Here is a 110,766-nt window from a genome sequence, read left to right as displayed (position 1 = left end):
GTCGAAGCCCTCTCCCCGGACTTCGTCTCCGTGACGTACGGCGCGGGCGGCTCGTCCCGCGACCGGACCATCGAGGTGACGAAGCGGATCGCGACCGAGACGACCCTGCGCCCGGTCGCCCACCTGACGGCGGTCGGCCACTCGGTGGCGGAACTGCGGGCCATCATCGGCGCGTACGCGGACGCCGGGGTACGGGACGTCCTCGTGCTGCGCGGCGACCCGCCGGGCGATCCGCGGGGAGCGTGGATCAGACACCCGCAGGGCTTCACGTACGCGTACGAACTGGTCGAGTTGGTCCGCTCGTTGGGCGACTTCAGGATCGGGGTGGCGGCCTTCCCGGAGGGCCACCCGAGGTCCGCGAGCCCTGCCGGCGACCTCGCGCACTTCGTGGCGAAGTGCCGGGCGGGCGCCGACTACGCGATCACGCAGATGTTCTTCGACCCGGAGGACTACCTGCGCCTGCGGGACCGGGTCGCGGCGGCGGGCTGTGACACCCCGATCATCCCGGAGATCATGCCGGCGACGGACGTACGCCAGATCCGCCGCTTCGCCGAGCTGAGCGACGCGGCGTTCCCCGAGGACCTGGCGCACCGCCTGGAGGCGGCGAAGGACATCCCGGCGGCGGCGTACCGCATCGGCGTCGAGCACGCGACGGCGATGGGCCTGCGGCTGCTCGACGAGGGGGCGCCGGGCCTGCACTACATCACGTTGAACAAGTCGACGGCGGCGCTAGAAATCCACCGAACCATCCTCAGCGCAAGGAGAGTTGCACATGTCTGAGTCCACTGAGTCCACTGAGGCTCCTGAGTTCACCGACTACAAGGTCGCGGACATCTCGCTGGCCGAGTTCGGCCGCAAGGAGATCACCCTCGCCGAGCACGAGATGCCGGGCCTGATGTCGATCCGGAGGGAGTACGCGGCGGACCGGCCGCTCGCCGGGGCTCGTATCACCGGCTCCCTCCACATGACGGTGCAGACGGCCGTCCTCATCGAGACGCTGGTGGCGCTCGGCGCCGAGGTGCGCTGGGTGTCCTGCAACATCTACTCGACGCAGGACCACGCGGCCGCCGCGATCGCCGCCGCGGGGATCCCGGTCTTCGCCTGGAAGGGCGAGACCCTCGAAGAGTACTGGTGGTGTACGGAGCAGGCGCTGACCTGGCCGAACGCCGACGGTCCCAACATGATCCTGGACGACGGCGGTGACGCGACCGTCCTCGTCCACAAGGGTGTGGAGTACCAGAAGGCGGGCGAGGTCCCGGACCCGTCGACGGCGGACAACGACGAGTTCCGCGTCATCCTGGAACTCCTGAGGAACACCACCCTGGACTGGTCGACGATCGCCGCCGGCATCCGTGGCGTCACGGAGGAGACGACGACGGGCGTGCACCGCCTGTACGAGATGCACCGCGAGGGCGCGCTGCTCTTCCCGGCGATCAACGTGAACGACGCCGTGACGAAGTCGAAGTTCGACAACAAGTACGGCTGCCGCCACTCCCTCATCGACGGCATCAACCGCGCGACGGATGTCCTCATCGGCGGCAAGACGGCCGTGGTCTGCGGCTACGGCGACGTCGGCAAGGGCTCGGCGGAGTCGCTGCGCGGCCAGGGCGCCCGGGTGATCGTCACCGAGATCGACCCGATCTGCGCGCTCCAGGCGGCGATGGACGGCTTCCAGGTCGCCACCCTGGACGACGTGGTGGAGACGGCGGACATCTTCATCACGACCACGGGCAACAAGGACATCATCATGGCGTCCGACATCGCGCGCATGAAGCACCAGGCGATCGTCGGCAACATCGGCCACTTCGACAACGAGATCGACATGGCCGGCCTGGCGAGGATCCCCGGGATCGTGAAGGACGAGGTCAAGCCGCAGGTCCACACGTGGACGTTCGAGGACGGCAAGGTCGTCATCGTCCTGTCGGAGGGCCGCCTCCTCAACCTGGGCAACGCGACGGGCCACCCATCCTTCGTGATGTCGAACTCCTTCGCGGACCAGACGCTGGCGCAGATAGAACTGTTCACGAAGCCGGAGCAGTACCCGACGGACGTCTACGTCCTTCCGAAGCACCTGGACGAGAAGGTGGCACGCCTGCACCTGGACGCTCTCGGTGTCCGGCTGACGACCCTGCGCCCCGAGCAGGCGTCGTACATCGGGGTGCCGGTCGAGGGCCCGTACAAGCCGGACCACTACCGCTACTGATGGAACGCGACCCCTGGCTCCCGGACCGCCTCCTCCGGACGGAACGGGACGCCCTGATGCCGCTCCTGCGCCGCACACCGGAGGAGGCGTACGAGCTCCGCACCGCCTGCCCCGGCTGGACGGTCCGGCAGGTCGTCGCCCACTGCGGGGCGGCGCTCGTACGGATCGTCGAGGACCGCCTGGAGGAGGGCGTGTTCCTGCCGGAGGCGAACGCGTGCGACGTGGCCGAACGGGAGGACTGGCCGCTCGGCCGGATCCTCGACGAGCTGGAACGCGGCCTGACGGAGGCCGGGCCGGTCATCGCCGGGCGCGAGGACGGGCGGCTCGACGCCGTCGCGCTCGGCGAGTGGGTCCACGCCGGAGACGTACGGGAGGCGTTCGGGGAACCGGGCGCGTACTGCGGCCCGAGCCTGGACCTGGCGCTCCCGCTCCTCGCGGTGACGAGCCGCACACGGGAGACCCCGCGTCTGGTCGGCGTCCTGACCGACCGCGAGCCGACCCCGGTGGCCCTGGGCAACGAGACGGAGGGCCGCCCGGCGGCGACCTACGAGGGCGACGCGTCGACCCTGATCCGCATCTACGCGGGCCGCCCCCTGGTCCGCACGCGCTACGACCTCCGAGGCGCGACAGAATCCGAACTACTCATCTACCGCTGACCCACGGCCGGTCCGGTCCCGTCGACGGGACGTCGTCCGTCACTTGGACATGATGAAGTCCAGGGCGAGACCGGAAGCGGTCGTCCAGTACGTGACGAGCTGGCCGTCGTCCGCGTACAGCGGGTTCGCGGGCATGGGGACGTCGATCGGCTTGCCCGCGCGGCTGCCGGGTGTACGGCCTTGGAGGGCGAGGGTGATGCTCCGCGCCTCGTACTCGTCCCTGGCGCCCCCGCTGACGAGCAGAGCGGCGTACGCCTCCTTGCCCGGCGCGATCGTGACGGGCTTGCCGGGGTCCGGGTCGCTGTCCTTAGATCACGGGCACGGTGGTCCGGGCGTCGGCACCGAGCTTGACGTGGGGGTAGTGGTAGAGGGCGCAGGTGTCGTCGCCGGCGTTCTGGACGAGTGCTCATGGTGTGTTTCCCCCGTGGTCGGCCGTACGAGGCCGTGGCTCGGCCATCGCCGGCGAGCAGAGTCTGCTCGTCGGGCGCCATCGACAAGCCTGCGTCCGAGCTCTGTTACGGAGGAGGTACAGGGAGGGGTCGATTCCGCAGCGCGGGCCGAGGGGGTGGTGCGCGCCACCACTCCAGACGCAGAGTTGAACGCGTTCAACGGGTCTGGCAAGGTATCTCTCGACGGCCCGCTCCTCCGGGTCGGTCGATGCGGGCTGAGGGTGGGAGATCCTGGTGGCGGGCGGAAGCAGGCTGCGTGCGCGCGGGGTGATCGCCGGTGTCTTGATGGCGGTTCTGGCTGTTCTGACGGCGTGCGCCGGGCCCTTTCAGTACTACGAGGGAACAGGGCTCCACGACATCACGGCGGCCGAAGTCGCCGGGGGCTGGGAGAACGTCGAGGGGACCCGGGTGGTGCTTCGCGAGAACGGAACGGCACTTCTCGAGAGGCTCGACGGGCAGGACTTCGACTTCGACGAAGGCTGGCGTCTCTCCGGTACGGGAACCTGGCAACTGAGAGACGACGACGGCGGCCAGGTCGTCCGGCTCTCGCTGACAGCCCGGACACGAGCGGAGAGACGCCCCCTCGCGACGACCACGGGCACCTCGCCCCCAGAGTCCCCGTCGACATACGCGTGGACCTTCTACGTGGACCGCGATCAGCACGACGAGCTGAAGCTGTTCTTCTTCTACGGCGATCCCGACATCGGGAACACATACGTGATGTCGCGAGCGACGTCCACGGCACCACCGTCGAAGTGACGGCCGCGACCCGCAAGCAGGGGTGACCCGCAGGCGTCGCTAGAGCTCGTGGTCCTGAGCAAGCTCCTCCCAGCGAACCCGAACACTAGGCTGCGGCGATGGACCGAGACTTAGTGACCGACGTATCCGAGGCCCCCGCCCGGCCCGCCCGGCCTGCCGAGCCCGCCCGGGCCAATGACTACGACAGCTTCGCCGAGGCGTACGCGGCGGAGAACGAGAACAACCTCGTGAACGCGTACTACGAGCGGCCCGCGATGCTGGCCCTCGCCGGGGACGTGGCCGGGCGCCGGGTCCTGGACGCCGGATGCGGTTCGGGCCCCCTGACCGCCGCGCTGCGCGCCCGGGGCGCCGACGTCACCGGTATCGACGCCAGCGCCGGGATGCTGACGCTGGCGAGACGGCGGCTGGGTGACGACGCCGACCTGCACGTGGTCGACCTCCGTGACCCCCTGCCGTTCCCCGACGGCGCCTTCGACGACGTGATGGCCTCGCTGGTGCTGCACTACCTGGAGGACTGGGGGCCGACGCTGGCCGAGATGCGGCGGGTGCTCAGGCCCGGCGGCCGGCTGATCGCGTCGGTGGACCACCCCTTCGTGGCCTACACGATCCACGAGCCCCGGCCCGACTACTCCGCGACCACCAGCTACACCTTCGACTGGACGTTCAAAGGCCAGTCCTTCCCGATGAAGTTCTGGCGCAAGCCCCTGCACGCGATGACCGACGCCTTCACCGCCGCCGGTTTCCGCCTGACCGTCATCAGCGAACCGCAGCCCGACCCGGCCGCCCGCGAGCTGTTTCCCCCCGAGGACTTCCACGCTCTGTCGACCAAGACCTGCTTCCTCTTCTTCGTCCTTGAGGTGCCGACGCCGACGCCGGCTCCTGGCCCGGGCGCCTAGCAGCCGGTCGGCGCGCCGGATCCAGCGCATCCGGCGCACAGCGTCTCGTCCGCGACCGGTCGGAACAGCATGGGCTGGGTGTGGTCGCCGGAGCACTCACGGGCGCCTTCGAGCCGGGCGGAGAGCCGGTTGGGGGACGCGGCGGGTTCGGGCGGCAGGGCGCGGGGCGGTACGTGCCGGAGCAGGTAGCGGACGAGACCACCGGGGCGGTGTACGGGAGTTCCGGCGCCCGGCAGGCCTCGGAGGATGTGTTCGTGGACGTCCGGGGAGGTGTGTCCGGCGTCGAGCCAGCGTGCGGCGAGGAGGGTCAGCTCGTCGCGCATGCCGGGCGGGATCCGACGGAGGGCGGAGGAGAGGAGAGGCAGCGCGCCGATGAGCGCGCGGGCCTCTTCGGTGTGGGGGGAGGTGGGGGGCGCGCTTTCGGGGGCCGTGGCGGGTGCGGTAGCCGTGGCGGGCGTGGTGGGTTCGTCGATCGACTCGGTCGACTCGGGCTCCGCCTCCGCTTCCACCCGCGCTCCCACCCCCGCCCCCGGAAGGTTGGAGGTGTTTCCCCCACGGTCTTCTTCTGGATGACGGCCGGTCGGCGGGGTCACCGGCGCACCGGCGGTCTGCTGACCGGCCGCCCGCTTTCGGGGACTCGGTGCGACCTGCGGAGACGCCGGGTCCGCGCGTACGGCCACGGGGATTCCCGCAAGGAGCTTCGCGGCCTCGGCGGCGGACAACGGGGAGCTGGAGACGAGCTGTTGGGTCACCCACTGGCCCCCGGCACCCTGGACCCGCCGCTCGTGTACGAACCCCTCCTCCTTGAGCTGCCGCTTGGCGCGGGTGAACGCGCATGACCCGATCCGGGCACGTTCGGCAGTTCGGGAGAGCGGTTCGCGTGCGCCCTGGGGGAGGGAGAGCTGCCAGGTCAGGAGACGTACGGCGTCGGAACTGAGCCGAGGGTGCCGGATGATCTCGTGCGAGAGCTGGGTGAAGGCGCGGGAGGGCGAGATAAAGTTGCGGTAGATCACTGTGGCTGCACTCCATTGGTGGTCCAGGCCCCCGCCGACGGTTCGCAGCCGTCGGCGGGGGCCGTTTTGCGTGAACGTACCGCCCTGCTTGCGTCCAACCAGTCACGTTGAGTGAAGATCGCTCGTGTGGGTGACGGGAGGGCTCAACAGGGCCGGAGAGCAGGCGAGTTTCTGGTGCGGCCGCCCTCTTTCGCTGCGACAAGCTCGCCGTCCGCTCTGAGGCGACTGTCCTCATCGCAGGCATCAACGAGTGGCTGTGACCCATGCCCATCGGCTCTGGCCTCTGCCGCGCCTTCCCTCTTATGCTGCGTGATCCACATCGGTCGGGGGATCATGAACTTCACGCGGTATCGCAGACCGTCGGCCTTCCTGCTGCTGACGGTGTCAGTCGTCCTCGGTGCTACGGCCTTGATCGGACTTGAGTCGGGAGGCGAGGGCTCGCTGGTCCTGCTGCTCGAGCTCCGCGAGTATGTCCTTCTGCTGGGGTGGCTCGCCCTGGCCGCGCTGACCGGCGCGATCCTTTTGGGGCCGCCGAAATCCTCGCTGCGCGTGCCCCTGGTCACCATGTCGCTCGTCGTCGGCGCCCCGACGTTGCTTCTCGCCGGCCTTGCCTCCGCGATGTTCGGTAGCTCGGACGAGGAGGTGAGGACTGAGTCGGCTCCCGGTCGCGGCGACCGCCAGCTGCTTGTGGTGACGCGGAGCGGCTCTCTTGATCCGGTTTGGTGCGTCTACGTCGACCAGGGGAACGCACCGCTGGAACGCCGTTGGAGTGTCGGGTGCTTCAACGGCGACGCCGAAGACAATGCGCTCAGCGAGACCGTGTGGACGGCTCCCGACCGCATTCGCATGACCACCCAGGCAGGCGCGGTCCACGAAGTGACCATCGCCCCAAACGGTCGGCCCGACCGGGTTGTTTCTGTCCGCTAGTGACCGGGGTGCGGCTCGCCTTGACACCGTTCGGCTCGGATGGTCGACCTGCTCGAGGCTGGGACTCACCGATCCCGACCTGGACTCAGTACTCAGCCATGGCGGCCTGAGAAGTCCGCCGCCAGCTCCTTGGGGACCGACGGCCACTTCTCCATGGCTGTGACGATCTCCGCCAGTCGGGTCTCGAGAGCCGCCGCGTCGACCTCGCCGCTTCGATAGGCCTGCCACAGGCCGACGAGCTGGTCTTCCCGATCACCGGGATCGATGAGCTTGTCGGCCAGGGTGAAGCCGTCCAGGGACGGCTTCCCGACCTCCAGTACCCAACGCGTCGCAGCCGCGCCGGCGGTGATCCCACGGACTGCCAGTTCGACAACGGTGAAAGGCACCTTGGGATGGGCTGCCACGGCGAGGTACACACCCAGGAAGACCGAGTTCCGAACGGCTGTCACGGCCGTCGGCCCGCCGCGGGGCGCCTCGCTGTCCGACACCCGCCCACCTCTCACCCGAAGGTTGCCGCGTGCCGAGAGCAGTCGCGATCACTCCGCAGCCTAGCCACCTGCGTACCGGGGTAAGGCTCGGGAAGGCTCAACAGAGTGGGGGAGCAGGCGAGTTTCTGGTGCGGCCGCCCTCTTTCCGAGTGTGGCGGCCTCCACCACCGCGTCAAGGGCAAGTCGGCTGCGCCGATGGGCTGCGCCCACCCTTGACCCGGCGGCGGAGGCCGCCTTTTCACACTCGGAGGGCGGCCGGGGGCGGGGCCACGGGGGCCAGGGCAGGGTCCGGGGCCGGTGAGCGTCTGGCGGGTCGGTGGGTGGGGGCTGGGTTCGCGGTGGGGGCGGGTGAGACCGTCTCCGCCGGTTCGGGGTGCGCGGAGTTGTATGGGGCGGCCGGGCAGGGCTCGGCGTCTTGCGTTGGTCGCGTGGAGGGCTTCAGGCCCCGCTGGTCATTGCCGGTGGGGGGATGGGTCGCACGGGGGCTCCGTGTTCAACAGCCCCGGGCTGAAAGTTGCTTGACCCCAACCTTGGTTGATGTACGAGGGTCGTGTCATCGAACGGCGAGAAGAGGAGTTCCGATGACACAGCCCAGGATTCTGGTGGCCGGCGCGACCGGAAGGGTCGGCGGCGCGGTCGTGACGCAACTGCACGCGGCGGGCGTGCCCGTGCGGGCGCTGGTGCGAGGGGAGGCGGACTTCCCGGAGGGTGTGCAGGCGGTACGCGGAGATCTGGGGGATCCCGCGTCGGTGGGTACGGCGCTGGAGGGCGTCGACGCGGTCTTCCTGGTGTGGCCGTTCCTGAGCGCCGAGGGCGCGTCGGACGTGATCGACGCGATCGGGAAGCACGCCCGGCGGGTGGTGTACCTGTCGTCGGCCGGGGTGGGGAGCGGGGAGGAGGAGCCCGGCGAGGCGATCACCATGTTCCACACGGAGCTGGAGCGGCTGGTCGAGGCGTCGGGCCTGGAGTGGACGGCGCTGCGGCCCACCGGGTTCGCGAGCAACACGCTGGGCTGGGCGGAGGAGGTCCGCACCACCGGTGCGGTACGGGCGCCGATGGCGAGGCTGGCCCGCCCGCTGATCCACGAGGCGGACATCGCTGCGGTCGCCGTCCAGGCGCTGACGACCGACGCGCTACTCGGCGCCCGTCCCCTGCTCACGGGTCCCGAACTGGTCACCCAGGAAAGGCAGGTGGCGCTGATCGGAGAGGCGATCGGGCGGCCGGTGCGGTTCGAGGAGATCGGACTGGACGAGGCCGCCGAGCAGATGAAGGCGGCAGGCTGGCCGGCAGAACTGGTGGAGGCCGTGCTGCCGGCCCAGGCGAAGATGCTCGACAACCCGGAGCCGGTCAACGACGAGGTGGAGCGCATCACGGGCACCCCGGCCCGAACCTTCCGGGAGTGGGCGGCGGACCACGCGGCGGACTTCCGCTGAGAGGGACGACGCCAGGGCACGTCGACATGGCGGACCGAGGCGCCGGATCGCGCCTCGGTCCGCCCACAAGCGCCCCCGGTGGGGGTGGAGCGGTGGTGATCGGTGGACAACGTGCACTTCGCCAGCCCGAGAAGGGTGATTCACCCCCTTTGGGTTAGATCTCTGGACCTGTTACCGCCAGTAGGGCGGAGTTATAGCCCTCTCCCCCCACCGGGAGTGACCAGCGGTGCCTGAAGCCCAGCAAGAGGACCGACGGGGACTCGCTAAGCGCCGCCGGTCCGCCCCATTCAACTACTGCGCACCCCGAACACACCGAACTGCGCCCACCGTCCCCCGCCACAAGCCGAGCCCCCACCCGCCCCGCCGCGCGAGAAGGGCCGGCCGGAGCGATGCCCGGCCTCCTCCCGCCCACCGGCCCGCCAGCCGCCCTCCGGCCCCGGGCACGCGCGGTCCCCGGCGTGACCCCGGCCCCCGGACCGCCCTCCGAGAGGTCTTTCGCTCCTGGAGGTGGTGGGTCAAGGGTGGAGCGAAGCGGAATCGGCGAAGCCGACGCGACGAAGGAGCGCCCTTGACGCGCCGCCGGAAGGAGCGACTCTCGGAAAGAGGGCGGTCCCACCAGAAGCCCAGAAGAGGTGACCACCCCAGGGCCCTGCCCTCTGCCGCCGCACCCAGCAGCTCGCGGGCACGCCGGGCGAGGGGGACCCATTGTGGTCGAGCTGCCGCTTCCTTTTTCCTACTCGTTTGACATACTGGGTGCATGTCCGAGACGACGTACACCATCGGTGAAGGCCCGGCGACGCGTGTCAGCCTCTCCCTGCCCGAGGGGACGGCGGAGGCGATCCGTGCCCGGGTAGGCAAGCGCGAGTTCTCCGCGTTCATCGCCGGGGCCGTCGAGCGGGAGCTTCGGGGCCAGGTGCTCGACGAGTACCTGGCGGATTACGAGCGCCGCAAGGGCTCCGTCTCCGAACGGGCGCGGCAGGATGCCCGGCAAATCTTCGACGAGGTGTTCGCGGAAGAAGGCCAGTGGCCCGCCGCAAGCTGAGTCACGAGGGCACGCTCGTCCTTGACAGCGAAGGACTGTCCAAGCTGCTCGACGACGACGAAACCGTGGTCGCACTGGTCATGGAGGCACGTTCCCGAGGCATGGAGGTCGTGATCTGCGCGCTCACCATCATCGAGGCGGTCCATGCCCGTACGAACAAGGCTCGGCTGAGCTGGGTGCTGTCCGGTCTGCGCGTGGTCCCGGTAGGCGACGAGGAGGCGAAGGCGGCTTCAACCCTGCTGCTGGAGGTGGGTCTCCATGGTCACAAGTACGCCATCGACGCGGCCGTGGCACAGGCTGCCCTGCGCCAGCGGCGCCCCGTGGTCATGTTGACCTCGGACATCGACGACATGACCCGACTGTGCGGCGCCCGGATCCGGCTCGTGTCCGTGTGACGAGCCGGCTCTCGGCCGCGCCTTCCCCTTACGGGGCCCGGAGCCAGAGGGCCGTGCCCAGCGTGCCCATGGCCGCCGCGATCAGGGAGAGGGCCGTACGGGTGGCGGTGACGTGCTGATGACGCGTACGGCTCCGCGCGGGGTCAGGGCCTCGCGTTCCGTCGGGCTCGCCGTCCAGCACTGGTCCATCGCCGCCTCCCAGAGGTATCCGCTGGGCCGCACCAGAGTCAGCAGGTTCCCGTGCACGCCCGTCACTTGGCCGGTGAGGGCGCGTTGCGCGTCCGTCACGACGTCGCCGACGCGGTACCTCACGGGGTGGGCCGGGTGGCGTTCAGGAGGGCGGTGAGGCGCTTGGCTCCGCCGAGGCTGACGATGCCGAGCCCGTACCGGTGCACGTCACCTTCCGGGCCGTGCGTGACGTCCCGGTAGAGGCCGCTCGTGGGGAGGCCGGCCGTGTCCATGGCGGCCTTCAGGTCCCGGAAGACCCGGGCGGCCTCGGGCTCGGAGACGGGGCGGGTGGGGGGTGAGTTGGTGGTGGTACGCATGGAGGGCTCTCTTTCTGATGGATCTCCTCCGGGACGCCTCCACGATGACGCCTGCCGCCCTACTCTCACCAGGAGTTGGGTTCTCTGGCGCAGGTGAGGAACGTGGCATATGCCAGGAGCGAAGGATCTGGACCCCGGGGACAGCATCGAGCAGTACCTCGGAAACATGGTCCGCGAGGCGCGCTTGGCACTCGGGCGTGAGTGGACGCAGGCGTACGTGGCGGCGAAGGTCTTCAGCAGCGGGAGCAGGATCTCCGAGATCGAACGGGGCGAGGACCCGCCGGACCGGGATCTGGCGCGGAAGCTGGAGATCGTCCTGCACCTTCCGGCCGGTTCTCTCGTGCACCTCGTGAGGATCCTGACCGAGCAGAACGTGCGCGACTACGCGAAGACCTACATGCGGCGGCAGCTCGAAGCCACCGCCATCCACGAGTTCTCCCTCGTCGTGCCCGGCCTGCTCCAGACGGCCGGCTACGCCCGCGCGGCCATGGAAGCGGGTCTCGCGGGCGACTCGGCCCAGATCGGTGACTACGTACGACGGCGACTGGAACGCCAGGCCGTACTGGAGCAGCCTGATCCGCCCTGGATGATGATCGTGCTCGACGAGGCGAGCCTGCGCCGTGACATCGGCGGCGGTCAGGTCATGCGGGAGCAGATCGAGCATCTGCTCACCATGTGCGAACGGCCCAACGTGAACATTCAGGTGCTGCCGATGAGAGGGACGCCCGTGGCCGGCTCCGTCGCTCTCCTCACGCTCCCCAAGGGGGAGCGAGGGGCGTACACCGAGGGGTTCAGTACGGGCAACTACACCGAGGATCCAGCAGAGGTGATGCGATTTCAGCGTGTCTATGATCTGTTGCAACAGGGTGCTTCGGGCGTCCGGGCGTCCCTCGAACTGATGCGTGCTATCGCGAAGGAACACGATGACTGACACCGCCCCGAACTGGCACAAGAGCACGTACAGCGGCAACGACAACGACGCCTGCATCGAGGTTGCCAGCAACCTGCCCCTCGTCCATGTCCGCGACACCAAGGATCACGCCCAGGGTGAGCTGACCACCACCCCCGCCGCCTGGGCCGCGTTCACCGCGTTCGCGCGGGCGCAGTCGCTCTGACCCCTCCGACGACCTCCCGGCCCCTGCCCCACACGGCGGGGGCCGTCGTCGCGTCGGCCGGCCGGAATGCCCCGGGCCGCGGTTGCGCGCGGGATGCCGGGGCTCTGATGCCGGTGGGCTGTCGGTCAGCGTTCGAGGAGACTGATGCGAATGGCTCGTTCGACGTGCGCGGCGGTGTTGGCGTGTCCGTCACCATTGGGGTGAACCAGGGTAGCGGCAGGGTTACGGCCCGCAGAACCGCATTGTCCGTACGTAACCCCCCGCGTTCTCGTCGTCCGTGCCGAGGAGGGCCTCGGGGGAGCCGGGCACGCACTCCACCGCCTCGACCTTGAACCCGGGGAGCGTCTCAAGGACAGTCGGCGAGCCGGTCAGGGTGACCCGTACCCGGCCCGAATCCGAGACCGTCACCCGGCCCGCGTCGCTCACCGCCGAGTCGAACGGGCCGTCGTCCCCCGCGTCCGCCGCCGAACTCACCAGCAGCCGACCCGAGTCGGTCACCGAGATGTCGGAGATGTGACGCGTCGCGCCGTCGGTCGGGTACGCCGCCCGGTACGTCTTGCGCGTCACGCCGCCGAACTGCGGCTGGCCCCACGGGGCGAACGTCAGCGGCGCCGCGTACAGCGTCGCCGGGCGGTCCGCGCCCGCGCCCCGGTCCGCCCACAGCGCCGCGAGCTTCCCGTTCCGGGCCACGAGCGCGAAGCTCTCGAAGTCGTCGCCCTCACCGATCGCCGGAAGCGGCGTGTAGTCGACGACCGTGGCTGTCGAGCCGCTGACGTGCAGGCGGTAGACGATGCCGCGCGCGGCCAGCGCCAGGTACTCGCCCGGCATCCCAGGCACCGCTTCGATCGCCTCCAGGTCGACGGGCTCCGCGCCGTCCCACGTGAGCGGGGTGACGGTGTCCGAGCCCGCCGCCCCGTGGGTGATCCGGGACAGGCGCTGCTGCCCGGTCCGCTTGTTGTCGTGCACCATCAGCGCGTGGACCCCGGTGCCGTCGCCGGTACGGCCCTCGAACGCCAGGCCGCTGACACCGCCGCGGGCGTCACCGCCCACCTTCTGCCATACGTCGGCGGCGCCGACCGGGGCCGCGCCCAGTACGGTCAGCAGCGCGCTCGTCGCCGCGAACCAGGACACGCGCCTCAACATCGGGATTCTCACTGGGCGTCGCTCGCCTTCGTTGTCCGTGTCCGAAGAGACGCGAGGTCACGCGTCGGGCGCCAGGGTATTGATCATGGCGCGTACGGCTCAATCGCCCTTACGCCGTTCGGTGGAGGCCGCGGGGCGCCCGCCCGTTCGGGCTTCGTCGCCGTGCGGGGTGACGTGCCCGCTGGTGTGCTGGTCGGGATCCCCCGTACCCCGCGCCCCATGTCACGTACAGGAGCAGCCCTCATGCCCGTCATCGTCACCATCGAGATCCCCGGCGGTACCCAGGAGCAGTACGAGGAGACCACGCGGCTGCTCGTGGCCGCCGAGTGGTTCCCGCCGGCCGGGTTCATCGCCCACGCGGCCGGGCCGGACGAGAGCGGGGGGTGGCGGGTCGTGGACTTCTGGGAGTCCGAGGACGACTTCCGCGCCTTCATGGAGAAGGGGCGGTCGATCTTCGAACGCGAGGGTTCGCGGACGGTGGTGCCGACCGTGACGGAGGCGGTGAACGTGATGGTGCGGCCCGAGCCGAAGTGACGGCCCGAGCCGAAAGCAGGGAAAACCCATTGCGGGGCAAGGCGGTCGCCGTCAGGCTTCACCGCCATGACCAGTCATCATCCTTCCGGTTCCGCCGCGGAGGCCTCCCGCCCTGCCGCGGCGCCCTCCCGACCCGCCGCGGAGGCTTCCGGCCCCGCCGCGGAGGCCTCCCGCCCCGCCGCGGCGCCCTCCCGCCCCCTCGCGGAGCGCCCCCGTCCCGTCGCCGATCTCTTCTCCGCCGACGGGCGGCTCAAGGCGATCCCGCGCAAGCCCGCCCGTCGTGAGGCGCTGCTCGCGCATCTCGCCGCGACGCTCTTCGAGGCCGGCCGGGACTATCGCGAGCCCGAGGTCAACCAGGCCCTGTTGACCGTCCATGAGGACTTCTCGGCCCTCCGCCGGTATCTCGTGATCGGCGGCTTCCTCGCCCGTACGAAGGACGGCTCCACCTACCGGCGACAGCAGCAGCCCGGCTCCCCCGGAGGCGCGATCACCGCCGCCGCGTGACCGCCGCGGTGGTGGCCGGCCTGCTGGCCGGCTACGGCATCGCGATCCCGGTCGGCGCCGTCGGCGCCTACCTCGTGGCCGTCACGGCCCGTACCGACTGGCGTACGGGCGCAGGCGCGGCCCTCGGCGTCGCCACGGCGGACGGGGTGTACGCGCTCCTCGCCGTCGCGGGCGGCTCCGCGCTCGTCCCCGTACTCGCTCCCGTGACGACCCCGCTCCGCTGGGCCTCCGCCGTGGTGCTCGCGGTGCTCGCCGTCCGGGCCGCGTGGGTGGCGCTCGCCGCGTACCGGGAGGGCGGGCTCGCCTCCCGCGACGACGGGACCGCCCTCACCCCGGGCCGTGCGTTCCTCACCTTCCTGGGCATCACGATCCTCAACCCCATGACGGTGGTCTACTTCGCCGCCCTCGTCCTCGCCACGGGGCCCTCGGCCCCCGACGGTCTGCCCGACCGCACCGCCTTCGTCCTCGCGGCCCTCGCCGCCTCCGCGAGCTGGCAGTTGCTCCTCGCCCTTGGCGGCACCCTCCTCGGCCGGACCTTGACGGGGGCGCGGGGGAGGCTGGGCACGGCCCTCGCGTCGAGCGGGCTGATCGTGGTGCTCGCGGTGCGGCTGGTGGCCCAGGGGTGATCCCGGACGCCGGAGAGGGCGGCGTACTCCGACGTGGTGTCGGGGTGCGCCGCCCTCGTGTGTGGGTCGGGTGGTGGCCGGGCGCCGCGCGGGGCGGGCGGGGTGAAGGGCTGCGTGGTGCCGTGGTGCGTGGTGCGTGGTCAGGAGCTGCGCGCGGGGCAGCGGCTGCGTGGTCAGGAGCTGCGTGGATCAGAGGCTGCGCGCCGTGATGTCGCCGTGCTCGGTGGTCGCGTGGATGTTCAGGCCGGCAGCGGCGCCTTCGGTGTTCTGGAGGGCGTTGTGGACCCGGCCGTAGGTGGTGCCGGCGTCCAGGGAGGCAGAGACACCGCGGGCGGCGTCGACCTGGATCGCGCCGGACTGCGTGCGGAGCACGACCGCGCCGCTCACGGCCTCGGCGATCCGGATGTCGCCCCTCGCGGTGCTGATCTCCGCGGAGCCGCCCAGCCGGCCGACCTCGACGTCACCGTCGATCGCGGTCAGGCGGACGCTCGCGGCCTCGTCGATCTTGATCTCGCGGTACGCGCCCTCGAAGGCGATGTCGCCGAGGCGTCCGACGACGCGGAGTTCGGCGGCGGCCGACTTCGCCTCGACGCGGGAGCCGGTGGGCAGCTGGACGGTGATCTCGACGGACCCGGAGTTACCGAGGACCCGGTTCGTGGCCTCCGGGGCCTCGATCCGCAGGACACCGTCGGCGTACGCGACCGTGATCGCCTCGGCCGCCTTCACGTCACGGCTCTTGGAGGCGTCGGCGGGCAGGACCTCGACGGTGGTGTCGGCGCGGTCGGCGGCGATGAACTGGATGCGCCCGGCGGGGATGTCGAGGACGGCGACGATGGCGGCGGGGGTGTCGAACTTCTGCATGGTGCTCTCCTTCTTCTGTAGCGGGCGCTCCGTCGGCCCGCTGTTTCCGATGAAGGAAAAGCTACGTTGCGTTCGAGGATCCGGCAATGAGTTCGTTGCGCTAGATCGTTGTTATTGCAGGTCAACGGCGCAATTTCGTTGCAACGGTCGTGAAAGTAACGCAACGTCAAGCGAGGGTGCGTTGCAATGGAATGCAGGTGAACGCTATGCTGTACGCGTCAAGGCGCAGCAGGGCACGTGAAGGAGAGACCGCGATGCCGGGAGGCAGACTCACCCAGCAGGAACGCCAGCAGATCGCGCTGGGACTGGCCGACGGCCTCGCCTACGCGGAGATCGCCAGGCGACTCGACCGCCCGACCTCGACGGTCACGCGCGAGGTCATGCGGAACGGCGGCCCCACCGCCTACCGGGCCGAGTCGGCCCACCGCGCCACCGAGCGCCGCGCCCACCGGCGGAAGCCGTCGGCCACGTCCCGGGGGGCGGAGGCGCTCCCGCAGGCCCACGGGCGCGACGCCGAGGCGGTGGGTGCGTACGAGGAGACGCTCACCGCCGTCCTCATGGGCTCGGGCATGCCCACGATGATGTCCCGGGTGATGGCCACCCTCACCCTCACCGACAGCGGCAGCCTCACCGCGGCCGAGCTGGTCCAGCGGCTCCAGGTCAGCCCGGCGTCCATCTCCAAGGCGATCTCGTTCCTGGAGAGTCAGAGCTTCGTCCGCCGGGAGCGCGACGAACGCCGCCGTGAGCGGTACGTGGTCGACGACGACATCTGGTACCAGTCGATGATCGCCAGCGCCCGGTCCATCGCGCAGATCGTCGAGACCGCGCGGCAGGGCGTCGGCGTCCTCGGCTCCGGCACCCCGGCCGGCGTCCGCCTGGAGAACGTCGCCCGCTTCCTCGACTACGTCGCCGAGAGCAGCGTCCGCGCGGCGGAGCAGGCCCGCGCCATCCTCCACACGAAGTCCCAGGCCCCGTCGGGCGACGAGGTCGAGCCGGAGTCGGAGTAGCGGCTGGAGTCCGTCCCCACCCCGCTCAGAAGCGGAACTGCGCCTTGACCGGGTAGTGGTCCGACAGGCCCGCGTCGGCCGTCACGTCGCACGACACGACGGTCCCGGCGGACGGGCCGAACAGGTAGTCGATCTTGATGCTGCGGCTGCCCAACGGCTTCGTGGACCGACCGTCACGCGGCCGCGTGCTCGACAGCCCCTCGTCGCACTCCTTGTCCGCCGCGTAGGCGGACGTCATGAGGTCGTTGGGGGTGTCCGGCGAGGCGGAGTCCGGCGGGATGGAGTTGAGGTCGCCGCCGTAGACGGTCCGGTAGCCGGGCTGGGTGTACGCGTGGACGATCTCCTGGAGCTTCGCGGCCTGTTCCTCGCGCTTCGAGCCGTCCGCGTCGTCCTCGGGCAGGCCCGCGCTGAAGTGGGCCGAGCAGAACTGCAGGGCCTGGGCCGGGAGGACGGCGCAGATCGCGGTCCGCTGTTCCATGCGCACCCACTCGGTGCCGATGGTCTTGTTCTGCGGCGAGGGCAGGTCGTACGACGTGTACCAGACGTTGGAGTCCGGCACCGCGAGACCGATGCCGTAGGAGCCGCGGTCCCTCCAGCCGGTCTCCTTCGAACCGGCGAGGTCGCACGTCTTCGCGGCCTTCACGGACGACTTGTCGACGGTGTACTTGATGGGGGCGAAGCGTACGTCCCATCCGGTCCCCGTCTTCGCCTCCAGCTTCGTCTCGATGGCCTTGGCGTGCGACTCGCAGATCTCCTGGAGGAACACGGCACGGTACTGCTTCGCCTCCGTCACGGTGCCCATCCGTGCGGCGATCTGGTCGCCCAGGGCGGCGCCCTCCACCCGGTGGTTGACGCAGGTGGAGTTGCTGTTCGCGCAGAGGTTCCACGTCATCACGCGGAAGTCGGCCGCCGGAGCGGGGGAGACGGGAGCGGGTCGGGACCCCGCGTCACTCGCGTTCTCCTCGCCCAGGGGGACGAGCTGGAACCTCTGCCAGGAGCCGACCGAGTCCCCCCGCGCCCGCAGCAGGCCGTCATCGGTTCCGGGGTCCAGCACCTCGGCGGTCACGTACTTGTAGCCGTCGTTCGTCCAGGCCTTCAGGGCGTACGTGTCGTCCGTCTGCTTCTCGAGCTGGATCTTCTCCCACTCACCGACGGTCGTGCCCCGCGCCCGGAGCAGGTTCTTGTGGGTGGAGGTGAAGTTCCGCTCGGTCGTGACGTAGTTCCCGTTCGCCTCCGAGCGCAGGGTGGCGGTCCACCCCTTGTCGTCGGTGTGCAGCGTGAACTTCTCCTGGGAGGTCAGCTCATCGAGCGTGGCCGCGGCCTTGCGCGCCCGCAGCATGGCCTGCCGGTCGCCGGCCGCGTCGACCTCCACCGACACGTAAAGGCCGTCGGCGCCCACGGACTTGAGCGCGTACTTGTCGCTGGCCGTGACCGGCACCGGCCGCGCCTCCACCGCCTGCGCCTGCCCGGGTGTCACGGCGACCACCGCGAACAGAGCGGAACACAGCACCGCCACGCGGCGCGCTATCTGTCTCATCTACTAACCCCCGACGAAGACCGAAGACCGAAAGACCGAAGACCGAAGGCCGGAAAAAGCCAAACGGCCAAACGGCCAAACGGCGGATGCTACGGCACCTCTCCGGCGGTGATCAAGAAACGCGAACAGCACCGACGACGGCGGGACTCGGGGCGTGAGGGGTGTCAGGCCTCCGGCAGCAGGCGGATCATCTCGATGCCCGGGCGCACCTTCGCGATGGCCGTGAAGTCGTCGTCCACGTGCAGCAGGGTCAGGCGGTGCTGCTCGGCGGTGAGCGCGATGAGGATGTCCATCGGAGAAGGGCCGCGATGGTGCCCGATCCTCAGGAGGTCGCGCTGCACCGCCACGATCTTCGGCCACGGGTCCTCCGGGGCGGGGACCCGGGCGAAGCTCTGGCTCAGCATGGTGGTGAACGGCTCGTGGTCGCGGTCGGCGCGCAGGCTCCGCATCAGCTCCGCTTCCACCGGCGGACAGAGGGCGACCTGGCCGTGTGCCACACGGCCGGGCCACGGCTCACCGATCTGGCGGCGCAGGAGCCGCCACACCGCTGACGTATCGGCGAGATAGCGGTTCACCGGCCGGATCGCTCCTGCTCTTCGAGGAAGTCGAAGTCGAGGAAGGCCTCGGCGTTGTCCTGGAGCCAGCGAAGGGCCCGAGCACGATCGTCCGCACTGATCGCCGCCGCTATGGTCAGCGCGCGGTTGATGGTGTCCCGCTTGGTCCTGGTGCCGAGCTGCTGCTGAGCGAAGGCCAGCATGTCGTCGTCGATGTCGACCAGGGTCTTGGACATGAGCGCCTCCGGCAGGCCGTACACAGGTCGTATATCTCGGTGTTTCGAGTATATACGACCTGTGTTCCCCGCGTCCTGGAGCCTCTCGGGACGTCTCAGTGGCCGGAACCGGCTTGCTCGCGGTGGCGGTGAGCAGGGAAGCTCCTGCGCTGGTCGTCTGAATTTCGGGGGGAATCATGACAGGGCGGGTACGCGGCGCCGGGTTGCGGCAGCGGCATCTGGCCATGATCGCGTTGGGCGGTGCCATCGGCGCCGGGCTCTTCGTCGGATCGGGGTTCGGGATCGCCGCTGCCGGGCCCGGCATCCTGATCTCGTACGGGCTCGCCGGCGCCCTGACCGTGCTCGTGATGCGCATGCTGGGGGAGATGTCCGCCGCCCGGCCCGTGACGGGTTCCTTCGCGGAGCACGCGCGCGTGGCGTTTGGGCCGTGGGCCGGGCTGCTCGCCGGGTGGATGTACTGGGCGCTGCTCGTCGTGAGCGTCGCCGCCGAGGCCGTCGGCGCCGCGCACATCGTCACCGGCTGGGTGCCCGCCGTGCCCGGCTGGGCGTGGGTGGCCGTCTTCATGAGCGTGTTCACCGTCAGCAACCTGGCGGGCGTACGGAACTTCGGCGAGCTGGAGTTCTGGTTCGCCGGCCTCAAGCTCGCCGCGATCTGCGGATTCCTCGTCCTCGGCGCCGTGGTGATCGCCGGTCTGCTCCCCGGCCATCCCTCACCCGGCGCCGCCCACCTCACCGGCGCCGGCGGCTTCCTGCCGCACGGCTGGTACGGCGTCGCCGTCGGCATGGTGGCGGCCGTCTTCGCGTTCGGCGGCCTGGAGACCGTGACCATCGCCGCCGCCGAGTGCGACGACCCGGTCCGGGCGGTACGCGCGGGCGTACGGGCCGTCATGTGGCGGGTCGCGGTCTGCTACCTCGGCTCGATGGCGGTGATCGTCGCCCTCGTCCCGTGGAACGACCCCGCCGTGGCCGACGGCCCGTACGCCGCCGTGATGGCCCGTATCGGCGTCCCCGGCACCACCGACCTGATGAAGGCCGTCGTCCTGGTGGCGCTCCTCTCCGCGATGAACGCCAACATCTACGGCTCCTCGCGCATGCTGTACGCCCTCGTCGGACGCGGCGACGCACCCCGCGCCCTCGGCCGACTCCGTACGGGCGCCGGCGTCCAGCCCGCCGCAGCCCCGTCCACCGGCGGCCCGACCGCCGCAGCCCCGTCCACCGCCGTGCCGTACGCGGTCGTCCCGCCCGCCGCCGTCCCGTACGCCGCCGTCCACGCCTCCGCCGCCTTCGGCTTCGTCTCGGTCGTCCTCAGCCTGCTCTGGCCGCGCACGGTCTTCCCGTTCCTGCTGAACTCGATCGGCGCCGCGATCCTGCTCGTCTGGGCCCTCATCGCCGGCTCCCACCTGCGCCTCCACGGCCCCTCCGTACGGTCCGTGGTCGCGCTCGCGGGCATCGGCGGCGTGCTGCTCTTCATGCTCGGCGACGCCGCCAGCCGCACCCAGCTCCTGACGACGGGCGCCTGGGCGGCGGCCCTGCTCTGCTGGGCGCTGCTCAGGCGGCTGCGTACCGCGCCAGGAACAGATCCACTCCCGAGCTGATCACCCGCGTCAGCTCGGCGTCGTCGATCTCGGCGTCGGGCGAGAACGTACGGACCAGCTGCGGTACGCCCACGGTCGCCGCGACCAGCTGCTGCACCGCGAGCACCGGGTCGGGCGCGGCCAGGGCGCCCCGCGCGTTCAGCTCGGTGAAGGCCTCGATCAGCGGGCCGTTGTTCATGTCGTAACTGACCCGGTACCAGAGCTGGCCGAGCTGCGGGAAGCGGTCTATCTCGCCGATGACGAGACGGCGCAGCGACATGATGTCCGGGCGCAGCAGGATGCGGGCCCAGTCGGTGGTGAGCCGGACGAGCGCTTCCCGCAGGTCGGGGGCGTCCGCGACGGTGGAGTTGGAGGGCTCCAGATCGGCGTACGTCTTCGGCAGCACCCCGCCGACGACGGCGAGGAACAGCCGCTCCTTGCTGCCGAAGTGCTTGTAGATCGTCGCCTTGGAGACGCCGGAGCCACGGGTGATCGCGTCCATCGAGGCCGCCGAGTAGCCCTCGGCGAGGAACTCCGCGAGGGCCGCGTCGATGATCGCCTGACGCTTGCGCGAGGCGGCGTCGGCCGGGTCCGGGATGATCGGGATGCCGTACTCGTCGGTGGCGGCCTCGGCTCCCATGGGGTTCCTTCGGGGGGTGTGGTGGCGGGGGCCGTCAGTATATGAACTGAACGGTTTGGTCTGCAAAGCTCCCGGGGGGGGCGGCGGCGTCAGACGAAGAAGCTGTCGTGGCGCTCGAAGAACTCCGCCCGCTCGGCGTCACCGAGGTCCGCGAGCTGAGTGATCCCCTCGAAGTACTCCTCGCGCGGAGCCCCGGGGGCGAACAGCATGAGCATCGACGCCGGTTCGGCGGACTCGTTGCGGAAGGCGTGCAGCCCGCCGACGGGGACGTAGAGGTGGTCGCCGGAGGTGGCGGTCACCCACTGCTCCCCGTCGAAAAGCCGCATGCTGCCGGAGAGCACGAAGAAGGCCTCCGACATCGCCTTGTGGAAGTGGGTGCTCGGGCCGCCCGACTCGGGGCCCATGTCCACCCGGTACAGGCCGTACTCGCCGTCGGTGGAGGTGGTCGTGGACAGGTAGTGGTAGGTGGTCCCGCCGCTGACGAAGTCGGGCTCGGCGGCGGCGGACCGGAACCGAGCGGAGATCTCGCCCTCCTCGTCGAAGTAGCGGGGGGGCGGGGTAGGCGGGGTGGACGAGGGACATGGGGGCTCCTCGGTGAATTGATGGGTGAGGTGGGTTGGGGTGGGCGGGGAGGTCGATCTTGGTCGGCGTGCCGTCAGGGCCCCGGCCCCGGCCCCGGCCCCGCCCCCGTCAACGCCTCCGCCAGGGCCGGGCCCGCCGCCACGCCGAGCAGGAAGGCCAGGTTGAACAGGCTGATCGCCGTCCCGTGCCGTGTCTCCGGGAGCCGCCCGGTCGCCGCGCCTGTGAGGAGCCCCTGACCGCCGGCCGTGACGAGCGAGCTCGCCGCCTGGCCCGCCAGGACCATCGCGGCCCAGGGCGGGAACGAGGCCAGGGCGACGGCCGTCAGGGACCCGGCGGCGAGGAGCAGTCGCACCCGGTGCGCGCCCAGGCCGGGGGCGGCGCGGATCAGCGGCCAGGACAGCGCCGCGCCCAGGAGCGAGGCGACCGAGGCCGCCGCGCCGGTCTCCACGTCGGTCCAGCCGGTGAGGGCGGCGGCGCGGCGCGGAGCCGCGTACAGCAGGGCGAAGTTGACGGTGGAGAGCGCGAGTACGAGCCCGGCGGCGGTACGGAAGCCTGGGTCGCGCAGTACGTCGAGGGGGAGGGGGAGTGCGGCGGTACGGGGCCGGGGCCCGCGCCCGGGTCCGTCCTCCGGTACGGCGCGGCCCGCGAGGCGCAGCACCGGTTTCAGTACGAGCAGGCTGAGCAGCGGGAGCACCAGGGTCGCGCGCCAGCCGAGTGACCCGCCGAGTGACCCGCCCAGCGCCCCGGCGACGGCGGCGCCGACGAAGAGGCCGCCGGCGCCGGCCATCGCGCTGCCGATGGCGACGAGTCCGGGCGCCCGGCCCGTACGGTCCCGGTCGGCGAGCTGGAAGGCCGCGACGTTCAGACCGGCGGCGCCCGCCGCCTCAAGGGCGCGCCCGGCGACCGCGAGGGGAAGGTTCGGGGCGGTGAGGGCGAGGGCCGCGCCCAGGACGAGGAGGGCGGCACCCGCCCGTACGGTCCCGGCGGGGCCGCGCCGCCCGCCCGCGGCGGTCAGCAGGGGTGTGCCGACGGCCATGCCGATCCCGTACGCCGTCATGAGCCAGGACGCGGAGGCCGAGGAGACGGCGAGGCCGTGGGCGGCCTGGGGCAGGGCGAGGGTCGGCCCGGAGACGCCCATCGCGGCGGGCGCGGCGAGCAGGGCGAGTAGCGGACCGCCGTTCCCCGCCCGATCGGCGGCGGCGGGGGCGGCGGCGGGGGTGGAGGCGGTGACGGACGGAGGAGCGGCCATGCGTCGAATGAACTACACCATTCAGTTCACTGTCAAGACTGAACTGTTCTGTTGACAGACTGAACCGACCTGTTTAGTTTCTTGGTCGTCGGGTCCGGCAGCAGCCGTGACTCGCTCCACGAACAGGGGGACTCCCATGACCACGTCCACGATCCTCGCCATCTCCGGATCGATCCGCGCCCACTCGCACAACACCCAACTGCTGCGCGCCGCCCAGAAGTTCAACCCCGGCGTCGCGGAGATCGAGATCTACGAAGGCCTCCGCGACATCCCGCCGTACGACCAGGACGTCGACACCCCCGAGCTGCGCCCCGCCGTCGTCAACGAGCTCCGGCGGCGCGTCACGGAGGCGGACGGGCTGCTCATCGCCACCCCGGAGTTCAACTACTCCATCCCCGGCGTCCTCAAGAACGCCCTCGACTGGCTGAGCACCGACTGGTCCCACACCGAGGGCCTGCCCCTGAACCGCAAGCCCACCGCGATCCTCGGCGCCGCGTTCACCAACTTCGGCACCGTGCGGGCGCAGCTCGCGCTCCGTCAGATGTTCGTCTGGACCGACAACGACGTCGTCACGAAGCCCGAGGTGCACGTCTTCCGCTCGCACGAGCGCTTCGACGCCGAAGGCAACCTCACCGACGAGGTCACCATCGAACTCCTCCAGGGCCTCCTGACGTCGCTCCAGGGCAAGATCGACGCGGCGAAGGCCCGCGGCTGAACGGGCACCGGACCGTCTCAGCCGGTGCGGTCCGCCGCCTTGGCGAGGGTGCAGACGCCGTCCTCGCACTGCCGCTCCAGACGGCCCCGGGAGATCGTCTGCGCCAGGCCGACCATCCAGCAGGTGGGGCAGCCACGGAAGGCGATCAGGGCCAACGGGGCCGCGAGCAGGGTGATCGGGCCGGCGACGGGGACGAGAGCGATCGAGCCGACGATCAGGCCGAGACCGATGGCGCCACGCGCCAGATGGCGCGGGACGGACGCGCTGGCGAAGTTCGGCCCGGCGGGCTTTGCGGCGGGCTGTGGGGCGGGCGTCGCGGGGTGTGCGGTGGCCGTCGCGGGCCGGCCGGTGGCCGGGGGAGTCCCGGCGCTCTGACTCGTACGCGCGGTGCTCACGGTCACATCTCTCCTGTCTCTCCTACGGTCGCTGTCAGTGAGTGGCGCAGTGCCGTACGCGCCCTGTGCAGCCGCGACTTCATCGCCGCGTCGCTCAGACCGAGCGCACGGGCGACGGTCCTGCCGGGCAGGCCCTGGACGTCCCGCATGAGCAGGACCTGCCGCTGGTCACGGGGAAGGGCGCTGACCGCGGCCGCGATCCGCTCGGCCTCGAGCCCGCGCAGCACCGCGTCCTCGGCGGACGGTTCCGAGGGCGCTTCCGGTTGGGCCGGCGGTTCCTCGCGCCGCGAGACGAGCAGCCGTACGTTCCGCAGGCATTCGTTCCGTACGATCCGGAACATCCACGAGGCGAGGGCGCCGGTGGCCCGCAAGGTGCCGATCTTCCGGTACAGGATGATCAGCGCCTCCTGCGCCGCGTCCTCCGCGTCCTGCGGGGAGGCGCACAGCGACAGGGCGAACCTGCGTACATGGGGCTGCGATTCCATGACGACGGTGGTGAGCGAGGTGACGTCGCCGTCCTGGGCCGCCTTGATCAGCCGCTCGTCCGGCCAGGAGAAGCGTCGGTTCATGCGCCGGTCCCCCCGTCGCCCGTACGCCGGTCAGCTCCGGCCCTTGTATCGCCGCATCAGGTGCCAGCTGCACGCCCCCACGAGCAGGGCTCCGATCACTACGAGGCCGGTGACCATCATGGGTGTTCCTTCCCGGTTCCGCCGGCCCGTTCGGCCGGTACGCGGATAAGAGCCGGGGAGGCCCGGAAAGGATTCACCTCCGGCCGAAGTTTCTTCCGCGAGCTTGCGGGCCGCGAGTTTGTGCGTCAGTCGGTACGTCAGTCGATGTGCACGATCTGGAAGGCCTCCGCCATCCGGCCCGGGGGCAGCCCGCCCGCCGTCGCGTGCTCGCCGAGCCAGGTGCGCAGCAGGCCGGCGAGGTCGTCGAAGTGGGCCGTCTGGGAGGTGTGGATGCGCAGGGCCTCGACCTTGCGGTCGAAGACGGAGGTGACGTCGACGTACTGGTTCGGGGTGGGCCCGGTCATCAGCCACAGTTCGTGCACGATCCAGGGCTCCAGGCCCTCGTCCTTGAGCAGCCCGGCGTGGGCGAATGGGTTGCGCGCCTCGGGGTAGACCGCGCGCAGGCAGGCGTCCCCGACCGCGCGGTGATCGGGGTGGAGGTCGGCGACCCGCGCCCAGTTGATCTCGGGGGAGGGGATGATCGCGCGCTGCGGGCGTACCTCCCGGATGACCCGGCACAGGTCGCGCCGGAGCTCCACGGAGGCCTCCACGAAGCTGTCGGGGTAGCCGAGGAAGCGGACGTCGGCGACGCCGCTGAGCTTGGCGGAGTGGACCTGTTCGGCGCGGCGCAGGTCCGCCATGGCCTGGCGGGGGAGCTGTTCGTCGTAACCGCCCGCGCCGCCGTCCGTGACGATGCAGTACGTGACGCGGGTGCCCCGCTCGATCCACTGCATGACGGTGCCGCTGACGCAGAACTCGATGTCGTCCGGGTGTGCGGCGACCACCAGCAGGGAAGCGGGGGCGGTGCGGTTGAAGTCCTCCATGCGTCAAGCCTGTTGGGGGGGCGGGGGCGTCGCAAGGCCAAGCTGTGGCGTGAACTGGACATGGCACTTACGCGCCATTCAAAAACTTGGTACGTTCAAATCATTGGATGCGACGCGTATGACTTCGAACCGGAGGCGACCGGCATGTGCAGGATTCTCGGCTCCTTCGCCGCCGGGGCCGACCGCCCCGAGCCGGCCCAGCTCGCGGCGGTCTCGGCCCGCCAGCGCCACGGCGGCCCCGACGAACACCATGTGCTCACCGGACCCGGCTGGTCCCTCGGCTGCGACCGGCTCGCCGTGACCGACCCCCGCGGCGGGCAGCAGCCCTACCGGCTGCCCCACCTGCCCGGCATCCTCGCCGTCCTCAACGGCGAGATCTACAACCACGCCGAGCTGCGCCGGACCCTCGCCGCCCGCGGCCACCGCTTCCCCGACCGCTGCGACGGGACCCTGCTCCCCGCGCTCTACGCCGAGTACGGGCCCGCCTTCGCCGAGCACCTCGACGGCATGTTCGCCGTCGCCGTCCTCGACCTGCGCCCGGGGACGACCCAACTCGTGCTCGCCGTCGACGACATGGGCATGAAGCCGGTCCACCTGCACCACGACCCGTACGACGGCTCCACCCGCTTCGCCTCCGAGATCCCCGCGCTCCTCGCCTTCGAAGGGGTACGGATCTCCCCGCGCGAGGACGCCCTCGACACCGTCCTCGCCACCCGTACCTCCTACTCCACCCACACCGCGCTCGACGGCGTCAGCGTCCTGCCGCCCGGCGCCACCGCGCTCGTACGGCCCGGCGCCGCGCCCGTCGTACGCCGCCGCGGCCCGTACCGCGCGTCCCCCCTCGGCGACACCCAGGACGTGCTGCGCCACGAGGTACGCCGGCTCGCCGAGGCCGAGGTGCCCGTCTGTGCCATCACCAGCGGCGGCCTCGACTCCGGACTCGTCACGGCGCTCGCCGCCGAACACGCCCGGGAGGCCGACGCGCCGCCGCTCCACACCTTCCACCTCACCTACCGGGGCCGGTGGCCCGACTCCGAGGCCGCGTACGCCCGTTCCGTCGCCCGGCGGGCCAGGACCGTGCACCACGAGGTGGCCGTCGACCCCGACGAGCTGACCTCCCTCCTCACCCGGACGGTCCGCCACCTCGGGCAGCCCAACGCCGACCCCATCGCCCTCTCCACGTACGCGCTGTTCCGCGCCGTCCGCGAGAGCGGGTTCACCGTCGCGCTCACCGGCGACGGCGCGGACGAACTCTTCGGCGGGTACGACCGGATGCGGGCGGCGCTCGCCGCGCCGGCCGGGACCGACTGGGCGGGCGCCTACGCGGACGCGCTGTCGGCGGCGCCGCGGCTGCTCCGCGAGCACCTCTACACCGCCGACTACCGGGCGTTCATCGCCGAGCAGGGCTCCGCCGCCGACCGCATCGAGCAGGAGCTGCGCTCGGCGGAGGCCGTCGGCGCGGACCGGCTGACCGCGATGACCGCGTTCGAGACGCGGTGGCGGCTTCCCGCGTACCACCTGCGGCGCGTCGACCATCTGTCCATGGCGTGGGCCGTGGAGGCACGGATGCCGTTCTGCCAGCCGTCCGTCGTCACGCACGCGCGTGGACTGCCGGCGGGGGCGCGGACGGGGAAGCGGGCGCTGTACGAGGCGGGCGCGGAACTGCTGCCCCCCGGGGTGCTGCGCCGCCCCAAGCAACCGTTCACGCTGCCCGTGGCGGCGATGCTCGCGCCTGGCGGGCCGCTCCTGGAAACGGTCCGGGAGCTGCTGTCCCCGGCCCGGCTCGTCCTCGGCGGGAAGGTCCGCGCGGACCGCGTCCAGAAACTCCTGTCCCGCCACCTGGAACGCCCCTCGCACCACGACGCCCTGGCCCTCTGGGCCCTGGCCGTCCACGAACTGTGGACGGAGGTCGTCGTCCAGGGCATGCGAATCCCGGTCGGCTGTGCGGCCTGACCTCCCGGGACCTCGGCGTCCCGGGCCCGTCCCCGTTGCGGGCCTCCGCCCCGTCCGTGTGCCCACCCTCCCCCAGACTTCGTCCGGGGGGACCCCCAACGCCCCTGCGGAACGTATGCCCACAACGGTGGGGCACGGGCCCCGCCCCACCGTTGTGCCCGAACGATTGCCCACAACGGTGACGCACAGGCCCCGCCCCGCGGCCCCCGCCAGCCGACCCCCCGCTCTCGGCGTTCACGCCACCGTCGTCCGCGCCCACGACGCCCCCGGTCCCACCCTCGTCCTCCGGCTCGACCACCTCCCCCCCGGCGCCCTCGCCCTCGGCGGGGAGCTCGCGTGGGTGCGGCGCGCGCTCGTCGGCACCCCCTACGCCCGGATCGGCAAGATCGCCCTGTACCGTCCCGGGCCCACCCTCGACTACCGCTTCGTCCAGGCACTCCCCACCGGCGGTTTCGACTTCCGCGCCGGATGCGGACACTCCCTCCTCGCCTGCGTCGTCGCCGACGGCCGCCCCGGGCCCGTCACCGTCCGCGCCGTGACCACCGGCGACACGGTTCTCTGCGAGCCGCAACCGCACGGGGACGCGTACACCCTCAGCTTCCTCCGCGCCCCCACCGCCCCCGGCACCCTCCCCACCGGTCGCCCCGTCGACCTCCTCGACGGCACCCCCGTCTCCGTCGTCCGCTACGGAAACCCGTACGTCTTCGTCGACGCCCGCCATCTCCGGGCCCACGGCGACCTCGACGCCCGCCATCTCCGGGCCCACGGCGACCTCGACGCCCGCCATCTCCGGGCCCAGGACGACCTCGACCGGCTTCTCTCCCTCCGCGCCCACGCCGCCCGCCTCCTCGGCCATCCACCCCACTCCGCCCTCCCCAAGATCGCCACGTTCACCCGCGGCCCCGCCGGGATCTCCGTCCGCGCCCTCACCGTCGGCGGCTGGCACCCCCGCCTCGCGCTCACCGGCGCCGCCGCCCTCGCCGCCGCCGGGGCGCTCGACGGCACCGTCGTGCCCACCGTGAGCGGCCCCGTCCGTACCCCCGGCGGCACCGTCACCGTCTCCACCGCGCCCGACCGCGTCCGCGTCCACCACAAGCGCGCCGAGGTCCTCGAGAGGCTCGAACTGCCCTGGCGTATCCACGCAACGGCGTGAACGCGCACCCCGCTCACCGGGCCCCGCCCCGCTTTCCTCTGCCACGCTGAAATGGACCGGCCATCGGTATCCGTGGGGAGAGCAGACGCACATGAAATTCGAGAATCTGCGTGTCGTCGTGACCGGAGCGTCCCGCTATTTCGGTCGCGCGCTCGCCGTCGGCTTCGCCCATCTCGGCGCCGAGGTGTACGTGTCGGCGCGAACCGTCGAAGCGGCCGAACGCACCCGTACCGAAGTCATGGGCTCCGCCCGTGACCGTATCCACGCCTTCGGCTGCGACCTCAGCAGGCCCGCGGAGATCCGGGAGTTCGCGGCCCGGGTGGGCGAACACACCGACCGCGTCGACCTGTTGGTCAACAACGGCGCCCGCTGGCTCGACGGCATGGACCTGGAGGCCGCGAGCGACGCCGAGATCGTGGAGACGATCGAGTCGACGGCCGGCGGCACCGTCCTCATGGTGAAGCACTTCCTGCCGCTGCTCCGCGGCTCGCTGCGCCCCGACATCGTCAACATGGTCGCCGTCCGCGACGCCGAAGGCGCCTCCGCCGCGGCCGCCGGCGCCGCCCACGAGGCCTTCTGGGCGGCGAAGAGCGCCCAGGCCGGATTCGCCGACATCCTCTCGCGCAGGCTGCGCCCGTCCGGCGTCCGCGTCTTCTCCCTCTTCCCGCCCGACTTCTCCACCTCCGACCCGCGCTTCGCGGAATGGGACGGAACGAACCCGGACGGAATAGCCCCCGACGAGAAGCTCACCACGCAGGCCCTTTTCGAATGCGTCGTCTACGCCGTCGAACAGCCCCGTGACTGCTTCATCCGGTCCTTCCATTTCGAGCCCCGCTGACAGCCCATCCCCGACGACCCCGCTGACCGCCCTGCGCCGACAGCGCGCCCGCCCACCGCGACCCGCTGAAGCCCACCGCACCACAGCGTCAAGGAGGTCCCATGAGCACCCCTGTCTGGATCACCGCGACCCCTCCCGCCACCCACGGCGAACTCCACATCGGCCACCTCGCCGGGCCGTACGTCGCCGCCGACGTCCTCTCCCGCTACCTGCGCGCCGAGGGCGAGGCCGTCCGGTTCACCACCGGCACCGCCGACCACGCCAGCTCCGTCGAGGTCCGGGCGCTGCGCCACAACCGCAAGCCCGAGGAGGTCGCGGAGGGCTACCGGGCCGCGATCACCGCCGACTGGCTGCGTTCGGGCGTCGAGTTCGACCACATCGTGCGCCCGCGCCGCGACAAGGGGTACGGACGCTGGGTGCAGGACCTCTTCGGCCGTCTCTTCGCGCAGGGCGTGATCGCCCCCCGCACCCGGCTCCTCCCGTACTGCGAGCCCTGCGACCGCTGGCTGTACGGGGCGCACGCGACCGGCACCTGCCCGCACTGCGGCGCGGTCAGCGACGGCGGCATGTGCCACGAGTGCGCCCGCCCCAACGACGGCGGCGACCTCATCGGCGCGCGCTGCGCCCTCTGCGACACCCCGGCGGTCGCCCGCCGCTGCCGCCGGCTCTACGTACCCCTGGAGCCGTTCCGGGAGACCCTCGCCGACTACTGGGCGACGGCCGGCCTGCCGCCGCGCCTCGCCGCCCTCTGCGAGTCGCTCGTCGAGGACGGACTCCCGGACATCGCCGTCGGGCACCCAGCCGAGTGGGGCCTTCCGGTGCCCGTCGAGGGCTTCCCCGACCACCGCATCGACGGCTGCTTCGAAGCCGCCGCGATGCACCTCTTCGGCTACGACACCAAGGGTCCGCTGCCCCGCCGCGCCATCCACTTCTGCGGCTTCGGACACTCCTTCTGCCACGCCGTGCTGCTGCCGGTGCTGCTCCTCGCGCAGGACGTCAAGCTGCCGCAGGACTTCAACGTCAACGAGTCGTACGTCATCGAGGAAGGCGTCCAGGAGGGCAACGTCTGGGCGCTCGACCTGCTCACCGAGTACGGCTCCGACACCCTGCGCCGCCACGTCCTCCAGGCCCGCCCGCTCGGCCGCCGCACGGTCTTCCACCGGGAGCGGCTCGCCGCCGCCCGCCGCGAACTGGACGAGAACTGGAACAGCTGGCTGTCCCGGCTGTTCGCCGCCGTACGGGAGGAGTGCGGCGGCCTCGCCCCGCAGGCGCTGCCCGGCGGCACCGGCTGGGACATCCTGGAGCGCCGGCTGCACCGGGGCGTCGACGACCTGCGCGAGGCGTACGGCCCCGATGCCTTCGACCCGCGCCGCGCGGTCGCCGTCCTCGACGAGATGGTCCGCTCGGTGGCCGACTTCGGTCACGTCAACGCCCACGAGCGGTGCCGGCCCAGCACCTCCTGCCGCCACCTCCCGGCGCTCGCCGCGCAGTTGGCGGTGGCCTCGGCCCTGGCGGCGTGGTCCCGGCCGGCGATGCCGGAGGGCGCCGACCGGCTCGCGGCGGCGCTCCAGGTGGCGACGGGCCGTCCGGTCGACTGGCACGCCCTGACGGCCCCCCTCCCGGGGACCCGCCTGGCGCCACCGTCGGGGCCGGTCTTCGGCTTCTGACCCACCACCACACCCGTAACTACTAAGCAACTAAGTACCTCAGTACGACACTCTCCGCCCCCTGCCGCGTGACCGTGCGCGCGCGAGCGACGCGCAGGGACACGTGGTCCCCCCTCCCTCTCTCAGGAGCCCCACGTGTCCCTGCGCGTCGCCATGCTCAGCGTCCACACCTCCCCGCTCCACCAGCCCGGGACGGGGGACGCCGGCGGAATGAACGTCTACATGGTCGAGCTGTCCCGCGCCCTGGCCGAACAGGGCGCCGAGGTCGACCTGTTCACCCGCTGCCGGGGCGAGGACCTGCCCCCGCTCGTCGAACTCGCCCCAGGGGTACGGGTCCGCCATCTGCACGCCGGGCCCCGCGAGGCGCTCCCCAAGGAGGCCATGCCGGATCTCGTCGTGCCGTTCTCGCTCGCCCTGCTCAAGGAGGAGCGGCGCTACGACCTGCTCCACTCGCACTACTGGCTCTCCGGACAGGCGGGCCGGATCGCCTCGGTGGGCTGGCGCATCCCGCTCGTGCACACCGCCCACACCCTGGCCCGGGTGAAGAACGCCTCCCTCGCCGCCGGTGACACCCCGGAACCTGAGCTCAGGATCCGAGGCGAATGCCAGGTGGTGGACGCCGCCGACCGGCTGATCGCCAACACGGCCGCCGAGGCGGAGGCGCTGCGCTCGCTGTACGGGGCGGAGGGGCCGCGCACGGAGGTCGTACGCCCCGGGGTCGACCTGCGGACCTTCCACCCGGGGGACGGCCGGGCGGCCGCGCGGGCCCGGCTCGGGCTTCCGGCGGACGCGTTCGTGCCGCTGTACGCGGGCCGGATACAGCCCCTGAAGGGCCCGGACGTGCTCGTACGGGCGGTCGCCGAGCTGCTGCGGGAGGCCCCGGACCTGCGCCGCCGGCTCCTCGTGCCGGTGGTCGGCGGGCACTCGGGTGCGACGCGCGAGGGGACGGCCTGGCAGCTCGCGGGGGAGCTGGGGGTGACCGACGTGCTGCGGTCCTGCCCTCCCGTACCGCAGGCGCTGCTCGCGGACTGGTACCGGGCGGCGGACGTCCTCGTGGTGCCCTCGCGCAGTGAGTCCTTCGGTCTGGTGGCCCTGGAGGCGCAGGCCTGCGGGACGCCGGTGCTGGCGGCGGCGGTGGGCGGGCTCTCGACGGCGGTGTGGGACGGGGTGACGGGGCTGCTGGTGCGCGGTCACGATCCGCTGGAGTACGCGCGGCGGCTGCGCTGGTTCGCGGCGCATCCGGAGGTGGTGGAGACGATGGGGGAGGCGGCGGCGCGCCACGCGCGCGGGATGAGCTGGCACGCGTCGGCCGCCCGGACCGTCGAGGTCTACCGGGCGGCGCTGGCGGAGACGCGCCGGCCGGTCTTCCATCCGGCAGGCGGCGCGGACGGGCCGGACGCGGCGGTGGGGCAGGGGCGGCGGCACGCCCCTGCCCCGGCGGCCTCTCTCTCCTGGAGGAACGAGAAGGCCGTAGCACAAGTCTAGCACCTCTTTTGGTTCGACCAAAGATATGGAGAGTCCCGGATGCGCCAATTCCGTTGCGGCTATGGCGCATTGACGCATCCGCGCCATGGCGGGTCCACGCAGAGACAATCCCTGGATTCGATTCGGGGGCCGGGCCAGAATGGAGATGTCTTCAGGGAGCGCCCGGCGGCACGGGACCCCAGAAGGCGGAATTGACATTCCCTTACCTGGAGGAAACATGTCTGCTGAGCGTGCCACTGGGATGCGCAAGATCGTCCGTCAGCTCGCGGTCGCGGCGGCTGCCTGTCTCTCCGTCGCCGGCGGCGCGGCGCTCGTGACCGCCCCCGAATCGGCCACCGCTTCCCAGCATGTGATGGCCGACGGCACGGAAGACGCCGCTACCGCGACCCCCACCCCCACCCCCACGCCGTCCCCGTCCAACGGGAACGAGTGGAACCGTGTTTCCCCGGCGCCGATATCTGCCAATTGAGCCGTCGGGTAAAAGGCTCCGTGGCCGCCCTTTACGGGCTGCCGCGGAGCCTTCCCTTGTGCATTCGCCGGAGGTATCCGCCGACCCAATTCCCCGCCGGATACGGCGGATTCGGCGCACTCGGGATGTCTGGCCTATTCGACGTCCTCAGTCGACCCAGCCGAGGCGATGGGCCCGCACCCCGGCCTCGAAACGGCTCGTCGCGCCCATCTCCTGCATCAGCTCGGACAGCATGCGGCTCACCGTCCGCAGCGACACCCCGAGCCCTCGCGCGATCTTCTCGTCCTTCATGCCGGAGGCGAGCATCACCAGCGCCGCCCGCTGCTGCTCCGAGAGCCCGTCGCCGCCCTGTTCCGGGGCCGGACCGTCCCCGTACGGCGAGGCGGTGTGCCAGCAGTGCTCGTACAGCGCGAGGTACGAGCGGACCAGGGCCGGGCCGCGGGCCAGCACCGCACCCGCCATCGGCTCCGCCGGATCGACCGGAACCATCGCGAACTGCGCGTCGGCGATGATCATCGTCATGGGCACGGCGGGGGTGATCCGCACCTCCACGCCCGCCTCGACCCGGCGCCGCAGCAGCTCCGACACCTCCGGCGTGGCGACGACCCGCTCGCTGTACATGGCGCGGACCCGCACCCCGTTCTCGATCTGTCGCCGGTCCCGGCTCAGCACCCGCTCCGCCACCTCACGGACCAGCGACGTCGGATGCATCGACGCCAGACCGTGCTGGATGACGTCGGTGATGTCCTCGAGGACCTGCTGAATCCGCCGGTAGTCGCTGAGCAGTTCCACGTCGGCATCCGAACGCGTCAGGGAACCGGCCCGCAGATACGCCCCCGCCAGGGTCTCGAGCGTGCTGTACGCGCGGTCCGCCTCGTCCAGGTGCTCGCGCAACTGCTCGCGCTCGCGGGACAGCAGCCGCAGCATCGCGATCTCCGGGTCGATCACCGCGACCGTGTCGTCGTCGTGGGGCCCCGCACCACCCTCGTGCTCCCCGCGGGCCCCGTGCTGGGCGGGGTTGGTCGGCACGATGAGCCCGAGCGCCGTCAGTTCGTTCCTACATCGCTCGTACTCCTCGGGCGCCAGCCTGAGTTCGGCGCCCACCTCGCCGAGGTGCGACACGCCCCGTTTGCGTAACTCCTGGTAGAGAACCACCACAGGATCGGGTGACCGCCGCTCTCCCGTACCGCCGCCACCACTGGTGATCATGGCGAAGTGACCCCCTGTTCGCTCGAGTCGCCCCCGCCCTCACCCTGTCATACGGCCAGGAGGGGTCCGTCATGCCGTCTCGCACCCATCGTGCGCCATGCGAACTCCTCCGGGGAGCCCCGCCCTACAGTCCGCGGTCGTTCCCCTCGTTGTCGAGCAGCCCGAGCCGAGCCGCCTTCACCCCCGCCTCGAAGCGGCTCGCCGCCCCCAACTCCTGCATCACCTCGGAGAGAAGACGGCTGACCGTCCGCAGCGACACCCCCAGGTTGCGGGCGATCTGCTCGTCCTTGATGCCGGACGCGAGCATCAGGAGCGCCGCCCGCTGCTGCTCGGAGAGCCCGTCGCCGCCCTTCTCCGCCGGATCCTCCTGGCCGTACGGGGCCGCCGCCGTCCAGCAGTACTCGTACAGCGCCAGATAGGACCGGACCAGGCCGGGGCCGCGCGCGAGGATCGCGGGGGACGCCGGGTCGTACGGATCGGTCGGGAGCATCGCGAAGTTCTCGTCGGCCAGCACCATGTTCATCGGGATCACGGAGGACAGCCGGATCTCCACCCCTACCGCTGTCCGCTCCTCCAGGTGCTGGGCCATCTCCGGCACCGAGGCGGCCCGGCGGCTGTACATGGCGCGGACCCGGATACCCCGGTCGGCCCACAGCCGGTCCTGTGCCAGCTCCCCGCCCATCTCCTCGCGGCGGACGGAGCCCGTGTGCATGAAGGACGCGGCCGTGCGGACCGAGTCCATCAGGTCCGCGAGGCTCCGCCGCGCCAGGCCGGGAACGTCGACGATCTCGACCTCTATCTCGGCGCGGGGGGTGGCGCCGGCCCGCAGGAAGGGCCCGGCAAGGGCTTCGAGGGCGGTGTGGGTGCGGCTGGTCGCGGCCAGTCGTTCCTGGAGCCGGTCACGCTCCCGGCGCAGCAGCCGCAGCAGGGCGACATCGGGGTCGACGACGGTACGCACCCGGGGCGCTCCGGGTCCGGCCGGCTCAGCGGCCTGTGCCGCGGCCTGTTCCTCGGCCGGTTCCTCTGGTTCGGTCAGTCCCAGCGTGGCGAGTTCGTCCCGACATCGCTCCCGCTCCTCGGTGGAGAGCTCCAAACGGTCCGCGACCTCGTCGAACGTGGCATCCGGGTGGATGCGGAGTTCCTGGTAGACCGCGAGAGCCTGGTCCCCACCGACACGCGGCACGGCGGTGTTTCTGGACACTGCGCAGCAGACTCCCCTCGGTCCACCCGGACCCGTTGAATCGCCCCGCTAGACCCTGCCACAAAATCGAACGACACGCACGGAGTTGAGCAGGGCTCAGACGGTGGCGGAGCTCGTCCCCGCGCTCGTACGGCAGTCGGGGCACAGGCCCTTGAAGACGACCTCCGCGTCCTCCACCCGCCACTCGGGCAGGGCGCCGCGGGGCGGGGCCGGCGCGGTCGACGCCACGTTCTCCACGCGGCCGCAGACCGTGCACAGGGCATGCTGGTGGGCGGGTCCCGAGACCTCGAAGACCGCGGGCAGGCCGGGCCGGTCGAACTTGCTGACCAGGCCCGTCTCCTGGAAGTGCCGCAGCATCTCGTACACGGCCTGGCTGGTCAGCGTGCCGAGCCGCTCGCGGGCGGTCGTGGTGATCGCCTCGACGTCGAGATGGCCGCCGGCGGCGAGCACCGTGAGCACTTCGAGGCGCGGGCCCGTGACCCGCAGCCCCACGTCACGCAGGCGCTGGATCACCGCCTCGCGGCCCGTCAGCTCTTCCACGACTGCCATCTTCTCCGCCCGCCCGCCCGCCATCTGGTCGGCTCAAACTTTTGTGGGCATCGTACCTCTTGCTCGTCAACCTCGGCAGGTGCTCTTCAGCCGTCCGTATGTCGTCGGCCGGCCGTCGGGCACGTCACCCCGGCAGTCCGGTACGTCGTCCGGTCAGTCGTCCGTCCTGCACACGAGCAGGACGGACTCGGTCCGCTCGTCGATGCGGTGCCGCCGCCGGCCCTCGATGTGCAGGCCCACCGAGTGCAGTTCGGCGGCGAGCCGTTCGGGGTCCACGATCCACTTGTCGGTGGTCAGCACGACCCGTTCCGTGGAGAGCTTGCCCGTCCTGGCCGTGTAGTACGTGATCCGCTCGCTCATCGACGGCAGGTCGAAGACCTGCCGGGCCACCACCCACTCGTCGATGCCGTCGAAGCGGGGCACCTGGAAGGCCCAGGTCCGCCGGGGCTCCGCGATCAGCCCCGGCAGCTGGTGCGCGGTGTAGTCGAGGGCGAGCGCGCCGCCCGACTCCAGGTGGGAGGCGACCTCCCGCAGCAGCTCGGGCCGCCGGGCCGGGGGTACGGCGGTGACCATCGCGCCCGCGAGCAGCGCGAGCCGGTAGCTGCCGTCGAGGCGCAGCTCGGTCAGGTCGGTCCGGTGGGTGACGACGAGCCCGGCCACCTGCGGACCGATCCGGCGGGCCCAGCTGTCGAGGCGCTCGAGGGCCGAGGCGTCCCGGTCCACGGCCTCCACGGCGAAGCCGTGCCGGGCGAACGGGACGGCGAGCCGCCCGGCGCCGGAGCCGAGGTCGAGGACGGGTCCGCCGGTGGAGCGGGCGAGGCTGAGGTACCGGACGATGTCCGCGCTGTGCGGGCCGAGCAGGGCGTCGTGCAGCCAGACGGAGCCCTCGTCGGCGGGGGAGACGGATTCGAGCCCGGGGAGGGTGTCCGAGGTGACCCGGATGCCGGCCCCGGGGGCGGGCTCCTGCTCCCGGACGTATCGGGACGGCAGGACCGGCGCGAGCGCTGCGGGCACGACGGGCAGGGAAGTGCCGCTCGGTGTGTGCATCGCTCCTCCAGGGGCTCGCTCGGTCCATGCCGTCCGGACGAGGTACCCGTGCCGCCGGGGACCGCGCCGCTGGACCCATCCTGACCTGGGGAGGGAACGCCGATCCACCGGATCGGGCTGCGTGAACACGCGATGGCGTGGATCTGCCACGCCCTTCTGGGGGGCTAAAGCGTCGGGGCCGGGAGTGCCAGGGGCCTGGAGCGCCGGGGCCTGGAGCGCCGGGCTTAGAGCGTCCGGCTCCAGCGCCTGGGCGAGAGGGCCTCGAACCCCAGGTGCGCGTAGAACGGCAGCGCCGGGTCCGACTCCGCCGGGAGTTCCACGCGCTGGGCCCGCGCCCCGTAGTTCCGCATCCGGTCCGTGGCCGCGTCGATCAGGGCCGTACCCACACCGCGGCGGCGGGAGCCGGACGCCACGGCCAGGGCGTACACCTCGCCCTCGCCCGGGACGGGGACACCGCCCGCGGCGACGCCGACGACCGTGCCGTCCGCGTCGGTCGCGACGAGCCAGCCGAGCCAGCCGGGCGCTCCTCCCGGAATTTCAATTTCCGCTCGTATGCGGGGGAGTGCGCATTGGGCGGAGATGAGCCGCCGCATCGGGATTTCGTCGAGGATTCCGGCGTAGCTGCTCCGAATGACGTCGGCGAGCAGCCTGGATATCGTCGTCGCGTCGCCGGCCGCGGCCGTCCGAACGCCAGCCAGCTGCATTGGTTTTGTACCCTTCGACGTGCCGAGCCAGATCCCCAACGTACCCACAATAGCGGTGAATTCAGTTGTCCGTGACCGATGCGAAATCTACGAATTCGCTTAGTAATTAAGGGCGTTCGGTTCGGAAGGGCGGTCGTTGAACCGAGTCAATTACCCGGGGAAGGAACAGCAGGCGACGACCAAGGGTGTCATCGCGAGGGTCGCCGACGTGATGGTCAGCAGGCCCCGGAGTACGGGATGCCCGGCGCTGTGCGGGGTGAGGATGCGCCGCATCCGCAGGGCCGCCGAGGGGCCGCCCGCCGCGAACGCCGACCGGGGCGCCCGCCCCGAGGCCAGCGCGTACAACGCCGTGGCCAGCGCGTCCCGCGTACACCGGCGCAACGCCCGGTCGTCCGCCGCCATTTCGAGCAGCAGCGGTACGGCCGTCCCGCCGTGCCGCGCGAGCGGGAGGCGCCGGAAGACGGCCGCGAAGGCCTCCGCCGCCGCGACCAGGAGGTGGTGGCGCCCCGCGATGTGCGCCCGCTCGTGCGCGAGCGCCGCGGCGAGCTGGGCCGGGGTCAGGGTGTGCACCGCGCCCGAGGACACGACGACCCGGCGCGAGCGGCCGGGCAGGCAGTACACGGCGGGGCGCGCGTCGTCGAGGACGGTGGCCCGGAGCGCGGGGTCGTACCGCCCGACGAGCCGCAGCACCCCCGCGTGCCTCAGCCGCACCCGCCGGGCCCTGACGAGCCGGCGTACGAACGCGGAGGCGGGCAGTGCGAGGACGGCGAGGGAGAGCGCGAAGGCGAACCGCTCGCGCCCGTCGAGGTGCAGGAGCTGGTCGGCCGTGGGCGGCCGGAGCGCGAACATCATGTCCGCGAGCCGGTGGCTGCTCTCGCCCGACAGGACCATCTGGGCGGGCAGCAGGGCGGTCGCGACCGCGAAGACGGCGCCGCACACGGCCCAGACGCCGAGGGCGAGCCGGGGCACCTGCTGGGCCCAGCGCGCCCGGACCACGAGCAGCGGCACGAGAAAGCCGGTGAGGGCGACGAGCCCGAGCGGGACGAGAGCGTGGTGATTCACACGCCGCTCCCGCCGCCGGGCCGGGGAGCGTGGCCACCCCCGGGCCGGGGAGCGTGGCCACCCCCGGGCCGGGGGACGTGGTCACCTCCGGGCCGGGGGACGTGGCCACCGCCTGGCTCCGGGTCCTGGTCGCCGCGGGCCGCGCGCAGGGCCGCGTCGAGGGCCTCCATGTCCTCGTCCGAGATGACCTCGACGAACCGCAGGAGGGCGGCGGGGCGGTCCTGGCTGTCACCGAGGGCGTCCCGCATCAGTCCGGCGGTGTACTCCTCGCGGCTGCGGACGGGCTCGTACAGCCAGGCCCGGCCGGCCTTCTCGCGGCGCAGCCAGCCCTTGCGGTGGAGGATGTCCGCCACCGTCATCACGGTCGTGTAGGCGACCCGGCGCCCCCGGTTGATGTCGTCGACGATCTCGCGGACCGTGGCGGGCCGCTGCCAGGCCCACAGCCGGTCCATGATCTCGGCCTCCAGCTCTCCCAGCCTGCGCACGTGCATCCCCTCCCCCTACGGGCGGCTCATCGTACGGGCCGCTTCCCCGGCCCAGGTATACCCCCCAGGGGTACGCTGGCGGGATGTCGACCATGACCGAAGGGCCCCTCTCGGGGCCCTTCGCCGTCTCTCCCCTGCCGGGGACTACGTCCGGATGAGCCGGGCGATGGCCTTCGACGCCTCGCCCACCTTCTCCTTCGCCTGGTCCCCGCCCTGCGCGATGGCCTCCGTGACGCAGCAGCTGAGGTGCTCGTCGAGCAGAGCCACCGCGCAGGACTGGAGGGCCGCGTTGATGGCGGACACCTGGGTGAGGACGTCGATGCAGTAGACGTCCTCGTCGACCATCCGCTGCACCCCCCTGACCTGCCCCTCGATGCGCCGCAGGCGTCTGATGATGTCTTCCTTGTGCTGTCCGTAACCGGCCACGACGGGCTCCTCGGAGATTTGGCGGGGAAGGGCGGGTCGTCAGCGGTCGGCGGCCTGGAAGCCCCGCAGGCGCAGGCTGTTGCCGACGACGAAGACCGAGGAGAAGGCCATGGCCGCGCCCGCGATCATCGGGTTGAGCAGCCCGGCCGCGGCGAGCGGCAGAGCCGCCACGTTGTAGGCGAAGGCCCAGAACAGGTTCGAGCGGATCGTGCCGAGCGTCCTGCGGGAGAGCCGGATCGCGTCCGCCGCGGCCCGCAGGTCCCCGCGTACCAGGGTCAGGTCACCGGCCTCGATCGCGGCGTCCGTGCCCGTGCCCATCGCGAGGCCCAGGTCGGCCTGGGCGAGCGCGGCGGCGTCGTTGACGCCGTCGCCGACCATCGCGACCGAACGGCCCTCCGCCTGGAGCTTCTTGACGACATCGACCTTGTCCTGCGGCATGACCTCCGCGATGACCTCGTCGATGCCGACCTCGGCGGCGACGGCCTCCGCGACGGCCTTGTTGTCCCCCGTCAGCAGGATCGGCGTCAGGCCCAGCGCACGCAGTCGCCTGATCGCCTCCGGGCTGGTCTCCTTGACGGCGTCCGCGACCTCCAGGACCGCACGGGCCTCCCCGTCCCAGGCGACCGCGATGGCCGTCTTGCCGGCCTTCTCGGCCGTGTCCTTCGCGGACTTGAGACCCGCGGGGAGCGCCATGGCCCACTCGTCGAGCAGCTTCTCGCGACCGACGAGGACCGCGTGCCCCTCGACGACGCCCTGCACGCCGAGACCCGGGATGTTCGCGAAGTCCTCGGGGGCGGGGAGCGTCCCCACCTTGGCGGCGGCGCCGGTGGCGACGGCCTGCGCGATCGGGTGCTCAGAGGAGTGCTCCAGGGCGCCCGCGAGCCGCAGGACGTCGGTCTCGTCGACGCCCTCGGCGGTGTGGACCTTGATGAGGGTCATCCGGCCGGTGGTGACGGTACCGGTCTTGTCCAGGACGATCGTGTCGACCTTGCGGGTGGTCTCCAGGACCTCGGGGCCCTTGATGAGGATGCCGAGCTGGGCGCCGCGGCCCGTGCCGACCATGAGGGCGGTCGGGGTGGCGAGACCGAGGGCGCAGGGGCAGGCGATGATCAGGACGGCGACGGCGGCGGTGAACGCGGCGGTGAGGCCCTGCCCGGTGCCGAGCCAGAAGCCGAGGGTGCCGAGGGCGAGCGCGATGACGATCGGCACGAAGACGGCGGAGATCCGGTCGGCGAGGCGCTGGGCGGCGGCCTTGCCGTTCTGCGCGTCCTCCACGAGCTTCGCCATCCGGGCGAGCTGGGTGTCGGAGCCGACGCGGGTGGCCTCGACGACGAGGCGGCCGCCGGCGTTCAGGGTGGCGCCGGTGACGGAGTCGCCGACCCCGACCTCGACCGGGACGGACTCACCGGTGAGCATGGAGGCGTCCACGGCGGACGAACCCTCGACGACGGTGCCGTCGGTGGCGATCTTCTCGCCGGGACGGACCAGGAAGCGGTCCCCGACCTGGAGTTCGGCGGTCGGTACGGTGACCTCGCGGCCGTTCTTGAGAACGGTCACCTCCTTCGCGCCCAGCTGCATCAGCGCCTTGAGCGCGGCGCCCGCCTTGCGCTTCGACCGGGCCTCGAAGTACCGGCCGGCCAGGATGAAGGCGGTGACGCCGGCGGCGGCCTCCAGGTAGATGTTCCCGGCGCCGTCGGTACGGGCGATCGTGAACTCGAACGGGTGGGTCATCCCCGGCGTACCGGCCGTCCCGAAGAACAGCGCCCACAGGGACCACAGGAACGCGGCGATCGTGCCGACCGAGATCAGCGTGTCCATCGTCGCGGCGCCGTGCCTGGCGTTCGTCCAGGCGGCCCGGTGGAACGGCCAGGCGGCGTACACGACGACGGGGGCGGCGAGCGTGAGGCTCAGCCACTGCCAGTACTCGATCTGCAGCGCCGGGACCATCGCCATCGCGATGACCGGCACGGCGAGCGAGACGGCGGTGATCAGCCGCTGCTTGAGGGGCCGCAGCTCCTCGTCGGCCCTCTCCTCGTCGGTGGGCCCTTCGTCGCCCGCCGCGGCCGTGCGCTCCGGCTGGGGCTCGGCGGCGGTGTAACCGGTGGCCTCGACGGTGGCGATGAGGTCGGAGACGTCGATGTCGGCGTCGAAGGTGACCTTCGCCTTCTCGGTGGCGTAGTTGACGGTGGCCTCGACCCCGTCCATCCGGTTGAGCTTCTTCTCGATACGGGCCGCACACGAGGCGCAGGTCATGCCGCCGATGGCGAGCTCGACCTGGGCGGTGCCCGGTGTCGTCGTTGTCATGACTCTCCTCTTTTTTGGGCTCGGTTCACCTCCGGGGCGCTCAAGCCGGGCTCACAGGGCCGACCGTGTTCGCCTCCCTCGTTCCTCGAGAGGCTCCGCGCGCTCGTCCCTGTTCTCCCGGCCGCGCCCCTTCGGCTCACTCGCCCTGGTGGCGGCCGCTCCTGAGAGGGTCGGGCCGGGGGGCCGGGGGGCCGGGGCCCGGGCGTGGTCGGGCGGGCCCCGGCGGCCGAGGTGGGGCGGGCGGGTCAGGCGGCGCGGCCGGTGAGCTCGTAGCCCGCGTCGTCGACGGCCGCCGTGATCGCGGCGTCGTCGGGCTCGCCGCCCGTCGTCACGGTCACGAGGCCGCCGGCGACGTCGACGTCCACGGAGATGACGCCGTCGAGCGCGCTGACGGACGTGGTGATCGCGGTCTTGCAGTGGCCGCAGGTCATGCCGGAGACGGCGTAGACCGTGACGGTGCTGTCGGCGACCGCGACGGCGGTGGTCTCCGCGGTGGTCGAGCAGCTGTTGTCGGGGGTGCAGCAGGAGCCCATGGCTTCCTCCTCGGTCGGTTCCACTTCACCGATACCCTCGGGGGGTATTCGGTCGTGAGTCCATGTATACCCCCCGGTGGTATCGGACGCAAGCGTCTCCCTGACTTGACTTGATACCCCCCAGGGGTATGGTGAAGTGCATCGGACGGTCACCACGACAACCGCACGTACGGGAGAGCAGTCATGAACACCGGAGTGAAGATCACTGCCTTTGCCGCCGCGCTCGCCGCGACCTTCGGGACCGCGTACGGGGTCGGCAAGGGTGTCGGCCCCGTCGAGGAGCCGAAGAAGACCGAGCACGGCGACCACGCGACCGCGCCCGCCCCCTCGAAGAGCGCGGCGGCCGACGGCCACGCCGGGCACGGCGAGGCCGCCACCACGGACACCGCGCCCGCCGCGAACCTCCCCGGCGGCCTCCAGGTCTCCCAGGACGGCTACACCCTGGCCATGGAGACCCCGACGCCCACCGTCGGCGGGAGTGTCCTGAAGTTCTCCGTCAAGGACGCGGCCGGCAAGAAGGTCACCGCGTTCACCACCGAGCACGGCAAGGAACTGCACTTCATCGTCGCGTCCCGCGACCTCGGCACCTTCCGCCACCTGCACCCCGTGAAGGCCGCCGACGGCACCTGGACGACCCCCGTCGACCTCCCCGCCGCCGGCGGCTACAAGGCCTTCGCCGACTTCAAGCCCGCCGCGCCCGGAGCCAAGGGCATCACGCTCGGCGCCGACCTCGCGGTCCCGGGCGCGTACGCGCCGAAGCCGCTGCCCGCCGTGAACCCGACCGCGACCGTCGACGGCTACCAGGTCCGGCTCGGTGGCACCCTGGACCCCGGCAAGGCCGGCGAGCTCCGGCTCACCGTCACCAAGGGCGGAAAGCCCGTCACCGACCTGGAGCCGTACCTCGGGGCGTACGGACACCTCGTCGCCCTGCGCGACGGCGACCTCGCCTACCTCCACGTCCACCCGAACGAGGGCGGCCCCGGCCCGGACGTCTCCTTCACGGCGACGGCACCCAGCCCCGGCACGTACCGTCTGTTCCTGGACTTCCAGCACGAGGGCAAGGTGCGGACGGCCGCCTTCACGGTCACCACGGGCGACGCGAAGGCCTCCGCCCCCGCAGCCGGTGAGGCCACGCACGGTGCGGGAGACCATGAGCACAGCTAGGCTGGTCATTGGACTAGACCTGTAGCTGTCATATATGGAGAAATGGGCTTCGATGAGCAACCGTGCAGTCCTTGAGGTGATCGCCCTCGACGAGCAGGACGCGGTCGCCGCCCAGTCCGGCGGCGCCGACCGGCTCGAACTCGTCACCGACATGGCGGCGGACGGGCTCACCCCGCCCCGGACGGGCTTCGCCGCCATCCGGGCCGCCGTCGACATCCCGCTGCGCGTGATGCTCCGGCTCGCCGACGGTTTCGCGGCCGGTGACGTCGACGCCCTGGTGGGGCGGGCCCTCGAACTGCGCGAGGCGGGCGCCGAGGAGTTCGTCCTCGGCTTCCTCACCCCCGACGGCGAGCCCGACCTGGTGGCCGTCGAGCGGCTCATCGCGGCCCTCGACGGCGCCCGTTGGACCTTCCACCGGGCGATCGACCGCGCCGCCGACCGCGACGGCCTCCGCAAGCGCCTCGCCGACCTGCCCGGCCTCGACACCTACCTCACGGCGGGATCGGCGACCGGCGTCGACGACGGCCTCGCCACCCTCAAGGCCGAGGCCGCCCGCACGGGCGAGCCCGGCTACGAGGCGCGGATCCTCGTCGGCGGCGGCCTGCGCCTCGACCACCTCCCCGAACTCCGCGCGGCCGGCCTCGACGCCTTCCACATCGGCGGCGCGGCCCGCCCCCAGGGCTGGGCGGCCCCGGTCTCGGCGGACGCGGTCAGGGTCTGGCGCGAGGCGGTCGACGCGTAACCGCGACTTTCCGGCGCGCGAACCCGGATCCGGACGAGCCCGGCGTCACGCGGACGACGCCGCGTGAACCCGGCGTCACGCGGACGACGCCGCGCGAACCCGGTTCCGTACGGACCCGGCGTCGCGCGGAAAACGCGTGGCCCCGGGCCCGGCGCGGTCGTTAGCCTGCCCGGCATGGCAGCCACCCCGACGCAACCCGGCGAGCTCGACATCGACACCGCGCTCGTCGGACGGCTCGTCGCCGGACGGTTCCCCGAGTGGGCCGGGCTTCCGGTGCGGGCCGTGGCCTCCGCCGGTACGGACAACGCGATGTTCCGGCTCGGCGACGACCTCGTCGTGCGGCTGCCCCGCGTCCCGTACGCGGCGCGCCACGTCGAGAAGGAACAGCGCTGGCTGCCCCTGCTCGCCCCGCACCTGCCGTTGGACGTCCCCGTCCCGGTCGGGCGGGCCGGGGCGGGCCCCGACTTCCCGATGCCGTGGTCCGTCTACCGCTGGCTCGACGGGGACGACACGTACGACGTGCCGCTCACCGACCTCGCCCATGCGGCCGTCGAGCTGGGCCGCTTCGGTGCCGCCCTGCGTACCGTGGACGCGAGCGGGGGCCCGTCGTCCTTCCGGGGCGGCCCGGTCACGGCCTGGGAGGAAGGCAACCTGCCGTCCGCCGTCCGTGGCCTCGGGGCCCACGGCCTGGTCGACACGGAACTGGCCACCGCGGCCTGGGAGTCGGTGCTGCGGCTCCCGCAGTGGGAGGGCCCGCCCGTATGGGTCCACGGCGACCTGCTGCCGGGCAACCTCCTCGGCCGCGACGGCCGGCTCAGCGCCGTCATCGACTTCGGCGGCCTCGGCACCGGCGACCCGGCCTGCGACATGATGCCCGCCTGGACCCTGCTCACCGCCGACACCCGCCCGCTGTTCCGCGAGGCCGCCGGCGCCGACGACGCGACCTGGGCGCGGGGCCGGGGCTGGGCGCTGGCCTGGGGCCTGGTGACCGAGGCCTACTACCGCGAGACGAACCCGGTCCTCGCGGCCGTCGCGCACCGCTCCCGCACCGAGGCCCTCGCGGAGTACGCGGCGGCGCTCTGACCCCTCACGACAAGCCGGGTCAGCGGACGACGTCGAAGATGTTCAGCTGCATGCCGTTCGCGTACGCCTCGTGCTCGACGAGCTTCAGCTTCTGCGTGTCCTTGTCCGTGCCGCTGAACAGCCGCTTGCCCGCGCCGAGCAGCAGCGGGAAGACGAGCAGGTGGTACCGGTCGACGAGACCGGCGTCCGAGAGCGCCCGGTTGAGGGTCGCGCTGCCGTGCATGATGATCGGGCCGCCCTCGGTCTCCTTCAGCGCGGCGACCTCGTCGAGCGAGCGCAGGATCGTGGTCTCGCCCCAGTTGTCGACCAGGCCGTCCTCGGCGAGGGTCGTGGACACCACGTACTTCGGCATCACCTTGTACTGGACGAAGTCCTCCATGTCCGGCCACACCCCGCTGAACGCCTCGTAGCTGACCCGCCCGAGCAGCATCGCGGTGGCCTCCTCCTGCTCCCGCCCCTTGATGGCGTACGCCTCCGGCAGGAACTCCATGTCCTTGAAGGTCCACCCGGCGTTCCGGTAACCGGCCTCGCCGCCCGGAGCCTCCATGACGCCGTCGAGCGAGACGAAGGCGGAGCTGATCAGGGTGCGCATCTGGGTTCTCCCGTTCGGTGTTCCATGACATGACCGGCACTCAGCAGCGCTGCTCAGCAGCCATGCTCAGCAGCAACTATCACCTAAGACCGGGACCTCCGAGGAAACTCATCGGTCACCCGCCGTATTTTCCCGCCGGGTGGGTCACCCCTGCGTCAACTGCTCCGGAATCGGCGCCGAGTGAATGATCGTCAAGCCCGACACGGCTCGGGTCAGGGCCACGTACAGGCGGCGGAGGCCCGTGCGTTCGTCGGGTTCGCCGTCGACGATCGCCGCCGGTTCGTCCAGGACCACGTAGTCGTACTCCAGGCCCTTCGCGAGCGACGCCGGTACCAGGGTCAGCCGGGACTCGGCCGTCGTCTCCTCGCCGGGGGAGAGGTACGCGAGACCGGCGGCCGTCAGCGCCTCCGCCAGCGGCGCGATCCGCGCGTTCGCCGCGATCAGGCCGACGGAACCCTCGTGGCCCAGCGCCTCGACACAGGCCGCGACGACGTCCGCGTCCAGCGCGTCCGTCGGGCGTACGGCGAGCGACCCCGGGTTCTCCCGTACGGACTCCACCGCCGCGAGCCCCGGCGACATGTGCGGAAGCAGCCGCGAGGCGTACGCGATCACCTCACGCGGCACACGGAAACCGGCGGTCAGCTCCTCCACCACGGCCTCCGGCTTCCCCAGGTGCCCGAGCGCCTCCGCCCAGCTCGTCGTCGCCCACGGCGTCGTCCCCTGCGCGAGGTCCCCGAGGATCGTCGCCGAGCCGGTCGTGCAGCGCCGGCCCACCGCCCGGTACTGCATCGGGGACAGGTCCTGCGCCTCGTCGAGGACCACGTGCCCGAGCGAGTGCGTCCGCTCCACCAGGTCCCGCGCCTCGTCGATGAGGACCGCGTCCGCCGCCGACCACTTCACCGTCTTCACGCTCCGCGCGGGCTTCGTCCAGAGCAGCAGCTTCTGCTCGTCCTCGGTGAGCAGCCCCGCCGCGTGCTCCGCCAGGAACTCCGGGTCGCTCAGCAGCCGGAGGACCAGCTTCGCGGGCTCCACCAGCGGCCAGTACTCCTTCACGACCGCCTTCACCGCCGTGTTCCGCGCCACCGCGTTCTGCACCCGGTCGTCGGGCGCCTCGCCCGCCTGCTCCATCCGGACGAGGACCGCGTGGGCGATGCGCTGGGGCAGCGCGTCACGGGCCGCCCCGTACCGGATGTCACGGTCCATCAGTTCCCGTACGATCTCCTCCAGTTCGTGCGCGGGCACCCGCCAGCGGCGCGACCCCCGCACCACCATCAGGGGCTCCTTCGGCAGCGCCACGTGCGAGCGCACCGCCCGCCGCAGCACCTCCGCCATCCGGGCGTCGCCCTTCACGACCGCCGTCGCCGCCTCGTCCGTCCCCCGCACCTCGACGTACGCGACGAGATCGTCGACGGTCGCCTGGCTGACCTCCAACTCGCCCAGGGCGGGCAGGACTTGCTCGATGTAGTGGAGGAAGGACCGGTTCGGCCCGATGACGAGGGTGCCGGTGCGGGCGAGCCGCTCCCGGTGGGCGTAGAGGAGGTACGCGACGCGGTGCAGACCCACGGCCGTCTTTCCGGTACCGGGGCCTCCCTGCACGCACACCGTCCCCGACAGGCCGGAGCGGACGATCCCGTCCTGCTCCGGCTGGATCGTGGCGACGATGTCCCGCATCGGACCGACGCGGGGCCGCTCGATCTCCGCCTGGAGCAGCCGGCTGGTCGTCTCCAGCTCCGCCGGGTCGGAGAGGTGCTCGTCCTCGTACGCGGTGAGCTCGCCGCCCGTGTACCCGAAGCGGCGGCGGAGCCCGACGTCCTGCGGGTCCTTCTTCGACGCCTGGTAGTACGGCTGCGAGACCGGCGCACGCCAGTCGATCACCATCGGGTCGCCGTCGGCGTCATGGACGTGCCGCCGCCCGATGTAGAAGCGCTGCCCCTCCTGCGTGGTGTGCAGGTAGTCGAGCCGCCCGAAGAACAGCGGGGTGCCGGAGAGGTCGGCGAGCGCCTTGATGCGGTCCTCGATCTGCCGCCCGAGCACGACCGAGTTGACCCAGTTCGCCGTGACGTTCGTGATGTCGAGCGCCTCGACGTCCTCCCGCATCGCGCGCAGGGCGGCACGCGAGGAGGTCAGATGGGCGCGCTCATGGCCGAGCGGATCGGCGTCGGGCGCGGAATCGGATACGGGCACGGGCACAGACGCGGACACGGTGAAGCCTCCGGGCAGGTGGATACGCGGACACGACGAGGTGGCCGCCGGTTTCCGGCCGGGCGGCGGCTCTCCACGGGGGAGGCGGGGAAGCTGGCGAGTGTAACTCCTGGGCGGGGGCGGGTGCGAACGGATTCAAACCTCCTCCACCCCGTAGGGGACGGCGTCCGCCTCACGTCGGACCCGGGCCCGCCCCGGGTTCACCCCCCAGAGCGATGTGTTCGGAATGTCCGGATTCCATCATGGATACATGACCGCGACGACGTTCACCCACGTGCCCTCGATCCCCCGCCCCCGCGTCCGCCCCCTCGGCACCGCCCTCCGCGCGATCCGCGCCTTCGGCGGCGCGGCGGCCGGAGTCGTCCTCCTCGGCGACTACGGCCCGCCCGAGGCCGGGGTCAGGAACCCGCGTCCTGAGTACGCCCCCGGCCCCGACTGAGTACGAGAACGCCTGCCGGCGCCGCCGTCGCACCTGATGGGATCAGCCCATGACGACGACGCCCACCCCGGACCGGGACGAGACCGCCCCGGACGCGGACCTGCCCCCGGCCGCGAACGAGACCGCCCCGGAAGCGCCGACCCCGGCCGCGGACGAGACCGCCTCGGAAGCGCCCGCCCCCGCCCCCTACACCTTCGGCCTGCGCGTCGCCGCCGCCTTCGGGCTGCTCTTCCTCGTCGCCTGCCTGGTGCTCACCGCCGTACTCACCCTCGGTGACGCCATCGACGGCGACGGCGTGGGCGGCATCTTCATCACGGCCGGCTTCTGGGCCCTGGCCCTCGGGGCCGCCGTGGGCGTGGCGGCCCTCGTGGTGCCCCGCCGCGCCCTCGTCACCGCCCAGTACTGCCTGGGTCTCACAGGCCCGCTCCTCGCCCTGATGGACTGAACGGTCAGGTCACGGCGCCAGCAGCTCGTCCGCGTCGACGATCCGGTACGCGTACCCCTGCTCCGCCAGGAACCGCTGGCGGTGCGCCGCGAAGTCCTGGTCGATGGTGTCGCGGGCGACGACCGAGTAGAAGTGCGCCTGGTGCCCGTCGGCCTTCGGCCGCAGCACCCGGCCGAGGCGCTGCGCCTCCTCCTGGCGCGAGCCGAAGGTGCCCGACACCTGGATGGCGACGGTCGCCTCCGGCAGGTCGATGGAGAAGTTCGCGACCTTCGACACCACGAGCACACTGATCTCGCCGGTACGGAACGCGTCGAAGAGCTTCTCCCGCTGCGCGTTCGACGTCTCGCCCTTGATGACGGGCGCGTCCAGGTGCTCGCCGAGCTCGTCGAGCTGGTCGATGTACTGCCCGATGACGAGGATCTGCTGCCCCTCGAACTTCTTCACCAGGGCTTCCGTCACCTTCCGCTTCGTCGCCGTCGTCGCGCAGAAGCGGTACTTCTCCTCGGCCTCGGCGGTCGCGTACGCGAGCCGCTCCGAGTCGGTCAGGTTCACCCGGACCTCGACGCAGTCGGCGGGCGCGATGTACCCCTGCGCCTCGATCTCCTTCCACGGCGCGTCGAACCGCTTGGGCCCGATCAGCGAGAACACGTCGGACTCCCGCCCGTCCTCCCGCACCAGGGTCGCCGTCAGTCCGAGCCGCCGCCGGGCCTGCAGATCGGCCGTGAACTTGAAGACGGGCGCGGGCAGCAGGTGCACCTCGTCGTAGACGATGAGGCCCCAGTCCCGGGAGTCGAACAGCTCCAGGTGCGGGTAGATCCCCTTCCGCTTGGTCGTGAGGACCTGGTACGTGGCGATGGTGACCGGACGGATCTCCTTCTTCGTACCGCTGTACTCGCCGATCTCGTCCTCGGTCAGCGACGTCCGCTTCACCAGCTCGCTCTTCCACTGCCGGGCGGAGACGGTGTTCGTCACGAGGATCAGCGTCGTCGCCTTGGCCTGCGCCATCGCGCCCGCCCCGACGAGCGTCTTGCCCGCGCCACAGGGCAGCACGACCACCCCGGAACCGCCGTGCCAGAACCCCTCGACGGCCTGCTTCTGGTACGGGCGCAGGGCCCAGCCGTCCTCGGCGAGGTCGATCCGGTGCGCCTCGCCGTCGACGTACCCGGCGAGGTCCTCGGCAGGCCAGCCCAGCTTCAGGAGCGTCTGCTTGATCTGCCCGCGCTCGGAGGGGTGGACGGCGACGGTGTCGGCGTCGATCCGATCGCCGACCAGCGGCTGCACCTTCCGCGACCGCAGGATCTCCTCGAGCACGGGCCGGTCGGTGCTGGTGAGGACGAGGCCGTGGGTGGGGTGCTTGGACAGGGTGAGGCGCCCGTACCGGGCCATGGTCTCGGCGATGTCGACGAGCAGCGCGTGCGGCACGGGGTAGCGCGAGTACTCGACGAGCGCGTCGACGACCTGCTCGGCGTCGTGCCCGGCGGCCCGCGCGTTCCACAGCCCGAGCGGCGTCAGCCGGTACGTGTGGATGTGCTCCGGCGCCCGCTCCAGCTCCGCGAAGGGCGCGATGGCCCGCCGACAGGCGTCGGCGAGCTCGTGGTCGACCTCCAGGAGCAGGGTCTTGTCACTCTGGACGATGAGCGGTCCACTCACGTGATCAGGTCCTTCCGACACCGTGCCGTTCCCGTAACGGCCAATCCTCCAGTGTGCAGCATGGTTGCGCGCGCGAGGCAGGGCGTGGCACCCTCGTATGACAGCTGTATGACGTGCGACGTGAGGTGAGGTCCGTGTCCGGACGCGCGGCGGAGACGGCGGGATCGCCCGCTCAGGTCAGGCTCTCCCGGCAGGACTGGGCGGACCTGCGCGAGACCATGGCGATACTGCGTCTGGAGTCCACGTCCGACGCGCTGCGCGAAGCGATCCGGCTGCTGCACCGTGAGGCCCGCCAGATCGAGGCCGCGCGGAACATCGCACGCTTCTACGGCGACGGCGGCGCACCGGGCCCACTGCTCGACGCGCTGGTGACCGAGGCCGACCTCGCCGCGGCCGACGCGGCGGAGTTCTGAGTGGCCGCGACCCTCTCGATGCCGCCGCTGCGAGGGCAGGTGTGGGTCTGCGCCTTCCCGCAGCCGATCGGTCCCCACCCCGCGGTGGTCCTGACGGCCAACCGCATCTCGCGGCGCCTGTCCGGCATCACGGTCGCCCTGGTCACCGGCACGTCCGGGCCGGAGGAGACGCATGTCGCCGTAGGGCCGGAGAGCGGCCTCAGGAAGTACGCGGAGTCGTATGTGGACTGCACCGAACTCCACACGGTCGGCAAACCTCGCCTGCGCCGGATGCTCGGTCTGCTCGCCCCCTCCGAACTCGCCGCCGTCGAGGCACGCGTCCGTGTCGTCCTCGAACTGGACTGAGCCGCGCCGCTGAGTACGCGGTGCGCCGCGAATGAGTACGAGCGCGGTGGGGGACGCCGGGGGTGGCGCGGTGGGATGGGGGCATGACCCACCGTGTCGTCCAGTCCACCGTCTCCACGCCCGCAACCGCACCTGTACCCGTACGTGGAGCCGCACCCGACCCCGGCGACGAGGCCGACCCCCGCTGGTGGGTGTTCCCGCTCGCGGCGACCGTGCTCGCGCCGCTCCTGTCGTTCTGGGTGGCGGGCGAGGCCGGCATGTTCGCCGCCCTTCCCGTCTTCCTGATCGGCGGTTTCGTCGTGCCCTTCGCGTTCGTCGTGCCCGCCTGGTGCCTCGCACGCACCAAGCGGCGACGTCAGGCGCGCGTCAACCTCGCCGTCCTGGCCGGCGGCCTCGCGGTGGTGTACCCGGCGCTGATCGACGCCATCGGCTGGATGGTCTTCTTCGTCCTGCTCCTGACGGGAAACCTGCACGTCTGACCGCTCCCGGCACCGCCCCCACCGTCCGTCACACCTGGTCGTCCGCCAGCTCCGCGACGCCCGTGATGCGGTGCAGCGGGTACGTGCGTACCTCGTCGGCCGTGTGGTCGTAGCCCGTCACGAAGCCGCCCTCCACGCGGACCGGGGCGATGACCCGCTGGCTCGCCGCGCCGTCCGCGTTGACGTAGCCGATCCACACGGCCGAGCCGGTCATCGCGGCGGCCTGCACGGTGGCGAGGGTCTCCGCGGCGGACGTGCGGGGGAGGGCGCCCGCCGTCGACGCGGCCGCCGGTTCCTTCCGTACCGCCGTCGCCGCCCGGTCGCCCGCCCGGATCGCCCGTACCGCCGCACCGAGCAGCGTCGTGTCGGGCGCGGGCGGCCCGTCGGGCACCGGCACCGGAGCCGTACGCGCGGGCGTGCGGTACGCGTCGGCGCGGGTGATCAGCACGTCGCCCTCCGCCGACTCGGCGGCCGGCGCGTACCCCATCGCCCGCAGCCCGTCGAGCAGCGACGCCGGGTCCGTCTGCGCCGCGAGCACCGTCGGCGCGAGCCGGCGAAGGCCGAGCGAGGCGGAACGGCGGTCGGCCAGGATCTCGCCGAGGACGGTGTCGTCGTCGCAGCGCAGATACGCCGATGCCGCCCCCACCTTCAGATGCCCGTGCCGTCTCGCCACGTCGTCGACGAGGTACGCGAGGGGCTGCGGCACCGGCGTACGGGAGTGTGCCTTCAGGAAGTCGTGCAGGTCGGACGCCGTCTGCCCGGCGTCGAGCGCCCGCCGTACGGACCCGGGCGTGAACCGGTAGACCGTGGCGCCACCCTTCGACTCCACATCCGCGAGGACCGCGAGCGCGTCCGCGAGCGGGCGCCGCAGCGGCCCCGGCGCGACGGCCGTCAGATCCGCCTGGAGGAGGACGTGGTCGACGGCCTCGGGCAGCAGCGGCGCGAGCAGGGTCGCCGCCCGGTCGGCCGCCACCGACAGCTCCACGCCGCCGCCCGGCGCCGTGGCCGTCGCGGCCTCCGCGAGCGGCAGGTTGAGCAGCGCCCGCGCGGGACCCGACAGGGCGCCACGCCCCGTGAGCCCGAGGAACTCCGCCTCCGCGAGCGTCCAGCGGGCGAGCCGCGACCGCAGGTCGGGGGCCCCGGCGACGTCCCCGTCGGAGGCGATCTGCGCGGCACCCCGCAGTGGCCGCTCCCAGCGAAGCCGTGCGAACAGCGTCTCCGGATCGGCCGCGGACCCCGGCGGGAGCGTCGCGAGGAGCGCAAGGACCCGGTGCCGGACCTCCGGCGCGGGCGCCCGGTCCAGATCCGGGCCGAGCGCGGCGAGCGTACGGCCCTTCGCGTCCTGCCCGCCGACCAGACCCGCCGTGCGGGTCGCCGACAGCCACGGCGTCACGAGCAGCGCCCACCGCTCGGCGGGCGGCAGATCGAGCCAGTGGTCGTAGGCGGGCGTCGGCGCGTACCGCTCGTCCGCCTCCCCGTCCGAGGCGAGCAGCCCGGCCCCGTGACAGAGCTCCAGCCAGAACGCGGCCGTCTCCTCCGTCACGTCGAGCGCCGCCGCCGTCCGCTTCAGATCCCGTACCGCGAGACCGCCCGCGCGCAGCACCGGCGGGCCGCCCCGGTCCCAGGACTTCAGCAGCTCCTCGACCGTCGCCAGCGCCACATGCGCCTGCCCGGCCGCCGCACTGTCCACCACCTGTGGACGGTACTCGCGCAGCACCCCGAGCTCCGGCGGCACCGGCTCCGGCGCCCGGTGCGCCCGGCCGCCCCGCAGATGCAGCGCCACCTCACGCGGCAGCACCATGGTCCGCGCCGACACGGGGAGCAGCATGCCCCGGTCGCGGAGCCAGCGCACCGGCGGCGCCGGGTTCGCCGTCACCTCGCCGTACGGCGGCCCCCACACCAGCCGGTCCAGGACCGCCAACGCCTCCGGAGCGGCGGTGTCGAGCAGCGACCCCATCCGCTCCCGGTCGGTGAAAAGACCCGTGAGCGCCGCCACCGCCGACACCGGATCGTGCGTCGCCGGAAGCCCGGCCGCCGAGATGATCTCCTGCACCCGGCCCGGCGACATCCCGGCCGTGGCCTCGGCGACCGTCGGCCCGAGCCCGGTCGGCGACGGGTGCTGCGCCGACGGCGCGAGCAGCTCCCGCGCGGTCCGCACCAGCCGCAGCCGGTCGTCCTCGCCCCACACGAGCGCCTGCTCACGCAGCAGCGCCACCGCACCCGGCAGCGCCGCCTCGATCTCCGGATCACCCTCGTCGCCGGTGAGCAGCGCCAGGAGTACGGGGTACGGGACCGGGTCCGGGCCGACGGCCAGCGCTTCCGCCGTCTGGAGGGCGAACCGGTCGAGCCGCTCCAGGGCACGCACCACCGAACCCCGCGTACCGGCGCGCGTCGCCAGCTGCGTCAGGTCGTTCGGCACGGGACTCAGCAGGTCCGGCCGGGCCCGCAGCAGCGCGGCGAGCCCCTCGTCACCCCGTGCGCGCAGCGCCTCCGCGAGTGTGCGGGGCGCCGCGGCGGCGCCAGTTACCTCGGGCACGTGCGCCTCCCGGTCGAGCTCACCGATCCCCATCCGCACCACGTTAGCCGCTGTCCAGGCGCTAACGTCGGGCCGTACCGGGCGAACCGGCCGTGGAGGGGCACCGTGGGGATCGAGAGCGACCAGTTGGTCTACGACTATCTGAGCCGGGTCGGCGATCTGGCACAACAACGCCAGCTGCCGGCCGGCGACCGGATGCGGCTGGTGTCGACGCTCCGGAACGAGATCGACCGGCGGCGCGCCACGCACGGCGAGGAGAGCCCGTCGGCGGTACGGGGCATCCTCGGCGCGCTCGGCACGCCGGACGAGGTGGTGGAGCGGGTGGGCGGCACCGACGACGGCCCCGGCGCGCCGCCGCTGCCGAAGCCCCGCAAGGGAGAACCGGAACGAGAGCCGGAACGAGAGCCGGAACGAGAGCCGCAGCCGGAACGAGAGCCGGAGCCGGACTGGTGGCGGACCGACGCCACCGAAGCCACCGAGGGCCTCGGGGACTTCGGGGGCTTCGTAGGAGGGGTCGAACGCCCGGACCTGTTCGAGCCGCCGACGGAGGACGAGGACGAGGACCACGAGGAGGGGGAGGAGGGGAAGGCGGAGCCGGTACGGGGGAAGCGCCGCGGCCTGGCCGGAGTACTGCGCAGGCGCCGCCGCAGCCGGCACACCCCCGAAACGACCCCGGCCCCGGCCCCGGATGCGGAGATCGCCGGCCCCGCCCCCCGCTTCCGCCCCACGAGCCCCTTCGTCCTCCTCGCCGCGCTCCTGCTGCTCGGCGGCGCGGTCTTCGGCTCGCTGGTGGCGCTGGCCGGGGGCTGGCTCCTCGCGTACGCCTCCCGCCGGCTGACCCCGGGTGAGGTCAAGACCGCCGTCCTGGTGATCCCGGGCCTCGCCGCGGCGTCGGGCGTGGTCTGGCTGTGGGGCAGGGTGGAGGGCCGGTGGGGCGCGCCGGTGACGGCGGGCGGGGAGGCGATGGGCGCGGCGATCTCGGAAACCTGGCCGTGGACGCTCAGGGCCGCGGCGGTCGCCTCGGCCCTGTTCCTCCTCTGGCGTACCCGCCGCCACTGACCGACCGTCACGGGTCCAGCGTTTGACGACAGCCCGGCACGGGGCTGCACTGGATTCAAGGACGCTGCGGCGACTCCGGCCTAGGGAGAGCAGCGATGACGACCATGGAAAGTTTCGACCTTCTGCAGCCGTACAAGATCGCCGAGGAGACGTTCGTCATCCCGTGGGCCCTCGAGGCCCCACCGGTCGGCCACTTCCCGATGAACTCGATGGTGATCCGGGGAGCCGAACCGATCCTCGTGGACACCGGGGCGCCCGCGGTGCGCGCCCAGTGGCTGGAGGCAGCCTGGTCCGTCGTGGATCCCCTGGACGTACGGTGGATCTTCCTCACCCACGACGACCGCGACCACGCCGGCAACCTCCTGGCGGCCCTCGCGGAATGCCCGAACGCGACCCTGTTGACGACATGGTTCTCCATCGGCCGCATGGCGGAGGAGTGGGAGACCCCGATCAACCGGTGCCGCTTCATGACCGACGGCGACACGATCGACGTGGGCGACCGCACCCTGGTCGCCAAGCGACCGCCCCTGTACGACAACCCCACGACCCGCGCCCTCTTCGACTCGAAGAGCAACGTCCTGTGGTCCGTCGACACCTTCGCCACGAACGTGCCGACCCCCTTGCCCGAAACGGCGGCGCTGTCGCCGGACGAATTCCGCGACGGCCAGTTCTTCGGCGGAAGGCTGGTCTCGCCCTGGGTCGCCCTCCTTGACGCCCAGAAGTTCGGGACGGTCGTCACCGACTTCCAGCACCTGGGCGCCGAGGTCATCGCCGGCTGCCACTGCCCGGTCCTGCGCGGCCCCCACATCCCGGAGGCCTACGACCTCCTCCGCCGGCTCCCCGACATCCCGCCGTGGACGGAGTTCACCCAGGCCGACCTGGACCAGTGGATGGCAGCGGCCGAGAGCTCGGTTCCGCCGGAGCAGCCGCGGCCGTCGGGGACGTGACCCCCTCGTCCTCCGCACTCCACGGCGCCCCCGGCACCACCAGCGGCGACCCCGTCACCGGATCCGGGACCACGATCGACCGCAGGCCGAAGACATCCCGTACCAGCTCCTCCGTGACGATCTCCCCCGGCGCCCCCTCCGCCACCACCCGCCCCGCCTTCATGGCGATCAGGTGGTCGGCGTACCGGGCCGCCTGGTTCAGGTCGTGGAGGACGAGGACGACCGTCCGCCCGCGCAGCCGGTTGAGGCGGCGGACCAGGTCGAGGACCTCCACCTGGTGGGAGATGTCCAGGTAGGTGGTGGGCTCGTCGAGGAGCAGCAGGTCCGTCTCCTGCGCGAGCGCCATCGCGATCCACACCCGCTGCCGCTGCCCGCCCGACAGCGCGTCGACGGACCGGTCGGCGAGCGCGGTCACGTCCGTACGGGCCATGGCGTCGGTGACGGCCCGCTCGTCCTCCTCCGACCACTGCTTCCACCAGGCCTGGTGCGGCTGGCGCCCGCGCGACACCAGGTCGGCGACGGTGATCGCCTCGGGCGCCACGGGCGTCTGCGGAAGGAGCCCGATGGAGCGGGCGATCGCCTTCGTCGGCAGCTTCGCCAGCTCCTCCCCGTCGAGCAGCACCGCGCCACCGGCCGGCTTGAGCAACCGTCCGAGGGCCCGCAGGGTGGTCGACTTGCCGCAGGCGTTGGGGCCGACGATCACCGTCACCTTGCCGTCGGGGATCGCCAGGTCCAGCTCGTGGACGACGGTGCGGTCCTCGTAGGCGAGCGTCAGCTCGCGCGCGGTCAGCCTGCTCGTCATGCCTTGCCTTCCGTACGGCTCCGGACGATGAGCCAGATCAGATACGGGGCGCCGATCGCCGCCGTGAGGACTCCCACCGGCAGTTCGACGGGGGAGAAGAGCCGCCTGCCGACCAGGTCGGCGAGGACGACGACCGCGGCGCCGGTGAGCGCCGAGCAGAGCAGCGGGATCTGCGCGGTCCGCGTCATACGGCGGGCGATCTGCGGCGCGAGGAGCGCCACGAAGTCGACCGGGCCCGCGACGCCCGTCGCCACGGACGCGAGGACGACCCCGACGGCGACGAGCCCGAGCCGGACCCGCCCGAGCCGTACGCCGAGCCCGGTCGCCGTGTCGTCGTCGAGGGACACCGTCCTCTGGGCGCGGGCCGCCCAGAGGACGGCGGGCAGCAGGAGGAGCAGCGTCCAGCGGATGGGCGCGGACTCGTCCCAGCCGCGCCCGTTGAGGGAGCCGGTCATCCAGATCTGCGCCTGCTGGGCGACGAGGTAGTCGCCCTTCGTCATGAACAGGGTGGTGAGGGACCGCAGGGCGATCGCGAAGCCGATGCCGATGAGGACGAACCGGGTCGCGTGCAGCCCGCCGCGCCACGCGAACGCGTACACGAGCCCGGCGGCGAGCACCCCGCCCGCGACCGACAGGTACGGCAGGACGGTGTACGAGGTGAGGCCGAAGGTCATCGCGGCGACGGTGACGGCCCCCGCGCCCTGGCTGATGCCGATGATGTCGGGGCTGGCGAGCGGGTTGCGGGCGACGGTCTGGATGAGGGCGCCCGCGATCCCGAAGGCCGCGCCGACGGCGAGGGCGACGACGAGCCGGGGCGCGCGCAGCTCCTCCACGACGAACGCCGAAGGAGACGCCTCCCCGAGCAGGACCCGGAGAACCTCGGAGGGTTCGACGAACCGTTCGCCGACGCAGAGGTACGCGACGCCGGACGCGGCCAGGAGCAGCAGCAGGCCCACGGCGACGAGGGCCGAGCGCCGGTGCACCAGGAAGGAGGCGCGCCCGGCGCGCACGATCCCGTACCCGGCGGGCCTGGTTCTCAGGTCCACGGCGGTCACGCCGGCACCGCCTTCCGGCGTACGAGCGTGACCAGGAACGGAACCCCGATCAGCGCGGTCATCACCCCGGCGGGCACCTCGCCCGGCGGGAACACGATCCGCCCGGCGACATCCGCCACAAGCAGCATCACAGGACCGATGACGGCGGCCATCGGCAGGACCCAGCGGTGGTCGGAGCCGACGACGGCCCGCGCGATGTGCGGGACGGCGAGGCCGACGAAGGCGACGGGCCCGGCGGCGGCCACGCCCGCCCCGGTGAGGACGGTCGCCCCGACCCCGCCGACGATCCGCACCGTCGCGACCCGCTGCCCGAGCCCCTTGGCGACGTCCTCGCCGAGCGCGAGGGCGTCGAGCCCGCGCGCCACGGACACGACGAGGACCGCGCCGATCAGCAGGAACGGCCAGATCTGGCCGACGAGCTGCGCGTCCCGGCCGTCGAGGGAGCCGATCTGCCAGAACCGGAACTCGTCGAGCGCGGAGGCCCTGGTGGTGAGGATGCCGGTGGTGACGGACAGCAGCAGCGCGTTGATCGCGGCCCCGCCGAGTGCCAGCTTCACGGGCGTCGCCCCGCCGCGCCCGCCGGAGGCGATGGCGTGGACGGCGACCGCGGCGAGCGCGGCGCCCGCGAACGCGAACCACACGTACCCGGTGAGGCTGTGCACCCCGAAGAACGCGATGGCGAGGACGACACCGACGGAGGATCCCTGGCTGATGCCGAGGATGCCGGGGTCGGCGATCGGGTTGCGGGTGATGCCCTGGAGGGCGGTGCCGGCGAGGGCGAGCGCGGCGCCGACCATGAGCCCGATGAGGGTCCGGGGGACGCGGAGCTGCCGTACGACTTCGGCGTCGGGGCTCGTACCGCCGTGCAGCAGCGCGTCGAGGACCGTGGAGGGCGCGATGGGGCGGGCGCCGACGGCGAGGCTGAGGAGGACGGCGAGGAGCAGGGCGACGAGAGCCGCCGAGGTCGCGAGGACCCGTCTGGTACGGAAAGCGGCTGGCATCAGGACCCATCGGGTGGAGCGTCGGGCGGTGCGGGGTTCGGTAAGGCTTGGCTCAGTGTAAGCAGCACCGAGATTCGAACATCAGAGCCCGATGACCCCCAGAATGGCCACCATGCGTACCCCGCCGTCTGCCCCCGCGACCCCCCTCACCGTCGGCTTCGACCTCGACCTGACGCTGATCGACACCCGCCCCGGCATCAAGGCGGCCTGGCAGGCCTTCGCCGCCGAGACCGGTGCCGTGATCGACGCGGACCTCGTCGTGACCCGCCTCGGCCCGCCCCTCGAACACGAGATGGCGTACTGGTTCCCCGAGGAGCACGTCCCGGAGATGGTGACCCGCTACCGGGCGCTCTACCCCTCGTACGCCATCGAGCCCTCGCACCCGATGCCGGGCGCCCGGGACGCCATCGAGGCCGTCCGCGAGGCCGGGGGCCGCACGATCGTCGTCACCGCGAAGAACGGCCCGCACGCCGAGCTGCACCTCGCCCACCTCGGCATCGAACCGGACGCGGTCGCCGGCGGCCTGTGGGCCGAGGGCAAGGCGGAGGCCCTGCGCGCCCACGGCGCCCAGGTGTACGTGGGCGACCACGTCGGCGACGTCCGCGGCGCCATGACGGCGGGCGCCCTCTCGGTGGCCGTGGCCACCGGCCCGTGCCCCGCAGAGGAGCTGAAGCAGGCCGGCGCGGACGTGGTCCTGCCGGACCTGACGGACTTCCGCCCCTGGTGGGAGGGCTATCTGGCCTGAACCGGCGCCGCCGGACCGCCCCGCGCCTGCCGCCGCTGGGCGGCGATCGCCCGCAGCACCCCGGCGCCGGCGACGAGGAACCCGACCCCCATCAGCATGGAGACGGTGTACGCCACGGTGGGGAACGGGTCGGTGCCGAGGAACAGCGGAGCCACGGTGACCAGCGTCGCTACCGCGCCGACGGCGAAGAGGATCACACCGGCCTTGACGAGGCCGTCACCCGGAGCGCTGTCGTTCACCGGTGCGGCGTGGGTTTCAGTACGCATCCGGCCAGGGTAGTTCCCAGGCCACAGGAACACACCGGCACCGTCTTGTCACCGGCCGCCGGACCATTAGCCTTGGTGCCGGCGGGTCGGCCGACCCGCTGTTTGCCATACCCATCGACGAGTACGAGGACGAGGACAGACGTGCCTACCGGCAAGGTCAAATGGTTCAACAGTGAGAAGGGCTTCGGCTTTCTCTCCCGTGACGACGGCGGCGACGTCTTCGTCCACTCGTCGGTCCTCCCTGCCGGAGTCGACGCACTGAAGCCGGGGCAGCGGGTGGAGTTCGGCGTCGTCGCCGGCCAGCGCGGCGACCAGGCGCTGTCCGTCGCCATCCTCGACCCGACGCCGTCCGTCGCCGCGGCGCAGCGCCGTAAGCCCGACGAACTGGCGTCCATCGTCCAGGACCTGACGACGCTCCTGGAGAACATCACGCCCGCGCTCGAGCGCGGCCGCTACCCGGAGAAGGCCCAGGGCGCGAAGATCGCCGGCCTGCTGCGGGCGGTGGCCGACCAGCTCGACGTGTAGGTCCGGCCACGGGAACCGGGCCCCGTTACGGGAAGGCGAGCGCGTCCGGGCCGAGGGGCGGTACGAGCCCCTCGGCCGCGGCGCGGGTGAGCAGCCCGCGGACCGCCGCGTAGCCGTGCTCGCCGAGGTCGGCCGTGAACTCGTTGACGTAGAGGCCGATGTGCTGGTCGGCCACCTTCGGGTCCATCTCCTGCGCGTGCTCCAGGACGTACGGCCGTGAGGCGGCCGGGTCGTCCCAGGCCATCCGTACCGAGGCGCGGGCGGCCGCGGCGAGCCGCTCAAGCGTCTCGGCGCCGAGCGAGCGGCGGGCGACGATCGCGCCGAGCGGGATCGGCAGACCGGTCGTGGACTCCCAGTGCTCGCCCATGTCGGCGAGGCAGTGGAGCCCGTAGTTCTGGTACGTGAAGCGGGCCTCGTGGATGACGAGCCCCGCGTCGACCTTCCCGTCCCGCACGGCGGGCATGATCTCGTGGAACGGCATCACGACGACGTCCCCGACCCCGCCGGGCACGCTCTCGGCCGCCCAGAGCCGGAACAGCAGGTACGCGGTGGAACGCTCGCTCGGCACCGCGACCGTCTTCCCCGCGAGGTCCGCGCCGGTCCCGGCATCCCGGGTGAGGACGAGCGGCCCGCAGCCCCGGCCGAGGGCGCCGCCGCAGGGCAGCAGCGCGTACGCGTCGAGGATCCACGGCAGCACGGCGTACGACACCTTCAGGACGTCATGGGTGTCGGTGCCGCTCTCCGCCCAGCCGTTGGTGACGTCGATGTCGGCGAAGGTCACGTCGAGGCGGGGGGCGCCCGGGACGCGGCCGTGGGCCCAGGCGTCGAAGACGAAGGTGTCGTTCGGGCAGGGCGAGTAGGCGATCTTCAGCTTGGTCACGACGGCTCCAGCTCCACGAAGACGGTCTTGCCGAGCAGCCGGAAGGCGTGCCCCAGCGACTCCAGGGCCTCGCCGATGCGCCAGGCGGCCCGGTCACGGGGGCCGACGGCGTTCGACACGGCTCGGATCTCGACGACGGGGATCCCGTACCCGGCGGCGGCCTCGGCGACACCGAAGCCCTCCATGGCCTCGGCGGCGGCCCCCGGATGGCGTTCCGCGAGCTCGGCGGCGCGGCCGGCGGTGCCGGTGACCGTCGAGACGGTGAGGACGGGTGCGACGGTGTGCGGCAGGCCCCCGGCGGCCAGGGCGGCGGCGATACGGCCGGTCAGGGCCTCCGGCACGGCGTGCGCGGACCGCCCGAAGCCGAGCTCCTCGACGGCGAGGTACCCGTCGGGGGTCTCGGCGCCGAGGTCGGCGGCGACGACGGACGCCGAGACGACGACGGAGCCGAGCGGCGCGCGGGAGGGGAATCCGCCGGCGATCCCGGCGGAGACGATCAGGTCATAAGGTCGGTCCGGGTCCGTGAGCGACGCGTACGCCAGAGCGGTCCCGGTCGACGCGGCCACGGCGGCGGGCCCGACCCCGCCCACGAGGACATCGACCCTGCCGGAGTCAGGTCCCGGGTGACGGCGCAGCACGAGGCCCCCCGGCAGCGGAAGGAGCTCCGCGCCGCCGAGGCGGCCGAGATCGTGGCCGAGGCCGGCGGTGACGGAGTCCGCCTCCGCCGCCACGGCCGTCACGATCAGGATCCGGTGGGGCACCGGAGGATCAGGATTCCTTCTTCAGCTGGAAGTGCCAGACACCGGTCAGCTTCTTGCCGGTGTTCTCGACGATGGTCACCTGGGTGTTGTCGGTGGCCTCGGCGCCGGGCTGGGTGGAGAAGAAGGCGCTGGCCGGAATGGTCCGGTACGTCTTCTTGTACGGCTCGGGCTCGGCCTGCTGGCCGCCGAGGAAGATCGTCCAGCCGTTGTCCGCGATCTCGGGGTCCACCCCGAAGCGGATCTTGTCGTCCATCGCCACGGTGATGGACTTCTCGGCCTTCTTGTTGAGGCACTGCTGGATCTGCGACTCCTTGATGGCGTCGCCGTCGTTGTAGCAGGAAGCCTCGGAGTGGATCGAGTCGGTCCCGACCGTCACGGTCGCGAGCGGAGTCGGCTTGTCGCAGGCGGAGAGAACGAGGAGGCCGGCCGAGACGGCCCCGAGGGCGACGGCGGCCCGGCGGCGCGAGCCGGAGAAGAACGCAACGGTCATGAGCCGAAGGCTATCGGGCCGCCGGGCCCGCGCCACGCGGGGGTACGGCGTGCCGCCCTCCCGTACGAAACGGGCCCGCGCCACCGGGCGGGACGGGGGCTACGCCACCGGGGCCTTCGGGCGCCCCTTCGACCCGGGGTGGCTGCGGGCGGCGGCGAGCAGGCCGCGTACCGCGAGCAGCGCACCGAGGCCCAGGATGCAGGCCGCGACGGACATGCCGAGGGTCCCGTTCAGAGGCAGCGCGATCCCGATCGCGCCGCCCACCACCCACGCCATCTGCAGGGCCGTCTCCGAGCGCGCGAACGCCGACGTCCGTACGACCTCCGGCACGTCCCGCTGGATCAGCGCGTCGAGGGACAGCTTCGACAGGGCCTGGGTGAGACCGGCGACCGCGCCCAGGACGGCGACCATCACCCCGCCGAAGAACACCGCCGCACAGACCGCCGTACCGAACACCACGCTGATCATCGTGGCGATGATCACCTCGGGCCCGTGGCCCCGGTCCCGGAGCAGCGAGCCGACCGCCGTCCCGCACGCGTTGCCCACGCCCGCCGCCACACCCACGATGCCGAGGGACACGGCGGCGCTCTGCCCCGACAGCGGATGCTCGCGCAGCAGGAACGCCAGGAAGAAGATCAGGAAACCGGACAGCATGCGCTGTGCCGAGTTCGCCGCGAGACCGCGAAGAACCGAAGGGCCGACCGTCCGCAGGCTCGGCTTCTTCTCGCCGTGCGTCAGCAGGTGCGCCCGCCGCTCACCCTTCGCCGAATCCACCTTCGGCGGCATCCGCCACGCCCAGAACGCCCCGAGCAGGAACAGCGCACACGCCCCGTACAGCGGCCAGCCCGGCCCGACCATCTGAAGCCCCGCCCCGATCGGCGCGGCGACGCCCGTCGCGAGCAGCCCGGCCAGAGTGACCCGGGAGTTCGCCTTGACCAGCGAGAACGTCGGTGGGAGCAGCCGTGGCACGACCGCGCTGCGCACCACCCCGTACGCCTTCGAGGCCACCAGGACCCCGAGCGCCGCCGGATACAGCTCGATGCCCCCGGTCGCCACCGCCCCCGACATCATGATCGCGAGGACCGCGCGGGTCAGCATCGCCCCCGCCATCGCCGCCCGCCGGCCGTGCGGGATGCGGTCGAGGAGCGGACCGATCACCGGGGCGAGGAGGGTGAAGGGCGCCATCGTGACGGCCAGATAGAGAGCGACCCGGCCGCGGGCCTCGTCCGTGGGCACCGAGAAGAAGACCGTGGACGCGAGAGCGACCGTGATCATGACGTCCCCGGCGCCGTTCACCGCGTGCAGCTCGATCAGTTTCCCGAGCCCCGACTCGCCCGCGCCGTGCGCGTGCGTGGCCTTCCTGATGCCCCGCGCCGTGCCCGTGAACGGCAGGTGCAGGGCACGACCGACCGACCGGCCCGCTCGGCGGAGCGGTCCGGCATGATCTTCGGATCGTGCGGGAGACCGTGCGGCTGCCACTCCGTCATAGTGCCCCACCGGCGCGCCGGACGAACCGTGGCGCGGCGGACGAGCCCGCTCCGACCGCCACGCCGGACGAACCGTGGCGCGGCGGACGAGCCCGCTCCGACCGCCTTCGGGCGCCTTCCGGAGCCCCTTCCACCCCCCTCCCGCTGTCCATGATCCGGGCCACTTGGGGCGGGCAGGTGGGCTGAGGCCCGCGAACGGGGTAGCGTGCGTAGCGCGTCACCGGCGGAAGCTCTCGGCCGCGCGCCTCTTCGGCATCCCGCAGAATGGATGACGATAGGTGTGCCCGAGACACGCGAGACAAGTCGGGTGCGCGGACGTCGATGCGGCCCCCAGGTCCGCTCCGCCCGCCGCCCGTGGCTTCGCTCCCGCCCCTCGGCCGGCGCACCCGTGAGACGGCGTAGGAGAGAAGCGAGACCTGTGAGTGCTGCGACGACGCGAAGCGGTACCCCGCGTACCCCGCGAGCCACGCGTATCCCCGACCGCCTGTGCGCCGAGGCCGTAGACCTCGCGCGGGAGGCCGCCGAGGAGGCGGCCGCGCCCGGCATCGTCGGCGCACACGTCGACGTCGTCGCGGAGGGCGACCGAGTCGTCACCCACTACTTCGAGTCCAAGGAACCCGGCTACCGGGGCTGGCGCTGGGCGGTCACCGTCACCCGCGCCTCCCGCGCCAAGAACATCACCCTTGACGAAACCGTCCTGCTGCCCGGCTCCGACGCCCTCCTCGCCCCCGAGTGGGTGCCCTGGAGCGAGCGGCTGCGCCCGGGCGACATGGGCCCCGGAGACCTCCTCCCCACCGAGGAGGACGACCTGCGCCTGGAGCCCGGCTACACGGGCGAGGACGCGCCGCCGCCGAACTCGGCGCTGTCCGAGGAGCTGACGGAGCACCTCGACGTCGAGGACGCGGAGATCGTCACCCGTGTGCCCTCCCGCACGACGATCGCCGCCGTCGCCGAGGACCTCGGCATGCGCAGGGCCCGCGTCCTCTCCCGCTACGGGCTCCACCTGGCCGCCGACCGCTGGGACGAGGCCTTCGGCCCCCGGACCCCGATGGCCCAGGCCGCCCCCGCCACCTGCGAGTCCTGCGCCTTCCTGGTGCCGCTCGCCGGCTCCCTCAAGCAGGGCTTCGGCGTCTGCGCGAACGAGTTCGCCCCCGCCGACGGCCGGGTCGTCTCCCTCGCGTACGGCTGCGGAGGCCACTCCGAGGCCGCGATCATGCCGACGCCGCCCCGCCCGGCACCCCCGGTCCTCGACTCGATGGCCACGGACGCCTTCCCCCTCCGCCCCGCCAAGGACTCCGGCTCGACCACGGACCCGGACGACTCGTCGGAGGACCTGGGCCACTCGTAGCCGCAGCCGCCCGTTCACCTCTCCGGAACCGGGCCGGGCGGCAGGGCGCCGACGCGCCAGGCGGCAGGGCGATGCCGCCGCGCGCGGTACCTTCGGGCCCGGGACTTCAGGTCCCGGAAGCACCCCGCCCCGCCCCCAGAGTGGAGTCAGACGTGAGCGTCAGCGTCCGGACGACGACGACCGACGACGAGACCGACCCCTTCGGCACCGCCCGGCTCCGGCGGGGCGTCCTCGATGCCTGGGGCGCCTCCCCCGCCCGCTTCCGGGAGGACGCCAACGCCGAGGAGGACCTCGCCCTCGGCGGCTACCGCGACCGCCTCGTCGTCGAACTCGCCCAGAACGCCGCCGACGCCGCCGCCCGCGCCGGCGTCACCGGCCGCCTCCGCCTCACCCTCCACCCGGCGGACCAGGACGGTCCCGCCGTCCTCGCCGCCGCCAACACCGGCGCCCCCCTCGACGCCACCGGCGCCGAATCGCTCTCCACCCTCCGCGCCTCCGCCAAGCGCGAGCAGACCCACGGCGCCGTCGGCCGCTTCGGCGTCGGCTTCGCCGCCGTCCTCGCCGTCACCGACGAACCCGCCGTCCTCGGCCGTCACGGCGGCGTCCGCTGGTCCCTCGCCGAGGCCCGCGAACTCGCCGCCGACACCGCCCGGCACAGCCCCGGCCTCGGCGACGAACTGCGCCGCCGCGACGGCCACGTGCCCCTCCTCCGGCTCCCGCTGCCCGCCGAGGGCACCGCCCCCGACGGCTACGACACCGTCGCCGTGCTTCCCCTCCGCGACACCGCCGCCCGCGACCTCGCCGAACGGCTCCTCTCCTCCGTCGACGACGCCCTCCTCCTCACCCTCCCCGGCCTCGCCGAGATCGTCGTCGAGACGGCGGAGGGCGTACGCACCCTGACCCGCTCCGACGACGACGGCTACGTACGCGTCGAGGACACCGCCACCGGCACCCACCGCTGGCGGACCGTCACCCACGGCGGCTCCCTCGACGCCGGACTCCTCAAGGACCGCCCGGTCGAGGAGCGCCTGCGCCCCCACTGGTCCGTCACCTGGGCCGTACCCGTGGACACCGAGGGAGCCCCCCGCTACCCCCGTACGACTCCCGTCGTGCACGCCCCCACCCCCACCGACGAACCCCTCGGCATCCCCGCCCTCCTCATCGCCTCCCTGCCCCTGGACACCGCGCGACGGCACCCGGCGCCCGGGCCGCTCACCGACTTCCTGGTGCAGCGCGCGGCCGACGCGTACGCCGAACTCCTCGCCGACTGGCAGCCGGTGACGACCGCCACGCTCGACCTCGTCCCCGGCCCGCTCGGCAAGGGCCCCATCGACGGGGCGCTGCGCGAGGCGATCCTGGACCGGCTGCCGCGCGTCGCGTTCCTCGCGCCCGCCGCCCCCACCGAGGAACTCCCCGCGCTCCGCCCGATCGAGGCCGAGGTCGTGGAGAGCGCGGGCGCGGACACGGTCGACGTCCTCGCGGAGGTCTTCCCGACGCTCCTCCCGGCGGGCCTGGAGCGGCGCCCGGAACTCCGCACGCTCGGCGTCGGCCGCGTACCCCTGACCGAGGCGATCGACCGCCTCGCCGGGGTGGACAGGCCCCCGACGTGGTGGTGGCGCCTGTACGACTCCCTCGCCGGCGTCGACCCGGACCGCCTGACCGGCCTCCCGGTCCCGCTCGCCGAGTCCGAGGAAGGCGCCCGGATCCGTACGGCGATCGGCCCCCGCCAGGTCCTCCTGCCGCAGGACAGGACCCCCGCCGAACTGACCCGGCTCGGCCTGAAGGTCGCCCACCCCGAGGCCGCCCACCCGCTCCTGGAGAAGCTGGGCGCCCTGCCCGCCACACCCCGCGCGGTCCTGACGACCCCGCAGGTACGGGCGGCGGTCGCGGCCTCCCTCGACGCGGGCGAGATCTGGGACGAGGACGGGGACGCGCTGGACGCGGACGAACTCGCGGACACGGTCCTCACGCTCGTACGGGACGCGGAACTCGACCCCGGCGAGGAGCCCTGGCTCGGCGCCCTCGCCCTCCCCGACGACGAGGGCGAACTCTCCCCGGCGGCCGAACTCGTCCTCCCGGGCTCACCCTTCGCCGCCGTCATGCGCGAGGACGAACTGGCGTACGTGGACGCCGACCTGGCCGCCCGCTGGGGCGAACAGCCCCTCGCCGCCGTCGGAGTCCTCGCGACCTTCGCCCTGGTCCGCGCCACCGACCTGCTCCTCGACCCGGACGAGGTCGAACCGCGCGAGGGCGACTACCCGGAGCCGGACGACGCCGGGCTCCTCGACGCGGTCGACGTGTGGTGCGAGGACGTCCTGGACCGGCTGCCGGAGTCGCCGGTGCCGCCGGTGGCGACGGAGATCGTGGCCGTACGGGACCTGGACCTGGTCGACGACGAAGCCTGGCCGCAGGCCCTCGCGCTCCTCGCGCAGCCGCCCCTCCGGGACGCCCTGACCCAGCCCGTACGGGTCCTCCTGCCGGACGGCACGACCACGAGCGTCCGCTCGTACACGGCCTGGTGGCTCCGCGACCACCCGGTCCTGGACGGCCGGCGCCCGGCGGGACTGCGCGCCGCGGGCACGGATCCGCTCCTGATCGGTCTGTACGACTCCGCCGACGCGACCGGCTTTGAAGACGAGCAGGTCCTCCGGGCCCTGGGCGTACGCACGTCGGTCGCGTCACTCCTCGACGAACCGGGCGGCGCGGCGGAACTCCTGACCCGCCTGGCGGACCCGTCGCGGGAGGTGTCACCGGTCCAACTCCACGCGCTGTACACGGCCCTGGCGGACCTGGACCCGGAGCAGGTGACGCTCCCGGACGAACTGCGGGCGGTGGTGGACGGCACGCTGACCGTCGTGGACGCGTCGGAGGCCCTGGTGGCGGACGCCCCGGACCTCCTGCCCCTGGCGGGCGGCCTGCCGCTGCTCCCGGTGTCGCCGTCGCGGGCGGGGGACCTGGCGGAACTGCTCCAGGTGCGGCGCCTCAGCGAGACGGTGGAGGCGGAGGTGACGACGGAGGGCGAGGAACACGAGGTGCCGGACGCGGTCCGCATCCTCCTGGGCCCCGCCACACCCACCACGTACATCGAGCACGAGGAACTCCGCGCGGCGGGAACGGAACTGGACTGGCGCCGCACCCCGGACGGCGTGGTCCACGCCTCCACCCTGGAAGGCGTGGCGGCGGGCCTGGCCTGGGCGGCTGGCCAGTGGCCCCGCCGCTTCGAGGTGGCGGCGCTCCTGGAGGACCCGTCGAGGACGACGGAACTGGCGAGGGACCGCTGGTTCGACTGAGCCTGCGGGCCCGGGCCCAGGGCCTGTCCGGCGGATCATGTGACAGTCTCGGGTCCGGGTCGTCGGGTTCGTCATGGGGCGGGGAGATCTGACGAATGACGAGTGGGCCAGGCTGAAGCTCCATCTGGCCAAGACCGGGCGCCGGGGCGGGCGTTGGGCCAGTCACCGCAGGGTGATCAACGGCATTCTCTTCCGGGGGCGGACCGGGGTGCCGTGGCGGGATCTGCCTGCGCGTTTCGGGAAGTGGAAGACGCTCTACGAGCGGCACAGACGCTGGTCGGCGGACGGCACCTGGGACCGGATTCTCGCGGCTGTCCAGGCCGACGCGGACGCGGAGGGACGGATCGACTGGTCGATGGTGAGCGTGGACTCGACCTCGTGCCGCGCTCACCAGCACGCCGCCGGGGCACGCAAGAAGCCCCCGCGAGTACCGGGAAACGATGCACGCCCCGGCAGCACCGCCCCGACGAGGGACTCGGACGCTCCCGGGGCGGCCTGACCTGCAAGATCCACCTCGCCGGTGAGGGCGGCCTGCGGCCTCTTGCGTTCCTGATCACGCCGGGTCAGTGGGGCGATGCCCCGCAGCTCATCCCGGTCATGGAACGTGTTCGGGTCGCCCGCCCAGGCGGCGGGCATCCCCGCACTCGGCCCGATCACCTCGGTGGCGACAAGGCGTACTCGTCCCGTCAAAACCGCCGCTACCTGCGCAGACGCCAGATCAGGCACACCATCCCTGAGCCGAAGAACCAGCGGACCAACCGCCAACGACGAGGCAGCAAAGGCGGCCGGGCCACCGGATTCGACAAGACGACCTACAAGCGCAGGAACGAAGTCGAGCGGACGATCAACGCTCTCAAGAACTCACGGGCTGTCGCGACGAGATACGACAAGCGGGCCTACATCTTCCACGGCACCGTCACCGTCGCGGCCATCCGGCTCTGGCTGCGTTCGTGAACCACCTGCCGGAGATGCGCCGCGCGTTGGCTGAGGACGGAGCCGGTCAGCGCACGCTCCGCCCGGCGGCGTTCGCCTGCCACTCGCGGCCGATGGAGCGCATCAGCGCCGGGTACACCCCGATGTACCGAAAGGGCTTGATGGCGGCCATGTAAAGGGTGCCGAACAGCCCGTTCGGCTTCACCAGGACAGCCATCTGGCCGCGGTAGCCGCCGGACCCGTCCGGGACCCAGCCGATGTGCATCACCGCGTGCACGGTCTTGTTGCCCATCTCGGCGGCCCACTCGTCGTCCCTCTGATAGAGGGAGGTGAACGGGGACGAGCCGAGGTCGGGACCCCGGGGGCCCTCGCGAAGGTCCGCCGGCAACCGGTCGCGCAGGGAAGGCAGCCGGGTGCTGATGCCGGTACCGGACTTGTCCCAGCCGAGCAGTGCTCCGAGCTTCCAGCGGACGGCGAAGAGCACGCGGGAGACGGGGCCCTCTCCGTTCACCCCGCTCCTGATTCCTTCGGCGGTCTGGCGCACCAGCCACACAAGGTCGTCGGGTCCGCCGGGGGTGGGCAGTGCCCACACGTCCTCGACCGTGAAGCCGTCGGCGATCTCGTGGATCCGCCAGGGGCGGTCGGTGTGAGCGGTTCGGGGAAGTCGCATGAGCAGGCCCCTATCTATACGGTTGCGTATGTATCGAGCGTAGGCCCATCTATGCGCACCCGTATACTCGGCGGCGACGTGAGGAGGCACACACCATGGGCGCGACCCGCACGCCACGCGGCAAGTGGATCGAGGAAGGCTTGAGGGCACTGGTCGCAGGCGGCCCCGAAGCCGTCCGGATCGAGGCACTGGCGCAGGCACTCGGCGTCAGCAAGGGTGGCTTCTACGGGTACTTCCGCAACCGGAGCGCGCTGCTCACCGAAATGCTCGACACCTGGGAGTACGAGGTCACCGAGAGCGTGATCGAGCAGGTTGAGAGCGGCGGGGGAGACGCCAGGGCCAGACTGGAGCGGCTGTTCGCCATCGTCGCCGCCGCCACCGACGGGCCGGTGCGGGGCACCACCGCCGATATAGCGATCCGCGACTGGGCCCGCCGCGACGCGGCCGTCGCCGAGCGCCTGCGCCGCGTCGACAACCGCCGTATGGACTACCTGCGTTCCCTGTTCTCCTCCTTCTGCCCCGACGAGGACGAGGTCGAGGTCCGCTGCCTGCTCGCCGTCTCGGTGCGCATCGGCAACCACTTCAACGCCGCCGACAACGGCAAGCGCAGCCGCGCGGAAGTGATGGAACTAATCAGGCAACGGCTGCTGGAGTAGCCGCCCATCATCACCCGCACGTGGCGTCACTCTCACGTGGCTCAACGTGCGCCCTGGTCACGGCTAGGGCTTGTCCGGCGGATCAGGCTGTACGAGGTGGGCGTCACCGGAAAACGCAGATGTGCATGCCAGCCCCCGCGACCGCGGCATGATCCGCCGGACAGGCCCTAGCGAGTCACGCGGTAGCGCAGGTAGTGGACTCCTGACCTGAAGGTGCGGGTCTCGACGAGTGCGAGATCCACCCGGCGTTCGTCCCGGGGAAGGAACGCAATGCCACCGCCGACGAGTACCGGGTGGACCACGACCCGGTACTCGTCGATCAGACCGGCCGCGGCAGCCTCGGCAGCGAGAGTGGCACCGCCGATCGCGATCTCGCCGTCCCCCGGCTCGGCCCGCAGCCGCCCGATCTCCTCGGCGACGCTGCCGGAGGCGAGGCGGGCATGGCCCTGCACGGTGGACAGCGTGGTGGAGAACACGACCTTGGGGAGCGGATTCCAGAGCGCGATCCACTCACGCGTGGCGTCGTCGAGCGAGGGATCCTGGTCGGCGGTCTCCCAGTACAGCATCGTCTCGTACAACCGCCGCCCCAACAGGTGGACGCCGACGCCCCGAATCTCGTCGATCCAGAACCGAAAGACCTCGTCGTCGGGCGCCGTCCAGTCGAAGGTCCCGTCGGGCCCGACGATGTAGCCGTCAAGAGAGACGCCCATCGAATAGGTCACGCTACGCATCAGAAGTCCTCCTGGTTAGGGTCTTCGAAAGTACGACCGCGGGGAAGAATCTCCCGTACCAACGCCCCGAATTCCGCTGTCTGGGCCCGATTGCGGGGCAGGCCGGGGCTACCGCGCTGACGGGGAGGGGGTGGGGGCGGGGCGGCCGGCACAAAGGGCGAGCCTGGGCTTGGGTAGCAGGACCCCTGTTATCGTGCGCCGATGTCCCAGGCCCTTGCCGACGCCGCGCTCACCATGTCGCCGCTGGAATGGCGGAAGACCTTTCTGAGCTGACCCGCGCCCCTCGTCCGGGGCGCGCCCCGCCACGTCCCGGTGTTGCTCGACGCCCTTTAAGGAACGGGAAAGGAACTACCCAACCCGCCCCCTCCGTCCCCCAACTCCCGTCGCCACACGATCGGGTGAAGATGCGTCCGGAACGCGGACAGGTGGGGTCGGGGGTGCGCTACGGTCAGCCGTAATAGCGGCATATGACAAGTCGGCCCCCGTCAGAACTCAGAATCCTGACGAGGGCCTAGCAATCAGGAAGTAGCGCTTCCCAATGACTTACCCGCAGTCTAACGCGGCCCTGCCCGCGTCCCCCGTTCCGTTCGAGATTCCCGTCGACGCGCCTCGCTCCGGGGTCATCCACGTGCGGTACCGGCACGCCGACCGGTTCACGGTCGTCGGGAACCACCTCGCCCAGCATCCGCGCCTCTCGGCCGTCGCGATCGGGCTCGCCGTGTACATCCAGTCGCTGCCGGACGGCGCCGACGTCACGGTCAAGGCGCTCACCCTTCGGTTCCGGGAGGGCGAGGTCACCGTACGGCGGGCGCTCAACGAGCTGGTGGCCGAGGGGTACGTCGAGCGGCGCCGGTTGGCGCTCGGGGGTGGGCGGTTCGCCACGCGAACCGTGGCGTACGACCGGCCCGGGCATGGCGGGCGGGGGAGTCGCACGCCCGCCGCCCAACCGGAGCGGCCTGCGCCCGCCCCGCCCGGGCCGACTCCGCCCCCAGCGACCCGTCCCGCCCCGGAGGCGTCCGCACCCGCGCCCCTCCACGGGTCCGCCGCCGACGTCCTCGTTCGTCTGCGGACCGTCGACTCGCGGCTCCTGCTCTCCTGGCGGGACGTCCAGCGGCTCGTACCCGCTGTCGAGCAGTGGCTGGGCCGTGACGCGACTCCCGCTCAGGTCGTCCGTACGCTCACGGCCGCCCTGCCGCCCGCGCACGTGCCCATCCACCACCCGTGCCGGTTCGTCGAGTTCCGGCTCTCCGCGCTCCTGCCGCCTCCGCCGGCCGCCGTACCGCCGGCTTCCGGCACCGACGGGCCCGCGCCGCTCGTCAACTGCGACGGGTGCGACCGTGCTTTCCGCAGCCATGACCCCGAGGCCGGCTGTGCGGGCTGCCGGTCCGCCGCCTGACCGCCGGCGCCCCGGCTGTCGGTCAGATCGCCTCGTGGGCCTTCCGCGGGTGCCCGCAAATGCGGATGATCGCACCCTCGCCGAAATCCGGCCCCGTGAAGTCCTCGTACTGGCTGAAGCAGAAGTCGGAGTCGCCTCGGAATCCCGGACATCCGCAGGCTCGGATCGGAGGTCCGGGCGATTGCATCGCGGTGCAGAAGTCCAAGGCCCCGATTCTCACTGACGCGAGACCTGGGTCGATACCGGACCGAGTGAGGATGTCGGCAGCCGCGACTCGTGCCTGACGGACCAGCCGCGCCGCCTCCCTGAGGGCTTGCACCTGGTCGTCGCTGAGACCGTCGGTCGGATAGGACATCTCATGGCTCCTGTCGATCGAACCGCTGTTGTGCCCTGCCCTCCACGGTCATTGCTCGTCGACGCGCTCGCACACAACGAATCCCGGTTCGATTTCCGAGCATTCGAAGACCGGCTGATGGCTCCCCACCGTCATCGTCGTGCCCACTTCCTCGGCGCGGCCCGCTGGGTGGTACGCGAGCGAGAAGTGACGGTCCGCCTCGGGGTACTTCTCCAGCAGACCGCGAAATTCCACGATCAGTCCGTCGAACTCCTCCGGGACGGTGTCGCTGCTCGTGCGTTGTTCCGCCATGACCGCCTCCTTGGTCATAGAAGTCAGAGACGCGGTCCACCTGTTTCAGTTTCTCGCCGTTAGCGCCCAGGCGCACACGCGCCCTGTCACGCCCTACGCCGGGACCCTCCGGTCCACCCATCGCCACGCGGTCTCCAGGAGCAGGCCTCCCGTCGCCGCGATCGCCACCGCCGCCCACGGCATCGTCGTGCCCACCAGTCTCAGGGCGAAGAAGTCCTGGAGCCAGGGAACGATCAGGACCAGGAGGAAGGCGCCGCCCATCGTGGCGACCAGGGTGAGGCGCCACCACGTGTACGGGCGGGCGATGATCGCCAGAACCCACATGGAGACCAGGAACAGGGTCAGGGTGGCGGCGCTCGTCTCGGCTTCCAGGGCGCCTTCGCCGCGGTAGTGGTGGCGGGCCAGGAGGTACGTGGTGAAGGTGGCCGCCGCCGCGATGACGCCGCCGGGGATCGCGTACCGCATCACCCGCCGTACGAAGTTCGGCTTGGCGCGTTCCTTGTTGGGGGCGAGCGCGAGGAAGAACGCCGGGACGCCGATCGTCAGGGTGGAGAGCAGCGTGAGGTGGCGGGGGAGGAAGGGGTACTCGACCTGCGAGCAGACCACCAGGACCGCCAGGAGGACCGAGTACACGGTCTTCGTGAGGAAGAGGGTCGCCACGCGCGTGATGTTGCCGATGACCCGGCGGCCCTCCGCCACCACCGACGGGAGGGTGGCGAAGCTGTTGTTCAGGAGGACGATCTGGGCCACTGCTCTTGTCGCTTCCGAGCCCGAGCCCATCGAGACGCCGATGTCGGCGTCCTTCAACGCCAGGACGTCGTTGACGCCGTCGCCCGTCATCGCGACCGTGTGGCCGTGGGACTGGAGCGCCGCCACCATGTCCCTCTTCTGCTGCGGCGTGACCCGGCCGAAGACCGCGTTCTCGTCGAGGACCTTCGCCATCTCCTCCCGGTCCGTGGGGAGCTGCCGGGCGTCCACCGTGTTCGCCGCGCCGGGCATGTCGAGCTTTCCCGCCACCGCGCCGACCGAGACCGCGTTGTCACCGGAGATGATCTTTGTGGCGACGTTCTGGTCGGCGAAGTACGCGAGCGTGTCGGCGGCGTCGGGGCGGAGGCGCTGCTCCAGGACGACGAGCGCGGCCGGGCGGGCGTCGGTGGCGAGCTCGGGGTCGTCGAGCTCATGTGTCGTACGGGCCAGGAGGAGGACCCGGAGGCCCTGTTCGTTGAGGTGGTCGATCTCGGTGAGGGTCGGGTCGTCGGCCTTCAGCAGGACGTCAGGGGCGCCCAGGAGCCAGGTCGAGTTCTCGCCGTCTCCCTCGCTGAAGGCCGCTCCGCTGTACTTACGGGCCGACGAGAACGGCAGCGCCTCCGTGCACCGCCACTCCACCGTGTCCGGGTAGGCGTCGATGATGGCCTGGAGGGAGGCGTTGGGGCGCGGGTCGGACTCGCCCAGGGCGCCGAGGACCTTCCGTACGTACTCCTCTTCCGTGCCGCCCAGCGGGCGCAGCTCCTTGACGTCCATGCCGCCCTCGGTCAGCGTCCCCGTCTTGTCCAGGCACACGACGTCGACGCGCGCGAGGCCCTCGATGGCCGGCAGCTCCTGAACGAGACACTGCCTGCGGCCCAGGCGTACGACTCCGATGGCGAAGGCGACGGAGGTCAGCAGGACGAGGCCCTCGGGGATCATCGGGACGATGCCGCCCACCGTGCGGGCGATCGAGCTCTTGAGGTCGTTGTCCTTGACGACCAGCTGGCTGATGACGAGACCGATCGCCGTCGGGACCATCATCCACGTCACGTACTTGAGGATCGTGGAGATTCCGGAGCGCAGTTCGGAGTGGACGAGCGTGAAGCGGGAGGCCTCTTCCGCGAGCTGCGCCGCATAAGCCTCGCGGCCGACCTTGGTGGCGGTGAACGCGCCGCCGCCGGCGACCACGAACGAGCCCGACATCATCGGGTCGCCGCGTTTCTTCACGACCGGGTCGGCCTCGCCCGTCAGCAGCGATTCGTCGATCTCCAGGCTGTCGGCCTCGGCGACGACGCCGTCGACGACGACCTTGTCGCCGGGGCCGAGTTCGATCAGGTCACCGAGGACGATCTCGGAGGTGGAGAGTTCGGCGGTCACGCCGTCGCGGCGGACGGTCGGCTTGGCCTCGCCGATGACGGCGAGCCCGTCGAGGGTCTTCTTGGCGCGGAGTTCCTGGATGATGCCGATGCCGGTGTTGGCGATGATCACGAAGCCGAAGAGGCTGTCCTGGATCGGCGCGACGAAGAACATGATCACCCAGAGGACGCCGATGATCGCGTTGAAGCGGGTGAAGACGTTGGCGCGGACGATGTCGGTCGCCGAGCGGGAGCTCCGTACGGGTACGTCGTTGACCTCGCCGCGCGCGACGCGTTCCGCGACCTCGGCCGAGGTGAGCCCCGCGGCGCGGTGGACGACGGGCGGGCCGGCCGCCTCGGTCTCACTGCCGTCCGTGTCGATCTTCGCCCGCTGAGTCATGTTCTCGACGGTACGACCGGAACGGGGCGTTCACCTGCTGAGAAGGGCGAAGATCAGACCGGGGGAGGAGGGGAATGGTCCCCAGGTGCTACGCGCCCGGTGTCGTCTCCTGGGCGCCCTCGGTCGCCGCCGCCGCCCGCGCCGCCTCGTGCCGCTTGATCGCCGCGTCGCGCTTCCGTACGTACCAGATGCCGATCAGGCCGAGGCCCGCTCCGGCCAGGCAGGTCCACACCCACCAGGTGAGGTCCCGGTCGTCGAACCAGCCGTAGAACGGGACCTGGACGAGGAAGAGGGCGAACCAGAGGATCGTGCCGCCGATGATGGTGGCGACGACGGGCCCTTCGAGGGGCTCGGGTGCCTCGTGCTTCGGTGTCCACTTCGCCATGGGGCCAGTCTAGGTGGCCGGGCTGATGGCCTGGTCGGCCGGCGCGAGGTGGGGCAGATCTCTATCTACGCGCGGAGATAGACGCCCCCTCGTTCATGTGTTCATACTGAAACGGTTTGCCTCTGGCGGGTTTCCTTCGTATGAACCGCCAAAAAGGACTTCTCCGAAGAGGAACCCCACCCCATGAGCACCACGGCCACCGCCAAGGCCACGCCCCCCGGGGGCCCCGGCGCCCCCGTCTCGGGCCTCGACCGCTACTTCAAGATCTCCGAGCGCGGCTCGACCGTCGCCCGCGAGGTCCGTGGCGGTTTCGCCACCTTCTTCGCGATGGCCTACATCATCGTGCTGAACCCGATCATCCTCGGCAGCGCCAAGGACATGTACGGGCACCAGCTCGACAGTGGCCAGCTCGTCACCGCCACCGTCCTCACGGCGGCGTTCTCGACGCTCCTCATGGGCGTCATCGGCAACGTCCCGATCGCCCTCGCCGCCGGCCTCGGCGTCAACACGGTCGTCGCGCTCCAGCTCGCCCCGAAGATGTCCTGGGCCGACGCCATGGGCATGGTCGTCCTCGCCGGTGTCGTCGTCATGCTGCTCGTCGCGACCGGTCTGCGCGAGCGCGTCATGAACGCCGTCCCGGTCGGCCTGCGCAAGGGCATCGCGATCGGCATCGGCCTCTTCATCATGCTCATCGGCCTCGTCGACTCGGGCTTCGTCTCCCGTATCCCCGACGCCGCGCACACCACCGTCCCGCTCCAGCTCGGCGGCGACGGTCACCTCACCGGCTGGCCCGTCCTGGTCTTCGTCCTGGGCACGCTCCTCACCCTCGCCCTGATCATCCGCAAGGTGCCGGGCGCGATCCTCATCTCGATCGTCGTCATGACGATCGCCGCGATGGTGATCAACACGGTCGCGACCGTCCCCTCCTGGGGTCTGACCACCCCGGAGTGGCCCGGCAACCCGGTCGCCTCGCCCGACTTCGGCCTGGTCGGTGAGGTCAGCCTCTTCGGCGGCTTCGAGAAGGTCGGCTACCTGACCGGCGTCCTCTTCGTCTTCACCGTGCTGCTGTCCTGCTTCTTCGACGCCATGGGCACGATCCTCGGCGTCGGCGACGAGGCCAAGCTGATCGACAAGGACGGCAACTTCCCCGGCATCAACAAGGTCCTGCTCGTCGACGGCCTGGCCGTCGCCTCCGGCGGCGCGACCTCCTCCTCGGCCACCACCTGCTTCGTGGAGTCCACGGCCGGTGTCGGCGAAGGCGCGCGCACGGGTCTCGCCTCGGTCGTGACCGGCGGTCTGTTCTCGGTGGCGCTGTTCCTCACGCCGCTGGCGACGATGGTCCCGTCCCAGGCGGCGACGCCCGCGCTGCTCGCGGTCGGCTTCCTGATCCTGGCCGGTTCGGTCAAGGACATCGACTGGAGCGACTTCACCATCGCGGTGCCGGCGTTCCTGGCCATGGTGATGATGCCGTTCACGTACTCGATCACGAACGGCATCGGCATCGGCTTCATCGCGTTCAGCGTGCTGCGTCTCGCGGCCGGACGGGGCCGTGAGGTCCCGGTGGCCATGTACGCCGTGTCGGCGGTCTTCGTCTTCTACTACGCGATGCCGGCGCTCGGGCTCACGTGAGCGTGGGGTGAGACGGCCGCCGCGCCGTCCGTCTCACCCGCCGCCCCGTCGGCCGTCCCCTCGGTCTCCCCGTAGAACCTCTCCGTCTCGTCGACGGCGGTCTGGAACCGCTCGTCGAAATCCTCCCGAATGAGCGTCCGGACGACATAGTCCTGGACGCTCATTCCTCTTCTCGCGGCGTGACTCCTGAGCCGGTCGAGCAGCTCACCGTCGATGCGCAGGCTGAGCACTGTCGATCCCATGCCGTTCAGGGTCGGGGCACCCGGGGCCTCATTGCGTCACTTTCTGGATCCGGCTCACTCGTTCGGGTGATACATCGATGCCGGAGTGTGATCGGGCCTGCACTGTGCTGCCGGGCGTTCGCTCCGTGGGGTGGGTGTGATCCTGTGCGGCGGGTGTGATCCAGTGCGGCGGATGTGATCCGTGTGCCGTGGGTGTGATCCGCGCGACGTCGGCGCGTTTCCATTGGTATTTAGCGAGAGTAATGAGTTAGGCTAACGAACATGCCAGACCTGTCCCACGGCACCGCCGACGACGACGCGGCCGTGAACGCGCTCCGCTCCTCCGTCATGCGACTGGGCCGACGCCTCAAGCACCAGCGCGTCGACGAGTCGCTGAGCCCCACCGAGATGTCGGTGCTCGGCACCCTCGCCCTCTGCGGCTCCGCCACCCCCGGTGAGCTGGCCCGCAAGGAGCACGTACAGCCGCCGTCGATGACCCGCATCGTCGCATTGCTCGAAGCCAAGGGACTGGTCCGGCTGGAGCCTCACCCCGACGACCGTCGGCAGAAGGTCGTCAGCCCGACCGAGCGGGCCGAAGCCATGCTCGAAGAGTCCCGCCGCAAGCGGAACGCCTGGCTGGCCACCCTCGCCGAAGGCCTGGACGAGGACGAATGGGCCAAGCTGCGCGCGGCCGCCCCCGTCCTGGAGAAGCTCGCCCATCTGTAGACCCGCAGCCGAGGAGGCGAACGCACTTTGAGTACGGGACCCGGAGCAGACTCCGCACCCGTCCACAAACCCACCCTCAAGACCCGTGGGCGGGGGGAAACCTTCTCCTCGCTCCGCATCCGCAACTACCGGCTGTTCTTCACCGGAGCCATCGTCTCCAACACCGGTACGTGGATGGCCCGCATCACCCAGGACTGGCTGGTCCTGAGCCTCACCGGCTCGGCCGCCGCCGTCGGCATCACCACAGCCCTGCAGTTCCTGCCGATGCTGCTCTTCGGCCTGTACGGCGGTGTCATCGCCGACCGCTACCCGAAGCGCCAGCTGCTCCTCTTCAGCCAGGCCGCCCTCGGCCTCTGCGGTCTCGCGCTCGCCGTCCTCACCCTCTCCGGGCACGTCCAGGTCTGGCACGTCTACCTGATCGCCTTCCTCCTCGGCATGGTGACCGTCGTCGACAACCCGGCCCGGCAGGCCTACGTCTCCGAGATGGTCGGCCCCGGCCAGCTGCGTAACGCCGTCTCCCTGAACTCGGCGAACTTCCAGTCCGCGCGGCTCGTCGGCCCCGCCGTCGCCGGTGTCCTCATCGCCGGGGTCGGCAGCGGCTGGGCCTTCCTCCTCAACGGCCTGTCCTTCCTCGCCCCCCTCGTGAGCCTCCTGCTCATGCGGACGAGCGAACTCCACAAGGTGGAGCGCGCCCCGCGCGGCAAGGGTCAGCTGCGGGAGGGCCTGCGGTACGTGGCAGGGCGGCCGGATCTGATCTGGCCGATCGTCCTCGTCGGCTTCATCGGCACGTTCGGGTTCAACTTCCCGATCTTCCTCACCGCCTTCTCCGGCGACGTCTTCCACGTCGGCGCCGGTACGTACGGCTTCCTCAACACGCTCATGGCCGCCGGATCCCTCGTCGGCGCCCTCGCGGCGGCCCGGCGCGGCTCGACCCGGCTGCGGATGCTGGTCCTCGCCGCCGGTGTCTTCGGCGTGCTGGAGATCGTGGCGGCCCTGTCGCCGGCGTTCTGGCTGTTCGCGCTGCTGCTCGTACCGATCGGCATGATCGGCCTCACGGTCAACGTCACCGCGAACTCGGCCGTCCAGCTGGCGACCGACCCCGCCATGCGGGGCCGCGTGATGAGCCTCTACATGATGGTCTTCGCCGGCGGCACCCCGATCGGGGCGCCGCTCCTCGGCTGGATCACCGACACGTACGGCGCCCGCGCGGGCTTCGCCACGGGCGGCGTGATCTCGCTGGCGGCGGCGGTCGTCGTGGGCCTGGTGCTGGCCAGGGTGGGCGACCTGAAGGTCGCCTGGGGCTGGCGGCACGGGCACCCGCAGGTGCGGTTCGTGGCGCGCGAACGGCTGGCCACCGCCGCGTAGCCCTTGGGCGGGCGGCGGCCTGGGTGTGTGGGCCGGGGCCGGGGCCTCCGCGGGGGAGGGAGTGTCCGGACTGCGTCTCACCGCGCTTCGCGCGAGTTCAAGACGCTTTTACGTCCGGACACTCCCTCCCCCGCTCCGGCCCCGGCCCCTCCCGCCGTCGTTGTCAGACCCGCCGCTCCGGCCCCGGCTCCTCCCGCCGTCGTTGTCAGACCCGCCGTTCCAGCACCTGGCCCTGCCACTCGTCCACCGCGAACGTCTCGGTGCGGGTGAAGCCCTGGGCCTCGTAGTACGCGATGAGCCGGCCCTCGCTTCCCGCGAAGCAGTCCACCCGCAGCAGCGATATCCCCTGCCGCCGGGTCTCCTCCGCCGCGTGCGCGAGCAGGGCGGCCCCCACCCCGTGGCCGTGGAAACGCGCGTCGGTGGCGAGCAGCCGTACGTACACCTCGGGCTCGTCCGCCGGCGCGATGTGCTGCCCGGGGTGCGGCGTCAGCGTCATCGTGCCCGCCGGTACGCCGTCGATCTCGGCGATCCACGGGTCGCCCTCGGACATCGTCCGCTCGACCTGCTCCACCGCCTTGGGACGCGTCGAGAAGGGTTCAGTGCCCCACTGTGCGGTGATCCCCTTGCCGTTGAGCCACACCACAGCACTGTCCAACACGCTGAGTACGGCGGGGAGATCCTCGGCCCCGCCCTTCCTTATGGCGATCTTCATCCGCCGAGGGTAGCCACCGCAGATGTTCGTACAACCCTTCGATGGAGTCGGGAGTCATGTAGGGCGTATCCGTAGAGGTTGGGGAGGGAACACACCTTGCGTACTGCTTTGACGCGCCGTGTCTCGATGTCGGTGGGGATCGTTCTGGCGGTGGCCGCCGCGGGGCCGCTCGTCGCGCCGGCGGCCACGGCCGCCACCGCGCCGACGGCGGCGATGGCACCGGCCGCCGAAACCGCCACCGCGCCGATCCAGGTTCCGTTCCTGGCGTCGGGCGGAGAGGTGATCGGCGCGGGGACCACCGGCTTCCTCACCCGCGACGCCGACGGCGTCGAGCGCTGGACCCGGTACGCGGACGGGGTCTCGAAGGTCGTCGGAGAGGGCGCCACGGTCCACGGTTCCGCCTCGGACTCCGTGGTGCTCTCGTGGCCCAAGATGCAGCGGTACGGCACCGAGAAGGCGGAGGTGTACGACATGGCCACCGGCGCCGCCCCCGTCACCTTCAACCAGTTCAGCGGATACGTCACGGGCGCGGTGGGGGCCGCGCTCTTCGACGACGGGTGGGAATTTCATCCGTATCTCAGCACCCAGGTGGGAGGTGTCCGGACCGAACGTCACGTGGTCGGCATGACGGAGGGCACGTCGAGCGATTTCTCGCTCGTGGACAGCCTGCCCGGCACCGCCCTCGGGTACTACGCGGGCACGTACCCCGAGACGACGCCGCGGAAGCTGGTGGTCGTCGACATCGCCGGTGCTCGGGTCACCGAGACGTACGCAGTGGGCGAAGGGGCGTCGGACAGTGCCTCGATCTCGCCGGACCGCGTCGACTGGACGGAGTACGTGGACGGGAAGACCGTCCTCGTGTCGGCGAAGCGCGGCACTGACGAGGTCACACGCGTGCCCCTCACCGGAGCCGGTCAGAGCTCCTTCAAGGGCTCTCTGGGCGGCGGCTGGTTCGTGCTCGGTGAGCAGTGGGAGAGCCCCACGACGGGAGGAATCGTGGCCCGTTCCCTGGCGGACGGGACCTCCTCCAAGCTCCTCGACCATGCCGAGAGCGTCATGAAGGCGGCCGACGGCACCGTGCTCGCCATCGGGACCACCGCCGACCGCGGCACGGGCGTGTACCGGCTCGCGGTCAAGGACGGGAAGCCGTCCGCCGAGCTGATCGCCACCACCGGCGAGCCGCCCGCCCCCACCACCCCGATCAGCTACACCGACCACGCCGTCCCCGCCGTCCTCAACCTCGACGGCGTCGCCAAGTCCCGGTTGAGCTGGAAGTTCTCCACCACCAGGGCGGATCTCACGATCGAGCTCCAGCACGAGGAGTCGAAGTCGACCTTCCGCCAGACCCTCCGCCCCCGCACCTCCGGCGCCGGAGTTCTCCCTGACGGATCGTTGGGCATCGACTGGGCCGGGGAGACGGGGCTGTGGAGCCCCACCCCGAAGGCCGCTCCCAACGGGGCGTACGAGTGGAAGGTGACGGCCAGGCCCTGGAACGGGATGCCGCCCGTCACCGCCACCGGCACGTTCGAGGTGACCCGCACGCCCAAGGCACACGACCAGTCGGACAACGGCTCGCCCGACCTGCTCGTGCGGGGGCAGGGAGTCGACGCGATCGACACGCGCTGGGACGACGCCACGGGACGGCTCGTCGCGGGCGACACCCGCAGCTCGGCGGTGAACGCCAGGGACTGGAACGCCTACGACCGGGTCGAAGCCGTCGGCGACATCGCGGGATCCACGGTGTTCGACGTCGTCGCCCGGGACAAGACCGGCGTCCTGTGGCTGCACGTCGGCGCCCCGTCGAACAGCAGCTGGCCCACGCAGGTCGGCGGCGGGTGGAACACGTACAACCTCCTCGCGGGTGGCAGCGACCTGACCGGTGACGGGCGGTCCGACCTCGTCGCGGTCGACAAAGCCGGTGACCTGTACCTGTACAACGGGACCGGTTCCGTGTCCGCGCCGTACGGGGTGCGGAAGAAGATCGGGGTCGGCTGGGGGATCTACAACGAGCTGACCGCTGTCGGCAACATCGCGGGTGCTCCCGCCGGTGACCTGCTCGCGCGGGACAAGGCCGGTGTCCTCTGGCTGTACCTGGGCAAGGGGGACGGTACGTACGCGCCCCGCATCATGGTCGGCGGCGGCTGGGGCGGGTACCGGGACATCGTCGGCATCGACGACGCCAACAAGGACGGCCGTCCCGACCTGTACGTGCGGAACGCGACGAACCAGGCGTACTTCTACGCCGGTACGGGCGACTGGCGGGCTCCCTTCGCGGGACGCGTGGCCACCCAGGTCGGGGCCGAGCCCGGGACGACGTACAACCAGGTGTTCTGACGGCGGTCAGCCGGAAACGACGTATTCATCGAACGCAGCAGAAGTCAGTAGGGGAACACGCTTTGAACAGTGTCTTGTCGCGTCGCATCTCGGTGTCGGTGGCGGTCGTCCTCGCGGTCGCCGCTGCCACACCACTGCTCGCGCCGGCCGCCACCGCCGCCCCGGCCTCCGCCGCCATGGCCCCGGCGGCCCCGGCGGCGACCGCTCCGGCCCCGGTCCCGTTCCTGGCCTCGGGCGGACTGCTGAGGGGAGCGGGGGCCACCGGATTCGCGTCCTACGGCGCGGATGGCACGTCTCGCTGGACCCGGTACGCGGACGGTGTCTCGACGGCGATCGAGACGGGCGACAGCGATTTCATCCTCGGCTCCGCCTCGGACGTCGTGGCTGTCGTCACGGAAGTACCCCGCCGCAGGCATGACCAGCGGGCCAAGCTGTACGACATGGCCAGTGGCGCCGCCCCCGTCACCATCGAACTGACGGGAGACGCCTTCGGATCGGTCGAAGCGGTGGCGGGGTCGTTCCTCGTCATGAACGGGATGGATACGTACCCGAAGATCGTCAGCAGGAGCGGGGACACCGACACCGTCCAAAGGGTGATGGACCCGTACGACAGCTTCTACAGCGACTTCAGCCCCGGCGACAGCCTGCCCGGCCTCGCTTTCGGTGCTCTTCACTCCTACGGGACCCCCTCGGGTGAGAAGTTGGACATGGCGGTCGTCGACCTCGCGACCGGCCGTCTCGTGGAGAGGTACGAGGCGCCCGTGTCGTTCTCGACCGGGGCCCTCAAGCTGCTCTCCCCGAGCCATGTCGGGTGGACGGAGGTCGCGAACGGGAAGGTCGTCCTCGCCTCGGCGAAGCGTGGCGCGGCCGAGGTGAGGCGCGTTCCGCTCGCGTACGACAGTCAGGCGAGGCTCGTCGGAGGCCTGATCGGCGACTGGTTCATGTCCGCCGACACAGCCGCCACCGCTCCCGGCGTACCGCAGCAGGGATTCACGGCCCGTTCGCTGACGGACGGGACGACCGTTCCGGTCCTCAACCACGCCAGGAGCGTGACGAAGGGCCCCGACAACACCCTGCTCGCCCTCGGCACCACCGACCGGCACGGCGAGGGCGTCTACCGGATCTCGGTCGGCGCGGACGGGAAGCCGGCCACCGAGCTGATCGCCTCCACGGGCGAGACCGACGGGAACACCACCCCCATCACCTACGTCGGGCACGGCATCCCGGCCGCCATCCACCTCGACGGCGTCGCCAAGACCCGACTGGCCTGGAAGTTCTCCACCACCAAGGCCGACCTGGCCATCGACTTCAAGCACAAGGCGACGGGTCGTATCTACACGGAGACCGTCCGTCCCGGCACCACGGGCGCCGGAATCTTCCCGGACGGTTCGCTCGGCCTCGACTGGACCGGAGACCTGACGGCGCTCGGCCGGTATCCGGCGGCTGCCCCCAACGGCGCGTACGAGTGGAAGGTGACGGCCACGCCCTGGAACGGGATGCCGCCCGTCACCGCCTCCGGCACCACCCAGGTGATCCGCACGCCCAGGGTGCACGACTACACCGGCAACGGCTCCCCCGACCTGCTCGTGCGGAAGGCGAACGGCTCCTTCGACGGGTTCGACACACGCTGGGACGACGCGACGGGCCGCCTCGTGCGCGTCAGCTGGGGCAGCGCGGGGGGCGGCGGGAACTGGGGCGTCGACGACCTCGTCGAGTCCGTCGGCGATGTGGCGGGCGCGACAACTCCCGACATCCTCAGCCGCGACAAGGACGGCGTGCTGTGGCTGCACCTGGGGAACGGGCAGGACTCCTTCGCGCCGCCCGCGAAGGTCGGTGGCGGGTGGAACACGTACGACCTCCTCGCGGGTGGCAGCGAGTTGACCGGTGACGGGAGGTCCGACCTCGTCGCGGTCGACAAGGCCGGTGACCTGTACCTGTACAACGGGACCGGTTCCGTGTCCGCGCCGTACGGGGTGCGGAAGAAGATCGGGGTCGGGTGGGGCATCTACAACGAGCTGACCGCCGTCGGCAACATCGCGGGTGCTCCCGCCGGTGACCTGCTCGCGCGGGACAAGGCCGGTGTCCTCTGGCTGTACCTGGGCAAGGGTGACGGGACGTACGCGCCTCGCATCATGGTCGGTGGCGGCTGGGGCGGGTACCGGGACATCGTCGGTATCGGCGACGCCAACAAGGACGGGCGTCCGGACCTGTACGTGCGGAACGCGACGAACGAGGCGTACTTCTACGCCGGTACGGGCAGCTGGCGGGCTCCCTTTGCCGGGCGCGTGGCCACTGAGGTCGGGGCCGAGCCCGGGACGACGTACAACCAGGTGTTCTGACGTACGGTCAGGGCTGCTGACGTACAGCCAGGTGCTCCGACGGGGGCGGGCAGGCCGTCGGTGCCGGACCCGCGGTGCGCGGTCCGGGGCCGGCGGCCTGCCATGCTTTCCCCATGAGGCTCTTCGCCGCCGTCCTGCCGCCGCCCGAGCAGCTGGACGAGCTCGGACACGTCGTCGACCGGCTCCACCGGCTGCCCGGAGCCGACCGGCTCCGCTGGACCTCGCGGGCCGGCCGGCACCTCACGCTCGCCTTCATGGGCGAGGTCGGCGAGGAGCTGCTGCCCGAGCTGCGCGTCCGGCTCGCCAGGGCCGCGCACCGCACCCCGCCGTTCCCGCTGCGGCTGCACGGCGGCGGCCACTTCGGGCGGCGGACGCTGTGGACCGGGGCCGCCGGGGACCTGGACGAGCTGCGGCTGCTCGCCGAGCGCGCGGACGCCGCCGCGCGCCGGGCCGGGGTCCCGATGGACGAGCACCGCCGCTACCAGGCGCACGTGACACTGGCCCGGGCCCGCCCGGGCGAGGACGTCGACCTGCACCCGTTCCTCGACGAGCTCGGCGCCTTCGAGGGCACACGGTGGCAGGTCGGCGAGCTGGCGCTCGTACGCTCGAACCTGCCGGTGAGCGGGGTGCCGGGTGAGCAGCCCCGGTACGAGAGGGTGGACGGCTGGCCCCTGGAGGGGCGGGGTGACGGCGGGAGGGCGCGGACGGCCGGGTAACCTCGAGGGGTGGATCCGAAGACCCGTAACCGAATCATGGCCGCCGTACTCGTGCTGATGTTCGCGATGATCGCGGTGGCCTCCGTGGCCGGTCTGTAGCCGTCGCCTCCGGGCGCTCCCGCCCTCTGCCTCAGCCGTCGCCTCCAGGCGCTCCCGCCCCCCGCCCTCGCGGGGAACCCTCTTGCTTCGAGCGCACTCGAAGCAGTTGGCTTGACGCCCATGGAGTACACGCAGCTCGGACGCACCGGACTCAAGGTCAGCCGACTCGTCCTCGGGACGATGAACTTCGGCCCCCAGACGGACGAGGCCACCAGCCACGCCATCATGGACACGGCCCTCGACGTGGGGCTCAACTTCTTCGACACGGCCAATGTGTACGGCTGGGGTGAGAACAAGGGGCGGACCGAGGAGATCGTCGGTTCCTGGTTCGCGAAGGGCGACGGCCGCCGCGACAGGACCGTCATCGCCACCAAGGTGTACGGGAACATGGGCGCCGACGGTGAGGCCTGGCCCAACCACGACAAGCTCTCGGCACTGAACATCCGCCGCGCGGTCGAAGGCAGCCTCAAGCGCCTCGGCACCGACTACATCGACGTCTACCAGTTCCACCACATCGACCGCGCCACCCCCTTCGAGGAGATCTGGCAGGCCGTCGACGTCCTGATCCAGCAGGGCAAGGTGCTTTACGCCGGCTCCTCGAACTTCCCCGGCTACAAGATCGCCCAGGCCAACGAGGCCGCTGCCCGGCGCGGCTCCGTCGGTCTGGTCAGCGAGCAGTGCCTCTACAACCTGTACGAGCGGCGTGCCGAGATGGAGGTGATCCCGGCCGCGCAGGAGTACGGCCTCGGGGTCATCCCCTGGTCGCCGCTGCACGGCGGCCTGCTCGGCGGTGTCCTGAAGAAGGAGACCGAGGGCAAGCGGCGTACGGAGGGACGCGCGGCGGCCACGCTCGCCGACCCGGCGGCGCGGCAGCAGTTCCAGGCGTACGAGGACCTCCTCGACAAGCACGGTCTTGAGCCGGGCGAGACGGCTCTCGCGTGGCTGCTGACCCGGCCGGGGGTCACCGGGCCGATCGTCGGCCCGCGCACGCCCGAGCAGCTGACGAGTGCGCTGCGCGCCCTGGAGGTCGAGCTGAGCGAGGAGCTCCTGGCCGCCCTGGACGAGATCTTCCCGGGCCCGGGGCCGTCCCCCGAGGCCTTCGCCTGGTAGGCGCGCCTCTTCAGGCCCCGCCGCCGAGCCGGCCGGCGGGCGGGCGAGACCCTGCCGACGCTCAGGAGCCGCCCAGCCAGCTGGTGGCGTCCAGGCGGAACGCCGTCTCCGGGGGGACGACGTTCCGCAGGGACGTCTCGATGTCGCGGACGCGGTCCGCGCCCAGGGCCGCGACCCACTCCGCCCGCAGTTCGTCGAAGATCGCGGCGGAGCGGCCGAGGGCCGCGCGGCCGCGCGGGGTCAGGTGGACGAGTTTGCGGCGGGCGTCGGTGGGGTCGTCGGCGCGTTCGGCGTAGCCGAGGGCGAGCAGCCGGTCGACGGTCTTGCCGGCGGCCTGTTTGGAGACGCCGAGGCGCCGGCCGATCTCGCTGGCGGTGGCGCCCCGGCTGCCGATGGCCTGCATGGCGAAGCCGTGGGCGGGGCGCAGGTCGGGGTGGCCCTCGGCGGCGAGGCGGGTGTGCAGCCGGTCGATGAGGGTGCGGAAGCCGCCGAAGAGGAGCAGGGGGAGTTCGTGGCCCGGAGGGGAATCCGGGATGGATTCCTCTTTTCCCTTGCCCTGATCGACAACCTGGTTTACTTTTTCTCTGTCGACATGGTCAACCATGTTGTCGATTCTATCGTGATCGCCGCTCGCCAGGAGATGCCTTGCCCGTACACCTGTCCGCCCGCACCGCCGCCGCCGTGGCCCTCCTCAAGGAGTCCCCCGAGACCCTCGACGGCTTCCTGAAGCTCAGCCAGATCTTCGAGTCCACCACCCTCGACGCGCACTCCCGCGAGACCGTCATCCTGACCGTCGCCCACCGCAACCAGTGCCACCTCTGTGTCGACATGCACGACGCCAAGATGGCCGCCCTCGGGCCGGCGCCCGAGCCCGAACGCCTCGACGCCGTACGGGCGTTCACCCTCCAGGTGCTCGCCTCCTCCGGTGCGGTGAGCGACGCCGACCTGGCCGCCTTCGAGAAGGCCGGCTACACCCGTCGGAACGCCCTGGAGGTCGTCCTCGGCGTCGGTGCCTACACCCTCTCCACCTTCGCGAACCGCCTCACCCGAGCGGCATGAGGTCCTGGGTGACCTGGGTGCGCCCGTACGGGCCGCCCAGGCCCCACGCCTGGTGCATCGCGTCCGCGAAGGCGGCCGCCAGTTTGTGCTCGCCGGAAGGTCCCGGGTGCGTGCCGTCGTAGGTGTCCGCGCCGAGGTCGTACGACTCCGGGACCGTCGCGAGCAGGAGCGGCGAGGCGGCCGTGTCGAGGTCGGCGACCGTCTTCGCGAGGAGCTCGTTGAAGCGGGCGCACTCGGCCGCGAAGGGGGCGTCGTACCCGGCGCGGACGTTGGGTATGACCGGCAGGAGCACGGCCCGCACGTGCGGGTTCGCGGTGCGGGCCGCCGCGACGAACGCCCGGACGTTGTCGTGGGTCTGGTCGCTGTTCGTGTAGAAGCCGAGGTCGATCAGGCCGAGCGAGACCAGCAGCACGTCCGCGCCGGTCGCGGCGACCGTCTCCCCGATCACGGGTGCCATGTGCAGCCATCCCTCGCCCCAGCCGGCCAGATGGCGGCGGGCCGGGGCGGGGAAGGCGGGATCCGCGTACGCCTCGGAGGTCGCGGCGTCGTCCTCGGGGACGTAGAGCAGCGAGCGCGGCCCGACGATCTCGTACCCGCCCGGGAGAGTGGACTCCAGGTGCCGCCACATGCGGTACCGCCAGGTCCAGTCGCCGGCGCGTCCGATGGTCATGCTGTCGCCGACGAACAGAAAACGCATGGTCATATCATCGCGGACGCCGTCCCGGGCCTGCGACGTGATCCGGGACACGGGCCGCCGCCATCGTCGCCACCGCCGCCACTGCCGTCCTTGCTGCCGCCCCCTCCTGCGCGAGCTATTCGTTCAGGAAGGAACCCACCTGCTTCACGAACCCTTCCGCGTCGTCGTGCCACGGGAAGTGCCCCGCGCCGTCCAGGACCACGAGCGTCGCCCCGGGGAACAGCCCCGCGTACGCCGCCGCCGTCGGCACCGGCGTGTTCACGTCCCCCTCCCCGGCCACCACCAGCACCGGCCGCGCGAACTCCGCGAACACCGCACGGGTCGCCGCCGGATCGAAGACACCCTCGCCCGCGAAGACCCCCGCGCCCTCGCCGTTCCGCTGCCGCTCCCCGGCGGCGTGCCGCTCCCGCGCCGCCTCGTCCCAGGTCCCGTGGAAGAACGGAGCCACCGCCCCGAAGGACTCGGCCGTACCGCGCCCCGCCGTGACGTCCTCAAGTGCCGCGTACGCAGGCCCGAACCACGGCTCGTCCGTCCGCAGCCGCGCCGCCGCGAGCCGCTCCTCCGGGGCCGTTTCGAGCCCCGGGGCCGCCGCGCCCGGAGTGACGAGCACGAGCCGGCCGACACGCTCCGGATACCGGGTCACGTACAGCGCGGCCAGGTTCGCGCCCGCCGAATGCCCCAGGATGTCGACGGTGTCGAGACCGAGGTGCACGCGCAGCGCCTCCACGTCGTCGACGAGCCGGTCGCAGCGGTACGACTCCGGGTCACCCGGCGCCGCAGAGGCGCCCGTGCCCCGCAGATCGAGCCGGATCAGCCGCCGGTGCGCGGCGAGACCGCCGAGGTCGCCGAGATAGACGGAGTCCTGGAGAGGCCCGCCGGGCAGGCAGAGGAGAGGGGCGCCGGAACCGGACTCGTGGTAGGCGAGCAGGGTGCCGTCGGGGGAGCGGAAAGTAGGCATGGACGCGACCCTGACAGCGCCCCCGATGCAGGTCAAGCAGGTTTCAGGGGCAGCGGACAAGGTCATCGCCCCCGCGTCGTGGCAGGCTTGAGTCCATGCGATCTGCTCTGTGCGCCCTCGGCGCGGCGGCGGCCCTGGTGCTGCTCCCGGCCGGACATGCCCGTGCCGAAGGCCAGGAGCCCGACCGGGACTTCACGATCGAGGACTTCCGCGTCGCCGAGTCCAGCGGCCTCGCCGCGAGCCGTGCCCACCCCGGCGTCTACTGGACGCACAACGACCAGGACGCGCCCCTGATCTACGGTATCGACTCCCGTACGGGAAAGACCGTCGCGACCCTGACCATGCAGGGCGTCGGTACCCCCCGCGACATGGAGGCCATCGCGGTCGGCCCGGACGGCGCCATCTATGTCGGCGACATCGGTGACAACCTCGACGGCTCCTGGGACCACGTCTGGATCTACCGGTTCCCCGAGCCGAAGACGCTGAAGGACCAGAAGGTGGCGGCGAAGCAGTACGTCGTGAAGTACGCCGACGGTGCGCGCAACGCCGAGGCCCTGATGGTCCACCCGAAGACCGGCCGGGTGTACATCGCCAGCAAGAACGAGGACGGCGGCGGCCTGTACGCCGGCCCCGAGCGGCTCTCCTCGTCCGGGACGAACGTGTTCCGGCGTATCGGCGAGGTGCCGTGGGTGACCGACGGCGCCTTCTCCCCGGACGGCGGCCGGCTCGTCCTTCGCGGCTACTTCAGCGCCAGGGAGTACGGGTGGAAGGACGGGCGCGTGGACGGCGACGGCACGTCCGTCGGGGCCCCCTTCCAGGGGCAGGCGGAGTCGGTGACGTACACGACGGACGGCTCGGCGTTCATGTTCGGCTCGGAGGGGCAGAGCAGCAAGGTCGTCCGGGTGGAACGCCAGGGGGCCACACCGCCTCCCTCGGAGAAGCCGGCGGACACCCCGGGCGCGCCGCAGTCGCCTCGGTCCCCGCAGTCACCGGCCGCCGACGGGGAGGGAGGGAACGCGACCGTGGGCTTCCTGGTCCTCGCGGGCGCCTTCGTCCTCGTCTTCGGCATCAAGCGCCTGCTGCGGCGGGACTGACGGACCTCCTCCGTACCGCCCCGTGTCGACCGGACGCGGTACCGGGTCGAGACTGGAGGGGAGGGGGCCGGAGGGGGCGTACGAGGCGTGGAGGAGTCATGACCGGATTCACTCGCGAGGACACTCCCGTCGCCATGGAAGGCGGCGGCCTGGACTTCCGCATGCAGGAGGCCGGAGGCGACATGAGCGTCGCCTTCATCCACCTTCCCAAGGGCACGGACATGGGTCCGGCGCTCAAGGGCCTGGAGGGCGACCTGTGCCAGTGCCCCCACTGGGGGTACCTCTTCAAGGGCCGGATCAGGATGCGGACAGCCTCGGGCGAGGAGATCTACGAGGCCGGACAGGCCTACTACTGGGGACCCGGCCACGCACCCGAAGCCCTGGAGGACGTCGACGTCGTCGAGTTCTCGCCGACCGCCGAGTTCAACGCGGTGATCGACCACGTGAAGGCGCAGTCGGGCGGCTGACCCGTACCGGACACGGCGGAGGGCCTGGCACCGGAAGCTTCCGGTGCCAGGCCCTCCGTACGCGTTACGGGGAAGGTCAGAGCTTCTCGATCACGTAGTCGACGCAGGCCGTCAGGGCGCGCACGTCCGCCGGGTCGATCGCCGGGAACATCGCGATCCGCAGCTGGTTGCGGCCCAGCTTGCGGTACGGCTCGGTGTCCACGATCCCGTTCGCGCGCAGCACCTTGGCGACCGCGGCCGCGTCGATGTCGTCCGCGAAGTCGATCGTGCCGATGACCTGCGAGCGCTTGGCCGCGTCCGTGACGAACGGCGACGCGTACTTGGACTCCTCGGCCCAGCCGTACAGCGCGTCCGAGGACTCCTTCGTCCGGGCCACGGCCCAGTCGAGACCGCCCTGGCCGTTGATCCACTTCAGCTGCTCGTTGAGCAGGAAGAGGGTCGAGAGCGCCGGCGTGTTGTACGTCTGGTTCTTGAGCGAGTTGTCGATCGCCGTCGGCAGCGAGAAGAACTCGGGGACGTGCCGGCCGGACTCGTGGATCTTCTTCGCCCGCTCCAGGGCCGCCGGGGAGAACGCCGCCAGCCACAGGCCGCCCTCGGCCGCGAAGGACTTCTGCGGGGCGAAGTAGTAGACGTCGGTCTCGGTGATGTCGACCGGGAGGCCGCCCGCGCCGGAGGTCGCGTCGACCAGGACGAGCGCGCCCTCGTCGGCGCCCGCGACCCGCTTGATCGGGGCGGCGACACCGGTGGAGGTCTCGTTGTGGGTGTACGCGTAGACGTCGACGCCCGCCTCGGCCACCGGCTCCGGGTGGGTGCCCGGGTCGGAGGAGATCACGGTCGGCTCGGCCAGCCACGGGGCCAGCTTCGCGGCCTTCGCGAACTTGGAGGAGAACTCGCCGAAGGTGAGGTGCTGCGACTTGCTCTCGATGAGACCGTGGGTCGCGACGTCCCAGAAGGCGGTGGAGCCGCCGTTGCCCAGGATCACCTCGTAGCCCTCGGGGAGCGAGAAGAGGTCACGGATGCCGGTACGTACCTCGCCGACCAGGTTCTTCACGGGAGCCTGGCGGTGGGACGTGCCGAGGAGAGAGGTGCCGGTGGCGGCCAGGGCGTCCAGCGCCTCCGTACGCACCTTGGAGGGGCCCGCGCCGAAACGGCCGTCGGCGGGCTTGATGTCAGCGGGAATCTGGATATCAGCCACGAGGCGGAGAGTATCGGGTCGGGAAGGAGCCGGTCGCCGGATGTCCGCCCGATGAGACGGACTCTGAGACATCCTGGGCTTGTGGGAACACACGAGGAACACACGTCCGGCCCCGCCTCCGCCCTCGCCGCCGCCCTGCGCGCCGCCGTCGCGGGAGACGTCGACTTCTCCCCCACGGCCAGGGCCCTGACCTCGATGGACGCCTCCAACTACCGCCGGGTTCCGGTCGGTACGGTCGCGCCGCGCGACGCCGACGACATCGCCGCCGTCCTCGAGGTGTGCCGGGCGCACGGCACCACCCCGGTCGTCGCGCGCGGCGGCGGGACGTCCATCGGGGGCCAGGCCACCGGCACCGGGGTCGTGCTCGACCTCACACGGCACATGGCCCGTCTCGTCTCACTCGATCCCGAGGAGCGGACGGCCGTCGTCCAGCCGGGGCTCGTCCTGGACCGGCTGCGGGAGGCGGCACGCCCGTACGGCCTGACCTTCGGGCCCGACCCGTCCACGCACAGCCGCTGCACCCTCGGCGGGATGATCGGCAACAACGCCTGCGGGGCGCACTCGGTCGCCTGGGGGACCACCGCCGACAACGTGCGCTCGCTGGATGTGGTGAGCTACCGGGGCGCGCGGTTGACGCTCGGGCAGGACGGTCGGGGCGCGCCGCCCGGACTCCTCGACCTCGTCGGCCGGAACCTCGCCCTGCTGCGGACCGGCTACCCGCCCGGCCTCCCGCGCCGGATCTCCGGCTACGCGCTCGACGCGCTGCTCCCGGAGCGGGGCGTGGACGTGGCCCGCTCGTTCTGCGGCAGCGAGGGCACGCTGGGGGTGATGACGGAGGCGACGGTACGGCTCGTCCCGCTGCCGGTGGAGCCGGTGCTCGTCGTCCTCGGGTACGCCGACGAGAGCGCGGCGGCCGAGGCGGCGGCGGGACTCCTGCCGTACGGGCCGCTCACCGTGGAGGGCATGGCGGCGGATCTCGTACGGGGAGCGGAAGGGCTGCCGAGGGGCGGGGCCTGGCTGTTCTGCGAGGTCGAAGGGGCGGGGGCGGCGCGGGATCTGGTGCGGGCGGCGGACGCGTTGGACGCGGCCGTGGTGGCGGACCCGGCGGGGCAGCGGGCGCTGTGGCGGATCCGGGAGGACGCGGCGGGGACGGCGACCCGGCTGCCGGGGAGCGCGGGTGAGGCCTGGCCGGGGTGGGAGGACTGCGCGGTACCGCCGGCCCGGCTCGGCGCGTACCTGCGTGAATTCCGTGCGCTACTGGACGAATTCGGCCTCCGGGGCATCCCGTACGGGCACTTCGGCGACGGTTGCGTGCACGTCCGGATCGACTTCGACCTGTGGACGGAGAAGGGCGTACGGGACTTCCGCCGGTTCTCGGAGGCGGTCGCGGACCTGGTGGTCGCCCACGGCGGCTCGCTCTCCGGGGAACACGGCGACGGGCAGGCGCGGGCCGAACTGCTGCCGAAGATGTACGGGGAGGAGCTCGTCGGCCTCTTCGGCGCGGTGAAGGACGTGTGGGACCCGGACGGAGGGATGAATCCGGGGATGCTGGTCCGCCCGAAGCCGCTGGACGAGGGGCTGCGGTTCACGGGGCTGCCGCTGGTGGGGGTGGGGAGGGCTGCCGCCCGGTGCGTGGGGGTGGCCAAGTGCCGGGTGGAGGGTCCGAGTTCGGGTCCGGGGGTGATGTGCCCGTCGTACCGGGCGACGGGGGAGGAGAAGCACTCGACCCGGGGGCGGGCGCGGCTGCTGCACGAGATGGCGCTCGGCGAGGTCATCACGGACGGGTGGCGCTCGGAGGAGGTCCGGGAGGCGCTGGACCTGTGCCTGTCGTGCAAGGGCTGCCGCAGTGACTGCCCGGTGGGCGTCGACATGGCCGCGTACAAGGCGGAGTTCCTGGACCGGCACTACGCGGGACCGCTCGGTTTCCTGCGCAGGCCGCGCTCGCACTGGACGATGGGCCGGCTGCCGCACTGGCTGGACGTCTTCGGGCGGGCGCTGAACCCGATGATGGGGCTGCCGTTCGCGGCGAGGCTGGCGGGGGTGACGCCGGAGCGGACGATGCCACGTGTGGCGGAACGGTCCTTCACGTCGTGGTTCGCGGAGCGGGGATCGACGCGCCCGGCGGACCTGACGCTGTGGCCGGACACGTTCACGGACCACCTGGCGCCGGAGGTGGGCAGAGCGGCGGTCCGGGTCCTGGAGGCGGCGGGTCTTGGGGTGGCCCTTCCCCAGGGAAGGGTGTGCTGCGGGCTGACATACGTGTCGACGGGGCAGCTGGGGGCGGCGCGGAGGGTGATGCGGCGGACGCTGGACGTGCTGGAGGGAGTGGAAGGGCTGGAGGGCCCGGTGGTGGTACTGGAACCCTCGTGCGCGGCGACCCTCCGCAGCGACCTGCCGGAACTGCTGCCGGACGACCCGAGGGCGGCGCGCGTGGCGGCGTCGGTCCGGACGTTCGCGGAGGCGCTGGAGCTGCTGGCGCCGGAGTGGGAACCGCCGCGAGTGGACCGGCCGGTCACCGGCCAGACGCACTGCCACCAGCACGCGGTCCTGGGGGACGCGGCGGACCGCAGGCTCAGGGAACGAGCGGGCCTGACGGGGGAACTGGCGGGCGGCTGCTGCGGCCTGGCGGGAAACTTCGGCTTCGAACCGGGCCACCACGAGGTCTCGCTGGCATGCGCGGAGGACCAACTGCTCCCAGCCCTGCGCGCCGCCCCACCGGACGCAGCCGTCCTGGCGGACGGCTTCTCGTGCAGGACGCAGATGGAGGAGGCGGCGGGGACGAGGGCGAGGCACTTGGCGGAGGTACTGGCGGAGGGGGTGGAGGTGGGGGGCGCGTAGCGGGAGGGGGGCCGCGCGCCGGAGCGGCGTACGCGGCTGCGGGCACGGCGTGCGAGACAGCGGCGCTTGGGAGGGCTCACACGGTGTACAACGGGGAGTCCTTGCCCAGACAGTGCGGTCGGGCAGCACGGTTGCGGCGCGCGGCGCCGCTGTTCCAACGGTTTAGCGGAGGATGCTCATGTCCACGTCCGAGTCCACGTCCGGGTCCCCGTTCAAGGTCAACGAGTACTTCGACGGCACGGTCAAGTCGATCGCGTTCGAGCAGGAGCAGGGCCCGGCGACCATCGGCGTCATGGCTCCGGGGGAGTACGAGTTCGGTACGGCCGCCCCGGAGACGATGCACGTGGTCAGCGGCGCCCTGACGGTGAAGCTGCCGGACGTCGGCGACTGGGAGACCTTCGCGGCGGGCACGCGGTTCGAGGTCCCGGGCGACAGCACGTTCCAGCTGAAGGTCGAGATCGCCACCGCGTATCTCTGCGAATACCGCTGACCTAGGAGTGACCAGCGGGGCGACCGCGCGACCGAACCGGCCGGACTTCGCGCACCAGCCCCCGTCAACGCTTCCCCGTGCCGCCGGCGTCCGGTTCGACGAGGACGCCCACCCTGGGCTCGTCGTGCGGTCGGCTCGTGCTCCGCGAGCTCGCCGTCGACGACGTGTCCGCCGTGCACGGCATCTACGGCTCCGAGACCGCGACCGAGCACCTCCTTTTCCGCCCCGCTCCCTCGACGAGGTTCGGGGGATCGTCGAGCGGTCCATCGCGTCCGCGCGGGTCGTTCCCCGGGAGGAGTACGCCCTCGCCGTCGTCGAGCAGGCGACAGGCGTGCTCGTGGGGTTCGGGCGGCTCGCGGGCGATCCGCATCAGCAGCGCGCGGCGACCATGGGGTTCGCGCTGCGGCCCGCGTCGTGGGGTGTCGGGTACGGGCGGGAGACCGTCGGGCTGCTGCTCGCGCTGGCCTTCGGGGAGCTGGACCTGCATCGGGTGTGGGCCGCGCGGGCGCCGCTCAACACCGCCTCCGCGCGCACCCTGCTCGCCGCCGGGTTCGTCGAGGAGGGGCTGATCCGCGGGCACGTCCACGTCCGGGGTGCCCGGCGGGACTCCGTCACGTACGGCATCCTCCGCGAGGAGTGGGCCGCCCTCAGCCCCCGCCCCCGCCCCCGCTGACGATCTCGCGGGCCATCGTGACCAGCGCGCCCGTCGCCGGGTGCGGGAACGCATCCCGCCACGCCAGGACCACCGGCAGCGGCGGCGCGTCGGGCAGCGGGCGGTAGGCGACGCCCGGGTGGGGGTGCAGGGCGGCCGTGGAGGCGGAGGAGACGCCGACGCCCCTGCCCGCCGCGATCGCGGTGAGCCAGTCGTCCGTGTTGGCGACGGTGACGGTCGCCGCCGGGCGGGCGGCCGGCGGCCAGAGCGTGAGTGTGGTCGTACCCGAGACGGTGTTGAGGACGACGGTTCCGCCGGCGAGGTCGTCGAGGGTGAGCCGGGGCCGGTCGGCGAGCGGGCTGTCGGCGGGTACGGCCGCGACCCGTTCCTCGGTGGTGAGCTCCTCGGTGACCAGGCCGGGCGCGTCGACCGGACCCCTGAGCAGGGCCGCGTCCACCTCGCCCCGGGTGAGGCCGGCCGTGCGGTCGTCGATGCGGAGGAGTTCGAGCGGGGTGTCGGGGTGCTCGCGCTGCCAGCGCCGGAGCAGGGGAGTGGTGTACGGGCCGAACGCCGACCAGGCGTGCCCGAGGCGCAGTGGCCGGTGCCGGAGCCTCGCCGGGTCGACCGCGGCCTCGAAGGCGGCGAGGGCGGCCGCGGCCCGGTCCTGGAACGCGCGGCCCTCGGCGGTGAGGGCGAGGTGGTGGGTGGAGCGGTCGACGAGCCGGGCGCCGAGGTGCTGTTCGAGGGCGGCGAGGGTGCGGGAGACGGCGGGCTGGGTGAGGTGGAGCCGGGCGGCCGCCTTGGTGAGGCTGGACTCCTCGGCGATGGCGAGGAAGCAGCGGAGGTGGCGTAGCTCGATGCTCATGCGTCCGGAGCATAACCGCAGCGCAATCGGCATTTCCGGTGCCGCGCTGGGGCTCGTAGCGTGGAGGGGAACGGGGGCTTCCGAAATCCGGTAGTCCATTGTGCTGCACTGCGAGTACAGTGTGTTGAACCTGGTGTTCGGCGTGGGCGTGCGTGTGCCCGTGGTCTGTGGAGGAGCGTTCGGTGGACAGTCCGGTCAAGGATGCGGCCCTGGTGGCGGTCCCCGAGGCAGCCGCCGTCGGCGCGGAGTCGCCCGGCCCCGGCCGGGGTCCGGCGGGGCACCGCTTCGGGCCCGTGGCGCTCGTCGTCGCGGGCGGGCTCTCCGTACAGTTCGGCTCCGCCGTCGCCGTCCTCCTCATGCCCCGCGCGGGCGCGCTCGGGGTCGTCACCCTGCGGCTCCTGCTCGCCGCCACCGTCCTGCTGATCGTCTGCCGGCCCAAGGTCCGCGGCTACGGGCGCGCCGACTGGGGGACGATCGTCGCCTTCGGCGCCGCCATGGCGGGCATGAACATCCTCTTCTACCAGGCCGTCGACCGGATCCCGCTGGGCGCCGCCGTGACCCTGGAGGTGCTCGGCCCGCTGATCCTCTCCGTGGTCGCCTCGCGCCGGCTGGTGAACCTGCTCTGGGCCGGGCTCGCCCTCGGCGGCCTCGTCCTCCTCGGTGGCGGCGGCTTCGACCGCCTCGACCCGCTCGGCGCGGCCTTCGCGCTCGCGGCGGGCGCCATGTGGGCCACGTACATCGTCTTCAGCGCGCGTACGGGCCGGCGCTTCCCTCAGGCGGACGGGCTCGCGCTCGCCATGGCGTTCGCCGCCGTCCTCAGCCTGCCGTTCGGCATCGTGGAGGCGGGCGACAAGCTCCTCGTACCGTCGACGATCGGCCTCGGCCTCGTGGTCGCGCTGATGTCCTCGGTCCTGCCGTACACCCTGGAACTCCTCGCCCTGCGCCGCCTGCCCGCCCCGACCTTCGCGATCCTGATGAGCCTGGAACCGGCCATCGCGGCGGCCGCGGGCTTCCTCGTCCTCAGCCAGGCCCTGTCCGTCCTCGACGCCCTCGCCATCGCCCTCGTGATAGGGGCGAGCATGGGCGCGGTCCGGACCCAGGTCAGGGCCGCGGCCTAGGCAGCCCCTTCGTCCGGGGCCGAGGCCGACGATCCGCTTCCGCTTCCGGTCCCGCCGAGGCGTCGGCGGAGTTTGCCGGCCCGGCGTGGGTCCCGGGCGCGTTCCATCGCCGGGAGGGCGCGTTCCCAGCAGGCCCTCGCCTCGCCGTGCTGCCCCAGCTCCGCGAGGGTGTCCCCCAGGGCCGTGAGCGTGATGGAGCTGCCGTACGTGTCTCCCAGCCGTTCCTGTTCCGCGCAGGCGCGCCGGTACGCCTCGGCGGCCTCCGCGGGGCGGCGGGCCTTGCGCAGGACGTCGCCGCGGACGCGCAGGCCCACCGCCAGGCTGAAGAAGTCCTCGGTGCGGGGAGGCGACCGCACGCAGTTCACCGCGGTGAGGGGAGGCGACCCGGGTGCCCCGCGTCGGCCCCGTCGCCCCCGCCGGCCCCTAGGATCCCGCGCATGATCGCTGAACTGCAGTGCGTCGTGCTCGACTGTCCCGCGCCCCGTGAACTCGCCGAGTTCTACCGGGCGGTGCTCGGCGGGGAGGTCGACCGGCCCGACCGTCGCTGGTCCCTCGACGAGGGCTGGTCCACCCTGCACACGCCCGGCGGGCTCGTCCTCTGCTTCCAGGGCGTCGCCGACCACCGCCCGCCGACGTGGCCGGACCCGGAGCGCCCCCAGCAGTTCCACCTCGATTTCGGCGTCGCGGATCTGGACGCGGCCCAGGAGCAGGTCCTCGCGCGGGGCGCGACCGTCCTGGACGAGGGGGACGGCAGGCGGAGCTGGCGGGTGTACGCGGACCCGGCGGGCCACCCGTTCTGCCTGGTCAGGCACTGACCCGATTCCGTCGATCTTTGTCCGTCGGGGGTGTTGAGGGCGCCGGGGGCGTACGCGGACCATGGGGTGTCCGCAGGAGTACGAGGGAGGGGGGCCGACGATGGCTCTGGAGATGCGAGACCGGTGCGAGCGCTGCGAGACGGCGGCCCTGCCGGCGGACGAGCCCGCGCGGATCTGTTCGTACGAGTGCAGCTTCTGCGTCCCCTGCGCCGACGCCATGGCGGGGGTCTGCCCCAACTGCGGCGGTGAACTGGTGCCCCGCCCGCGACGCGTCGGCGCGGTCTAGGGCTGCGGTTAGTGTGGTGCGGTATTGAGTGCCGCGTATGGAATGCCGCGTAATTGCATGCCGTGTATGGAGCGGCGTCGATCTCTGGGGGATCAGTGGGCCGCAGCAGCATACCCGTGGAGAACGGGAGCGACATCGACCTCTGTCTCTTCGTCGAGCCGTCCTGTGAGGACTACTGGATGAAGCCGGGGGAGGCGTTCACGGTCCACTCCGCGGCGGAGGGGATCGACGTCTGGTTCGAGACCCGCGTCTCGAAGGGCTGCGTCATCGTGTGGCTCTACGAGGACGGCGATCCGTACAAGGTCGTCGGCGAGCACAGAGTCGTCGACGAGAACGGCACGTCGCTGAATTCCGGCCACCAGAGGCCCGCCGGCCAGCGGTGGACGGCGGGCGGCCCGATCATCGACTGACCCGCCCGGCCCTGCGGGAGGATCGCGGCATGACTGAGATCATGTTGATGTCGGACCCGAAGGTCGCCGCTGTGCCCGTCGCCGAGTGCGGCGAACCCCTCGTGGACGTGCGCCGTCACGGTGGGCTGCTCGTCGATACGCGCAAGCAGGACCCGGCCGGCGCCTTCGCTCATCTGCGGGAAGGCGTGCTGGAGCGGTTGCTGAAGGCACAGGCGGCGCTGCCGGGCGGCCTGCGGCTGTTGTTCGTCGAGGGGTACCGGCCCCCGTCCCTCCAGCGGCGGTACTTCGAGGAGTACGCCGGCCAGTTGCGAGCCGCCCACCCCGACTGGCCCGACGCCCGGATCCACTCGGCGGCCAGCCGGTATGTGTCGCCGCCCGACATCGCCCCGCACAGCGCGGGCGCGGCCGTCGACCTCACCCTGGCGGACGCCGACGGCCGCGAGCTGGACCTGGGCACCCGGATGAACGCCGACCCGGAGGAGAGCGGGGGCGCCTGCTACACCCACGCCCCAGGTATCGGCGAAGAGGCGCGAGCCCGCCGGGAGTTGCTGGGTGGGGTGCTCACGGCGGCGGGGCTCGTGAACTATCCGACCGAGTGGTGGCACTGGTCCTTCGGCGACCGCTACTGGGCCTCGCTCGCGGGGAGGCCCGCGGCCCTGTACGGGCCCGTGGAGCTCGTGCCGGAAAAGTAAAGCAAGCACGCTTGATTGTTTCTGGTGCCGCTGCCATGCTCCTCGACGAAGGCCCGTGACCGCGAACGCCCGTCCCCCGAGGGGAGCGCACCGTGTCCGACCCCGTCGTCGTGCTTGATGATCTGCGTGACGAGAGTGGCGAACTCGACCGGCTGGTGAGTGAGTTGAGTGCCGAGCGGTGGGGTGCGCCTACCCCCGCGCCCAGCTGGACCCTCGCCCATCAGATCGCGCACCTCGCCTGGACCGACCGCGCCGCCCTCCTCGCCATCACCGACGCCGAGGCCTTCGCCGTCGAGGCAGGGAAGGCGCTCGCCGCGCCCGATCGTTTCGTCGACGAGGGTGCCGAGGAGGGCGCGAAGCTGCCGCCCGCCGAGCTGCTCGGCCGCTGGCGCGAGGGCCGCGAACGGCTCCAGGCCGCCTTGCGTGCGGCGCCGCCCAGTGCTCGTTTCCCCTGGTACGGGCCGCCGATGAGCGCCTCCGCCATGGCCACGGCCCGGCTCATGGAGACCTGGGCCCACGGTCAGGACGTCGCCGACACCCTCGGGGTCGTCCGCGCGCCCACCGCCCGCCTCCGGCACGTCGCCTGGATCGGCCACCGCGCCCGGGACTACGCCTTCCTGGTACGAGGCCTCCCCGCGCCCGCCGAGCCCTTCCGGGTCGAACTCCGGGCCCCCGACGGGGCATTGTGGGCGTACGGGCCGGAGAGCGCCGGCCAGAAGGTCACCGGGCCCGCCCTCGACTTCTGCCTGCTCGTCACCCAGCGCGTCCACCGCGACGACACCGCCCTGGTGGCCACCGGCCCCGACGCCGAACACTGGCTCACCATCGCCCAGGCCTTCGCAGGCCCGGCGGGCCCGGGCCGGGCCCCTGGCGCCGTCCGGGCCCCCGGCGCCGCCCGGCCCCCTGGCGCCGACCGGCCCCCAGCTGCCCACCAGACCCCCGCCCCCGAGGACGCCTGATGGCCGTCCTCCGTATCGGCAACGCCTCCGGCTTCTACGGCGACCGGTTCGACGCCGTCCGCGAGATGCTCACCGGCGGCGGGCCCGGCGGCGAGCTCGACGTCCTCACCGGCGACTACCTCGCCGAGCTGACCATGCTCATCCTCGGCCGCGACCAGCTCAAAGACCCCGCCGCCGGATACGCGAAGACCTTCCTGCGCCAGATGGAGGAGGGCCTCGGCCTCGCCCACGAGCGCGGGGTCCGGATCGTCGCCAACGCCGGTGGCCTCAATCCCGCCGGGCTCGCCGACGCCCTGCGCGCCCTCGCCGCGCAGCTCGGCCTGCCGACCCGGATCGCGCACGTCGAGGGCGACCGGCTGCCCGTCACGGACGGCGCCCTCGCCGCCAACGCCTACCTCGGCGGCGCCGGCATCGCCGCCTGCCTCGCCGCCGGAGCCGACGTCGTCGTCACCGGCCGCGTCACCGACGCCGCCCTCGTCACCGGGCCTGCGCAGTGGCACTTCGGCTGGGGCCCGGAGGAGTACGACAGGCTGGCGGGCGCGGTCGTCGCCGGGCACGTCCTGGAGTGCGGCACCCAGGCCACCGGCGGCAACTACGCCTTCTTCCGCGACCACGACCCGGAGCTCTTCCGCCGCCCCGGCTTCCCGGTCGCCGAGCTCCACGCCGACGGCAGCGCCGTCATCACCAAGCACCCCGGGACCGGCGGCCTCGTCGATGTCGGTACGGTCACGGCGCAGCTCCTGTACGAGACCGCCGGCGCCCGCTACCCCGGCCCCGACGTGACCGCCCGGCTCGACACCGTCCGGCTCACCGGGGAGGGCCCCGACCGGGTCCGGATCGACGGCGTCCGGGGTGAGCCGCCGCCCCCGACGCTCAAGGTCGGGCTCAGCAGGCTCGGCGGCTTCCGCAACGAGGTGGTGTTCGTCCTCACGGGCCTCGACATCGAGGCCAAGGCCCAGCTGGTACGCGAGCAGGTCGAGGACGCCCTCGTGAAGTCCCCTCCGGCTGAGGTCCGTTGGGAACTGGCCCGCACCGACCGGCCCGACGCCCGCACCGAGGAGACAGCGAGCGCCTTGCTCCGGCTCGTCGTCCGCGACCCCCGCCCCGAGGCTGTCGGCCGGGCCCTCACCGGTGCGGCCGTCGAATTGGCCCTGGCGAGCTACCCGGGCTTCCACGTCACCGCGCCACCCGGCAGGGGCGCCCCCTACGGCGTCTTCGAGACCGCGTACGTGCCGGCCGCCGAGGTCCCGCACACGGCCGTCCTCCCGGACGGGACCCGCGTCCCCGTCCCCGTACCGGTACGGACACGCGAGCTGGAACCCGTACCCGAACCGGACCTTCCCGCGCCGCTCCCCGCAGGGCCCGTCCGGCGCGTCCCCCTCGGCCGGGTCGCCGGGGCCCGCAGCGGCGACAAGGGCGGGGACGCGAACGTCGGCGTCTGGGTGCGTACGGAGGAGGAGTGGCGCTGGCTGAGTCATGCCCTCACGGTCGAGAAGGTGCGTGAACTACTGCCCGAGACCGCTGACTTGGCCGTCACCCGCCACGTCCTCCCTCATCTCCGCGCGCTCAACTTCACCGTCGCCGGAATCCTCGGCGAGGGCGTCGCCTCCCAGGCCCGCTTCGACCCCCAGGCGAAGGCCCTCGGCGAATGGCTCCGCTCCCGCGAACTCGACGTACCGGAGCGGCTGCTGTGACCGCCGCTGTGTCCGCCGTACGCCACGACCTCCCGGACGGACGGACCCCTGTGAGCGTCGCCGGCTGCGGCCCCGGAGCGGCCGGAGCCACCCCGCCCCCCACCCCGACCCCCACCCCGATCGACCTCCCGGAAGGGCCCCCGTGACCGTTCTCGCCTCCGCCCTCGACACGGGCGGGACCGACTTCCAGGCCAACCGCGCCGCCATGCTCGACAAGCTGGCCGCGCTCGACGCCGAGCACGCCAAGGCCCTCGCGGGCGGCGGCGAGAAGTACACGGCCCGGCACCGGGCGCGCGGCAAGATGCTCGCCCGTGAGCGGATCGAACTGCTCGTCGACCCCGACTCGCCCTTCCTGGAGCTGTCGCCGCTCGCCGCCTGGGGCAGCGACTACACCGTAGGTGCCTCCCTGATCACCGGCATCGGGGTCGTCGAGGGCGTCGAGTGTCTGATCACCGCCAACGACCCGACCGTACGCGGCGGCGCCTCCAACCCGTGGACGCTGAAGAAGGCGCTCCGGGCCAACGAGATCGCCTTCGCCAACCGCCTTCCCGTCATCTCCCTCGTCGAGTCCGGCGGTGCCGACCTCCCCTCCCAGAAGGAGATCTTCATCCCCGGCGGGGCGCTGTTCCGCGACCTCACCCGTCTCTCCGCCGCCGGTATCCCCACCATCGCGGTCGTCTTCGGCAACTCGACGGCCGGCGGCGCGTACGTCCCCGGCATGTCCGACCACGCCGTGATGATCAAGGAGCGCTCGAAGGTGTTCCTCGGCGGGCCGCCGCTGGTGAAGATGGCGACGGGGGAGGAGAGCGACGACGAGTCCCTCGGCGGCGCCGAGATGCACGCGAGGACGTCGGGGCTCGCCGATCACTACGCCGTCGACGAGACCGACGCGATCCGTCAGGCCCGCCGGATCGTCGCCCGCCTCAACCACCGCAAGGCCCACCCGGATCCGGTCACGATCGCCGAGCCCCCGAAGTACGACGAGGGCGAGCTGCTCGGGATCGTCCCCGGCGACCTCAGGACGCCGTTCGACCCGCGCGAGGTGATCGCCCGGATCGTCGACGGCTCCGACTTCGACGCGTTCAAGCCGCTGTACGGGCCGAGCCTGGTGACCGGATGGGCCCGCCTGCACGGCTATCCCGTCGGTGTCCTCGCCAACGCGCAGGGCGTCCTCTTCGGCCCGGAGTCGCAGAAGGCGGCGCAGTTCATCCAGCTCGCCAACCAGCGGGACGTCCCGCTGGTCTTCCTCCACAACACCACCGGCTACATGGTGGGCAAGGAGTACGAGCAGGGCGGCATCATCAAGCACGGCGCGATGATGATCAACGCGGTGTCGAACTCCCGCGTCCCCCACCTGTCCGTCCTCATGGGGGCGAGTTACGGCGCCGGGCACTACGGCATGTGCGGCCGGGCGTACGACCCCCGGTTCCTGTTCGCCTGGCCCAGCGCGAAGTCCGCCGTCATGGGCCCGCAGCAGCTCGCGGGTGTCCTCTCGATCGTGGCGCGTGCGTCCGCCGTCGCGAAGGGGCAGCCGTACGACGAGGAGGCCGACGCCGGTCTGCGGGCGCTCGTCGAGGCGCAGATCGAGTCCGAGTCCCTGCCGATGTTCCTCTCGGGGCGGCTCTACGACGACGGGGTCATCGATCCCCGCGACACCCGCACGGTCCTCGGACTGTGCCTCTCCGCGATCCACACGGCACCGGTCGAGGGCGCGCGCGGCGGCTTCGGCGTCTTCCGAATGTGAGGCATCTGGTGATCAAGTCTGTCCTCGTGGCGAACCGGGGCGAGATCGCCTGCCGGGTGTTCCGCACCTGCCGTGACCTCGGCATCTCCACCGTCGCCGTGTACTCCGACGCGGACGCCGACGCCCTGCACGTCCGGGAGGCCGACGCGGCGGTACGGCTGCCGGGGTCGGCGCCCTCGGAGACGTATCTGCGCGGTGATCCGGTGGTGGAGGCGGCGCTCGCGGCGGGCGCGGACGCCGTGCACCCCGGCTATGGCTTCCTCTCCGAGAACGCCGGTTTCGCGCGGGCCGTGATCGACGCGGGCCTGGTGTGGATCGGGCCGCCGCCGGAGGCGATCGAGGCGATGGCTTCGAAGACCCGGGCGAAGGAGCTGCTCGGGATCGCGCCGCTCGCCGAGGTCACCGAGGCGGATCTGCCCGTCCTCGTGAAGGCGGCGGCGGGCGGCGGCGGCCGTGGCATGCGGATCGTACGCGAACTCGCCGGTCTGGAAGAGGCGTTGAGGGCGGCTGCGGCCGAGGCGGAGAGTGCGTTCGGGGACGGTGAGGTGTTCGTCGAGCCGTACGTGGAGAACGGCCGGCACGTGGAGGTGCAGGTCCTCGCGGACGCGTACGGGGAGGTCTGGGCGCTCGGCACCCGCGACTGCTCGCTCCAGCGCCGCCACCAGAAGGTGATCGAGGAGTCCCCGGCGCCCGGCCTGCCCGCCGCGTTCGAAGCCTCGCTCCTGGACGCGGCCGTCAGGGCGGCGAAGGCCGTCGGCTACGTCGGCGCGGGCACGGTCGAGTTCCTCGTCGCGGACGGCCGGGCGCACTTCCTGGAGATGAACACCCGCCTCCAGGTCGAGCACCCGGTGACGGAGGAGGTGTACGGGGTCGACCTCGTCGCCCTCCAGATCGCCGTCGCCGAGGGCCGTGAGCTGCCGCCCGGGCCCCCGGCCGGGGGCGGGCACGCGATCGAGGCCCGCCTCTACGCGGAGGATCCGGCGCGGGAGTGGGCCCCGCAGACGGGCGTCCTGCACCGCTTCGACGTTCCACGGGAGGGCGGGGCCGGGGCGCGGGGCCGGGTGCGGGTCGACACGGGATACGTCTCCGGGGACACGATCGGTGTCCACTACGACCCGATGCTCGCCAAGGTCGTCGTCCACGCCCCGACCCGCGCCGAAGCGGCCCGCAAGCTCGCCCACGTCCTCGAACGCGCGGTGATCCACGGGCCCGTCACCAACCGGGACCTGCTGGTCACCTCGCTGCGGCACCCCGAGTTCCTGGACGCCGACCTGCTCGACACCGGGTTCTACGGGCGGAACCTGGACGCCCTGACCCGGCCCCGGGACGGCGAGGCGCACGCCGCCGTCGCCGCCGCGCTCGCGGACGCCGCCGGGAACACCACCGGGAGCACCGGCAGGTTCGGCGGCGGCTGGCGCAACCTCGCCTCGCAGGACCAGGTCAAGGCGTACGGGGAGCACGAGGTCCGCTACCGGCCGACGCGGGGCGGCGGCTACGAGGTCACGGCGCCCGAAGGGGTACGGGTCGTGAGCGCCGCGCCCGACCGTGTACGCCTCGAAGTGGGCGGAGTCGTACGGGACTTCGGCGTCGCCCGGTACGGCGACACCGTCCATGCCGGCCCCCACCGCCTGACCGCCCGCCCCCGCTTCCCCGACCCCACCGCACCCCAGGAACCGGGCTCCCTGCTCGCCCCCATGCCCGGCACCGTCGTCCGGGTCGCGGACGGTCTCGCCGTCGGCGACCGGGTCACCGCCGGACAGCCGCTGCTCTGGCTGGAGGCCATGAAGATGGAGCACCGCGTCACCGCCCCCGCCTCCGGCACGCTCACCGCGCTCCACGCCGCGCCTGGCCGCCAGGTCGAGGTGGGAGCCCTGCTCGCCGTCGTACAGACCGACGCACAGGCAGACGTGCAGACAGACGTGCAGACAGACGTACAGCCAGCTGTCCCGACCGAAGCACAGGAGGACACGTCCGCATGAACACCATGATCGAGAGTGAAGAGCTGACCGCGCTCCGCGCCGCCGTCTCGGCCCTCGGCCACCGCCACGGCCCCGGCTTCGACCGGGCGGCCCTGTGGGCGGAGGCGGGCAGGCTCGGCTACCTGGGGGTGAACCTGCCCGAGGAGTACGGCGGCGGGGGCGGCGGCATGGCCGAGCTGTCGATCGTCCTGGAGGAGGCGGGCGCCGCCGGTGCGCCGCTCCTGATGATGGTCGTGTCGCCCGCGATCTGCGGCACGGTCATCGCCCGCTTCGGCACGGAGGAGCAGAAGCGCGCCTGGCTCCCGGGCCTCGCCGACGGGTCGCGGACGATGGCGTTCGGCATCACCGAGCCGGACGCGGGCTCCAACTCGCACCGCATCACGACCACGGCGACCCGCACCGAGGACGGCTGGGTCCTCAGCGGCCGGAAGGTGTTCGTGTCGGGCGTCGACATAGCCGACGCGACCCTCATCGTGGGCCGTACGTCGGACGCCCGCACGGGCACGCTCAAGCCCTGTCTGTTCGTCGTCCCGCGTGACGCGCCGGGCTTCCGGCGGCGGCACATCGAGATGGAACTCGACGCGAACGAGAAGCAGTTCGAGCTGACACTCGACGACGTGCACCTGCCGGCCGACGCGCTCGTCGGCGACGAGGACGCGGGCCTGCTCCAGCTCTTCGCGGGGCTCAACCCCGAGCGGATCATGACGGCCGCGTTCGCGATCGGCATGGGCCGGTACGCCCTCGCGCAGGCCGTGAAGTACGCGAAGGAGCGCCAGGTCTGGAAGGCCCCGATCGGCGCCCATCAGGCCATCGCGCATCCGCTGGCCCAGGCGCACATCGAGCTGGAGCTTGCGCGCCTGATGATGGCGAAGGCGGCGCAGCTGTACGACGCGGGCGACGACGTCGGGGCGGGCGAGGCGGCGAACATGGCCAAGTACGCGGCGGCTGAGGCCTGCGTGAAGGCCGTCGACCAGGCCGTCCACACCCTCGGCGGCAACGGCCTCACCCGCGAGTTCGGCCTCGCCCGCCTGATCACGGCGTCCCGGGTGGCCCGGATCGCCCCGGTGAGCCGGGAGATGATCCTGAACTACGTGGCGACCCACTCGCTGGGGTTGCCCAAGTCGTACTGACCCGGCTACTGACCCGGCTAGGACCCGGCTCGCGGTCGTCGGCGGCCTTGTCGGGCGGCCCCCCGGCTTCCGGTCGCGTCTCGATTTCCGTAACGCGGACACCGGTTGTGAACGTTCTGTGTACGATCTCGGCTCTTCGCACACGCTCAGTTCACGCTCCCAGGAGACACGCCCGTGCAACCGCCGCCGCCGCCCCCGCCCCCGTATCCGTACGCGTACGCCCCGCCGCCCCCGCCCGCCCGGCGCTGGTGGCAGCATTCCGCGCTGATCATCGTGCTGCTGGTGCTCTTCCCCCCGGCGGGCATAGCCCTGGTCTGGCTGAGCCGCTGGGGGCAGACGAAGAAGATCGTCGCGACCGTCCTGGCCGCCCTGTGGTTCCTGTTGTTCCTCTTCAGCGACCCGCCGAAGGAGAACGCCACGACGGACCCGCAGCCGGTGCCGGCAGTCACGGCGTCCCCCACGACCACCCCGCCCACCACCCCGCCGACCACCGCCCCGGCCACGCCCACGACGCAGCCGACCCCGACGCCGGAGCCCACGTCCGCGAGCCCCACGACGGCGAAGCCCGTCCCCACGACGCCGAAGCCCGCCCCGACGACCGAGGCCCCGGAGCCCACCCGGACCCCCGACGTCGCCCCCACGCCGACCCGCACCCGCGCACCGGCCCCGCGTCCGACGACCCAGCAGCCGGAGACCGCCGAACCCACCCAGCCGGCCGAGGAGTCGGTCTCCTACGAGAACTGCTCGGCCGTCCGGGCCGCCGGCGCCGCCCCCATCCATGCGGGCGACCCGGGATACGCCAGGCACCTCGACCGTGACGGCGACGGCGTGGGCTGCGAGAACTGACGACCGGAGAGCCGCCGCGGGGGCCCCCCCCCCGGGGGGGGGGGGGGGCCCCCGCGGGGGCCGCCCCCCCCCCCGGGCCGGCCCCCCCCCCCCCCCGGGCCCCCCGCCCCCCCCCCCGCCCGGGGGGGCCCCCCCCCCCCCCCCCCG

At 72.1% G+C, this 110,766-nt stretch carries 114 protein-coding genes and 1 pseudogene (1 of these 115 running past the window's edge); 64 read left to right on the top strand and 51 right to left on the bottom strand.

Annotated features, from left to right (window positions below; genetic code table 11):
- The 5 genes from metF to ACIRB7_RS04070 form a co-directional block, all read left to right on the top strand.
- Window positions 1-780: the 3' portion of a methylenetetrahydrofolate reductase [NAD(P)H] gene (metF, locus tag ACIRB7_RS04090; protein WP_403591958.1), read on the top strand. 81 nt of this gene lie to the left of the window's left edge; only the last 780 of its 861 coding nucleotides appear in the window; its start codon lies beyond the left edge, outside the window; its stop codon occupies window positions 778-780.
- Window positions 773-2,203: an adenosylhomocysteinase gene (gene ahcY, locus ACIRB7_RS04085; RefSeq protein ID WP_403591955.1), complete on the top strand. Its 1,431-nt coding sequence runs from the start codon at window positions 773-775 to the stop codon at window positions 2,201-2,203. Before metF ends, ahcY begins: the two co-directional genes overlap by 8 nt.
- A complete protein-coding gene (locus ACIRB7_RS04080; RefSeq protein WP_403591952.1) occupies window positions 2,203-2,859 on the top strand; it encodes a maleylpyruvate isomerase family mycothiol-dependent enzyme in 657 nt (218 codons plus the stop codon). Before ahcY ends, ACIRB7_RS04080 begins: the two co-directional genes overlap by 1 nt.
- Before the next feature lie 683 nt (window positions 2,860-3,542).
- Entirely contained in the window at window positions 3,543-4,067 is a 525-nt protein-coding gene (locus tag ACIRB7_RS04075) for a hypothetical protein (protein ID WP_403591949.1), read from the top strand.
- A gap of 98 nt (window positions 4,068-4,165) precedes the next feature.
- Complete coding sequence (locus ACIRB7_RS04070; RefSeq protein WP_403591946.1) at window positions 4,166-4,963, top strand: class I SAM-dependent methyltransferase; 798 nt, start codon at window positions 4,166-4,168, stop codon at window positions 4,961-4,963.
- Here the strand turns inward: ACIRB7_RS04070 and ACIRB7_RS04065 are convergent.
- Window positions 4,960-5,976 (bottom strand): hypothetical protein, encoded by a 1,017-nt coding sequence (locus ACIRB7_RS04065; protein WP_403591943.1) that lies wholly within the window; start codon window positions 5,974-5,976, stop codon window positions 4,960-4,962. The genes ACIRB7_RS04070 and ACIRB7_RS04065 overlap by 4 nt on opposite strands.
- A 309-nt stretch (window positions 5,977-6,285) precedes the next feature.
- Between ACIRB7_RS04065 and ACIRB7_RS04060 the strand changes: the two genes are divergently transcribed.
- Window positions 6,286-6,903, top strand: a complete 618-nt coding sequence (locus ACIRB7_RS04060) for a hypothetical protein (protein WP_403591940.1) — start codon at window positions 6,286-6,288, stop codon at window positions 6,901-6,903.
- Between the two features lie 92 nt (window positions 6,904-6,995).
- On the opposite strand, the gene ACIRB7_RS04055 is transcribed toward ACIRB7_RS04060, so the two are convergent.
- Entirely contained in the window at window positions 6,996-7,391 is a 396-nt protein-coding gene (locus tag ACIRB7_RS04055) for a hypothetical protein (RefSeq protein WP_403591937.1), read from the bottom strand.
- A gap of 581 nt (window positions 7,392-7,972) precedes the next feature.
- On the opposite strand from ACIRB7_RS04055, the gene ACIRB7_RS04050 reads away from it, so the two are divergent.
- From ACIRB7_RS04050 to ACIRB7_RS04040, 3 genes are all read left to right on the top strand, one after another.
- The gene (locus ACIRB7_RS04050) at window positions 7,973-8,824 is read left to right on the top strand and encodes an NAD(P)H-binding protein (protein ID WP_403591934.1); all 852 of its coding nucleotides are present in this window, start codon (window positions 7,973-7,975) and stop codon (window positions 8,822-8,824) included.
- A 757-nt stretch (window positions 8,825-9,581) separates the two neighbouring features.
- The gene (locus ACIRB7_RS04045) at window positions 9,582-9,866 is read left to right on the top strand and encodes a hypothetical protein (protein WP_403591931.1); all 285 of its coding nucleotides are present in this window, start codon (window positions 9,582-9,584) and stop codon (window positions 9,864-9,866) included.
- The gene (locus ACIRB7_RS04040) at window positions 9,848-10,261 is read left to right on the top strand and encodes a DNA-binding protein (protein WP_403591928.1); all 414 of its coding nucleotides are present in this window, start codon (window positions 9,848-9,850) and stop codon (window positions 10,259-10,261) included. The genes ACIRB7_RS04045 and ACIRB7_RS04040 overlap by 19 nt, the downstream gene beginning before the upstream one ends.
- An 81-nt stretch (window positions 10,262-10,342) precedes the next feature.
- On the opposite strand, the gene ACIRB7_RS04035 is transcribed toward ACIRB7_RS04040, so the two are convergent.
- Both ACIRB7_RS04035 and ACIRB7_RS04030 read right to left on the bottom strand, forming a co-directional pair.
- Window positions 10,343-10,549 carry a hypothetical protein gene (locus ACIRB7_RS04035; RefSeq protein ID WP_403591925.1) on the bottom strand — a complete coding sequence of 69 codons (207 nt, stop codon included), beginning with the start codon at window positions 10,547-10,549 and terminating at the stop codon, window positions 10,343-10,345.
- Window positions 10,550-10,569: 20 nt separating this feature from the next.
- The gene (locus tag ACIRB7_RS04030) at window positions 10,570-10,806 is read right to left on the bottom strand and encodes a hypothetical protein (protein WP_403591922.1); all 237 of its coding nucleotides are present in this window, start codon (window positions 10,804-10,806) and stop codon (window positions 10,570-10,572) included.
- Between the two features lie 109 nt (window positions 10,807-10,915).
- On the opposite strand from ACIRB7_RS04030, the gene ACIRB7_RS04025 reads away from it, so the two are divergent.
- Both ACIRB7_RS04025 and ACIRB7_RS04020 read left to right on the top strand, forming a co-directional pair.
- The gene (locus ACIRB7_RS04025; RefSeq protein ID WP_403591919.1) at window positions 10,916-11,737 is read left to right on the top strand and encodes a Scr1 family TA system antitoxin-like transcriptional regulator; all 822 of its coding nucleotides are present in this window, start codon (window positions 10,916-10,918) and stop codon (window positions 11,735-11,737) included.
- The gene (locus tag ACIRB7_RS04020; RefSeq protein ID WP_403591916.1) at window positions 11,730-11,921 is read left to right on the top strand and encodes a DUF397 domain-containing protein; all 192 of its coding nucleotides are present in this window, start codon (window positions 11,730-11,732) and stop codon (window positions 11,919-11,921) included. Before ACIRB7_RS04025 ends, ACIRB7_RS04020 begins: the two co-directional genes overlap by 8 nt.
- 222 nt (window positions 11,922-12,143) lie before the next feature.
- Here the strand turns inward: ACIRB7_RS04020 and ACIRB7_RS04015 are convergent, their stop codons facing one another.
- Window positions 12,144-13,052 (bottom strand): hypothetical protein, encoded by a 909-nt coding sequence (locus tag ACIRB7_RS04015; protein ID WP_403591913.1) that lies wholly within the window; start codon window positions 13,050-13,052, stop codon window positions 12,144-12,146.
- A gap of 255 nt (window positions 13,053-13,307) precedes the next feature.
- Between ACIRB7_RS04015 and ACIRB7_RS04010 the strand changes: the two genes are divergently transcribed.
- The 3 genes from ACIRB7_RS04010 (at window position 13,308) to ACIRB7_RS04000 (ending at window position 14,728) form a co-directional block, all read left to right on the top strand.
- Window positions 13,308-13,598, top strand: a complete 291-nt coding sequence (locus ACIRB7_RS04010) for an antibiotic biosynthesis monooxygenase (protein ID WP_403591910.1) — start codon at window positions 13,308-13,310, stop codon at window positions 13,596-13,598.
- A gap of 258 nt (window positions 13,599-13,856) precedes the next feature.
- A complete protein-coding gene (locus ACIRB7_RS04005) occupies window positions 13,857-14,102 on the top strand; it encodes a DUF2087 domain-containing protein (RefSeq protein ID WP_403592499.1) in 246 nt (81 codons plus the stop codon).
- Complete coding sequence (locus tag ACIRB7_RS04000) at window positions 14,099-14,728, top strand: LysE family transporter (RefSeq protein ID WP_403591907.1); 630 nt, start codon at window positions 14,099-14,101, stop codon at window positions 14,726-14,728. Before ACIRB7_RS04005 ends, ACIRB7_RS04000 begins: the two co-directional genes overlap by 4 nt.
- A 189-nt stretch (window positions 14,729-14,917) precedes the next feature.
- On the opposite strand, the gene ACIRB7_RS03995 is transcribed toward ACIRB7_RS04000, so the two are convergent.
- Window positions 14,918-15,589 carry a DUF4097 family beta strand repeat-containing protein gene (locus ACIRB7_RS03995; protein WP_403591904.1) on the bottom strand — a complete coding sequence of 224 codons (672 nt, stop codon included), beginning with the start codon at window positions 15,587-15,589 and terminating at the stop codon, window positions 14,918-14,920.
- Window positions 15,590-15,843: 254 nt separating this feature from the next.
- Here ACIRB7_RS03995 and ACIRB7_RS03990 point away from each other — a divergent pair, with 254 nt between their 5' ends.
- On the top strand, window positions 15,844-16,596 hold the full coding sequence (locus tag ACIRB7_RS03990; protein ID WP_403591901.1) for a helix-turn-helix domain-containing protein: 753 nt from the start codon (window positions 15,844-15,846) through the stop codon (window positions 16,594-16,596).
- A gap of 25 nt (window positions 16,597-16,621) precedes the next feature.
- On the opposite strand, the gene ACIRB7_RS03985 is transcribed toward ACIRB7_RS03990, so the two are convergent.
- From ACIRB7_RS03985 to ACIRB7_RS03975, 3 genes are all read right to left on the bottom strand, one after another.
- Window positions 16,622-18,133 (bottom strand): hypothetical protein, encoded by a 1,512-nt coding sequence (locus ACIRB7_RS03985; protein WP_403591898.1) that lies wholly within the window; start codon window positions 18,131-18,133, stop codon window positions 16,622-16,624.
- 164 nt (window positions 18,134-18,297) lie between these two features.
- The gene (locus ACIRB7_RS03980; protein ID WP_403591895.1) at window positions 18,298-18,708 is read right to left on the bottom strand and encodes a PIN domain-containing protein; all 411 of its coding nucleotides are present in this window, start codon (window positions 18,706-18,708) and stop codon (window positions 18,298-18,300) included.
- Window positions 18,705-18,923 (bottom strand): type II toxin-antitoxin system VapB family antitoxin, encoded by a 219-nt coding sequence (locus ACIRB7_RS03975; RefSeq protein WP_403591891.1) that lies wholly within the window; start codon window positions 18,921-18,923, stop codon window positions 18,705-18,707. Before ACIRB7_RS03975 ends, ACIRB7_RS03980 begins: the two co-directional genes overlap by 4 nt.
- A gap of 176 nt (window positions 18,924-19,099) precedes the next feature.
- Between ACIRB7_RS03975 and ACIRB7_RS03970 the strand changes: the two genes are divergently transcribed.
- Window positions 19,100-20,518: an amino acid permease gene (locus ACIRB7_RS03970; RefSeq protein WP_403591888.1), complete on the top strand. Its 1,419-nt coding sequence runs from the start codon at window positions 19,100-19,102 to the stop codon at window positions 20,516-20,518.
- On the opposite strand, the gene ACIRB7_RS03965 is transcribed toward ACIRB7_RS03970, so the two are convergent.
- From ACIRB7_RS03965 to ACIRB7_RS03955, 3 genes are all read right to left on the bottom strand, one after another.
- Complete coding sequence (locus tag ACIRB7_RS03965) at window positions 20,472-21,137, bottom strand: TetR/AcrR family transcriptional regulator (protein ID WP_351217377.1); 666 nt, start codon at window positions 21,135-21,137, stop codon at window positions 20,472-20,474. The genes ACIRB7_RS03970 and ACIRB7_RS03965 overlap by 47 nt on opposite strands.
- 89 nt (window positions 21,138-21,226) lie before the next feature.
- Window positions 21,227-21,661 (bottom strand): cupin domain-containing protein, encoded by a 435-nt coding sequence (locus ACIRB7_RS03960; protein ID WP_403592496.1) that lies wholly within the window; start codon window positions 21,659-21,661, stop codon window positions 21,227-21,229.
- 131 nt (window positions 21,662-21,792) lie between these two features.
- Entirely contained in the window at window positions 21,793-22,968 is a 1,176-nt protein-coding gene (locus ACIRB7_RS03955) for an MFS transporter (protein WP_403591884.1), read from the bottom strand.
- A 136-nt stretch (window positions 22,969-23,104) separates the two neighbouring features.
- On the opposite strand from ACIRB7_RS03955, the gene ACIRB7_RS03950 reads away from it, so the two are divergent.
- A complete protein-coding gene (locus ACIRB7_RS03950; protein WP_403591881.1) occupies window positions 23,105-23,683 on the top strand; it encodes an NADPH-dependent FMN reductase in 579 nt (192 codons plus the stop codon).
- A 17-nt stretch (window positions 23,684-23,700) separates the two neighbouring features.
- Here the strand turns inward: ACIRB7_RS03950 and ACIRB7_RS03945 are convergent, their stop codons facing one another.
- The 3 genes from ACIRB7_RS03945 to ACIRB7_RS03935 form a co-directional block, all read right to left on the bottom strand.
- Window positions 23,701-24,078 carry a hypothetical protein gene (locus ACIRB7_RS03945; RefSeq protein ID WP_403591878.1) on the bottom strand — a complete coding sequence of 126 codons (378 nt, stop codon included), beginning with the start codon at window positions 24,076-24,078 and terminating at the stop codon, window positions 23,701-23,703.
- A 2-nt stretch (window positions 24,079-24,080) separates the two neighbouring features.
- On the bottom strand, window positions 24,081-24,647 hold the full coding sequence (locus ACIRB7_RS03940; RefSeq protein ID WP_403591875.1) for an RNA polymerase sigma factor: 567 nt from the start codon (window positions 24,645-24,647) through the stop codon (window positions 24,081-24,083).
- Between the two features lie 257 nt (window positions 24,648-24,904).
- Window positions 24,905-25,630 (bottom strand): PIG-L deacetylase family protein, encoded by a 726-nt coding sequence (locus ACIRB7_RS03935; protein ID WP_351217365.1) that lies wholly within the window; start codon window positions 25,628-25,630, stop codon window positions 24,905-24,907.
- Window positions 25,631-25,774: 144 nt separating this feature from the next.
- On the opposite strand from ACIRB7_RS03935, the gene asnB reads away from it, so the two are divergent.
- The 6 genes from asnB to ACIRB7_RS03905 all read left to right on the top strand — a co-directional run bounded on the left by asnB (window position 25,775) and on the right by ACIRB7_RS03905 (window position 33,195).
- Window positions 25,775-27,583 (top strand): asparagine synthase (glutamine-hydrolyzing), encoded by a 1,809-nt coding sequence (gene asnB, locus ACIRB7_RS03930; protein WP_403591872.1) that lies wholly within the window; start codon window positions 25,775-25,777, stop codon window positions 27,581-27,583.
- A 178-nt stretch (window positions 27,584-27,761) separates the two neighbouring features.
- Window positions 27,762-28,736, top strand: coding sequence for a PrpF domain-containing protein (locus ACIRB7_RS03925; RefSeq protein WP_403591869.1), 975 nt, complete (start codon window positions 27,762-27,764; stop codon window positions 28,734-28,736).
- A gap of 91 nt (window positions 28,737-28,827) precedes the next feature.
- Entirely contained in the window at window positions 28,828-29,574 is a 747-nt protein-coding gene (locus ACIRB7_RS03920) for an SDR family oxidoreductase (RefSeq protein WP_403591866.1), read from the top strand.
- 101 nt (window positions 29,575-29,675) lie between these two features.
- Entirely contained in the window at window positions 29,676-31,241 is a 1,566-nt protein-coding gene (locus ACIRB7_RS03915; protein ID WP_403591863.1) for a class I tRNA ligase family protein, read from the top strand.
- 153 nt (window positions 31,242-31,394) lie between these two features.
- Window positions 31,395-32,726 carry a D-inositol-3-phosphate glycosyltransferase gene (gene mshA / locus ACIRB7_RS03910; RefSeq protein ID WP_403592493.1) on the top strand — a complete coding sequence of 444 codons (1,332 nt, stop codon included), beginning with the start codon at window positions 31,395-31,397 and terminating at the stop codon, window positions 32,724-32,726.
- A 241-nt stretch (window positions 32,727-32,967) separates the two neighbouring features.
- The gene (locus ACIRB7_RS03905; RefSeq protein WP_403591860.1) at window positions 32,968-33,195 is read left to right on the top strand and encodes a hypothetical protein; all 228 of its coding nucleotides are present in this window, start codon (window positions 32,968-32,970) and stop codon (window positions 33,193-33,195) included.
- 147 nt (window positions 33,196-33,342) lie between these two features.
- Here the strand turns inward: ACIRB7_RS03905 and ACIRB7_RS03900 are convergent, their stop codons facing one another.
- The 10 genes and pseudogenes from ACIRB7_RS03900 to ACIRB7_RS03855 all read right to left on the bottom strand — a co-directional run bounded on the left by ACIRB7_RS03900 (window position 33,343) and on the right by ACIRB7_RS03855 (window position 42,715).
- The gene (locus tag ACIRB7_RS03900; RefSeq protein WP_403591857.1) at window positions 33,343-34,404 is read right to left on the bottom strand and encodes a LuxR C-terminal-related transcriptional regulator; all 1,062 of its coding nucleotides are present in this window, start codon (window positions 34,402-34,404) and stop codon (window positions 33,343-33,345) included.
- 124 nt (window positions 34,405-34,528) lie between these two features.
- Window positions 34,529-35,605, bottom strand: coding sequence for a LuxR C-terminal-related transcriptional regulator (locus tag ACIRB7_RS03895; protein ID WP_403591854.1), 1,077 nt, complete (start codon window positions 35,603-35,605; stop codon window positions 34,529-34,531).
- A 96-nt stretch (window positions 35,606-35,701) separates the two neighbouring features.
- Window positions 35,702-36,145, bottom strand: coding sequence for a Fur family transcriptional regulator (locus tag ACIRB7_RS03890; RefSeq protein ID WP_403591851.1), 444 nt, complete (start codon window positions 36,143-36,145; stop codon window positions 35,702-35,704).
- A gap of 162 nt (window positions 36,146-36,307) precedes the next feature.
- Window positions 36,308-37,201: an SAM-dependent methyltransferase gene (locus ACIRB7_RS03885; RefSeq protein WP_403591848.1), complete on the bottom strand. Its 894-nt coding sequence runs from the start codon at window positions 37,199-37,201 to the stop codon at window positions 36,308-36,310.
- Window positions 37,202-37,425: 224 nt separating this feature from the next.
- Entirely contained in the window at window positions 37,426-37,905 is a 480-nt protein-coding gene (locus ACIRB7_RS03880; protein WP_403591845.1) for a GNAT family N-acetyltransferase, read from the bottom strand.
- 150 nt (window positions 37,906-38,055) lie between these two features.
- Window positions 38,056-38,967 (bottom strand): M56 family metallopeptidase, encoded by a 912-nt coding sequence (locus ACIRB7_RS03875; RefSeq protein ID WP_403591842.1) that lies wholly within the window; start codon window positions 38,965-38,967, stop codon window positions 38,056-38,058.
- 137 nt (window positions 38,968-39,104) lie between these two features.
- Window positions 39,105-39,452: pseudogene (locus ACIRB7_RS03870) on the bottom strand (BlaI/MecI/CopY family transcriptional regulator); the annotation flags it as partial.
- A 144-nt stretch (window positions 39,453-39,596) separates the two neighbouring features.
- Window positions 39,597-39,878: a metal-sensitive transcriptional regulator gene (locus tag ACIRB7_RS03865; protein ID WP_189834861.1), complete on the bottom strand. Its 282-nt coding sequence runs from the start codon at window positions 39,876-39,878 to the stop codon at window positions 39,597-39,599.
- A 39-nt stretch (window positions 39,879-39,917) separates the two neighbouring features.
- A complete protein-coding gene (locus ACIRB7_RS03860; protein WP_403591839.1) occupies window positions 39,918-42,182 on the bottom strand; it encodes a heavy metal translocating P-type ATPase in 2,265 nt (754 codons plus the stop codon).
- A gap of 245 nt (window positions 42,183-42,427) precedes the next feature.
- The gene (locus ACIRB7_RS03855) at window positions 42,428-42,715 is read right to left on the bottom strand and encodes a heavy-metal-associated domain-containing protein (protein ID WP_351217528.1); all 288 of its coding nucleotides are present in this window, start codon (window positions 42,713-42,715) and stop codon (window positions 42,428-42,430) included.
- Between the two features lie 183 nt (window positions 42,716-42,898).
- On the opposite strand from ACIRB7_RS03855, the gene ACIRB7_RS03850 reads away from it, so the two are divergent.
- The 3 genes from ACIRB7_RS03850 (at window position 42,899) to ACIRB7_RS03840 (ending at window position 45,704) form a co-directional block, all read left to right on the top strand.
- Complete coding sequence (locus ACIRB7_RS03850) at window positions 42,899-43,879, top strand: hypothetical protein (RefSeq protein ID WP_403591836.1); 981 nt, start codon at window positions 42,899-42,901, stop codon at window positions 43,877-43,879.
- Window positions 43,880-43,931: 52 nt separating this feature from the next.
- Complete coding sequence (locus ACIRB7_RS03845; protein ID WP_403591833.1) at window positions 43,932-44,621, top strand: copper homeostasis protein CutC; 690 nt, start codon at window positions 43,932-43,934, stop codon at window positions 44,619-44,621.
- A gap of 174 nt (window positions 44,622-44,795) precedes the next feature.
- Window positions 44,796-45,704 (top strand): aminoglycoside phosphotransferase family protein, encoded by a 909-nt coding sequence (locus ACIRB7_RS03840; RefSeq protein ID WP_403591830.1) that lies wholly within the window; start codon window positions 44,796-44,798, stop codon window positions 45,702-45,704.
- Between the two features lie 19 nt (window positions 45,705-45,723).
- Here ACIRB7_RS03840 and ACIRB7_RS03835 read toward each other — a convergent pair whose 3' ends face one another.
- Together ACIRB7_RS03835 and ACIRB7_RS03830 are read right to left on the bottom strand one after the other, a co-directional pair.
- Window positions 45,724-46,296, bottom strand: coding sequence for a dihydrofolate reductase family protein (locus ACIRB7_RS03835; RefSeq protein ID WP_403591827.1), 573 nt, complete (start codon window positions 46,294-46,296; stop codon window positions 45,724-45,726).
- A gap of 144 nt (window positions 46,297-46,440) precedes the next feature.
- On the bottom strand, window positions 46,441-48,393 hold the full coding sequence (locus ACIRB7_RS03830) for a HelD family protein (protein ID WP_403592490.1): 1,953 nt from the start codon (window positions 48,391-48,393) through the stop codon (window positions 46,441-46,443).
- Between the two features lie 355 nt (window positions 48,394-48,748).
- Here ACIRB7_RS03830 and ACIRB7_RS03825 point away from each other — a divergent pair, with 355 nt between their 5' ends.
- Window positions 48,749-48,937 carry a hypothetical protein gene (locus ACIRB7_RS03825; protein ID WP_403591824.1) on the top strand — a complete coding sequence of 63 codons (189 nt, stop codon included), beginning with the start codon at window positions 48,749-48,751 and terminating at the stop codon, window positions 48,935-48,937.
- Between the two features lie 49 nt (window positions 48,938-48,986).
- Window positions 48,987-49,382 (top strand): hypothetical protein, encoded by a 396-nt coding sequence (locus tag ACIRB7_RS03820; RefSeq protein WP_403591821.1) that lies wholly within the window; start codon window positions 48,987-48,989, stop codon window positions 49,380-49,382.
- A gap of 9 nt (window positions 49,383-49,391) precedes the next feature.
- Here the strand turns inward: ACIRB7_RS03820 and ACIRB7_RS03815 are convergent, their stop codons facing one another.
- A complete protein-coding gene (locus ACIRB7_RS03815; RefSeq protein WP_403591818.1) occupies window positions 49,392-51,032 on the bottom strand; it encodes a DNA repair helicase XPB in 1,641 nt (546 codons plus the stop codon).
- A gap of 134 nt (window positions 51,033-51,166) precedes the next feature.
- Between ACIRB7_RS03815 and ACIRB7_RS03810 the strand changes: the two genes are divergently transcribed.
- The 3 genes from ACIRB7_RS03810 (at window position 51,167) to ACIRB7_RS03800 (ending at window position 52,269) form a co-directional block, all read left to right on the top strand.
- Window positions 51,167-51,445 (top strand): hypothetical protein, encoded by a 279-nt coding sequence (locus tag ACIRB7_RS03810; protein WP_403591814.1) that lies wholly within the window; start codon window positions 51,167-51,169, stop codon window positions 51,443-51,445.
- Window positions 51,446-51,790 (top strand): type II toxin-antitoxin system PemK/MazF family toxin, encoded by a 345-nt coding sequence (locus tag ACIRB7_RS03805; protein WP_403591811.1) that lies wholly within the window; start codon window positions 51,446-51,448, stop codon window positions 51,788-51,790.
- Between the two features lie 83 nt (window positions 51,791-51,873).
- A complete protein-coding gene (locus tag ACIRB7_RS03800) occupies window positions 51,874-52,269 on the top strand; it encodes a hypothetical protein (protein ID WP_403591808.1) in 396 nt (131 codons plus the stop codon).
- Window positions 52,270-52,297: 28 nt separating this feature from the next.
- Here ACIRB7_RS03800 and ACIRB7_RS03795 read toward each other — a convergent pair whose 3' ends face one another.
- Complete coding sequence (locus ACIRB7_RS03795; protein ID WP_403591805.1) at window positions 52,298-54,838, bottom strand: helicase-associated domain-containing protein; 2,541 nt, start codon at window positions 54,836-54,838, stop codon at window positions 52,298-52,300.
- Between the two features lie 72 nt (window positions 54,839-54,910).
- Between ACIRB7_RS03795 and ACIRB7_RS03790 the strand changes: the two genes are divergently transcribed.
- Together ACIRB7_RS03790 and ACIRB7_RS03785 are read left to right on the top strand one after the other, a co-directional pair.
- Window positions 54,911-55,864, top strand: coding sequence for a hypothetical protein (locus ACIRB7_RS03790; protein WP_403591802.1), 954 nt, complete (start codon window positions 54,911-54,913; stop codon window positions 55,862-55,864).
- Window positions 55,865-55,959: 95 nt separating this feature from the next.
- The gene (locus tag ACIRB7_RS03785) at window positions 55,960-56,811 is read left to right on the top strand and encodes an MBL fold metallo-hydrolase (RefSeq protein WP_403591800.1); all 852 of its coding nucleotides are present in this window, start codon (window positions 55,960-55,962) and stop codon (window positions 56,809-56,811) included.
- On the opposite strand, the gene ACIRB7_RS03780 is transcribed toward ACIRB7_RS03785, so the two are convergent.
- Genes ACIRB7_RS03780 through ACIRB7_RS03770 form a run of 3 tightly spaced genes read right to left on the bottom strand, consistent with a single transcriptional unit; the run spans window position 56,729 to window position 59,669 of the window.
- A complete protein-coding gene (locus ACIRB7_RS03780) occupies window positions 56,729-57,613 on the bottom strand; it encodes an ABC transporter ATP-binding protein (RefSeq protein ID WP_403591797.1) in 885 nt (294 codons plus the stop codon). The genes ACIRB7_RS03785 and ACIRB7_RS03780 overlap by 83 nt on opposite strands.
- Window positions 57,610-58,668, bottom strand: coding sequence for a FecCD family ABC transporter permease (locus ACIRB7_RS03775; protein ID WP_403591794.1), 1,059 nt, complete (start codon window positions 58,666-58,668; stop codon window positions 57,610-57,612). The genes ACIRB7_RS03780 and ACIRB7_RS03775 overlap by 4 nt, the downstream gene beginning before the upstream one ends.
- Entirely contained in the window at window positions 58,665-59,669 is a 1,005-nt protein-coding gene (locus ACIRB7_RS03770) for an iron chelate uptake ABC transporter family permease subunit (protein ID WP_351220435.1), read from the bottom strand. Before ACIRB7_RS03770 ends, ACIRB7_RS03775 begins: the two co-directional genes overlap by 4 nt.
- A gap of 112 nt (window positions 59,670-59,781) precedes the next feature.
- Between ACIRB7_RS03770 and ACIRB7_RS03765 the strand changes: the two genes are divergently transcribed.
- Complete coding sequence (locus tag ACIRB7_RS03765; protein WP_403591791.1) at window positions 59,782-60,414, top strand: HAD family hydrolase; 633 nt, start codon at window positions 59,782-59,784, stop codon at window positions 60,412-60,414.
- On the opposite strand, the gene ACIRB7_RS03760 is transcribed toward ACIRB7_RS03765, so the two are convergent.
- Window positions 60,402-60,680 (bottom strand): hypothetical protein, encoded by a 279-nt coding sequence (locus ACIRB7_RS03760; RefSeq protein WP_403591789.1) that lies wholly within the window; start codon window positions 60,678-60,680, stop codon window positions 60,402-60,404. The genes ACIRB7_RS03765 and ACIRB7_RS03760 overlap by 13 nt on opposite strands.
- A gap of 141 nt (window positions 60,681-60,821) precedes the next feature.
- On the opposite strand from ACIRB7_RS03760, the gene ACIRB7_RS03755 reads away from it, so the two are divergent.
- Window positions 60,822-61,205 (top strand): cold-shock protein, encoded by a 384-nt coding sequence (locus ACIRB7_RS03755; RefSeq protein WP_403591786.1) that lies wholly within the window; start codon window positions 60,822-60,824, stop codon window positions 61,203-61,205.
- Window positions 61,206-61,230: 25 nt separating this feature from the next.
- Here ACIRB7_RS03755 and ACIRB7_RS03750 read toward each other — a convergent pair whose 3' ends face one another.
- From ACIRB7_RS03750 to ACIRB7_RS03735, 4 genes are all read right to left on the bottom strand, one after another.
- Window positions 61,231-62,085, bottom strand: a complete 855-nt coding sequence (locus tag ACIRB7_RS03750; protein WP_403591783.1) for a 1,4-dihydroxy-6-naphthoate synthase — start codon at window positions 62,083-62,085, stop codon at window positions 61,231-61,233.
- Window positions 62,082-62,846 carry a futalosine hydrolase gene (locus tag ACIRB7_RS03745; RefSeq protein WP_403591781.1) on the bottom strand — a complete coding sequence of 255 codons (765 nt, stop codon included), beginning with the start codon at window positions 62,844-62,846 and terminating at the stop codon, window positions 62,082-62,084. Before ACIRB7_RS03745 ends, ACIRB7_RS03750 begins: the two co-directional genes overlap by 4 nt.
- Before the next feature lie 7 nt (window positions 62,847-62,853).
- Window positions 62,854-63,336 carry a DUF2771 domain-containing protein gene (locus ACIRB7_RS03740; protein ID WP_403591778.1) on the bottom strand — a complete coding sequence of 161 codons (483 nt, stop codon included), beginning with the start codon at window positions 63,334-63,336 and terminating at the stop codon, window positions 62,854-62,856.
- Window positions 63,337-63,435: 99 nt separating this feature from the next.
- Entirely contained in the window at window positions 63,436-64,815 is a 1,380-nt protein-coding gene (locus ACIRB7_RS03735; protein ID WP_403591775.1) for an MFS transporter, read from the bottom strand.
- Between the two features lie 426 nt (window positions 64,816-65,241).
- On the opposite strand from ACIRB7_RS03735, the gene ACIRB7_RS03730 reads away from it, so the two are divergent.
- The 3 genes from ACIRB7_RS03730 (at window position 65,242) to ACIRB7_RS03720 (ending at window position 70,415) form a co-directional block, all read left to right on the top strand.
- Window positions 65,242-66,171, top strand: coding sequence for a DUF3027 domain-containing protein (locus ACIRB7_RS03730; RefSeq protein ID WP_403591772.1), 930 nt, complete (start codon window positions 65,242-65,244; stop codon window positions 66,169-66,171).
- A 140-nt stretch (window positions 66,172-66,311) separates the two neighbouring features.
- The gene (locus ACIRB7_RS03725) at window positions 66,312-69,461 is read left to right on the top strand and encodes a sacsin N-terminal ATP-binding-like domain-containing protein (protein WP_403591769.1); all 3,150 of its coding nucleotides are present in this window, start codon (window positions 66,312-66,314) and stop codon (window positions 69,459-69,461) included.
- 73 nt (window positions 69,462-69,534) lie between these two features.
- Window positions 69,535-70,415 (top strand): IS5 family transposase gene (locus tag ACIRB7_RS03720; protein ID WP_403591766.1). Its coding sequence is split into 2 segments (ribosomal slippage): window positions 69,535-69,913 and window positions 69,913-70,415, totalling 882 coding nucleotides; the frame shifts between segments, so codons are not numbered across the junction.
- A 46-nt stretch (window positions 70,416-70,461) separates the two neighbouring features.
- Here the strand turns inward: ACIRB7_RS03720 and ACIRB7_RS03715 are convergent.
- Window positions 70,462-71,064, bottom strand: a complete 603-nt coding sequence (locus tag ACIRB7_RS03715) for a DUF2867 domain-containing protein (protein ID WP_403591763.1) — start codon at window positions 71,062-71,064, stop codon at window positions 70,462-70,464.
- A 95-nt stretch (window positions 71,065-71,159) separates the two neighbouring features.
- Between ACIRB7_RS03715 and ACIRB7_RS03710 the strand changes: the two genes are divergently transcribed.
- Window positions 71,160-71,720: a TetR/AcrR family transcriptional regulator gene (locus ACIRB7_RS03710; protein WP_403591760.1), complete on the top strand. Its 561-nt coding sequence runs from the start codon at window positions 71,160-71,162 to the stop codon at window positions 71,718-71,720.
- A gap of 167 nt (window positions 71,721-71,887) precedes the next feature.
- On the opposite strand, the gene ACIRB7_RS03705 is transcribed toward ACIRB7_RS03710, so the two are convergent.
- Window positions 71,888-72,451 (bottom strand): dihydrofolate reductase family protein, encoded by a 564-nt coding sequence (locus ACIRB7_RS03705; RefSeq protein WP_403591757.1) that lies wholly within the window; start codon window positions 72,449-72,451, stop codon window positions 71,888-71,890.
- A 538-nt stretch (window positions 72,452-72,989) separates the two neighbouring features.
- Between ACIRB7_RS03705 and ACIRB7_RS03700 the strand changes: the two genes are divergently transcribed.
- On the top strand, window positions 72,990-73,847 hold the full coding sequence (locus tag ACIRB7_RS03700; protein WP_403591754.1) for a hypothetical protein: 858 nt from the start codon (window positions 72,990-72,992) through the stop codon (window positions 73,845-73,847).
- Window positions 73,848-73,869: 22 nt separating this feature from the next.
- Here ACIRB7_RS03700 and ACIRB7_RS03695 read toward each other — a convergent pair whose 3' ends face one another.
- The 4 genes from ACIRB7_RS03695 to ACIRB7_RS03680 all read right to left on the bottom strand — a co-directional run bounded on the left by ACIRB7_RS03695 (window position 73,870) and on the right by ACIRB7_RS03680 (window position 77,380).
- On the bottom strand, window positions 73,870-74,202 hold the full coding sequence (locus ACIRB7_RS03695) for a DUF6422 family protein (RefSeq protein ID WP_403591751.1): 333 nt from the start codon (window positions 74,200-74,202) through the stop codon (window positions 73,870-73,872).
- A gap of 48 nt (window positions 74,203-74,250) precedes the next feature.
- Complete coding sequence (locus ACIRB7_RS03690; RefSeq protein WP_403591748.1) at window positions 74,251-74,493, bottom strand: hypothetical protein; 243 nt, start codon at window positions 74,491-74,493, stop codon at window positions 74,251-74,253.
- 93 nt (window positions 74,494-74,586) lie between these two features.
- Complete coding sequence (locus ACIRB7_RS03685; protein ID WP_403591745.1) at window positions 74,587-76,995, bottom strand: HAD-IC family P-type ATPase; 2,409 nt, start codon at window positions 76,993-76,995, stop codon at window positions 74,587-74,589.
- Between the two features lie 88 nt (window positions 76,996-77,083).
- A complete protein-coding gene (locus ACIRB7_RS03680; RefSeq protein ID WP_403591742.1) occupies window positions 77,084-77,380 on the bottom strand; it encodes a DUF2530 domain-containing protein in 297 nt (98 codons plus the stop codon).
- A gap of 183 nt (window positions 77,381-77,563) precedes the next feature.
- Here ACIRB7_RS03680 and ACIRB7_RS03675 point away from each other — a divergent pair, with 183 nt between their 5' ends.
- Window positions 77,564-79,009 carry an NCS2 family permease gene (locus ACIRB7_RS03675; protein WP_403591739.1) on the top strand — a complete coding sequence of 482 codons (1,446 nt, stop codon included), beginning with the start codon at window positions 77,564-77,566 and terminating at the stop codon, window positions 79,007-79,009.
- Here ACIRB7_RS03675 and ACIRB7_RS03670 read toward each other — a convergent pair.
- The gene (locus ACIRB7_RS03670) at window positions 78,979-79,251 is read right to left on the bottom strand and encodes a hypothetical protein (protein ID WP_403591737.1); all 273 of its coding nucleotides are present in this window, start codon (window positions 79,249-79,251) and stop codon (window positions 78,979-78,981) included. The two genes, ACIRB7_RS03675 and ACIRB7_RS03670, sit on opposite strands and share 31 nt — an antisense overlap.
- Before the next feature lie 261 nt (window positions 79,252-79,512).
- Here ACIRB7_RS03670 and ACIRB7_RS03665 point away from each other — a divergent pair, with 261 nt between their 5' ends.
- Both ACIRB7_RS03665 and ACIRB7_RS03660 read left to right on the top strand, forming a co-directional pair.
- Window positions 79,513-79,956, top strand: a complete 444-nt coding sequence (locus ACIRB7_RS03665) for a MarR family winged helix-turn-helix transcriptional regulator (RefSeq protein ID WP_403591734.1) — start codon at window positions 79,513-79,515, stop codon at window positions 79,954-79,956.
- A gap of 27 nt (window positions 79,957-79,983) precedes the next feature.
- Window positions 79,984-81,321, top strand: a complete 1,338-nt coding sequence (locus tag ACIRB7_RS03660) for an MFS transporter (RefSeq protein WP_403591731.1) — start codon at window positions 79,984-79,986, stop codon at window positions 81,319-81,321.
- A 205-nt stretch (window positions 81,322-81,526) separates the two neighbouring features.
- On the opposite strand, the gene ACIRB7_RS03655 is transcribed toward ACIRB7_RS03660, so the two are convergent.
- Window positions 81,527-82,033: a GNAT family N-acetyltransferase gene (locus ACIRB7_RS03655; protein ID WP_403591728.1), complete on the bottom strand. Its 507-nt coding sequence runs from the start codon at window positions 82,031-82,033 to the stop codon at window positions 81,527-81,529.
- A gap of 96 nt (window positions 82,034-82,129) precedes the next feature.
- Here ACIRB7_RS03655 and ACIRB7_RS03650 point away from each other — a divergent pair, with 96 nt between their 5' ends.
- From ACIRB7_RS03650 to ACIRB7_RS03635, 4 genes are all read left to right on the top strand, one after another.
- The gene (locus ACIRB7_RS03650) at window positions 82,130-84,367 is read left to right on the top strand and encodes an FG-GAP repeat domain-containing protein (RefSeq protein ID WP_403591725.1); all 2,238 of its coding nucleotides are present in this window, start codon (window positions 82,130-82,132) and stop codon (window positions 84,365-84,367) included.
- Between the two features lie 74 nt (window positions 84,368-84,441).
- A complete protein-coding gene (locus tag ACIRB7_RS03645; RefSeq protein ID WP_403591722.1) occupies window positions 84,442-86,706 on the top strand; it encodes an FG-GAP repeat domain-containing protein in 2,265 nt (754 codons plus the stop codon).
- A 113-nt stretch (window positions 86,707-86,819) separates the two neighbouring features.
- The gene (thpR, locus tag ACIRB7_RS03640) at window positions 86,820-87,422 is read left to right on the top strand and encodes an RNA 2',3'-cyclic phosphodiesterase (protein WP_403591720.1); all 603 of its coding nucleotides are present in this window, start codon (window positions 86,820-86,822) and stop codon (window positions 87,420-87,422) included.
- A 219-nt stretch (window positions 87,423-87,641) separates the two neighbouring features.
- Window positions 87,642-88,631, top strand: coding sequence for an aldo/keto reductase (locus ACIRB7_RS03635; RefSeq protein WP_403591717.1), 990 nt, complete (start codon window positions 87,642-87,644; stop codon window positions 88,629-88,631).
- A 61-nt stretch (window positions 88,632-88,692) separates the two neighbouring features.
- Here ACIRB7_RS03635 and ACIRB7_RS03630 read toward each other — a convergent pair whose 3' ends face one another.
- Complete coding sequence (locus ACIRB7_RS03630; RefSeq protein WP_403591714.1) at window positions 88,693-89,235, bottom strand: MarR family winged helix-turn-helix transcriptional regulator; 543 nt, start codon at window positions 89,233-89,235, stop codon at window positions 88,693-88,695.
- A 41-nt stretch (window positions 89,236-89,276) separates the two neighbouring features.
- Between ACIRB7_RS03630 and ACIRB7_RS03625 the strand changes: the two genes are divergently transcribed.
- On the top strand, window positions 89,277-89,690 hold the full coding sequence (locus ACIRB7_RS03625) for a carboxymuconolactone decarboxylase family protein (RefSeq protein WP_403591711.1): 414 nt from the start codon (window positions 89,277-89,279) through the stop codon (window positions 89,688-89,690).
- On the opposite strand, the gene ACIRB7_RS03620 is transcribed toward ACIRB7_RS03625, so the two are convergent.
- On the bottom strand, window positions 89,674-90,387 hold the full coding sequence (locus ACIRB7_RS03620) for a GDSL-type esterase/lipase family protein (RefSeq protein WP_403591708.1): 714 nt from the start codon (window positions 90,385-90,387) through the stop codon (window positions 89,674-89,676). The genes ACIRB7_RS03625 and ACIRB7_RS03620 overlap by 17 nt on opposite strands.
- Window positions 90,388-90,502: 115 nt before the next feature.
- The gene (locus ACIRB7_RS03615) at window positions 90,503-91,345 is read right to left on the bottom strand and encodes an alpha/beta fold hydrolase (protein WP_403591704.1); all 843 of its coding nucleotides are present in this window, start codon (window positions 91,343-91,345) and stop codon (window positions 90,503-90,505) included.
- A gap of 95 nt (window positions 91,346-91,440) precedes the next feature.
- Here ACIRB7_RS03615 and ACIRB7_RS03610 point away from each other — a divergent pair, with 95 nt between their 5' ends.
- Both ACIRB7_RS03610 and ACIRB7_RS03605 read left to right on the top strand, forming a co-directional pair.
- Window positions 91,441-92,439, top strand: coding sequence for a WD40 repeat domain-containing protein (locus ACIRB7_RS03610; RefSeq protein ID WP_403591701.1), 999 nt, complete (start codon window positions 91,441-91,443; stop codon window positions 92,437-92,439).
- A gap of 98 nt (window positions 92,440-92,537) precedes the next feature.
- Entirely contained in the window at window positions 92,538-92,906 is a 369-nt protein-coding gene (locus ACIRB7_RS03605) for a hypothetical protein (RefSeq protein WP_030550082.1), read from the top strand.
- A 76-nt stretch (window positions 92,907-92,982) separates the two neighbouring features.
- On the opposite strand, the gene serC is transcribed toward ACIRB7_RS03605, so the two are convergent.
- Window positions 92,983-94,101 (bottom strand): phosphoserine transaminase, encoded by a 1,119-nt coding sequence (gene serC, locus ACIRB7_RS03600; protein WP_403591698.1) that lies wholly within the window; start codon window positions 94,099-94,101, stop codon window positions 92,983-92,985.
- Window positions 94,102-94,152: 51 nt separating this feature from the next.
- On the opposite strand from serC, the gene ACIRB7_RS03595 reads away from it, so the two are divergent.
- The 3 genes from ACIRB7_RS03595 (at window position 94,153) to ACIRB7_RS03585 (ending at window position 98,102) form a co-directional block, all read left to right on the top strand.
- On the top strand, window positions 94,153-96,939 hold the full coding sequence (locus tag ACIRB7_RS03595) for an FAD-binding and (Fe-S)-binding domain-containing protein (RefSeq protein ID WP_403591695.1): 2,787 nt from the start codon (window positions 94,153-94,155) through the stop codon (window positions 96,937-96,939).
- A gap of 178 nt (window positions 96,940-97,117) precedes the next feature.
- Window positions 97,118-97,429: a pyrimidine/purine nucleoside phosphorylase gene (locus tag ACIRB7_RS03590; protein ID WP_403591692.1), complete on the top strand. Its 312-nt coding sequence runs from the start codon at window positions 97,118-97,120 to the stop codon at window positions 97,427-97,429.
- 7 nt (window positions 97,430-97,436) lie between these two features.
- Window positions 97,437-98,102 carry a GNAT family N-acetyltransferase gene (locus ACIRB7_RS03585; protein ID WP_403591689.1) on the top strand — a complete coding sequence of 222 codons (666 nt, stop codon included), beginning with the start codon at window positions 97,437-97,439 and terminating at the stop codon, window positions 98,100-98,102.
- Here ACIRB7_RS03585 and ACIRB7_RS03580 read toward each other — a convergent pair.
- Window positions 98,077-98,946, bottom strand: coding sequence for a LysR family transcriptional regulator (locus ACIRB7_RS03580; protein WP_403591686.1), 870 nt, complete (start codon window positions 98,944-98,946; stop codon window positions 98,077-98,079). The genes ACIRB7_RS03585 and ACIRB7_RS03580 overlap by 26 nt on opposite strands.
- Window positions 98,947-99,128: 182 nt before the next feature.
- On the opposite strand from ACIRB7_RS03580, the gene ACIRB7_RS03575 reads away from it, so the two are divergent.
- Window positions 99,129-100,064: an EamA family transporter gene (locus ACIRB7_RS03575; protein WP_403591684.1), complete on the top strand. Its 936-nt coding sequence runs from the start codon at window positions 99,129-99,131 to the stop codon at window positions 100,062-100,064.
- On the opposite strand, the gene ACIRB7_RS03570 is transcribed toward ACIRB7_RS03575, so the two are convergent.
- Window positions 100,061-100,420 carry a tetratricopeptide repeat protein gene (locus tag ACIRB7_RS03570; protein ID WP_403591681.1) on the bottom strand — a complete coding sequence of 120 codons (360 nt, stop codon included), beginning with the start codon at window positions 100,418-100,420 and terminating at the stop codon, window positions 100,061-100,063. The genes ACIRB7_RS03575 and ACIRB7_RS03570 overlap by 4 nt on opposite strands.
- 81 nt (window positions 100,421-100,501) lie before the next feature.
- Between ACIRB7_RS03570 and ACIRB7_RS03565 the strand changes: the two genes are divergently transcribed.
- The 10 genes from ACIRB7_RS03565 (at window position 100,502) to ACIRB7_RS03520 (ending at window position 110,619) form a co-directional block, all read left to right on the top strand.
- On the top strand, window positions 100,502-100,879 hold the full coding sequence (locus ACIRB7_RS03565) for a VOC family protein (RefSeq protein WP_403591678.1): 378 nt from the start codon (window positions 100,502-100,504) through the stop codon (window positions 100,877-100,879).
- A gap of 100 nt (window positions 100,880-100,979) precedes the next feature.
- On the top strand, window positions 100,980-101,165 hold the full coding sequence (locus ACIRB7_RS03560; protein WP_403591676.1) for a DUF1272 domain-containing protein: 186 nt from the start codon (window positions 100,980-100,982) through the stop codon (window positions 101,163-101,165).
- A gap of 116 nt (window positions 101,166-101,281) precedes the next feature.
- Window positions 101,282-101,575, top strand: a complete 294-nt coding sequence (locus ACIRB7_RS03555) for a hypothetical protein (RefSeq protein ID WP_403591673.1) — start codon at window positions 101,282-101,284, stop codon at window positions 101,573-101,575.
- A gap of 29 nt (window positions 101,576-101,604) precedes the next feature.
- Entirely contained in the window at window positions 101,605-102,267 is a 663-nt protein-coding gene (locus tag ACIRB7_RS03550; protein WP_403591670.1) for a M15 family metallopeptidase, read from the top strand.
- 92 nt (window positions 102,268-102,359) lie between these two features.
- Window positions 102,360-103,226 (top strand): TIGR03084 family metal-binding protein, encoded by an 867-nt coding sequence (locus tag ACIRB7_RS03545; RefSeq protein ID WP_403591667.1) that lies wholly within the window; start codon window positions 102,360-102,362, stop codon window positions 103,224-103,226.
- Window positions 103,226-104,920, top strand: coding sequence for an acyclic terpene utilization AtuA family protein (locus ACIRB7_RS03540; RefSeq protein WP_403591664.1), 1,695 nt, complete (start codon window positions 103,226-103,228; stop codon window positions 104,918-104,920). The genes ACIRB7_RS03545 and ACIRB7_RS03540 overlap by 1 nt, the downstream gene beginning before the upstream one ends.
- A gap of 142 nt (window positions 104,921-105,062) precedes the next feature.
- Window positions 105,063-106,664, top strand: a complete 1,602-nt coding sequence (locus tag ACIRB7_RS03535; protein ID WP_403591661.1) for an acyl-CoA carboxylase subunit beta — start codon at window positions 105,063-105,065, stop codon at window positions 106,662-106,664.
- Between the two features lie 8 nt (window positions 106,665-106,672).
- A complete protein-coding gene (locus ACIRB7_RS03530; protein ID WP_403591658.1) occupies window positions 106,673-108,643 on the top strand; it encodes a biotin carboxylase N-terminal domain-containing protein in 1,971 nt (656 codons plus the stop codon).
- Entirely contained in the window at window positions 108,640-109,773 is a 1,134-nt protein-coding gene (locus ACIRB7_RS03525) for an acyl-CoA dehydrogenase family protein (RefSeq protein WP_403591655.1), read from the top strand. Before ACIRB7_RS03530 ends, ACIRB7_RS03525 begins: the two co-directional genes overlap by 4 nt.
- 174 nt (window positions 109,774-109,947) lie before the next feature.
- A complete protein-coding gene (locus ACIRB7_RS03520; protein WP_403591653.1) occupies window positions 109,948-110,619 on the top strand; it encodes an excalibur calcium-binding domain-containing protein in 672 nt (223 codons plus the stop codon).
- Window positions 110,620-110,766 lie beyond the last annotated feature (147 nt).

It is taken from the genome of Streptomyces sp. NPDC093795, assembly GCF_044764665.1.
Taxonomy (GTDB): Bacteria; Actinomycetota; Actinomycetes; order Streptomycetales; family Streptomycetaceae; genus Streptomyces.
This window is presented reverse-complemented; position numbering and strand designations above follow the sequence as displayed.

Coding starts and splice junctions, on each gene's coding strand:
- ahcY (WP_403591955.1), top strand. CDS start 773: ATGTCTGAGTCCACTGAGTCCACTGAGGCTCCTGAGTTCACCGACTAC.
- ACIRB7_RS04080 (WP_403591952.1), top strand. CDS start 2,203: ATGGAACGCGACCCCTGGCTCCCGGACCGCCTCCTCCGGACGGAACGG.
- ACIRB7_RS04070 (WP_403591946.1), top strand. CDS start 4,166: ATGGACCGAGACTTAGTGACCGACGTATCCGAGGCCCCCGCCCGGCCC.
- ACIRB7_RS04050 (WP_403591934.1), top strand. CDS start 7,973: ATGACACAGCCCAGGATTCTGGTGGCCGGCGCGACCGGAAGGGTCGGC.
- ACIRB7_RS04045 (WP_403591931.1), top strand. CDS start 9,582: ATGTCCGAGACGACGTACACCATCGGTGAAGGCCCGGCGACGCGTGTC.
- ACIRB7_RS04030 (WP_403591922.1), bottom strand. CDS start 10,806: ATGCGTACCACCACCAACTCACCCCCCACCCGCCCCGTCTCCGAGCCC.
- ACIRB7_RS04025 (WP_403591919.1), top strand. CDS start 10,916: ATGCCAGGAGCGAAGGATCTGGACCCCGGGGACAGCATCGAGCAGTAC.
- ACIRB7_RS04020 (WP_403591916.1), top strand. CDS start 11,730: ATGACTGACACCGCCCCGAACTGGCACAAGAGCACGTACAGCGGCAAC.
- ACIRB7_RS04010 (WP_403591910.1), top strand. CDS start 13,308: ATGCCCGTCATCGTCACCATCGAGATCCCCGGCGGTACCCAGGAGCAG.
- ACIRB7_RS03995 (WP_403591904.1), bottom strand. CDS start 15,589: ATGCAGAAGTTCGACACCCCCGCCGCCATCGTCGCCGTCCTCGACATC.
- ACIRB7_RS03990 (WP_403591901.1), top strand. CDS start 15,844: ATGCCGGGAGGCAGACTCACCCAGCAGGAACGCCAGCAGATCGCGCTG.
- ACIRB7_RS03985 (WP_403591898.1), bottom strand. CDS start 18,133: ATGAGACAGATAGCGCGCCGCGTGGCGGTGCTGTGTTCCGCTCTGTTC.
- ACIRB7_RS03975 (WP_403591891.1), bottom strand. CDS start 18,923: ATGTCCAAGACCCTGGTCGACATCGACGACGACATGCTGGCCTTCGCT.
- ACIRB7_RS03970 (WP_403591888.1), top strand. CDS start 19,100: ATGACAGGGCGGGTACGCGGCGCCGGGTTGCGGCAGCGGCATCTGGCC.
- ACIRB7_RS03965 (WP_351217377.1), bottom strand. CDS start 21,137: ATGGGAGCCGAGGCCGCCACCGACGAGTACGGCATCCCGATCATCCCG.
- ACIRB7_RS03955 (WP_403591884.1), bottom strand. CDS start 22,968: ATGGCCGCTCCTCCGTCCGTCACCGCCTCCACCCCCGCCGCCGCCCCC.
- ACIRB7_RS03950 (WP_403591881.1), top strand. CDS start 23,105: ATGACCACGTCCACGATCCTCGCCATCTCCGGATCGATCCGCGCCCAC.
- ACIRB7_RS03940 (WP_403591875.1), bottom strand. CDS start 24,647: ATGAACCGACGCTTCTCCTGGCCGGACGAGCGGCTGATCAAGGCGGCC.
- ACIRB7_RS03935 (WP_351217365.1), bottom strand. CDS start 25,630: ATGGAGGACTTCAACCGCACCGCCCCCGCTTCCCTGCTGGTGGTCGCC.
- asnB (WP_403591872.1), top strand. CDS start 25,775: ATGTGCAGGATTCTCGGCTCCTTCGCCGCCGGGGCCGACCGCCCCGAG.
- ACIRB7_RS03920 (WP_403591866.1), top strand. CDS start 28,828: ATGAAATTCGAGAATCTGCGTGTCGTCGTGACCGGAGCGTCCCGCTAT.
- ACIRB7_RS03915 (WP_403591863.1), top strand. CDS start 29,676: ATGAGCACCCCTGTCTGGATCACCGCGACCCCTCCCGCCACCCACGGC.
- mshA (WP_403592493.1), top strand. CDS start 31,395: ATGCTCAGCGTCCACACCTCCCCGCTCCACCAGCCCGGGACGGGGGAC.
- ACIRB7_RS03905 (WP_403591860.1), top strand. CDS start 32,968: ATGCGCAAGATCGTCCGTCAGCTCGCGGTCGCGGCGGCTGCCTGTCTC.
- ACIRB7_RS03900 (WP_403591857.1), bottom strand. CDS start 34,404: ATGATCACCAGTGGTGGCGGCGGTACGGGAGAGCGGCGGTCACCCGAT.
- ACIRB7_RS03885 (WP_403591848.1), bottom strand. CDS start 37,201: ATGCACACACCGAGCGGCACTTCCCTGCCCGTCGTGCCCGCAGCGCTC.
- ACIRB7_RS03880 (WP_403591845.1), bottom strand. CDS start 37,905: ATGCAGCTGGCTGGCGTTCGGACGGCCGCGGCCGGCGACGCGACGACG.
- ACIRB7_RS03860 (WP_403591839.1), bottom strand. CDS start 42,182: ATGACAACGACGACACCGGGCACCGCCCAGGTCGAGCTCGCCATCGGC.
- ACIRB7_RS03855 (WP_351217528.1), bottom strand. CDS start 42,715: ATGGGCTCCTGCTGCACCCCCGACAACAGCTGCTCGACCACCGCGGAG.
- ACIRB7_RS03850 (WP_403591836.1), top strand. CDS start 42,899: ATGAACACCGGAGTGAAGATCACTGCCTTTGCCGCCGCGCTCGCCGCG.
- ACIRB7_RS03845 (WP_403591833.1), top strand. CDS start 43,932: ATGAGCAACCGTGCAGTCCTTGAGGTGATCGCCCTCGACGAGCAGGAC.
- ACIRB7_RS03840 (WP_403591830.1), top strand. CDS start 44,796: ATGGCAGCCACCCCGACGCAACCCGGCGAGCTCGACATCGACACCGCG.
- ACIRB7_RS03835 (WP_403591827.1), bottom strand. CDS start 46,296: ATGCGCACCCTGATCAGCTCCGCCTTCGTCTCGCTCGACGGCGTCATG.
- ACIRB7_RS03830 (WP_403592490.1), bottom strand. CDS start 48,393: ATGCGGGAGGACGTCGAGGCGCTCGACATCACGAACGTCACGGCGAAC.
- ACIRB7_RS03825 (WP_403591824.1), top strand. CDS start 48,749: ATGACCGCGACGACGTTCACCCACGTGCCCTCGATCCCCCGCCCCCGC.
- ACIRB7_RS03820 (WP_403591821.1), top strand. CDS start 48,987: ATGACGACGACGCCCACCCCGGACCGGGACGAGACCGCCCCGGACGCG.
- ACIRB7_RS03800 (WP_403591808.1), top strand. CDS start 51,874: ATGACCCACCGTGTCGTCCAGTCCACCGTCTCCACGCCCGCAACCGCA.
- ACIRB7_RS03795 (WP_403591805.1), bottom strand. CDS start 54,838: ATGGGGATCGGTGAGCTCGACCGGGAGGCGCACGTGCCCGAGGTAACT.
- ACIRB7_RS03785 (WP_403591800.1), top strand. CDS start 55,960: ATGACGACCATGGAAAGTTTCGACCTTCTGCAGCCGTACAAGATCGCC.
- ACIRB7_RS03780 (WP_403591797.1), bottom strand. CDS start 57,613: ATGACGAGCAGGCTGACCGCGCGCGAGCTGACGCTCGCCTACGAGGAC.
- ACIRB7_RS03770 (WP_351220435.1), bottom strand. CDS start 59,669: ATGCCAGCCGCTTTCCGTACCAGACGGGTCCTCGCGACCTCGGCGGCT.
- ACIRB7_RS03765 (WP_403591791.1), top strand. CDS start 59,782: ATGCGTACCCCGCCGTCTGCCCCCGCGACCCCCCTCACCGTCGGCTTC.
- ACIRB7_RS03760 (WP_403591789.1), bottom strand. CDS start 60,680: ATGCGTACTGAAACCCACGCCGCACCGGTGAACGACAGCGCTCCGGGT.
- ACIRB7_RS03740 (WP_403591778.1), bottom strand. CDS start 63,336: ATGACCGTTGCGTTCTTCTCCGGCTCGCGCCGCCGGGCCGCCGTCGCC.
- ACIRB7_RS03715 (WP_403591763.1), bottom strand. CDS start 71,064: ATGCGACTTCCCCGAACCGCTCACACCGACCGCCCCTGGCGGATCCAC.
- ACIRB7_RS03710 (WP_403591760.1), top strand. CDS start 71,160: ATGGGCGCGACCCGCACGCCACGCGGCAAGTGGATCGAGGAAGGCTTG.
- ACIRB7_RS03705 (WP_403591757.1), bottom strand. CDS start 72,451: ATGCGTAGCGTGACCTATTCGATGGGCGTCTCTCTTGACGGCTACATC.
- ACIRB7_RS03700 (WP_403591754.1), top strand. CDS start 72,990: ATGACTTACCCGCAGTCTAACGCGGCCCTGCCCGCGTCCCCCGTTCCG.
- ACIRB7_RS03695 (WP_403591751.1), bottom strand. CDS start 74,202: ATGTCCTATCCGACCGACGGTCTCAGCGACGACCAGGTGCAAGCCCTC.
- ACIRB7_RS03690 (WP_403591748.1), bottom strand. CDS start 74,493: ATGGCGGAACAACGCACGAGCAGCGACACCGTCCCGGAGGAGTTCGAC.
- ACIRB7_RS03685 (WP_403591745.1), bottom strand. CDS start 76,995: ATGACTCAGCGGGCGAAGATCGACACGGACGGCAGTGAGACCGAGGCG.
- ACIRB7_RS03680 (WP_403591742.1), bottom strand. CDS start 77,380: ATGGCGAAGTGGACACCGAAGCACGAGGCACCCGAGCCCCTCGAAGGG.
- ACIRB7_RS03675 (WP_403591739.1), top strand. CDS start 77,564: ATGAGCACCACGGCCACCGCCAAGGCCACGCCCCCCGGGGGCCCCGGC.
- ACIRB7_RS03670 (WP_403591737.1), bottom strand. CDS start 79,251: ATGGGATCGACAGTGCTCAGCCTGCGCATCGACGGTGAGCTGCTCGAC.
- ACIRB7_RS03665 (WP_403591734.1), top strand. CDS start 79,513: ATGCCAGACCTGTCCCACGGCACCGCCGACGACGACGCGGCCGTGAAC.
- ACIRB7_RS03655 (WP_403591728.1), bottom strand. CDS start 82,033: ATGAAGATCGCCATAAGGAAGGGCGGGGCCGAGGATCTCCCCGCCGTA.
- thpR (WP_403591720.1), top strand. CDS start 86,820: ATGAGGCTCTTCGCCGCCGTCCTGCCGCCGCCCGAGCAGCTGGACGAG.
- ACIRB7_RS03635 (WP_403591717.1), top strand. CDS start 87,642: ATGGAGTACACGCAGCTCGGACGCACCGGACTCAAGGTCAGCCGACTC.
- ACIRB7_RS03630 (WP_403591714.1), bottom strand. CDS start 89,235: ATGGTTGACCATGTCGACAGAGAAAAAGTAAACCAGGTTGTCGATCAG.
- ACIRB7_RS03620 (WP_403591708.1), bottom strand. CDS start 90,387: ATGCGTTTTCTGTTCGTCGGCGACAGCATGACCATCGGACGCGCCGGC.
- ACIRB7_RS03615 (WP_403591704.1), bottom strand. CDS start 91,345: ATGCCTACTTTCCGCTCCCCCGACGGCACCCTGCTCGCCTACCACGAG.
- ACIRB7_RS03610 (WP_403591701.1), top strand. CDS start 91,441: ATGCGATCTGCTCTGTGCGCCCTCGGCGCGGCGGCGGCCCTGGTGCTG.
- ACIRB7_RS03605 (WP_030550082.1), top strand. CDS start 92,538: ATGACCGGATTCACTCGCGAGGACACTCCCGTCGCCATGGAAGGCGGC.
- ACIRB7_RS03595 (WP_403591695.1), top strand. CDS start 94,153: ATGAGACGGACTCTGAGACATCCTGGGCTTGTGGGAACACACGAGGAA.
- ACIRB7_RS03590 (WP_403591692.1), top strand. CDS start 97,118: ATGTCCACGTCCGAGTCCACGTCCGGGTCCCCGTTCAAGGTCAACGAG.
- ACIRB7_RS03580 (WP_403591686.1), bottom strand. CDS start 98,946: ATGAGCATCGAGCTACGCCACCTCCGCTGCTTCCTCGCCATCGCCGAG.
- ACIRB7_RS03565 (WP_403591678.1), top strand. CDS start 100,502: ATGATCGCTGAACTGCAGTGCGTCGTGCTCGACTGTCCCGCGCCCCGT.
- ACIRB7_RS03560 (WP_403591676.1), top strand. CDS start 100,980: ATGGCTCTGGAGATGCGAGACCGGTGCGAGCGCTGCGAGACGGCGGCC.
- ACIRB7_RS03550 (WP_403591670.1), top strand. CDS start 101,605: ATGACTGAGATCATGTTGATGTCGGACCCGAAGGTCGCCGCTGTGCCC.
- ACIRB7_RS03540 (WP_403591664.1), top strand. CDS start 103,226: ATGGCCGTCCTCCGTATCGGCAACGCCTCCGGCTTCTACGGCGACCGG.
- ACIRB7_RS03525 (WP_403591655.1), top strand. CDS start 108,640: ATGAACACCATGATCGAGAGTGAAGAGCTGACCGCGCTCCGCGCCGCC.